A 115,343-nucleotide genomic window follows, 5' to 3' on the forward strand; every position below is an offset into this window, starting at 1 on the left:
ATGAAACTCATTCAACGTCGTGCCTATGGGTTTAGAAATTTTGAAAATTATAGGTTAAGGGTTAAGGTTTTGTGTTCTTGATTAGTGCCCCCGGATTTGGGGATGAGCCCTGTATGGCGCGCTCGGAGGGACTCGAACCCCCGACACCTTGGTTCGAAGCCAAGTACTCTATCCAGCTGAGCTACGAGCGCATTCTAGATACTAGATTCCAGAAATAGAAACTAGTTGGTGTTCTTACTAAAGCATCTGGAAACAATCATTTTACTTCTAGTAACTAGTCTCCAGCTACTAGCTACCAGGATGGTGGGCCGTATAGGATTCGAACCTATGACACAGAGGTTAAAAGCCTCCTGCTCTACCAACTGAGCTAACGGCCCCTACTTGCATACTCTAGAGCAGGAAAAACACTAAAATTTAGTCCCGACCACCCACATTCTACTATGGAGGTGAGTTTGTTAACAAATCATTTTGAACGTGGTGGGCCGTATAGGATTCGAACCTATGACACAGAGGTTAAAAGCCTCCTGCTCTACCAACTGAGCTAACGGCCCCAAAGAGGCTGAAATCATACCCGATCAAGCTGAAATTTCAAGTGTTTTGGGCAGATTATTTTCAAATAATCCACCTTTTGTATATAAATGTTCACTGGTTGCCAAGAGATCGCAACCTATTAAAGACAATTGCTTAAGAACTGGTTGGAGCTTCGTCCGGGAAACAAACAACAATAAAACATCTGCCCCCATCGCACCGCATCCTTTTGCCGCCAATATTTCTGTTTGCTGTTTAAGCCAATCGAGGTATTGCTGGCTTTCTTTCGTTACAAGATTAAGGCTCAACAATTGTTTATGATAGGCATTGACTGCGTCAATCATACAAGCACTATCACGCGATTCAAACGCTTGCTTTCCCAGTTCAACAATGATTGATAATTCATTTATTTCGTTTGGCAGAGACTGTGTTTGCAAATGGTGATGCGTAATTAGTTTTTTTCCTGTATGTAATAAGATGAAAGCAAGATCATCAAAAGGCCAGTCATAAATCTGATATTGACGCTGTTGATGATGAATATAAACACAGCCACGCAACGATTGCGCCAAGACATCATAGCCACTGGGACGTAACCCTTGCTTGTCCCAAGATACCTGTGAATAAGCTTCGTGCATCTCCATTAATGTGCCCATTTTGTTATGCACATAACAGCTTGCATAATAGGCTCCCAAAAATTGTGCACTCGAAGCGCCCAAGCCACCACGGTTCTGATAAGGATCAAACCAACTGAGCCCTTGTTCAATATTTGATTCTTTCCACCAACGACCCGCAGGAGAAGCAGGATGAATATTATTTAATCCAACTTTATCCAATAACGTCACTTCAAAACAAGGCGTTGTTGTTAACACAAGTGCAGGCCCACCTACGATAGCAACATATTCACCTAACAAGAACGTTTTAGCGGGCAAAAACCATTTCATAGCGCAGACTGAACCTGCCTAATCTCTGCCAACAATGCGCAAGCATTGTTTAAGCTCACGCGTTTATTTAACATTAACCAATGTTGCAGTCGCTCCTTCAACAATGGCATTTCTTTATCCGTCGCACCAGCAACAAGTAACAAATTATCAAGATGAAGCTTCATGTGGCCTTGAATGATCCCTTCCGTACATAACGCCTTCAGTGCTCCTAAATTCTGTACAAGTCCCACAGCAGCAATGATACGGGATAATTGATTAGCCGACTCAATTCCCATCATTCTTAGGCACATTTTGGCAGTAGGATGCAATGAAGTAACCCCGCCAACTGTTCCAACGATAATGGGAGCCGTTAATTCACCTCGCAATAACTTATTGTCATGATCATAACGCCAGCGAGTAATTGCCTGATATTGACCCGAACGAGCCGCGAAAGCATGCACACCTGCTTCTACTGCACGCCAATCATTGCCAGTGGCAATGATCACAGGATCCATCCCATTCATAACCCCTTTATTATGTGTAGCGGCCCGATAAGGATCCATTTCTGCAAAAAGAGAAGCTTCTTGCAAGCGCCCACCAAGAGAAGGGTCCACATCACGAATGGTCACCGTAGCGGTCGTGAGTTTTTGATCATTTAAGTTCGAAAGAATACACATGGAAACCTGTTCACCCGTCAAATGTTCAATGGGCGTTTTCAAATACTCCAAGACTTGATTAATAATGTTTGCTCCCATGGCATTACAACTATTCATGGTTAAATGAATAACGGCCATCTCACCACCGTCTGGACGCGGAAGACGACGCAATTGGATATCAATAACACCGCCACCACGCTTAACCATATTAGCTGCCACATCTTCATTGGCTTTTTCAATCAAAAATTGTTTGTTTTCCGCAAAAACAGAAGATAATCGCTCAAAATTTTGAACATTTGCTAATTGAATTTGGCCAAGGATGCAATCACCTTTCACACAAGTGCTAATTTCACCAGCTTGTCTAATCCATTTCGCAGTTTTTGACAAAGCCGCAATAATCGACGTCTCTTCGACTGCCATTGGAATGATGTAATCTTGACCATCAATGCAAAAATTAGTGGCAACCCCTAAAGGAAGTTGAAAATAACCAATGACATTTTCAATTAATTTATCGGCAAGATTCGTATCCTGTATGCCTCCCTCGCGTAAAAAATGAATGTCCTCGATGGTTAAGGCGCCTAGTTCCATCAATCGCTGAAAACGTTCCTCACGATCTAATTTGGAAAACCCTTGGAATAATTGGCCGGCATTTTTTCTTAATGACATGCCTTCTCCTTTAAATCTTTTAATACACGACTGCCTGTACAAAACATAGCAACCTTTAATTCATATTCAATCGAGGTCATCGTTTGAATGACTTGTTCTGCTGAATGCAATGCAGCATCAAGCATCGGTTTGGCAAAACCAACCGTCGTTGCTCCCAGTGCAAATAGTTTTGCCGCATCCAGACCATGCCGAACCCCACCAGAACCCCAAACCTCAAAACTGGCATGCAAAGAAATCGCATCGCAAACACTGTTTACGGTATTAATACCCCAGTCACGAAACGCTTTTGATGCTTTTTGGCGGATGGGTTCATGAATCGCACGATGTCCTTCAATACGCCCCCAATGCGTGCCGCCTAAACCACTCACATCAACGGCCGCAATCCCAATGTTATTTAGGCGCACTAATGTTGACTTTGAGAATCCACATCCTGTTTCCTTCACAATGACCGGTAAAGGCAACTGTTGGACTAACCTTTCTAACGCATACCAACATCCTTTAAAGGTAGGAGTGCCTTCTGGCTGAATGCATTCCTGCAAAGGATTACAATGGATGATTAATGCATGGGCTTCTATCGCATCCGTCAGACGTTGAATCTGCGGAAGAGGGGTGGAGATTAACTGCGCAATACCCAAATTACTGAATAAACTGACCTGAGGGAAATCGCGCCGCAGAGGCTTCCATTCAAAAGCAGCATGTCGGTCAGTCAGTTCGCGTCGTTGCGAACCGACCCCCATGGCCCATCCATTATGAGCACATGCTTCAATAAGATGGCGATTAATATTGACCGCATCACGATGCCCAGCTGTCATGGATGCAACGATAAATGGCTTAGTTACCGAAGCACCAAAGCGAATACCAGTAATATCGATGTCTTGAAAATCAATATCTGGTAATGCTTCGTGCATTAAAACGACGCGATCAAGCCTATTCAACTCATGGCTTTGATTATCTTGCATAAGTGCAAGCTCAATGTGATCCTGTTTTCGTTTTTCAAATTGACTGTAATCGTCTGCCATCACAATTGTTATTTCTGCTAAAAATGGTTTGAATTTTACCACATCATAAGACAATCAACCACTTACATCACTCACTTATTGATACTTTCTGATAAACACAGAAAACACTTCATTCAGACTATGATTTAATTGCGTAAAAAAATACATTAGGCTATAGAATCCAAGCGCATCGCTCTCTAATGATGCGAATCGTTCAGGATAATCAGCTATTGCCTTTTCTAATAATGAAGACACATTGGCAGCCGGCAGCATCGTACCTGCGCCATCTTTTTGCAGCTGTAAGATAAGTACATTGATATTATGTTTGGTTGTGTTGGCCGCCTCTTCAATTAAACTTAAATCTTCTTCACACAAATGAGGCAAAAACCATTGATAAGATTCAATTAGATTACTCATATAGTGTGAGCAACGGCCAATGCCATTCAGAACCGTCAAAAAATCTCGACCAGAGAGACGATGAAATAATAACTCATACCGAATTAATAACGCATTTTTTTTAATGTCTTGAAAATCCATCGATAAAACATGACTAGAAACAAACGTTCTAACTTGTCTTGTTTTAATCACCGTAGTTAACAAGGCATTCATTTTTTGTAAATAACCGATAAACAAGTCAGTAATGTTTGTCCTTATGGGGAATAAAAAGCATCCAACGACTAGCGCAAGGCCTGCCCCCAAAGCAGTATCCACAATGCGTGCTCTTAACAACATCAAATTCCAATTTCCAATCAAGGCAAACAGAAAAACAACAAAACAAGTCAGAAAAAACATGGCGGCCAGATGCTGGATTTTTATCAAATAGATGGTAAAAAAAACAAAAGTAATGAGAAAAAACAAGATGATGGTTCTATCAGCTGGCAGCAAAAAATATAACGCCGTTCCCACGCAACCGCCTAAGATTGTCATACCGACCCGCTCAATTGAGCGCTTGACACTTTCCCCCCAGGTTTGCGCAGTCAACGCCATGGCGGTTAGCGTAATCCAATAACCCCGTTCAAAAGCGAAATACTCACTAATCAATTCAGCAATAGCGATAGCAATTGCCGCCTGAATAGCCATTTTAGTCGTATTTCTAAGTTTCATCTGCATTCTGAGCTAATTTACTAATGTGCTGACTCATTAATTCAAAGCTTAATTTAATATTCAGCAGCAACATAATAATAGATGGGTCGACAGAGGGTACACGCCCTAATTTCTTTGCCAACTCTGGAAATCCATAGAACGATGAATCTACGGAAACAGTAAAATCCGCATGCACTTGAATCCTTGATAATAATTTAACGAATTGTTTGCATGCCATACTCACTGCGAGCTGCGATGGACGTGACATCTTGTGCTGTTGTACCTCCAAAGCATGATAAGCATCCATCAGGAGTATATACGCATGCATTAAAGCATATTGGTGCAACACAATATGGCTTAATTGTTTTTCTTCGCTGGTTATCTTACTGCGAAATTGGATAGCTTGATTGGTATTAACCAATTGCATCAAAGTCTTTTTTATTGATGTGCTCGGTAAATCGGTAAAATAGAGCATTTTTCTGCCAGAAAGCAGAAGGCATCGTCTTACATCCGCCATTCCGGAACTCAACGTCTGGAAAAACCGATTTGAGTTTTTAACAAACAAACGCGGGTAATTTTCCGGGAAAATAAATAAAATAATAATGGCAGAAACCCCAAAACCAACAAATAAACCATAAAGGTGGGTCCATGCCTCACTGGCAGATGAGAAAGGCAAAATAGTCGCCAGAAAACATAATGTCCAACCCATCATAGGAGCCATGCTGTTTTCTAGACCGAAACGTCGTATATAATTCGCTAAAAATCCCAGCACAACGAGTGTTAAAGCCGTCCAACCCGTTGAATCACGAACCATTAAACCAATAGCAAATACCGTAAAATAGATTAAATCAAAAATAACGACATGAAAAAGTTTTAGAATCCATGTCTCAGCCACAACACCTTGTACTGCAATCCCGCCGGCAATACCCGCCAGCATGGACGTCAACATCCCTTCATCACGCACGATCCAAACGGAAATAACAATAGCCAATACCGTCTTTAGAGCTTGTTTTAAATTAAAATAACCAGGATCAATATTCCATAAATAAACCCGAAATCGATTGAAGGTACGCACGTATTTTTGCCGTAAGACAGGATTTCGTATTATCCTAGGCTATTTTTCAATACAATAGCAATCATGACCAAAACTCAGTCGAACGCCCGTTTTGTTTTTGACAAGGAAAATAAGATTTATCATTGCGAAGGCGACTGGTCGATCCTCAATCTTGGAAATCTATTCAAGCAATTCGAACAAGATACCATTCCTTCTTCAACAAAAATGACCATCGACGGCAAAGCACTGGAAAAATTTGACAGTGCGGGAGCTCTTACACTATGGCATTGCATTGAAAAATTAAAAAAACAAGACAACTCCATCACGTTAAATAATTTCAGCAAACAGCAGCAAGAGTTACTGTCTCTGGTCGAAGAAAAAAGCGAAAACCTGCGTTATACACCCCCTTCACCCAAACAAAAAAATATCTTATACCACATCGGGGAAGAAACGGTTCACAAATTAAATCAGGCCAATGGCTTAATCGTTTTAGTAGGTGACCTTAGTGAAAAAATTATTACTGCATTTCGTCACCTGCGACGGTTTCATTTTCCAAGCATTATTGCCACCATTCATGCCACCGGCGTCACCGCCCTGCCAATCATCGGTTTACTTTCATTTTTAATTGGCGTTGTTCTCGCCTATCAGATGGGCTTACAGCTGGAAACTTACGGCGCCAATATTTTTATTGCTTATTTATCAGGCATGGCAATCTTTCGTGAATTTGCTCCACTGATTACCGCCATTATTGTCGCCGGTCGAACAAGTTCATCGTTTACAGCCCAAATTGGCAGTATGAAAATTAACGAAGAAGTCGACGCCCTGTATACCATGGGACTTTCTCCCACCGAATTATTAGTTGTTCCCAAGGTCATTGGATTATTATTAATATTTCCTTTGCTCATCTTTTGGTCTGACTTTTTCAGCACGTTGGGCGCTATGATCATGTCCAAATTTATGTTACATGTGGGTTATATGGACTTTTTATCCCGCTTGCAAGATTCTGTTGGTCTAAAACAAATGATGCTAGGGTTATATAAAGCACCTGCTTTTGCCATTCTGATCGCGCTGGTTGGATGCTTTCAAGGATTTCGTGTGGAATTAAACGCCGACAGTTTGGGAGAAAAAACGACAAAAAGTGTGGTACAAGCATTATTTTTAATCATTGTTGCTGATGCGGTGTATTCCGTCATTTACAGTTGGCTGGACGTTTAACATGAACGAGCCAATTATTGAAATTAAAGGATTAAAAAATTATTTAGGGGGCCAATGGGTTCATTCAAATGTGAACCTCACCGTAAAAAAAGGAGAAATTCTTGCCATTATTGGTGGCAGTGGCAGTGGAAAAACCACTATTTTACGCAGCATCCTAATGCTTCTAAAACCAACCGCAGGAACCATCGAAGTATTTGGAAAAAATATTCAACAGCTCAGTGAACACGAAGCAAACACACTGCGCCAACGCTGGGGCATGTTGTTTCAACACAGCGCTCTTTTTTCAGCAATGACGGTTCTTGAAAATATCATGTTCCCCATGCACGAGCTGGCATCGCTTGATAAACAGTTCATGCATGAATTGGCCATGCTAAAGCTGACGCTTGTTGGTTTACCCAAAGAAGCAGGAGGAAAATTCCCTTCAGAACTAAGTGGCGGGATGCAACGACGAGCTGCTGCAGCACGTGCCATTGCCATGGATCCTGAATTATTATTTCTTGATGAACCGACTTCAGGACTTGATCCATTAAGCGCCAAACAATTCGATGAATTAATTCTTTTTTTAAGAAACACACTGAACCTAACCATCGTTATTGTAAGTCATGACATTGAATCTCTGCAGCGCACAACCGATCGGGTCGCTTTTGTGGGTAAAGGAAAGATAATTAGCGTGGAACCCATGGATAAATTAATGCAAAATAATCATCCATTAATTGCTGATTACTTCAGTAAATTTTAAAATGGTAGCCACTAATAGGGAGTATCGTGCTTGGAATCAAAAATTAATTATACTGCAGTCGGCTTAACTGTCTTGATTCTAACAGCCGGCCTCATTATTGCAGGCTTATGGCTATCCATTGGATTCGAGAGAAAAAAATACAATACATATACCGTATACATGAATGAATCCGTAGCAGGTTTATCCGAAGAATCGCTGGTCAAATACAATGGCGTCAAAGTCGGACAAGTAAGCAACATTGAATTAAGTAAATTTGACCCGCAGCGTGTTAAAATATCGCTAAAAATCGAAGAAGGCACTCCTATTACAACAAGCACTTACGCAACGTTAATTACCCAGGGAATTACCGGAACGACTTATCTAGGACTATCTCCAAGTTCTTCGACGTTTGTTCCCTTGCAAAAAACACCCGGGGAACCTTATCCCGTCATACCGTCTAAACCATCATTTTTTAACCGCCTGGAAAAAAACATCAACGATATCAGTCGTGGATTTAAGCGTATTTTAACTAAAGAAAACTCAGAAAACTTAAAAGAATCATTAAATAACTTGCAAAAAATTTCCTATTCCATCGCTAAAAATGATGAACATATTGATAAAAGCCTGCAAGAGCTGCCTAAAATTCTCAATGAACTTAAGGCAGGAATCCGCAAATTCAGTGCGATGACCGAAGATATGTCTAAAGCAGGCAAACAGTTTAGTATTACGATGAAAGCAGGCAAGGAAAGCATTGATAAAATATCGCAACAAACAATTCCCCCAGCCATCATATTATTACGCCGCCTGGACTTAATTGCCGCCAATCTCGAAAACGTCAGTGCACAAATGCGGCAAAACCCAGCCGTTGTTATTCGTGGCAGCACCCCCCCTAAACCAGGACCGGGAGAATAACGGTGAATAAACGATCCATTCTACACTGCACATTCTTTGTGTGCTTATTGGGCCTGGTTACGGCGTGTGCGGTTAAAACACCAGTTAATAATCAATACAAACTGGAAGCCTTCAGTTGCAAAACCGCTAAAGGACATGCGGCCTCATCCATATTGCTCACCCAACCAGAAGCCGTGGCAGGTTATCAGACGGAACAAATGCTTTATATGATAAAACCATTTGAGCTAAACCCATATGCTCATAGCGCTTGGGTAGGTGCACCAGCAAGCATGCTTTTCCCACTGATGTTGCAAAGTTTGCAATACAGCAATTACTTTTCTGCCGTCGCATCAACCCCCTATGGTGATAAGGCAGATTACCGCCTAGACACCCAGCTTATCGAATTGCATCAGAACTTTTTGGTTAATCCCAGTAAAATACAATTCGTTGCCAAAGTTGTTTTAACTTATGTTGCCGATAATCACGTCATTGCCTCAACCATTATCAGGCGAGAAGTCCAATGTCCTGAAAACACACCTTATGGCGGGGTCCTGGCAGCAAACATTGCAGCAAAAGAATTTACTGCATTGATGACTGATTTCGTCATTGCTCATGTAAAACAACATACACAATCTTTAAAGACAATGGCGAAGAATCATAAACAATTGTACAATGTGCCACCATCAACATTGGCCCAAAGAATAAAATAAATCGACCATCAGTAATTTCAAGGAGATTAATAAAATGAGCACTAAATCCATATTAAAATCAGGGCTTATGGCTGCCAGCATTCTCTTGCTTGCGTCTTGCTCCAAAACACCAGGAAGTGCCGAAGGCATGGCTGAGGAAGGAGGATTGTCAGCCCAAGGTTTAGGTCAATTAAGCAGTCGTTTCGCAGGCCAAGACGCAGGAGAGTCTTATACCACTCAAGCTCCACACAATCAGATTTACTTATTTGCATACGATAATAGCACCTTAGCATCCAAGTATGTGCCTTCTGTCAATGCCCAGGCAGAATACCTCAAATCTCATCCAGGAGCACGAATACTGATTGCGGGCCACACGGATGAACGCGGAAGTCGTGAGTACAACGTTGCCTTAGGCGAGCGACGAGCCAATACAGTGGCTGAATTAATGCGTATGGCAGGTGTTAGCCGACAACAAATCCGTGTAGTCAGTTACGGTAAAGAGCGCCCAGCCAATTACGGTCATGATGAAGCATCCCACCGCCAAAACCGACGTGTTGAATTAATTTATGAGGCTACCCGATGATAAAATTCTATCGACTCATTCTTGCAGCATGCTTTTTTTGCATGCTGCCTTTCAGTGCATTTTCCGAAGTACCCATTGTAGATGATAGTGAGAATTTTACGCTTCTTGAAGAAGAGCAAGAGGTGATGGAACAACCTTTAGCAAAGCCGCAAGCAGATTTCTCAGAGCCCGAAGAAGAACCTGCCCTCGCTTATGAGCCAGAGGCCGCTAGCAATCATGATAATGCCATCCTATTGGATAAACTACAGAATTTGCAGCAGGAAGTTCAGGAATTACGGGGCCAGCTGGAAGTTCAAGCCCATGATCTGAAACTGCTGCAAGAACAGCAGTTAGCCTTTTATAAAGATTTGGATGCACGTTTACATAATGGTGCCGCACAAACGGCAAAAAATGACGTGATAATTGATAAACCTGCGCTTAAGCAAAAACCCGAAGCAATCACTTCGACACCAACCCTGAGCAAGCCCCGGGCATCCATGACTAACAAGACGATACATACGAATCCGGCTGATGAACAAATCAGTTACCTTGCTGCCTATGAATTAGTAAAAAATAAAAAATATGATGAAGCAATGACCGCTATGCAAACCTATGCTCAACAATATCCTCAAAGTGGATATACTGCAAATGCGCAATACTGGCTAGGTGAGCTCTATATGCTCAAGAAAAATTATCCTCAAGCCATTGAACACTTTGAAGCGGTCTTGCAACAATTCCCATCCTCCAGCAAATCAGCAGCAAGTTTATTAAAAATTGGCTATGCTCTGGCTGCATCTGGAAAAAATAATGAGGCGAGACAACGCCTACAACAAGTTGTTAAAAACTATCCTGATACAAGTACCGCGCAATTAGCAACGGCTAAATTGCAGTCTTTAGAAGATAGATATTAGAGCGTGTCCTCCATTCATTAATATGGCTGCCAATGCCATGTAATGAATGGAGCTTCTAATATGGTTTTATTCTGTTAGAACTGACATGCCCACGATGTGCGTTTTTTTATGCCAAGGCGAACATGATTCGTGCAGCACAACTTGTATGCGAATTAATAAGTAGCAGAGACATTACTTTGATGAAGCGATTATCCAATCAATTACGTATTACTGAAATATTTCATTCCTTACAAGGCGAATCTACTACCCTTGGTTTGCCCACCGTCTTTGTTAGACTCACCGGTTGTCCCTTGCGTTGTCAATATTGTGATACAACTTATGCATTCAAGGGTGGGGAATTAATCAACATTGAAGAGGTCCTTTCCCGTGTTATGTCTTTTAATTGTCAATACGTTTGTGTAACCGGTGGCGAGCCGCTGGCACAACCCGACTGCATTACTCTACTTCAGCGTCTGTGTGATTCCGGTTACACCGTTTCTTTAGAAACCAGTGGAGCACATGATATATCCATGGTGGATAAACGAGTCATGATCGTGATGGATCTGAAAACACCAGACTCTGGCGAATGCACAAAAAATAAATTATCGAATCTCGCTTATCTTAAAAAAACGGATCAAATTAAATTCGTACTATGCAGCCATGCAGATTATCAGTGGGCATGCACCATGATGAATGAACACCAATTGACCGATCATACACAAATTCTTTTTTCACCCAGTTGGGGGCAGTTAAACCCTACCATGCTTGCCAATTGGATAGTCAAAGATCGTCTAAAAGTGCGATTTCAATTACAACTTCACAAAATTTTATGGAATGATGTCCCTGGACACTAAAATGCGATAAGGAGACTATTAAATGCAATGGTTCGCTCAAGCGCCATCAAATATTGCCCTCATAAAATACATGGGTAAAAAAGAAGATAAACAAAATGTGCCCATTAATTCTTCTTTATCCTACACATTAAATAAATTGCTTAGCAGTGTCGTATTGGAAACTCAAGCGGGCAAAAAAGATTTTTGGGAACCCTTAAATATTCCGGGAGCGATGCATTTCATTCTGTCTTCTGCGGCCCAAGATCGTTTCCTGCAACATTTGGCACGTTTAAAAGCTTATTTTAGATATGGCGGTGCATTTATTGTACGTTCCAGCAATAACTTTCCACATAGCAGCGGGCTGGCAAGCTCTGCTTCAAGTTTTGCCGCGCTGACCAAATGTGCTGTCTTAGCCCTAAGTGAACTCACAGAAAAAGAACGTCCTTCTGTTGAAACACAAGCGCAATTAAGCCGTGAAGGCTCAGGTTCCTCCTGTCGTTCCTTTTTTAGCCCATGGGCTTTATGGCAAAATGAAACGGTTAAAGCCATCGATTTACCATATCAAGAATTAATCCACCAAGTGATCGTCATCAGTCATGAGGAAAAAAAAGTGTCTTCCAGCGAGGCACATCAACGTATTCGCACCAGTAAATTATATTCAACACGCAGTGAACGTGCGGAAAATAATTTAAAAATCCTACTGAACGCCATGGAATCAAAAGACTGGAAAAGTGCTTATCAAATTTGCTGGCGTGAATTTCACGATATTCATCAAATGTTTGCTACTTGTACAGCACCATTTTCCTATATGACAGAACAAACGCATGAAGCCTTAAAAAGGCTTCAGGAATTATGGCAGCGCGAAGGCGATGGCCCTATTGTCACCATGGATGCTGGACCAAATATTCATTTACTATATCGCCCAGAGCAAATAGACCTAGCAAACCAATTTAAAAAAGACCATCTGATAGGCAATTATGATGTCATCTGACTTTCAGACAACAACGACTGGCAAGTGGATTCTTGCAGGAGAGCACTCGGCTATTCGCGGTCATGCCGCTTTGGTATTCCCCATTCCTGAAAAAAAACTCACACTGAGTTATCATCAGTCGACATCGGAATTAAATGCTGATTACGAAGGTGAAAGTGGTGCAGATATGCATTTACTTTTTTGGAGCGTGCTCGAACAAGGAATGCAAATTCTGGGAAAATCACTTAATAGCCTCAGTGGTCATTTTCATTTATCCAGCAATATCCCGATTGGGGTTGGCATGGGAGCCTCCGCAGCTCTTTGTGTAGCAGTAGCACGATGGTTTTCTGCGCAAAACATGCTGGCTCATTGGGATACTCATCATTTCGCCAAAGAATTAGAAAACATGTTTCACGGACAAAGTAGTGGATTAGACATCGCCGGTGTCGCATCCAGTACTGGAATATACTTTCGGCAAGGCAATTACTCAACGATAGAGCAACGATGGAAACCTCTATGGTATTTATCTTCTTGTGGCCAAATTGGCATTACTTCCCACTGCATTAATCAAGTAAAAAATTTATGGGAAAAAAACCCCATACATGCGGAGCAAATTGATCGCGAAATGTCAGAAAGCGTTTATCTGGCGCGTAAGGCATTAGAATGTCCACAATCTGAATCGCAAGACACGCTTGCGGATGCAATCAATCTTGCCGCAAATTGCTTCCAGCAATGGGGGCTTGTCAGCGAAAGTTTAAAACATCATATGGAGAATATGCGTGAAGCAGGTGCAATTGCAGTCAAACCGACTGGTTCGGGTGGAGGAGGATACGTCATCAGCTTATGGAATTCTAAGCCAGCGCTTCCAGATATAACACTTATTCCAGTTTAAGAACCTGTCTTCATAGTCTAACTACGCAGGGCTAAAAGCCTCGATTTTCTGCGCCCCATTGCTCACATACTACTATGTATGCTGAGCTACGGTGCTCTAAAATCAAGTCTTTAGCCTCAGCCTAGCGACTCTGAAGACAAGTTCTAAGCGTTTTATAAGGCTTCGTAAGTCCTGTTATTCAACAAAATGGTAATAAACCTCGCCGTCTTTTATCATACCAAGCTCAAAACGTGCCTGTTCTTCCAGTGCCTGTTCCCCGGTTTTTAATTCCAGAATATCTGCTTCCATAATACGATTACGCATAGCTAATTTCTTATTTTCAGCTTTCTGGACATCGAGTTTTTTTTCAAGATAAATCCATTGTGATAGGCTGCCATCACCAAGCCATAGTTTATATTGCAAACCAATCAGTGCTAATATCAAACAAGCAATAATTATTCGCATGACAAAACTCACAAGAGGACTTGACTAATAGCATAGCACGATTACCTACTGAATACTGCCAAGTCCTAAAATTGTAGTACCGGCATAAGGCAAGGAGGTTTGTTCATAGATCCGTAGCAATTGATTGTACTTGGCGACCCGATCCATACGACAAAGCGATCCCGTTTTGATTTGGCCACACCCACTTGCCACGGCCAGATCAGCAATAAACGTATCCTCCGTCTCACCCGAACGATGTGATATTACACAACGATAACCATGCTCATCAGCGAGGCGCATCGTCTCTCTTGTCTCACTTAATGTACCAACTTGATTGAGTTTAATCAGGATGGCATTTGCCGTTTTTTCAGCAATTCCTTGTTTTAAACAATGAGGATTGGTAACAAACAAATCATCGCCAACCAATTGAATTTGTCCACCTAACTTGGCAGTCAATGCCTGCCACCCTCGCCAGTCGCTTTCATCCAAACCATCTTCTATGCTGACAATAGGGAAATGCTTGACCAATTCAGCATAGTAATCAATCAGTGCTTCATGACAAAATGTTTTTCCTTCCGACACTAAATGGTAGTGCCCCTCAGAAAACAGTTCAGAGGCCGCAACATCCAATGCAAAAACAATCTCTCGACCCAGATGAAAACCAGCCAACTGCACCGCTTCCGCCAATATATCAAGTGCCTGACGATTGGATTTCAAATTGGGTGCAAAACCACCTTCGTCACCAACGGCGGTGCTTAATCCTTGCTTTTTAAGTACGGATTTAAGCACATGAAACGTTTCAGCACCCATTTGCAACGCCGCTGCAAAATCCGATGCACCAACAGGCATTATCATAAACTCTTGAATATCAACATTATTATCGGCATGCGCACCACCATTTAAAACATTCATCATAGGGACAGGCATCCTCATGACTTCATCACGGTTCAATGCGGCAAATAACGGCATCTCACTGGCTTGGGCATAAGCTCTGGCACAGGCCAAGGAAACTGCGAGAATCGCGTTAGCTCCTAGACGAGATTTATTTTCAGTACCATCCAACTCGCATAAACGCGCATCAATGCGTTCTTGCTCAACCACCGAATACTGATGCAAGGCTGCCTTGATTTCATGGTTTATATGTTGCACAGCCTGGCGAACCCCTTTGCCAGCATAACGATGCATATCATGATCACGCAGTTCACACGCTTCCCTGCTGCCTGTGGAAGCCCCAGAAGGGACACTTGCCCGTCCCTGGATGCCACTGTCCAGAATCACATCGGCTTCAACCGTCGGATTACCGCGTGAATCCAGAATTTCTCGCCCTTTTATATCGATGATACGCATGACAAATCCTCATTTTTTGCTGTATTGTTTTCTCAGTCTACTTCCCTGTCAAGTCTGTATTAATCCACCAGACGTGAAAACACGATTGAATAAAGTTTTCTCCACACGCGGATAGCATTTATAATGCATTTTCTATTAACGAGTTCTTTACTTCTATCCGTTATACCTATGGAAAATCTCGCAATCAATAAAGAGCCAACGCTGCAAATTATGCTGGCACTTCTGCCTGGCGTGATAGCCAGTATTTTACTTCATAATCACCATTATTTATTAGCGTCGTTTTATGCCGTTTGTGCCATTATCCCTTTTGGTATTGCCCACACCAGCAAACCAATCACCTATGCTTTTTCGATGGTGCTTATGCTTTGTAGCCTCATTGCATGCGCATTAATCAATCATTGGTTTCTCCTTTTTCTTTTTTTAGCAGGTCCCACCACTTTATTTTCCATTTATGAAAAAGAGGATAAATCGTTAAAAACGATGACGAGTTGGTGGATTATCGGCGTCGTGTACGGCGGCTTTCACATCCATCAAACGACTGAACTGCTTTGGCCAGAATACGTGCTTATCTTTTTATTGACGTTGCTGGGATGTTTTATTGCCTTGTATTCAAAAAAATCAATGACGTGGGAACGTCCTGCATTTACGATTCATAAAAAATACCTTCGCTATTATATTAAATACGCCACGGCCCTCTTCATCACCATCACCATACTAGCCAGTTTGCACCTTGAGGAAGGTGAATGGCTAATTTGGTCTTGTTTTTCTGTCTTAAGTCTGGACTTTTCTAAGGCCAAAACGAAATATCAACAACGATTGGTCGGCGTTGCTTTCGGTGTCGGTCTAGGATTGCTCATGACGAAGATAATGCCTCCTTTGCCTTGGCTTGAGTATGTTTACATCGTTTGCATCTTATTAAGCTTGCGTTTATTTCATTCTTATCTATATTCTTTTGCAACCCGATGTTTTTTTGTAGTGTTATATGCTGGAAGCAATTATCAGGAAATTGGCCATGCAAGGCTCACAGACATTGCTCTCGGTGGGGCAATAGGCATCTTAATTTCTTATGCTTTGCGTAACCGAGATATATCTAATGCAAACAGACCCTAATCATGTTTTGGATAACAATATGAATAATAATGCACTTGTTGTAATCGATTTCATCAATGACCTGACTCATCCTGATGGCAAACTTGCCAAGGGTTATGAACTCTTAGCCAAAAATCACGTGATAGAAAGAGCGAATCAAGCCATCGCCCATGCCAGACAAAATAACTGGTTACTTATTTTTGTCCGTGTTGGTTTTAGCGAGCATTATCTTGAATGTCTGAAACATTCCCCCATCTTTGGCCAGCTTCCACAAAAAGAGGCTTTAAAACTTGGCACATGGGGGACAAATTTTCTTGACAGCTTGCATGTTCAACCAAATGATTTAATCATTACCAAGCATCGCATCAGCCCATTTTATGGGACAGAACTTGATTTGATTCTTCGCACGCAGGACATTAACACCGTATTTGTCAGCGGATTTTCCACCGATATGGCCGTTCAATCCATGATTAGAGAAGGTCATGACCGTGGTTATACGATGATGGTTCTGGCCGATGCCTGCAGCGCCCATACTGAAGAAAACCATCAAACAAGCCTGTTAAGCTTAAGCCGTCTGGCACAACTGATGTCTGTGAATGATTTACCAGAAAAAATTTGATTCTTTTTTCTCTAAATGTTGGCTATAATCTGCACTAATCTTTGCGGAGATACATCATCATGAGTCGCATATTTAACATGTTCGGGCCATCGCCAATTAGGCCTATTGAGCAACATATGCGTAAAGCGTACCATTGTGCCAAACATCTCTATCCATTTTTTGAGGCCGTCCTTAAGCAGGATTGGGAAACGGCCGACGATCTTAGAAAAAAAATCATCACGATTGAAAAAGAAGCGGATATTATCAAGCGGGATTTACGTCTTCATTTACCAACTGGCCTATTTCTTCCTGTCTCTCGTACTGATTTACTGGAATTATTAAGTGCGCAGGATCGTATTGCTAACAAAGCAGAAGACATAGCAGGTTTGATTACAAGCCGACGCATGATCATTCCTGAAGCTCTATCGGGGATATTTATGCCCTTTTTACACCGCTGTCTGGATGCCGCGAAACAAGCGTGTAAAGCCATCAACGAACTGGATGAATTGCTCGAGACAGGATTTCGCGGCAGCGAAGTCAAAATTGTGGAAGAAATGATCCTCACTCTGGATGAAATCGAACATGACAGTGATGACAAATTAGCCGAAATCAGGCATCGCATTTTTGAGCTGGAAAAGGACTTACCCGCCATCGAAGTGATTTTTCTCTATAAACTGGTTCAATGGATTGGTGACTTGGCGGATCATGCCCAAACCGTGGGTGGTCGGCTACAAATTCTCATTGCCCGGTAATCTGACTTATGGATTTATCAATTGTATTTGTGATTCTTGCGGTTATTCTTTGTTTCTTTATGACTTGGGGCGTTGGTGCAAACGATCTTGCCAACGTCATGAGCACCACCATGGGTTCCAAAGCCGTGACCGTCAAACAAGCGATGCTCATCGCCATTCTGTTTGAATTTGCTGGCGCCTTTCTTGGCGGCACAGGGGTAACGGAAACCATGCGTGACGGCATCATTAACACCAGTGAATTATCGCAACAACCTCTGGTACTGGTAGAAGGCATGTTAGGCGTGTTGTTGGCCTGTACCATCTGGATGAATCTGGCAAGCTATTTTGGCCTGCCTGTCTCGATAACCAATGCCTTAGTAGGCTCCATGGTTGGATTCGGCAGCCTCGTCTTGGGTAAAAATGCCATTCATTGGAATCAAGTGTCTCATATTGCGATTGGCTGGGTGACCTCACCCTTAATTGCCGGGACTACGGCTTATGCGTTATTTATTAGCATCCAACAAGCGATTTTCGTTAAAAGTGATCCTTTGGCGAAAGCAAAGCTGTATATACCCATCTATCTTTTTCTCGTCGGCTCCATTCTCTCCTTTATTACCGTCTTTAAAGGATTGAACCATTTTGACATTCACTTGAATGTCAAACAAGATATTGCCGTCACCTTGGCAACCAGCATCACCATTACCATCGTTGGCATGCTCTTTATTAAAAACATTCCCGAAAAGACCTCACTAAGACGGCGAGAACGGTTCATTCAGGTAGAAAAATTCTTTGCAGTACTCATGGCCATGACCGCTTGCGCCATGGTGTTTGCCCATGGCGCAAACGATGTATCGTTGGCAGTAGGTCCTCTAACCATCATTCATAGTCTCATCACCGATGCCCACCAACCTTTTGAAGCGACGGATTATCCTGCTTGGATTATTCTATTAGGATGCATTGGTGTCGTAACCGGGCTATTAATGTATGGCAGAAAAGTGATTGAAACCGTTGGCAGCTCCATCACCGCCTTAACGCCTAGCCGCGCGTTTGCGGCCACCCTTGCTGCGGCAACCACCGTCGTCGCTGCAACCAGCCTTGGCATCCCGGTATCGGCAACCCAAACCTTAGTCGGCGCTGTTCTTGGCGTTGGCCTCGCTCGTGGTATTGGTGCGTTAAACCTGATTGTTATTCGCAATATCTTTACCTCATGGGTGCTCACCTTACCTGCCGCATCTCTATTGACCATCTTATTTTACAAAATACTGCATGCGTTCTTAGGATGATTTCCAAATGTTTATCTCTTGCCCCGGTTGCAAGCAACCAGGCTTCTACATATCAAATTTTTTGTAGCCTGGTTGCTTGCAACTGGGTAAATTTCAACCACCTCTGAAATATAATAAAAATGACTAAGAGCGATTGGTATCATTCATCTTGATACGCGCTTGATAAGCATCGTTGCAAAGCTGAGTGCTGTTGTGAAAAATGAGCGTCGCTGGATTATCTTGTTTGAACGTAGTCAGGTACTCTTCCAAAAAGGGCGTCCCTAAAATCACAAAACTTGGGTAATTTTTTTTATGGTTCGGTGTTTTTGTATCGGTTTTATTGGTTTGATAGCCAATAAAGGCCAATTTAACATACCCTGCGCCACAAGCACTGGACGTGATATAACGTTTTGCTGGCAATTTTAAGCGAAATGGATGGCCTTGGCGGTCTTTAAAATGAAAATACAAATCGGGAAAAGCATCTTCATCAACCAACTCATTAGCCAAGCAAGCACGCCCACGCCAGAAATCCTCTGGCAATGCCTGATTTTTCTTGCTGGTGTGTTTTTTAAGATAGGTAATGAGAGGCGCAAGTTTTGAGTCTGGATAAATAATTTTTGCGGTTGTACCACTATCGATGATGGCCTCACCTCCCCCTGGCAAATCAACCAACATCCGTCCATGTTTATCACTCACCCCATATTGGCCGACAAAATATAATTCCTTTTTAGTAATCGCCACCTCATGATGAGGAAATATGCCTAATGCCGCTGGCAAAGGCCCTAAAAAAAGCCAGGAAGGCGCCCGAACATCGCACAGCAATAAACTAAATTCATCCTGCAGCTTGTATTTTTGATTGATGCGGGTAAAAAAAGGTGGTGTGGGATTATCACGCGGATCCGCTGCTTGTGGATAGGCAAATCCAACGATGTTATTAATATCTTTCCCCTGCTCATAAACGCCATAATGAAATTGCTCAAGCGTTAATTTTCCAGGAACGTTTACCGGCCCCTGAAATTGACGGAGTTTCCCATCGCCTAAACCGTAGCGCATGAAAAACTCGTGCTTTAATGGTTTGGCAGGTGCTTTAGGCGTAAACCGGTTGCCTGCAATCAATTCCTCGCATTGTGGGCAAAGCGTTGCATCACCCACCACATTGAGATTGCTGCTGCCTGTATCAAGCATTAAACGAAGGGGCTTTTCATGGCCTGCCAGCAAAACCATAAGCGCATAATCGCCATGATTTTCATTATAATTCAAGGGTAGTGTGATGGAAAAGGCAGGTGCACTTAAAAAGAAAAAAGAAAATAACAATCCCTTTTTTTGTAAAAAAGACATTGTTTGGCGGTAAAATCGATGCAATATGGTGTGCATTCGTGGCTCCAACCCCCTGTGTTCAAGCCACCCAAACAAGACCCAAAGCCGCTTGATCCACTCGCGCATTGCTGGTCGCCTGCCAATTTAAAGCCGACACCGGCTGAAAAATGGTTTGTTTCTCATAATAAGTTTGCGAGGCCAAGAGACGCAAATCAAGATGACGGCTTAAAGAAAATTGGGTGCCAACCCCCACTTCAAGCCCGTTGCGCCAGTTGCGGGAAACCACACTGGTGCCTCCGGTTAATTGGCTCATGCCGGTAAGTGTGGACTTAAAATACCCATAACGATACCCCACCAACAGCAAGACACTGCTGGGTCTTGCCTTATCCCCGGCCGGCAAGGCGCTGACATGCCACTGTGGGATGAGGCTTGCGCCAAAACTTTGCAAATTCCTTTCCCGTACCTGGTAAGAAAGATCCAGTGGATTGCCATTGATAAATAAATTAGGGCTTGTGGTGTGCTGGCTGAAAAAATCGGCGTGTCCTGCGCCAGTTGCCGCATCCGCCTGGATAGCCAAGCTAAAGTATGCATTGAGGGGGATGGTATAACCGGCAAAACCGTTGATGCCGATGCTGGCATTGCTGGTGCCAACCAGATTGGTATTTTCGGCAGCAACGCCACCAGGTCCCACTGCAACTTCAACTTCTATCGATTGCGGAGCACTTAAGGTAGGCATCACGAGAGTCACGATGTTGTTGGCAGAACCCGATAAATTGATCTTGCCCTGCTCAGCCATGGCAAGAGCGCTTGCGCCAGCGTACCAACCTGAATTAGAAGCAAAAAGGGGGGAAACAAACAGAAAAATGATAAAGGTGACTATCCTTGTACTGCATACCATTGATGACAATCCATAAACGATTAATCCAGGTTAAAAAGACTATCGCAATCACAAAAGAGAAGCAAGAAAAGAACAGAATAAGTGAAGATGGTAAGAATAAATTAAGTATTAATTTTGCACGGCATTAATGCCGTGCAAAATTAAAAATAACCCTAGTCAGTTCCAGCCGCAGATTCTTGGAGTCCACCCTCTTGCATAGAACTGGCCCAAGTAATAGCCTCAGTACCTTTCGGCTCTTTTTGAAGCTTTTTAACATCGTCAGGGCTAGCGTAGACATTGACTTTGGAGCCATCTTGCAAGGTAACGGTTCCTTTCACCATGCCAGAGTTATTAGCCATATCACCCGCCGCAAACACTTGCGGCGAAACCGCCAACACCAATGCCAAGCCACATGAGGTAAGTAATGTTTTCATCATCAGTCTCCTGTCTGTTTAAGATGTACACACTAACTACACATGTTTAGTATAGATAAGAATTTTTGTTTTGCATTGAAAAATAATTTTTTTTAACTTCTTTGCAGTTCTGCTTAGGCTTGAAAGACAAGCGCATCCACACGCCTCTATTCCTCACATACAATGGCAGTCTTAAGATTAAAAATCTTTCCAGATTGCTTCTTCCCGTTCTGCAGGCTCAGCATGATCACGGAGCGTAAAAATCCGTTGGTGTTTTTTAATTTCTTTTAATTGCGATGCCGATTTTTCATGAGTGGCGTCAAATTGATACAAAAATCGGTCATAAGGGCTGACGTACGCCTTATCAATGTCTTGGCTGCTCATTGTTATCCTCACCATCAATGATATGACTGGTAATTTTATCGGGTTTTTATTAAAGTTGCCATGCATTGATATAAGAAAAAGAGTACCTACATGAACATAAAAAAAGCAGAATTACACGTCCACTTAGAAGGAACCATTTCACCGGAACTGGCGCATAAGCTGGCAAAACGCAATAAACTGCCGCTTCCTGCCGGATTAATCACCGAAGATGGCCAAAGTTATGTTTCGCGCGATTTTCTTCATTTTCTGCAAGTGTTTGATGTCGTTGCCGACTTAATCAAAACACCGCAAGATTACTACGACATCACCTTTGATTATCTGCGGGCCAATGCGTTAGAACATGCCATTTACATTGAGATGATGTATTCGCCCGATCACGCGGAAAAGGCAAGCGGCATTCCTTCCATTGAGCACCTGCATGCGATTCAGCAGGCGATTAACGATGCACAGCACCAATTTGACATCATTGGCCGCATTATTATTGTTGCCGTACGCCATTTTGGTCCAGATGCGGCGGTGCGTGCTGCCAAGCAAATCATGAAAGAGTCTGTGCCTTGTGTAACCGGTTTTGGCTTAGGCGGAGATGAAATCAACTTCCCCCCTAAATTATTCAGCCAAGCTTATCACATTGCCGCGGAAGCCGGCTTGCATTGCACGGTCCACGCCGGTGAGTTTGCACCCGCCAGCGGCATGGTAGAAGCCATAGAACACCTTCCCATTCAACGTATCGGCCATGGCGTACAAGTCATTCACTCCCCTGAAACCATGGCATTGGTCAAAGAAAGAGACATCGCGCTTGAGCTTTGTCCTTCCAGTAACATTAAGTTAGGCCTTTTTCAAAGCTTTGCCGATCATCCGTTTCCACAGTTGCTGGATGCAGGCATTACCATCAGCTTAAATTCTGATGATCCGCCATTCATGCGCACAACACTGGCGCAAGAATACGCGCACGTGCAAGAGGCTTATGGTTACAGCGATGAAACCATGGAGCGTATTACCGCCATGGCCATCCAACGGGCGTTTGTTGATGAGGAAACGAGACAGGCACTGCTGGACAAACTAAACGAAAAATAATGACTGAAGACGTAGCCATTTAAATCAATCCTGGCTGGCAAGCAGCCAGGCTACACGTCAAATTTCTTGTAGTCTTGTTGTAGCCTGGTTGCTTGCAACCAGGGCATCTTCATACGGCTACTTTAATGATACACAATATAATTCAGGGATTAACCCTGGTTGCCGTGGCGCGTTAACCAGGCTACACGGCCTCTTCCATATACGACCGCACTTTTTTCATGGCATTTTTTTCTAATTGACGCACACGTTCAGCGGAAACACCGTATTTTTCTGCCAGAGCATGCAACGTCATTGCTTTTTCATTGGCCAACCAACGCTCTCGTAAAATATCCTGGCTGCGCTCATCCAAACGCTCTAGAGCCATATGCAGTTTTTCATGGCTTTGTGTACTGCTGTCTTCTTGTTCAAGCATATGAGCAGGATCACTGCCGATATCTTGTAAATAACGTGCGGGAACGGATTTATAAGATTGCTCATCCTCTTCCGCATCCGGCGCATCATAAGGCATATCCATCGCATTTAACCGCTGCTCCATAACCAGCACATCCTCACGAGTAACGCCTAAATCTTGAGCGACGGCATCGACTTCTTCTGCATTCATCCAGCCTAAACGCTTTTTCATTTGCCGCATATTAAAAAACAGCTTGCGTTGGGCCTTGGTCGTGGCGACCTTAACGATGCGCCAATTTTGTAAAACAAACTCATGGATCTCCGCACGAATCCAATGCACGGCAAAAGAAACCAGGCGAACCCCTTGGCTTGGGTCAAAGCGTTTAACGGCCTTCATTAAACCAACATTTCCTTCCTGGATTAGATCGCCTAACGGCAATCCATATCCCAAATACCCGCGGGCCACGCGGACAACGTAGCGTAAATGAGCAAGAACAAGCTGGCGAGCCCCTTCTAAATCGCCTTCCGCATGAAAACGTCGGGCAAACTCATATTCTTCTTCAGCTGAAAGCATGGGAATTTGATTAACGCGATGAATATACGCATCAAGGCTGCCCACTGGCAAATTCATAGTTGAAAGTTGCAACTGTAGACTCATGGTTATTCCTCTATCATCAAAAACAAAAGAAACAGGTATTCATCGTTATTATTATGACTAAAAGCTGGTTAACAAGCCTTCACACCCGTATTATTATACATTAATTATACGGTTCAATAGAAGTCAGTTGCCTTTTAACCGACAAACGCGCACCGAGCCACCCGAGTATAATGGCTGACACGATCAAGAGCAAGGCTTGCCGCAACGATAAAGCCAACAGGGGTAAAGGGATTTGAAACGCAGTCGCTAGCTGCCTGGCAGCCAGCGCTAAACTTAGCATGAACAGCTGAACGAATAACAGCGCAAGCATTGCGCCGGCAAAGCCATACCAAACACCAGAATAAAGAAAAGGACGAAGAATGAAGGGATCTGTTGCGCCAACCAGCTTTAGTATCTGAATTTCCTCGCGACGATTCTGAATAGCCAACCGTAAGGTATTGCCTATAATCAAAAGAACCGCTGAAGCGAGAAGAATCATCAAGCCATGAGTAATCCTTGTCACTACCCCAAGAATTGCATGCAAACGACTCACCCATTGCATATCCAGTTTGGCCTGCTCTATTTGCGGATAAGAGTTTAATTGCATGTATAATTGCTCCAGCTTTTCCGGCGTATCCACACTCAATGCTGGAATAATATCAATCACAGCTGGCAAAGGATTTTCAGAAAGATAATTCATAATATCCTGCATTCCTTCCTGCACCTTGAGCTCAGCAAGCCCTTCTTCAGGAGATTTCAACACCGCTTGGCCTACACCTTGTGTCGTACGAACATGCAATAAAAAACGCTCCGCTTCCTGGATGGAGAGAGATGGTTTAAGGTAAAGAGCGATCCGCCCCCCCTCTTGCCAACGATTTGTTAATTGCTCCAAATTATAGGTCAGTATCCAAAACAGAGCGGGCAACGCCAAAGTAATCGCGATAACCATGATGGTCATGGCTGCTGCAATGGGTTTTTGGCCAAAGAAATGAAAACTGGCTGTCACCGCTTGGCGATGATGATCAAGATAGGTATGCAGTTTTTTCAACATAGGTGCCCACCCTTGAGCATGACGATACGATGTCTCATGCCAGCGATTAAAGCCAAATCATGCGTCGCCACTAACACACCGACACCAACTTGATTTAACTGCTCAAAGAGCTTCATGACTTCTGCCGACAGGGCTGGATCGAGATTTCCGGTAGGCTCATCAGCTAATAACAAGGCCGGCTTATGAACAACCGCTCGAGCAATACCAACCCGTTGCTGTTCTCCGCCTGAGAGATGAGGCGGTAATATTTTTTCCTTGTTCAGCAAACCAACCATATCCAATGCGGCACGTACTCGTTTTACGATGGCCTGCGAAGAAAACCCTTGAATTTTCAGTGGTAAAGCGACGTTATCAAACACCGTTCTATCATTCAGTAAATAGGGTGATTGAAACGTGATGCCCAGGGTACAACGATAACTCGGTACGTCTCGTTTTTTGAGTTGATTCAGCCGTAAACCATTGACAATAATCTGCCCAGAGGAAGGCAACTCCAACATGGCAATGAGCTTGAGCAAGGTACTCTTCCCCGCGCCAGAATGACCGGTAATGAACGCCATTTCCCCTTTTTCAAGAGAGAAATTGATATCACTTAATGCTTCATAACCACCTGGATAACGTTTACTGACCTGGTTAAATAATATCATCATTGAAAATTGCATTAACGAATTGCGAGGCACTAAAGGGCCGCAAATCATCAATTCCTTCACCAATCCCCAGATAACGAAATGGTATCTCTAATTCGTTAGCAATGGCAAATAATATTCCTCCTTTCGCGGTACCATCCAGTTTAGTCATCGTAATACCACTAACGCCAACGGCCTGATGAAACTGGCGCGCTTGATTTAAAGCATTTTGACCAATCGTTGCATCCAACACCAACATGGTTTCATGCGGCGCATTCACATCAATTTTCTTTAAGACACGCTTCACTTTCTTTAGCTCATCCATAAGGTTTTGCTGAGTATGCAATCGCCCGGCCGTATCGGCTATCAACACATCCATGCCGCGTGCTTTTGCGGCCTGAAAAGCATCAAAAATAACGGAAGCACTGTCAGCGCCTGTATGCTGGGAAACAACAGCAATCTGATTTCGTTCGCCCCATGCTTGCAATTGCTCGATTGCGGCTGCACGAAAAGTATCACCCGCCGCCAACATGACCTTTTTTCCAAGCTGCTGGTATTGCTTGGCTAACTTACCAATCGTTGTGGTTTTTCCTGCGCCATTGACGCCAACCATTAGAATGACAAAAGGCGTTTGCTCACCTGCCTCCAGAGTCAACGGTGCGGCTTCTTTTGTCAGAATACCTTGCAAGTGAGTTTTCAAGGCCGCATAAACGGCATCACCATCGGCCAATAATCTTCTGGTTAAACCATCACTTAATTGTTGGATAATTGATCTTGTGGTCTCAATACCTACATCGGCACTCAAGAGTAATGTTTCTAATTCTTCGAGTAACTCGGCATCAATTTCTTTTTTACCCAGCAGCAATCGACCAATGCCATCACCTAATTGATGACGCGTTTTGCTTAATCCTTGTTTAAAACGTGAGAACAGATTTTTCTTGGGCGGTCTATTCGCTGTCGATGTCTTTTCTCCATCAACATTTAATGATGCAGCTTCAGTCGATGCATCAACGGATACATCCTGAGTTGATTTGGATGATTTACCATCCTGATTTCGTTTAAACCATTTAATCATAGGTATACAAAGTAAAGGAAATATGGAATTCTATCACTTTTTTCAGTGAGGTGTATCATGCGCATCGTCTTAATGCTGCTGTTAGCGCTGTTATCCTGTCAAACATTCAGCCAGGTAAAGCAATTTACTTTAGATAATGGCTTAAAAATAATCGTGAAAGAGGATCATCGTGCACCCGTCGTTGTCTCCATGGTTTGGTATAATGTCGGCTCTGCAGATGAGCCCGGCGGTTTTACAGGAATTTCACACGCCCTTGAACATTTAATGTTTAAAGGGACAAAAAAATACCCCGTAGGCGTTTTTTCTAAAACCATTGCCGCACTTGGCGGACAGGAGAATGCCTTCACCAATACTGATTACACCGCTTACTTTGAAAAGATTGCGGCATCCAATTTAGCAACAAGCCTCGAATTAGAGGCCGACCGCATGCAAAATTTATTACTCGATAAACAAGAATTCGACCGAGAAATCAAAGTTATCCAGGAAGAGAGACGCTTACGCACCGATGATAATCCTCAGGCACTCACGTTTGAGCGCTTTTTAGCAACCGCTCATCTTGCTTCGCCTTATCATCATCCCGTTATTGGCTGGATGAGTGATATAGAACACATGCGCATTGAGGATGCAAAAGCCTGGTATCAGCGCTATTACGCACCCAATAATGCCACACTCGTGGTTGTGGGGGATGTCAAGCCTGAGCAGGTTTACCAATTAGCCAAGAAATATTTTGGGAAAATCAAGCCTGGCGTACAACCAACCCGTAAGACACAAGTCGAACCCCCTGTTTTAGGGCAAAAAACAGTGCAAGTACATGCCCCCGCGCAAGTACCGCTCTTGATGCTTGGTTACACCGTACCCACGGTGAAAACAGCACCTCCTGAGCAAGCCGCCGACCCCTATGCCTTGGAAATTATAGCCGGCATTCTGGACGCGGGTGACAATGGGCGTTTTAGTAAAAACTTAGTGCGCGGCCATCACATTGCCAGCACTGCCGATGTGTATTACAACCTCTATGCACGCTACCAAACTCAATTTGTCCTTTATGGAAGTCCTAGCCAGACACATTCGGTAGCAGACTTGCAACAAGGCTTTTTATCTGAAATCAACCGCCTTAAACATGAAAAAATCAGTGAAAAAGAATTACAACGGATTAAAACGCAAATCATCGCCCAAAAAACATTTGAGAGAGATTCTATTTTTGGGCAAGCCATGGAGCTTGGCTTATTAGAAACAATTGGCCTTGGCTGGCAAACGGCTGAGAAATATATAGAAAAAATTAATGGTATAACACCCGAGCAGGTGCAACAAACAGCACAGCGTTATTTTCGCGAAGAATTTCTTACGGAGGCCGAACTGATTCCAAAGCATCCAACGGAAAAAGAAAAACACTAACGACAACCTAAGGAACAACCGATGAGATCCTTATTGACCTTATTCTGCTTATTCTTTGCCTGGCCCCACGTCTTGGCGGCTAAAACATTTGAAGCGCAACGTTGGTTGACTTCCCATGGCGCACAAGTCATTTTTTATCAGGCAATGGAAGTTCCCATGCTCGACATCAGCGTCGCCTTTGCTGCCGGTTCGGCTTACGATGGCGACCATTTTGGCTTGAGTACACTGACCACTGAACTTTTAAATCAAGGAAATGCTGGCTTTGATGCCAATACCGTTGCCGAAAAATTAGCAGAAACCGGTGCTCAATACGATGGCGAAAGTAGTCGTGATATGGCCGTATTAAATTTAAAAACATTAACCGATCCAAAATCACTTAAAGAAGCAACCGATGTCTTTGCCTTGATTGTGAATCATCCCGATTTCCCTCCACAAGCGTTTGCACGCGAAAAAAATCAACAACTCATGTCCATTGCGCAATCTCAGGAATCACCAGAAGAAATTGCAAATCAAACCTTTTTTAAAGCGCTTTATGACACACATCCTTATGCTCATCCTATTAGAGGGACACAAGAAAGCGTCAAGGCATTAACCATTGAGCAAGTACGTCGTTTTTATAAACAATATTTTGTCAGCCACAATGCGATTATCGTTATGGTTGGCGCTATTGACAAATCAACTGCACAACAATTAGCAGAAAAATTAACGGCGGATTTACCGACAGGTCAGGCGGCTGCAAAGATTCCAGCTGCGCATCCTTTGGCAGAAGAATTAACCATTGAAGTTCAATTCCCATCATCACAAAGTATGATTCGCCTCGGACAACTAGGGATTGATCATCATAATAAACACTATTTCCCTCTCATCGTTGGTAATTATATCCTGGGAGGAGGTACGTTAGTGTCGCAATTAGGTTACGAAGTACGACAAAAAAGAGGATTGACCTATGGAATATACAGTCAATTTATACCCATGCCAGGATTAGGCCCATTCATCATCAGTTTGGCAACTCAAAACAAACAGGCAGCAACAGCAACAGACGTCACCCGAAAAACATTGGACGCTTATCTTAAAGCAGGACCCAGTGAAGAAGAACTAACGGCGGCAAAACAATACCTCATTGGTAGTTTTCCTTTATCATTAGCCAGTAATCGTAATATTGCTAACATGCTGCTGAAAATAGCGTTTTATCATCTTCCAGAAGATTACCTGGATACTTACACGTCACAAATTGCAAATGTCACGACCGAACAAATAAAACAAGCCTTTGTACACACGATCACGCCTAATAAGTTGCTGCAAGTCACGGTAGGCAACCTGTGAAACAAGCCATTCGCATCATTGGTGGGCGCTTCAAAGGGAAAAAACTGCATTTCCCAGCCATTGAAGGACTCCGGCCCACCCCTGATCGTGTGCGAGAAACATTATTTAATTGGCTAATGCATGATGTTCGCAACGCACTCTGCCTTGACGCCTTTGCAGGAAGTGGTGCCTTAGGATTTGAAGCATTTTCGCGCGGTGCTTCCAAGGTTGTCTTTGTGGAGCAATCGCCCAAAGCCTATACCAATCTGAAATCTCTTGTCTCCGCGTTCGACACTACAAATTTAAGCGTTGTAAAAGCAGATACCCGCGCCTATCTCAGACAAACACATGAGTCATTTAACATCGTATTCATGGACCCCCCATTTGCCAAAAATTACATTCCTGATTGTCTACCTGCGCTAGAACAAACGAATGTACTCATTCAACATGGTTTGCTCTACCTTGAAACACCCGGTGAAATCATACTGGACACATCCATCTGGCAACCCGTGCGCTTAAAACGCGCAGGTCAAGTTGTCTATGCACTGTATGAAAAAATTCGAACCGTACCCCAACACACCAGCGCCTGAATACTCATTACCCCACTTCTTTGAAAATCGTACTATCTTCTTGACAAGCCGTCATGCTCCTGTTTCAATCAATGCTAATCTCATTGTTTACTAAATAACAAGATGAAAAATAAGCTTGTCGCACTTCTTTTAACATCCACACTGGCTGGCGGCTGTGGAACTACTGCTGTCTATAAAAAACCTCCCTATAATGAACCCAGTGATGATGCCACCATAAAGTTAGCAGAAGCGGCAAATTCCGTTAGTGATTCCATGTTGGAAATGGCACGCGTAGAAAAAATTATTACGCCGCCCAGCAAAGACAATGTATTGACTATTCCTAATGCTTATAATTTACAGGCACGTGCCTCCGTTGATTGGTCAGGCCCTATTGCAGAGTTGACTGAACGGGTTGCTAAAGCAGCTCATTATCGAGTAAGGGTATTAGGCAAAGAACCTGCCATTCCTGTTTTAATCAGTCTTAATGTAAAAGATGAAAGTCTGGCAGAAATTTTACGAGACATCGATTATCAGGCCGGGAAAAAAGCTTATATTCATGTTTATCCTAACAGTCAGGTTATAGAATTGCGTTATGCCAAACTTTACTCGTAGTCTTCCTATCGTATTAGCCGCCATCCTCACAGGCTGCGCTTCCTCCTACACAGGTCAAGTAGGAGATACAGGTTCGCTTGCCGGTCTGCAAGCCATGGCCAACAATAATGCCGCGAAAGCAAACAATCGTGCTGGCTCGGGAAAAATCCGCGAAATGGCGCTGCGAGAAACGGCGCTAAGCTTAGGTGCGCAATCAGGACTTGCCTGGAGAGCTAAATTTATTGATGAGGAACTCGTCAAGGAAACGCGTAATCTTGATGCGATATTTGATTTTAACGCCCTGGTTCTTCCTCACAATATTTTGCCTCCGGTTTTGTTGGAAGGTCGTAATACTCTTAATTTGGCCGATACGCAAACCATTCGTATATCAGATAGAACCTATAAAGTTGCCAAACAAGCTCGATTCATTACCACGCCTCCCAACTGGCGACAATACTTATGGATGGATTATAAAAAACCGGATTACCCTAATGTGACGCTTTTGCCTAAAACGAAAGAAGAGCGAATGATATGGAAGGAGTGCGTGGAAAAAGGGTGGAAACAGGGAATAGAACAAGCCAACATCATCCTTGAGGAAAGCATTGCTCGCATCAAGGAAGATTTTAGAGGCATGATTTTATATCGAAAATTATTGGCAATGAATATGGTTTCTCCGCCTTACGTTTCTCATACTGACTTAGGCATTACCGGCGATGGCGAAGAAATACATATCGATGATCGCGTTTTACGGATTACGGCATTACCTGCCTTAAATACCAACAGCAAAGAATGGCGTGCCGCAGTCGCTAAAGATGAAGATTCCTTGGAGCAATTCAGAACAATGGAAAAACTTGTAAAAGCGGCTAAAATTAAAATAACAAGTAAGGCTTGGCAACCAGTCATCACGCCAATCGGCTGATGAAAAAACACGATGGAAACAACCCATAACCTTTTTATTCTGTTGTATTTTCAGCGACGCTGTAATAGCTCCTGTAAACTTCAGCCGCGAATGCTATTTGCCTAAGCCTTCTTCAACAACCATCATGAGGCAAACGCTTGAACACGAATAATGACCATATAAATCTAATGCCAGACGAGCCTACGCGTTTTACTCCTGTCTTTATGGATAAAATGCTGGAGCACGCTGAACATCTTAACGCATCCGACATCACCATCCAAACCGGCGAACCTATTTTTGCCGAAGTGTATGGGAGATTGATAAAAATAACAAATCGCCGTCTTTCCAACACAGAGCTTGGTGATTTAATTAACGCCATTTATGGCCCTAACGCCACCACACAATTATTGTCAGGCCAAGATATTGATACGCATTATGAGTTTCGACCAAATCGCGGAGTACGCTATCGCTATCGGGTCAATGGCACAGCCTGTCTGGTAGAAGGACATGATGCCATACAAATCACCTTACGGACTATTCCGACAACACCACCCAGCCTGGAAACCATGAATTTACCACCCCATATTCTTGAAGCCATTGAACCTCAAGAAGGGATCGTATTTATTACCGGCGCAACAGGTTCGGGTAAATCCACCTTGCTGGCTTCAATTATTCGTAATCTTATCGAAAAAGAAGACTCCAACCGCAAGGTATTAACCTATGAAGCACCTATTGAATTTGTTTTTGATGAAATTGAAACCATTTCTGCAGTCGTTAGTCAATCAGAAATTCCACGCCATATTCCTTCGTTCGCAGAAGGAGTGCGCAATGCTTTGCGCCGTAAACCACGTTTGATTATGGTGGGAGAATGTCGTGATAGCGAAACAATCAGCGCCGCACTAGAAGCGGCACTAACCGGTCATCCTGTCTATACGACCTTACATACCTCAGGAGTAGCAGAAACCATGCGACGCCTGGTTACCTCCTTCGCTGGTGAGGAACGCCTGGGAAGAACCATAGACATTCTGGAAACCATACGTCTTTGTATCTGGCAAAAATTGGTTCCTACGGTAGATGGCAAGCGCGTAGCATTACGTGAATATCTGGTCTTTGACGAAGAAACGCGTGATATTCTTCTGGAAGGAGATCCAAATGAAGTAACAAACACGACGCGTAAATTAGTTCGTCAGCGAGGCCAATTAATGACTCATGATGCCAAAGAAAAGCTTGAGCAGGGCATTATCAATGAAAGAACGTATAAAATTATTATGGCCGGCACGAAAGATTATCAAAAATCGTTTGAATAACTCATGTTTACAAAAGCCTCCTAGCCTCCAAGGGGAGGAATGTGCAAGATTAGAAGCTAAGCATTACTTACCGACTGGTGGCGCGGACTCACCACCACCAGGAGGCTGGCCAGATTGACCGCCACTAGATTTACCACTACTTTTTCCACCAGGAGGCTGACCAGATTGACTACTATTTTTTTTGCTACCACCAGTAGCTTCGGCACCGCCCCCACCACTTTGTGATAATTTTTTCTTAGCCCAACCCGTCGCTTTAGTGGCATAACCTGACAATTGCTTGTCAATTGCAGCCTGAGCCCCTTGCGTTTCTTTGCCGGACTCACCTATTTTTCCTTTTGTTTCATCACCCCATTGTGCAGCTTCTTGCCCTAAACTCTCAGGCGCCCCGCCAATCCAACGCAACACCTTATCGGGAAGGTAGGCAATTAAGGAAAATGCTTTTTGCACAATGGTTAGATACAGCATGGTATAAATCAGGATGGAGAAAAAGTACGCATACACACCAGCCCACCCCGTATAACCACCCGAGATTGTTCCTGCGCCAGTTGACACACCACCGGTGAAATGGGCAAACCCGGCACCGATAGCAATCTGATCAGCCAGCGAACCATCCGTACCATAAGCCCCTGTTCCTTGAAGAAAACCGATGGCATTCTGAAATCCTGCATTTAAAATCCAGACCCCTACGTAAGATAAAGCAATGGCGGCAATGTAACCAATGATCATCATGGAGGGCCGCAAAAAAACATTCATCAGAATCATGATGGCCTGCTCACCCTTACCAAACGCCTCATGTCCTTCTGGATGAGTCACACCCAAAGCAACAATAGGTGCGGCCACCATCGCCTCAATCACGGCAATCAACCAGGCAATCGAACCAAGCGTAAAGATGACATAGGGCAAAACCGGCACGTAATAAGCCGTCGTAAAACCGATACCAACCATGATGCTTGTCCAAGTCAACAACAACGGCAAGGTAAGCGCAATCATGGGGAAAAGAATCAAATTGACAATAGGGAGTGCCGCCATCATGATCAACTCTATCCACAAATTGCCGGCAAAGTTGATGTAATAAGTACCCATGTTGGCTAACGCTACGACCGGATTAATGCCCGGCTGAGTAATAATGTTTACCCCCTGCTGAAATATGGCAGCCATTGCTTGTAATGGCATCTGTAAAAAGCCCCATATAAATTGTTCAATGACCGTGCCAAATAAGGCCATGAATGCATTGTATATGGTAGCCACAATATACCACAGCATCGTGCCAAGAAGATTACCGATACACACAAAGAAAAAGAACCTTCCCCCGCCACAACTAAACGAAGGATAGGGCAACTGCAGCGAACTTAAGTCTGGCGGGGGAATGTTTCCTATCGCCTTAAAGGACGCTCCACTGCCACCCGGTTGCGAGTCAGAAATTTGCAAGATGGTGGAATTATTGACAAATCCAAACACGGTTGAATCATTCTTAGAATCACTATCGTCATCCACCTGACGGTTCCCTGAAGAAAAACCACTAGCGCTGACCGCAGAAGCAGTAGGTGAACTCGCCCCAGTGATTAAATCGGCAACCTGCTTCAGTTTTGTGTTATCATTATTAAACAAGTCACAAAGGACGGGAGGACTTGAATTATTGCAACTGTCAGACCACCCTGTTAATGCCTTAGTAGGACTAACCAACGTGCTTTGTTGCAGACCATTGCCCGTATCGGACAGGTCGCTGGCCGCTTCCATTGCCGCCACATTCAATCGGACCAAATTAAAAAAATAGCTACCAGCCATAATCCAGCCTTGTGAGGTTGCATTCTGGATAAATTGACGCGCATCCGAAGCGCTTCCAGCGTTATTTGCTTGTTCTTGCAGCGTCAACGTAGGCAGCATAATGGTATGATAATCAGAAATCGCCCCCTGAAATTCCGTGCCAGTAAACAATGGCGCACCCGAGCTGCCAGGAACAGTGCCCCACATCTTGCAATTGTCCGTACTTACCGAAGCGCATACCTCGCCAGATATGGTTTGAGGCACCCCATATTGCTGTTCAGCAACGGGCGAGTAATTTGAGGTGGTTGTGGTGGTGCTTTGTTGCTGTTGCGAAGACAGTTGCGGGTCATTATTGACCATGACTTGCGCAACCATGGATAAATCGATGTACATTTGCTGAATGGCAATCGCCCTGGACATTTTAGCGGTTGCAACATCACCGCTGCTGACTACTTGTGAAACCTTTGACTCATTAGAAAATGAAAACTCATTCCATTTTATTTGTCCACAAATGCCATTGAGCTGAGAATATAAGGGATCATCGGTAAAATTCGGCATGTCTACAGAATATTTTTGCTTTGATTGCGCAGAAATAATATTAACGGTGCTGATAAAATCCGGAACAGCATTGCTGCAAAAACTCTTCATGTTATCATTTGCTGGATTAACACAAGGGCCTGATGGTCCTGCCTGATTACTTTTCTGCTGCAGATAAGTGGTGCGCTGATTCTCCAGCTGCTTTTGCATGCCAAGCATGCAGACTTGACCGGCTAATATTACTTGTGCCCCATAAGGGACACTGCTTGCATCGCTGGATGAGCTAAGCATTGATTTCGCCGGATTAGGCTGATTCATCACAATGGAGCCACCACCATTCAAATAGCCTAATGCTGCATCCCATACTTTATCTGCAGCACCTACGCCTTGCACAATCACCCACATCACAAAAATTTGCATCAAGCAATAACCGGAAGCCTTGGGAATCAATAAGGCCAGGCCAAAGGTTGTACGTACGGGCACCCAGAGTGAAGACCATTTCTGGCCAAGAAACTGTCCTTCTTGTGCGGTATTTAACGTCGAGACAATTAAGGTGTACATGATCACAATACCGCCTAAAGCAAGTACTGCGGCATTTAAAACAGCAAACATACTCCCCATGATTTGGCTGCCCGTGCCATGTAACACACCATCGACAACCCCAAAAATATTACCAAGAAATACAACGGAATAATCTCCTGGCGGAGGAGCGAAGGTGAACGTTTGATCCGCCGCTAAAGCCAGCACCGGGAAACATGCCAACAACAAACTCAGGGTAAACTTTTTCATGGTTTATCACCCATTATGCCTTGTCTAAGCCATTCCCTCAAAGAGCAACCTAATTTTCGTTCTCGAATCTGGAAGTACCAAAAATGATAACGAAAAGCTAATACCAAGGCGATTAATGTTACAATCAAGCTTAACGCAAATGCTAAAATATGACCCAATACAAGAAGATAAATCGAATAGGATAAGAGAAGAACCGCAAATAAAATCATAAGCAAGCACAACCGAAACAGGGCTTTTTGTTTTGCAAGAAGCTGGCTGTTCGTCAAATTAAACTGGGCTTGGATGACTTCAAATGGCACGCGACTATCACGGTGTTGTGGGACAAAAAGCCGTTTTATCCCCAACAAAATGTATGAGGTCCACCCTTTAACGCGATCCCAGTCTGCCCAGCCTCGAACATTAAAAATACTCCTCACTATCTTCCCTATGCGGGAGCCGGATTTTTTTTTCATAAAACTTACTTATGTTCCAATAGACTTTTACTTTTTATACTATATTATAATAATTAATTAAAACACAACGCATACATTCTTGCCTGAAAAAAAGTAAAAAAAGAGTAAAAATATGCCTGATCTTAGTCATGAAGCTTCTGCCCAGTATTGGCATGATTTTATTGATCCCATGATTTACCGTGTGGTTACGTTCATGGAAAGCGTGGAAGACTGGACACTGGATGGAGATACCAAACTGGAACAAGCCATTGAGCAATTAGGCAAGGAATTGGACGACATCGAAGCCATTGACATGAATGTATTGGGCGAAGAAGATAAATTTATTCGTCTTGTTGGCAATATAAAATCCGGACGCGGACTTCGCTTATTACAGGCCATTGACACAGTACATCCTGGTAGCGCGTCAAAAATCCTGATTTATGCGGAAGAAACCAGCACGTCGAGCGCCGATCCTGCTGGTTTTTTTCTTAAGCGCAATATCGTCTTTGAGCGATTACGCTTATTATCACGCGTTTTTTCTGAGTATCGCCTTAAACTGGTTGCACGAGCTCTTGAAGGGGAAGAATAATGAAAATAATTGGTCGCCCACTATTAGCCTGCCTGCTTTCTACAAGCATATTCACTGCCAGCGCGCAAGTGTATCAGCCGAATGATAGCAACGGTGGCTATTCACCCGAAGGGACGGAAAGTTTACAAGCCATCCAAGTTTACTTATATAATTTAGGACAATACTTAGGCTTTTCTCTAGGAACAGCACCCCAAAACAACCCAATACAATCAGCCGCTCCCCTGCCTTTTTTAGATCTTTCACAAACACAAATTACCAATGCTTACATTCCAGCGGTGGCTGCATTAACCAGCATCATCAGCCTTTCAATTTTTAAAAATTATAGTTCTACAACCACCACAGGAGGGAATATATCGGCTAATAGTCTTGTTGACCAACAACCTTATCAATCCGACCCAATCAGCCAGTCCGTCCTTAACATCCTGACAACACCAGACTACTCTTATTGCCTCTCTAGTTATCAAGGAAAAGCATTTACCGCCAATCCCTTGAGCAACTGTACAAGTGCTGGAGCACAACTCACAAATTTAAAAATTGTTACGGATGTCGTTGGCACACTTCCAGGCCCCACGAAGTTTTTTACCACCGATGGAATAACCACCAATTCAACAAACAACAATCTTATTCAGCAACTCAGCAGCAATTCCCTCCTGACGCCTTTGAGTTATTCCACAGACAGCCAAACAACCAATCAATCCTCAAGTCAATTGACGGCAAACAGCGAAGCTCAGATTGCGGAAAATTTCATCCGCTACGTCAGTGGCAACACTCTCCCAGTTGATTTGGCCACTTGGAGCCAATATGAAAGTTTATATAATACGGCTACCACCGGCAAAACAACGGATCTTGCCACCCAACAAGCGAATTACACCCTAAGCCAATACCTGGCTTCCTTGCGAACCTATGCAGCGCAAACCTCGGTAGGAGTCAATAACCTTTACTACATTCTGTCGAAACGAATGACAAGCGATACAACTAAAACCAGTGAAGCATCAAGTGAATACAACATGGCCACATGGCGATTGGCAAATATTAACCAAAATACCACAGGACAAAATCAAAACAATCAACAGCAACAACAGTGGACTGAGCAAATAAAAAATGCGCCCCCCGAAACGGTGCAAAAAGAAATTGCTCTGCTGCTTGCAGAAATTAATTATCAATTGTATTTAACTCGTCAGCAACAGGAACGCATTCTGTTGACCAACAGCATCTTAGTCATTCAAAGCGCTCGTTCAAACAAGCCTAGCCTGTTGGGCGCCGATCAAGGCCAGGGTCAAAGCGCTTCTCAATAACGTTGCATTAAAAGGAGGAAGAGCAGGATCATATAGCGCCGCCCACTAAGCATTAGACAAGGAGCAAGTGCGCGAGGAGAGAGAGTGTACAGATAGTATATGACCGAGTTAAGCAAACTTGCAACGATGTATAAAGCTTAGTCGGTGGTGCTTACCGGCTCTTTTTTATTGATAACCCAGGCTCGATAATAAGGAATCCAGACGACGAATAACCCCATCAACCGGAATAAGACTCATGGTTTCTGCCCCATGAGCATGGGTTCCCCAGGGATTGGTTTCGGCTGTTTTTTGCAGCACGGCTCTTACGGCTTCAGGATAATAATCTACTGATAAGTGGCGGTAGGGATAAGGACCCGAAACCCTTGAACTCGTCACTGCATGTAACGCAATGACTGGCGTTGCTACGGCCGCTGCCATATGGGATGGTCCAGTATCCGGACATAACAAAAGATCCGCTTGCTTCAACACGGCAAGTAACTGTTTAGGTTTGGTTTTGCCAACCAAATCAGTCACAGGGACCGACTGCATGATAGCATCAGCCAATACACGGTCATGTTCGCCGGGTCCGCCTGTTAACACAACTTGGGCATGCCAGCGAGATTGTGCATATCGAATCACTTGAATGTAGCGGTCAACAAGCCAACTGCGCTCAGATTTGCTTGCAGCGGGATTAATCAGCATGATAGGCCCTTTGCCTGTTGGCAGATGATCACGCGCCCATTGATAATCCGTGGCAGGAATCGGTATATCCCAACGAATTTGTTTTTTTTGCATCCCGAGTACGTCAGCAAATTTTAGAAATCCTTCAAGGGTATGATCCTTTCCTGGTATTATCCTTTCATGAATAAACCAACCATGCCCATCTTTAGCACGCAATGCATCGTAGCCAATTTTCCGTGACGCACGTATGAAGGGATACAAAAGGTTCGCGCGAAAACTTGCTTGTGTCGCGAGCAGTACATCAAAACATCGTGCACGCATTTGCTGATTAAACCGCCAATAATCGGCAACATGGCCAGGTTTGGGTATGACGATAAATTCCACACCCTCTAATCCTTCCACCAAATCATAGGCAGGGCGCGAAATTACCCAGGTTAATGACACATCGGGAATATTGGCTTGCAGCGTTCTTATCAGCGGCACAAGCATTAAGACATCTCCCAAAGCAGAAAGTCGTACAATACATATGGATTTAATCATTTTTATGGTTGCAGTTGGGCAAGTTTATAAATTTCATGAACTGGCAAAAACATTTATCAGTCGTGTGTCAGGCTATTGCAGTTAATCACGTTTCAAAACAAAACGCGCCCCACAGTAAGGACACACTTCAACACCAGTTTCCTCAATGGGCAAATAAACTTTTGGATGGGCATTCCATAATTCCATCTCATCGGTAGGGCAACTTAAAGGCAGATCTTTAGGGAATACCGTATAATTTTGCTCAGCACAGGCTGGCTGTTTTTGATTCTGAGGCATCATTAACTCCTGACAATTTCATTAAAGGTTCTAAACAGATCCTAATTATTATCCAGTATTTTTTTAATAATGACCATGATTTCTCCAGTAAGAATGGGACTTTCAGCGGGTAAAATCAAACCATTTGACCAATGGCGAAGCCAGGTTAACTGACGCTTGGCCAATTGTCTTGTTGCAGCAATGCCTTTACTCTGCAACTGTAAATAATCATATTCACCTTGCAAAAAAGAAAATACCTGACGATATCCCACACTTCGCATCGAAGGATGAGCTAACGTTAAGTTCCATCGCCGAACAATGTCTCTTACTTCCTCAATCAGCCCTGCAGACAACATTTGTTCAAAACGCAAAGCAATGCGATGGTGCAACCATTGACGTTGTTCCGGCATTAAAAGCAAATTAACAAAGCGAAGAGGATGGCGATTATCCGCCTCGGCCAGAAAAAATTCTGACAATGGCTTGCCGGTTAATTGATATACTTCCAAAGCACGCTGTATTCGCTGTGAATCATTTGGATGAATTCTTGCCGCGGCTGCTGGGTCAACCCTTGCCAACTGACCATGCATGGCCAACCATCCTTCTTCTGCCGCTTGTTGTAAAATTCGATGGCGAATTTGTTCATCCGCCTGTGGTAGTATGGATAATCCTTGCTGCAGAGCACGAAAATACATCATCGTGCCGCCAACCAGCAAAGGAATTTTTCCTTGTCCATGGATTACATCGCACAATTTATATACATCCTCACAAAAATGAGCGGCTGAATAATGGGCTGGAGGATCTAAAATATCAATTAAATGATGCGGCGCTTGGCTCAATGTTTGTGCGCTTGGTTTGGCGGTGCCTATATCCATGCCACGATAGATCATTGCAGAATCAACACTAATAATTTCAAATGGAAATTTTTGTACCAATTCACACGCGATTGCTGTTTTACCGGAGGCGGTTGGCCCCATTAAACAAACGGCTAGGGTCTCGTTACACTTAATCATTCAATAAACCCCGACAAATATCGAGACTTAAGGGGATATACCATGATTCTGATGGACCAAATTGCGAAATTAACTGCACGAAATAATTCGCCAAATCCTGCTGCTCCTCATACTCTAATTGTTTAATATCAAACGATTGACAATCCAGAAGCGCATTTAACTGTTCGGATAGCCCGAAACATTTATCAAGGATCAGCCGTTCCAATAATTTCTGCAGATCCAATTGTGGCATAATCTTAGGCACACTACGGATAATGATTGTTGTCTCACCAATAAAATCGAGTTGAATCCCTAATTGCTTCCAGTTCGGCTGGTTTTGTTCAATGGTTCGATAATAACAAGCGTCAATGGAATAACGAACTGGCACAAGCAGCGGGCGGGAAGCTAATGGCAACGATTGCTGTTTTAAAAGTGAGGCTAATCGATGCCGGTACAACCGCTTAACATCCACAAGAAACGCCTCTTCTGTCACAAAAAACAAAGCGAAACAAGGATTTAAAACGACCAAGGCAGGTAAATCAATGTCCCGGGAAATCGATTCAACGAATGAAAATCTCGGCGCGCCTGTCTCCCTAATTTGTATCGATGATCTATCATTTACCTTTGGCATAAAAGGATTAACCGATTCTGTGCGCGGTCGCGATAAGCCACAAGACAGCTGCGAAACGATCAAATCATGCACCAACCTTGGTTGTTGAAAACGAACTTCGTGCTTTGTTGGATGAACATTCACGTCAACTTCTTGCGGTGCAATGGACAAATACAATAAACAAGCAGGATATCGACCAGGATGCAATAAACCGTCATAAGCTTGCTTAATGGCGTGATTGATTAATTTATCTTTCACCATACGTTGATTAACATATACCCACTGTCTGTCATTTTGACTACGTTGATAGGAAGGCCCAGCGATCCAGCCATATAATTGCATCTCGCCATGCATCACATCCAAAGCGATGGCTTGCTCAACAAACGCCTTTCCCAATAATTTTTTAATCCGTAATTGCTTGTTTTTTTCACAAACAGCAGAAGGCAGCACCAACATTGGTTTACCATTATGGCTTAAAGTGATTGATATCGTAGGAATACTCATGGCAAATCGCCGGACCACTGCATCGATGGCCTGATATTCGATGTATGACGACTTGAGGAATTTTTTTCGGACGGGCGCATTAAAAAAGAGATCATGCACTTCAACCGTTGTCCCTTGCTGTCTAGCACATGGCAATAAACGATGGTCAGTACCACGCATCGACAAACACACGGCATGCTCCTGCACTGCCGGCTTAGAACTTATCAATAACTTAGACACAGAAGCAATGCTTGCTAAAGCTTCTCCTCGAAACCCCATACTAGAAATTGCATATAAATCATCAATATTTGCAATCTTACTGGTCGCATGGGCCGTTACTGCTAAAAGAAGATCATCGGCAAAAATCCCTGAACCATTATCACTAACTTTAATACGACTTAACCCTCCAGAATCAATTTCAATATGTATGGCGCTAGCACCAGCATCGACTGAATTCTCCAGCAATTCTTTGACAACAGATGCAGGTCGCTCTATGACTTCACCAGCGGCAATTTGATTAGCCACCTCTGGCGGTAATTGATGAATTCTTATGACCATGACTTGGGAATATTAAGTGTTTGCCCAGGCTGTAATCGTTCGGTTGATAAATGATTAAAATGTTTAAGTGCAGCGATGTTGGTGTGATAATGCCTGGCAATCACTGGCAACGTTTCGCCTTTTTTTACAAGATGTTTGCCAGCACTAGATAATGCTTCGATACGTGAACCATAGGGAGGATGTTCAAAAAAATAACGCTTTATCCCTTGAAAGATAGCCTGGGTCAAGCGAGTCTGATAAACGCCACTCGTGAGATTTTTTTCCTCACGAGGATTGGAAATAAAACCGGTTTCAATGAGCACTGACGGAATATCAGGTGATTTCAAAACGACAAAACGAGCTTGCTCAACCTTTTCATGATGTAAATTAGTTATTCTATCCAGATATTGCAAAACACTGGCGCCTATTTGTAAGCTTGCGCTAATCGTCGCAGTTTGTGATAAATCGATTAATACTGTGCGTACTAAATTATTTTTATCATCAAGCTCTGAGAGATTAACCCCACCTAATTCCGAGTAATTTTCCTTTTCAGCAAGCCACCTAGCCGCCTCACTGGTAGCACCCGTTTGTGATAAGGCAAATACAGAAACTCCATTAGAGTGCTGGTTAATAAAAGCATCCGCATGAATGGATACAAACACATCTGCATTATGCTTTCTCGCGATATTTAACCGTTCACGCAAACCAACATAATAATCGCCAGTACGAGTTAAAACAGCCCTCATTCCAGGCTCTTTATCAATAACATCTTTCAGTTTCCGCGCAATAGCCAAGACAACCTCTTTCTCGGCATGCCGATTTGGCCCTATTGCCCCTGGATCTTTACCTCCATGACCAGGATCAAGAACAATGATGACATCACGGAGCGATTTAGCTGGATTATGGCTCACCTTCACTGGCGATTTGTTTATAGCCACTTGAGCTACCCTATTATTAGTTTCAGCATTTTTTTTCAGGAATTCCAAATGCAATTTACCCGCTGCTTTAACCTCTTTAATTTGTACAGGGGATTTTACATCAAACACAATCCGCAGCGTCTGCGCATCAGGGTGGCCACTACGTACATGGGCAATCAAAAGATGTTTTTTTATTAAGGGGTGCACCTTAATATTTGTTGCGGTTTGGGCAAAATCAACAACCACTCGCGAAGGGTTTTTTAAGATAAACAGTTTATAGGAAAAAAATCCATTCAAGGAAAAAACAGCAGACGCTTTATCCTCTTGCTCCTTAATATCAAGCGATGTAAGGGTCGCGGCAAAAACCGCATTACAATAACATAACAAAAGCAACACTCTTATCAGTTGCATATGCACCATTCACCGGCGAGAGATGTCATTAGTTTAGAACCATGAGCGCTATACGTATTTGCATGCAGTGCACGTCCTTCACCTTTCATCGACAATGTAAATTCAACATCAACCTGTTCAAGGTAGCAAGAGGCTCGTTCAGGCCACTCAATAACACATATTGTATTATCCGAAAAATAATCTCGAAAACCAAGATAGTCCAGTTCAGTTTCATCTTGAATACGGTACAGATCAAAATGATGAACTTGCAGATCAGAAACAGAATAACTTTCAATAAGAGAGAACGTTGGGCTTTTAATGGTCGAGCACACGCCTAATGCCTTCAGCATGGCGCGAATCATGGTTGTTTTTCCCGAACCAATCTCACCACTGAACGTCAATGTCAATGGAACCGTCAGACAGGCGGCTAAGCGTGCTGCAAATTGCTCGCTACAATACTCATTTGGTAAATCAATGGTAAAACTCATATTCATTTTATACATTATGTCACGATTAATAACTTACCTTATTTCGAAAAAAACACGCTCTAATCATTAATTCGACGCTGTAGGTAGGGAATTAAGTCACTGGCAAGCAACCCCCGCTCCCCTTTTTCAGTGGCTGCATCATCACCAGCCACCGCATGCAACCAGACACCAAGTCTGGCTGCATCAGCAAGTTGTATCTTTTGTGCAAGCAACCCACCTATCGCGCCACTCAATATATCACCCATTCCAGCACTAGCCATTCCTGGATTTCCTGCTGTACAAACATACGCCTCTTGCGCTCCAATATTGATTATCGTCCCCACGCCTTTAAGAATAACACTGCCTCCATATTTCTGCTGAATAAGCCGTGCAGCCTTGCAACGATCTGCTTGAATTTCAGTAACGGAACAGGCCAATAAGGCAGCGGCTTCTCCGGGATGAGGCGTCAATATCCAGTTATCATCCTTTTGGGGGGAACGTGCAAGCAATCTTAATGCAGACGCATCAATCACCAAGGGAAGTTGCGCGGCGACAGCAACAGAAAATAATTGCTTCGCCCACGCATCCTCACCAAGTCCTGGCCCAATAACACCTACTGTCGCCCTGGCCAACAAAGGGAAAAGTTCTTCTACATCATGGATGGCATAAATCATTGCTTCCGGTAAAAGAGGTAACACACCTCCTGCATGCTTAGGCCAAGTTGCTACAGTAACGACACCTGCACCAACTCTTAACGCAGCAGAAGCAGCCATATGTGCAGCTCCAGGCATGCCTGGTCCACCGCCAATAATCAATACATGACCATACATGCCTTTATGGGAGTTCTTGTTTCGTGGTCTTATCGTTTTTCTTAACTGTTGTCCATCGAGTTGGTAAGCCGTCGGTGACATATTGGCAAGACACTGACCTAACTGTAAATCATGACAAATAACTTTGCCGCAATACTCTGGACCATCTAAAGTAAACAGCCCTATTTTGGGGGCAATAAACGTTACCGTGACATCTGCATGAATGCAAACCCCAAGCACACAACCCGTATCAGCATTCAATCCTGAGGGAACATCCAGTGACAACACAGGCAACCCACTGTCATTAATAAGATTAATGACCTGTGCAATCGAATGATGCACATCCCCCTGTAACCCAATACCAAGTAACCCATCGACGATCAAATCGACGTCATCATCCAATGAATCATCAAAACTCTGGCAAGAAACCCCAGCAGCAATGGCCAGAGAAGCAGCGTAGCGAGCTGTTGGCGGCAAATCTTCGATGGCTTTATCTTGATAAACAATCACTGAAATGCCGTTTTGTTGTGCCAACCGCGCTACAACATAGCCATCACCCCCATTATTTCCACCGCCGCAAAATACAGCGATTGAACGCGCCTGCGGATAAATGCTTCTGATGACATTAAATGCGGCCGCTCCTGCCCGCTCCATGAGCTCTTCTTCCGTAAAGCCGAATTTATCGACCGCTAGACGCTCACATAATCGGATATCACGAGTTATATAAAGCGCTGCAGCCGTTTTAGCCATTCCTTACCCACTCCTTAGTTTTCTTCATGCAGCAAAAAAGATCATTTAACCAACTTTAGTGCAGGTTTGCTACGTGTTCCTGTTCCAGTGCCCGATGTTAATGGAGAAGTCGGTGGTGGATTATCCTCTTCTTCAGAAAACTCCATCCCTCTGCCATTTTCTTTTGCATAAATCGCAAGTACCGCTCCTGGGGTCAAAAAAATTTGAGTCGCTTGGCCGGAAAAACGTGCAGTAAATAAAATTTTATCATTTTCCAGATGCAATCCACGGCATGCTTTAGGGGAAATATTCAAAACAATCCGACCACCACTAACATGCTCTTGAGGAACCTGAACCCCTGGAGCTTCTGCATTAACCAAAAGATAAGGTGTTAAATCATTATCTACAATCCACTCGTAAATGCCGCGAATTAGATACGGTTTACTTGAAGTCATTGTTGTCATCACGCCGCCCTTAGCTGCCTCTCAACATCGGTTAAACTGGTCTGAAATGATTCTCGCTTGAATAAACGTTGCATGTAAGCATTCAATCCTTTGACTTGAGATGAAACATCAATCCCTAACTGCGGCAGGCGCCAAAGTAAAGGAGCCAAAGCACAATCTAGAAGCGAAAACTCTTCACTCAGAAAATAAGGCTTATCAGCAAACACTGGTTCCAGATTGGTTAAGCTTTCAAGCAGCAATTTACGGGCTTGCTCTATCTCATTGCTCGACTGAATGCGATGCAATAATGAGTACCAGTCCTGTTCAATACGGTGCATCATTTTGCGCGTTTCAGCACGAGCAACAGGATAAACAGGCAATAACGGAGGATGGGGAAAACGCTCATCTAAATATTCCATAATAATACGAGCTTCATACAGCACCAGATCACGATCAATTAAAGTCGGAACCGTGCCATAAGGATTTACTGTCATTAAATCATTAGAATTGACACCTTGTTTAGCAGAAATAATTTCTACATTCACTCCTTTTTCTGCCAATACAATTCTCACTTGGTGACTGTAAACATCATTATTATCCGAATACAAAGACATAATCGTGCGTCTTGCAATAATAGCCATCAACAACTCCTCATCATTCGTCAAAAGGTCACTATTTTACCATATTTTAAAATTTGGTGCTGAAAATGGCGGTAAATACTAATTAAAAAAATCTTATATCATGTATAAATAGTGGCCTGGAGTACATACGACATCCAGGCATTATCAACCCACTGTCTTTAAAACCACTAATGAATATTCCGCCAATAGAGTTTTTTCAGTTGAAAAGCAACCACTGCAAAAAGGCCCAAAAAAATCATCACAAACCATCCAATTCGATAACGAATGAACTGATTTGGTTCAGCAACGTACATGAGAAACGTTACCAGATCTTGTAACGCACTATCAAACTGCTGTTGAGTCATTTCGCCATTTTTTATCAAGACAAGTGTCGCATCCTGTGGTTTACCCATTTGCTTTTCTGTTTTTTCAGCCACGACTTCACCTTGTAAGGGTGCTAAAACATTCGGCATAGCTACATCAGGAATTAAAAGATTATTAGCCCCAAACGGCCTGGTATGATCAACATAAAAGCTTTTTAAGTAAGTATACAACCAATTAGCGCCTCTCTCCCGGCCCGATAAGCTCAAATCCGGAGGCATTTTACCAAACCATTGTCGAGCATCAGCCTCCGGCATGCTGATTTCAATGGGATCGTATATTTTTGCTGTCGTAAATATAAGATTATTGGTTAAGAGATCTTTGTCAACATGACCGTCAAAGGTGGTTAGTCCTAAATCCTCAGCCATACGATGATAACGGATATAACGTAATGAATGGCATCCAGAACAATAATTCATATACAATCTTGCACCCCTTTGTAACCGTGCCTGATTATGTAAATCAATGGTCACAGGCTTTATTTTTACCTCAGCGGCATCTGCATACGTAAAAGGAATACCCATCATAACGACAAGCCAAACAAGTATTTTTTTCATACTGTGACTCTCTCCGGCTCTTTTCGTGAACGTTCATAATGGCTATAAAAAGGCATTAACAAAAAATAGGAAAAATAAATAATCGTGCAGATTCTTGCCAAGACTTGACGGACAGGAGTGACATCAACGGTTCCTAAATAACCAAGGATTAAAAAACTAAAGACAAAACTCAACAGCGCAATTTTTGATAAATATCCCTTATAACGCATCGATCGCACCGAACTCTTATCCAGCCAGGGAACAAAAATCAATATTAAAATAGCCCCCATCATGACCAATACACCAAATAACTTATCAGGAACAGCTCTTAGCATGGCATAGAAGGGCGTCATATACCACACCGGTGCGATATGTTCTGGAGTCGTTAGCGGATTGGCTGGAGAAAAATTGGCATGTTCAAGAAAATAGCCCCCCATCTCAGGAAAGAAAAACACGACCGCAAAGAAAGCAATCAAAAAAATAAGAATACCGAAAAAATCCTTTACTGTGTAATAAGGATGGAATGGGATTCCATCAAGCGGTTTCCCATGCTTATCAAGATGTTTTTTTATTTCCACGCCATCTGGATTGTTAGAGCCAACCTTATGCAAGGCCACAATATGTAAAAAAACTAATAACAAAAATAAAAGAGGAACACCCACGACATGCAAGGCAAAAAAACGCTGCAATGTTGCATTGGCTATGTTGTAATCACCCCGCAACCAAGTCACCAAGGCATCGCCAACCCAAGGAATAGCGCCAAATAAAGAAGTAATCACTTGTGCGCCCCAATAGGACATCTGTCCCCAAGGAAGCAAATAGCCAAAAAAAGCTTCGGCCATTAAAAGAATAAATAATGCAACTCCAAGCAGCCAAACCAGTTCACGTGGTTTTTGATAAGAGCCATACAACAAACCACGAAACATATGAATATAAATCACAATAAAAAACGCCGAAGCACCGGTTGAATGCATGTATCGTAACAGCCACCCAAAATTAACATCACGCATGATGTATTCTACTGAACTGAATGCTTCTGCAGCCGTGGGGGTATAAAACATGGTTAACCATAAACCAGTAAACAGCTGATTAACCAAAACCACCATGGCCAGTGAACCAAAATAATAATAAAAATTAAAATTTTTAGGTGCGTAATAGTCACTGGCGTGCTGTTTCCAGGTACTCACTAAAGGAAAGCGGGCATTTATCCAATTCAATAATCCACTCATTATAAATCCTTATTTCTCATCTTCACCGATGACAATGACATGCTCACTAACGAATCGGTAAGGAGGGACCTCCAAATTGATAGGGGCGGGAACACCTTTAAACACTCGACCGGCAAGATCAAAACTGGAACCATGACAAGGGCAATAAAAACCACCTGGCCACTCTGGACCTAATTCTTTTTCATAAGGCTTATATTTAGGGGAACAACCAAGATGAGTGCATATACCAATCAATACCAGATATTCAGGTTTGATTGAGCGATATTGATTTTGGGCATATTCTGGCTGTTGATCCACCATCGAATTAGGATCACGCAAACGTCCTTCGACATCAGCAAGATGCTGAACCATTTCGGGTGTGCGCCGAATAATCCATACGGGCTTTCCTCTCCACTCCACGGTCGCTTGTTGGCCAGGCTCCAGTTTACTCAAATCAACTTCTACGGGGGCACCTGCGGCTCTTGCTTTTGCGCTAGGCGTCCAAGAGGCAACAAAAGGCGTCAATGCACATAACGCACCCACTCCTCCTAATACTTTGGTCGTCTTTACCAAAAATTGGCGCCGTTGCTCATCGACTGAGTCATCCTGTGCGCTCTCTGAATTTAGGCTCGGCTCGGTTTCCTGACTCACAACATCATCCTGACATGCAAAAGATAAATCCATTTATATCAAAGAATTGATGCTTTGAAAATGGCTAGCTGCGAAGCATAAAATAACTTATAGGTAAAAAGCCCCGCAGAAAGCGGGGCCGAAATGAATAAATTAACGTTTTGAGTATTGAGTTGCGCGACGTGCGCCGTGAAGTCCGATCTTTTTGCGCTCTACGCGACGAGGGTCGCGAGTAAGCAAACCACGGGCGCGAAGCTTTCTGCGGAACGAGTCAGCACTTGGCTCAACATCCGCTGCCAAGTCGTGCTCATCATATTCTACCAAAGCGCGAGCAATGCCTAAACGAATTGCTCCAGCCTGCCCGGAAATTCCACCACCTTCAACCGTTGCATAAATATCAAACTTGTTGAGAACCTCTACCGTTTCTAACGGCTGCCGGACAATCATACAAGCCGTTTCCCGGCCAAAATAATCTTCCAGATTGCGATTATTAATTTTGATATCGCCTTTGCCTGGACGTAAAAAAACCCTAGCCGATGAGCTTTTTCTGCGGCCGGTACCATAGTATTGCTGCATGTCAGCCATAATACTTATTCCTCAATTTCAAGTTGCTTAGGTTGCTGTGCTGTGTGAGGATGTTCTGTACCGACATATATTTTAAGTTTACGATACATTTCTCGACCTAACGGATTTTTAGGGAGCATACCTTTCACTGCGCGCTCTATGATCTGGACAGGATTTTTTTCCTGCAGTTTGTCAAAAGAAATTGACTTGATACCACCTGGAAAACCAGAATGGTTATAATACATCTTATTCTTAAATTTTCGCCCCGTAACCGTTACTTTTTCTGCATTGGTCACAACAATATAATCACCCGTATCCACGTGAGGAGTATATTCTGCCTTATGTTTTCCACGTAAACGGCGAGCGATCTCGGTTGCAAGACGACCTAATGTTTTATCGCTGGCATCAACCACATACCAGTCACGCTTGACTTCATGTGGCTTGGCGCTGAATGTCTTCATTAATTAACTCCGTACCGCCTTTAATAGTAATCTTTTAATCTTGGACGGGCGATTTTAACCAAAACTCGCTCAACCTACAAGTATCTTTTTAAATTAATCGATTAAAAGCCGGGAAACGACATTACCATGAAGTAAATGATTACGAATAATTTCATCAAGATCAGAAAATGACCGATAATTATACCATATGCCTTCAGGATAAATGACCATGCAAGGACCAAGGCTGCAACGACCCAGGCAACCCGATTTACTGACTCTTATCTTGCCAGAACCATGCATGTCAAGCCGCTTAAGCGCTTTTTTTAAATAATCAAAAAATGGCTCGCCACCCAGATTCGCACAGCAGGTTTTACCAGGAGCTTTTTGATTTGTACAAATAAAAACATGTTTCACATAATGGGACAAAGCATTCTACCCTCTACAAATCTTGTCACTCTTTGGAAATGGCTTCGCCCTGAGCCTCAACTTTTGTTTTCAACTTAAGGCCTGGCTTAAAGGTAACCACGCGTCTTGCCTCTACAGGAATTTCTTCGCCCGTTTTAGGATTTCTACCTGGACGTTTTGGTTTATCACGTAAAGTAAAATTACCAAAACCAGATAATTTTACATTTTGGCCATTTTCAAGCGCATACCGTATCTCCTCAAAAAAGAGCTCAACGATTTCCTTTGCATCCGGTTTGGCCAACCCAACTTCACTATATAAAGCTTCCGCTATAACAGCTTTACTTAATGCATTCACGATTAATCCCTCAATGTAATGGCAAACTCATTCTTTAGTTTTTTTATTATAGCACTGATTATTATATTGATCTCGGCATCAACCAGTGTGCGGTTATCATCCTGCAAGGTCAAGGCCACAGCAAGACTTTTTTTACCGGCAGGGATGGAATCACCAGTATAGACATCAAATACATTAAATCCTTTTAACCATTCAGGCGCTACAACAGCACGTATGGCTTCCTCTATCTGTATAGCATTTATTTCTTGATTAACCAGTAAAGACAAATCTCTTCGGATCTGCGGATATTTTGAAATCGGCCGATAGTGAACTGGATCCTGTCGCAAAAAGGATAATGAAAGCTCAAATAACAAGACTTCGCCATCAAAATCCAAGGCATCTACGAGTCGCGGATGCAAGGCACCAATCCAGCCAACCGCTTGCTTTCCAACCAAAATGCATGCAGATTTTCCTGGATGCAATGCTGGGTGAACCGCAGCAACAAAATCAACATCATTGACATTCAATGTGGCAAACAATGCCTGTACATCTCCTTTTAAATCATAAAAATCAAATATTCTTGTCGTCTCACTCCAATTTAAAGTGCCATGTTCTCCCAGTAATAAACCTGCAACGCAAGGACGCTCTTCCACGAGATGACCATTCCTGTTAAAGACAACGCCAACCTCGAAAAGCTTTATGGCCGTCTGTTGACGATGATAATTATAAATCATGGAGGCGATCAATCCTGGCCACATGCCAACACGCATGTTCGATAATTCCTGAGAAATAGGATTAAGCAGTTGCAACGCTTGTGATTGGGGATAAACCGCTTGCTGTAATTCCGGGTCGACAAAACTATAACTAATGGTTTCATGATAACCACGATGACTTAAAAAATTTGAAATCCGCGTTGATAACTGTTCATATGGATTGACTTTGCCTGCTTGCAATGACGTCAGCATCGGTTGCACTGTGATATTCTCATAGCCATACAAACGGATAATTTCTTCGACTAAATCAACCTCAAGAGAAATATCAAATCGATAAGAAGGAATATCAACAAGCCAATAGTCCTGTTGATGAGTGATGTTCATCCCAAGACGACTCAGTATCTGTTCCATTTCTGTGACTGGAACTTCCAAGCCGCTTAATTGTTTTACTTTAACTGGATTAAATAAAACCTTCACCAATTGCGGTAATTTTTGCGGATGATTAACCGTTGTAATGGGACCAATTTCTCCTCCAACAATAGTGTGTAATAGTTCAGTAGCTCGCTCCATCGCCAAAACTTGCAACGCAGGGTCAACACCACGTTCGAACCGTTGGGAAGAATCACTGGTCAAACCATATCGTCGCGCCACGCCTGCAATATGAATTGGGTTAAAAAAAGCGCTTTCCAGTAAAATATCTGTTGTATTGGTCTGTACGGAACTTGCCTCCCCGCCCATAATGCCGGCAAGGGCCAATGGCTTACTACTATCGGCAATCACCAACACATCCTTGGATAATGCCACTTCCTGGCCATCGAGCAGTATCAACATTTCCTCTTCATGAGCATATCGCACATAAATATCGCCTTCAATGGCTTGTAAATCAAAGGCATGCATGGGCTGACCAAGTTCAAGCATGACATAATTAGTCACATCCACCACTGGATGCAACGGACGAACTCCCCCCCGACGTAATCGCTCTTGCATCCACAACGGCGTCACAGCATGAGGGTTAATTGCACGAATGATTCGGCTGCAATATTGAGGACAAGCATCCGTCGCTTGCAAATGAATGGTCAACGAAGCATCGATTTGTGGCTTGTTTATTTTAGGATGTGGCTTGTCCATCGGTAATTTATTTAATGCAGCCACTTCTCTTGCGACGCCCAAGACACTAAAACAATCAGCGCGATTTGGCGTTAAATCAATATCCAACACATGATCATCTAAGCTCAGGTATTCACGTAAATCAGCGCCAATCGGTGCCTCTTGCGCGAGTTCAAGAATACCGTCTGAACGTTCTTCCAAACCAAGCTCACTGCCTGAACAAAGCATGCCCTGTGACAACTGGCCACGAAGTTTTACTTCTTTGATTTTGACACCACCTGGCAAATAAGCTCCCAAACAGGCTAATGCTACTTTCAATCCTGCTCGAACATTTGGTGCACCACAAACGATGGTATAAGTTTTCTCATCGCCTGCATTAACTTCGCAAACAGTCAATTTATCCGCTTGAGGGTGTGGCATGGTACTTAGTACTTCGGCTACAACCACTTTATCAAACTGACCTGCAACCGGGCTGACCGCATCAACTTCTAATCCAGCCATGGTCAATTGTGCGGCCAGTTGCTGGGCAGTCAGTTGATAATTAACCCATTCACGCAACCATAATTCACTGATTTTCATTGAAATTCCTAGGTTAGGGTCTGTTGACAGATCTTAGAATTGCTTTAAAAAAGCCATGTCATTCTCAAACATCATTCGCAAGTCATCAATGCCAAAATAAAGCATGGCAAGCCGGTCAATACCCATACCAAACGCCCACCCCTGATACGTTTCAGGAGAAATATTTACGGCTTTGAGTACATTAGGATGTACCATGCCGCAGCCAAGCACTTCAAGCCATCCTGTAAATTTACAGGAGCGACATCCTGCACCAGAACATTGAGTGCATTCAATATCCACTTCTGCAGAAGGTTCTGTAAAAGGAAAATAAGAGGGACGGAATCGAATGCCTAGCGTACGACCAAAAAAATAAGAAAAAAAATCCTGCAATAATCCCTTTAATCCAGCTAAGGTAGCTTGTTTATCAATCAGTAATCCTTCTACTTGATGAAACATGGGGGTATGAGTTAAATCCGAATCACAACGGTAGACTCGACCTGGCGCAATCAAACGTAAGGGTGGGGTTCTTGCTTCCATCACCCGTATTTGCACAGGCGAGGTATGAGTACGCAGCAAACGACCATCGCCAAAATAGAACGTATCATGCATGGCGCGTGCTGGATGATGCTCTGGAATATTTAATGCTGCAAAATTATAAAATTCAGTTTCAACTTCAGGACCTTCAACAACATCAAATCCCAGTCGGCTGAAATAATCATTGATGCATTGCTTTACCTGGGTCACTGGATGCAATGCTCCTGTCTTGTTATTCCGTCCGGGTAAAGATACATCGATGCGTTCAGCCGCAAGTTTTTCTTGTAATAAAATTTCTTTTAACTGCAATAACTTTTTTTCAATACGAATGCTGATGTCTCGTTTAGCTTGATTGACAAGCTGTCCTACTTTAGGCTTATCTACGGCTGGCAAATTCACTAAATTTTTAAGAATTTCAGTTAATAAGCCCTTTTTCCCTAAAAAATCAACACGGATCGCTTCCAGCTGACTGATTTCCTGAGCGTTCTCGATGGCATTAAACGCAGCCTCTTGTAATGCGGTAATATCTTGCATGATGTAACCTACAAGTAAAAAGGAGGCTCAAAAGCCTCCTTGTTAACACTTAGAACCTCTGTTATGAGGCAAGAGCCGCTTTTGCACGTTCAGCAATCGCTGCAAAAGCTGTCTTATCATGCACAGCCATATCAGCAAGCACTTTACGATCGAGTTCAATCTCGGCTTTTTTCAAACCGTTCATTAAACGACTGTATGAAAGACCGCACTCGCGGGCTTGTGCATTAATTCTTGTGATCCACAGCGCCCGAAACTGCCGTTTTCTTTGTCGGCGATCACGATAAGCATACTGTCCGGCTTTAATCACTGCTTGCTTGGCAACACGGTACACCCGGCTTCGGGCACCATAGTAACCTTTTGCTTGCTTTAAAACCTTTTTATGACGGGCTTTTGCTGTTACCCCACGTTTCACTCTTGGCATAATATATTCCTCCCCTTAACTACCATGCAACATACGCTCGGCAAGACGTGCATCGCATGACTTCAAGGTATTCGAAGCAACGCGCAGATGTCGTTTTTGCTTAGTTGATTTTTTAGTGAGGATGTGATTGCGATAAGCGCCTCGGCGCTTTATTGCTCCACTTGCAGTTTTACGGAAGCGCTTATGTGCCCCCCGATGTGACTTTAATTTTGGCATAACTAAATATACTCCGCATTTGGGATAAATATCCAGCAGGTCTGGCAGCAACAATAATGCCTGTACATTTAACAAACCTACTAATACTATCCGATATTTGCTACTTCATCTGATGTAAGACATTCATTCTTAATATCAGCTTCACTTTTTCTTAGGTGATAAAACCATCATTAATTGGCGGCCTTCACGCTTCGCTTGTTGCTCAATGACAGCAAATTCTGCTGTATCTTGCTGCAAACGCTCCATGATTTTCATGCCAACATCCTGATGGGCAACTTCACGTCCGCGAAACCGCAGCGTGATTTTGACCTTATCACCGTGATTGAGGAAACGTATCAGGTTGCGTAGCTTGACCTGATAATCTCCTTCTTCCGTGGTAGGACGGAATTTCAACTCTTTGACTTGTATTTGCTTTTGCTTCTTCTTGGCTTCAGCCTGTTTCTTACTAATTTCAAAGAGGTATTTACCATAGTCCATAATGCGACATACCGGCGGCTTGGCATTAGGAGATATTTCCACCAAATCCAAACCACTTTCGTCTGCAGCACGCAGAGCTTCTCGTGTTGATACAATTCCAGCCTGGTTGCCATCTACATCAATTAAACGTACTTCAACCACATTGATCTGTTCATTAATTCGCGCGCGATCACCATCACGCTTATTTGATGCACTAATGGTTAAATCCTCCTACTGGTTTATGTGTGTTGATAGCCTCTTTGCACCGATTTCTTGGTTAAGCATATCGCAAATTGCATCAATTGTCATCGATCCCAAATCTGCACCTTCCCGTGAACGCACTGTTACGAGATTATTTTCGACTTCTTTGTCCCCAATAATTAGCAAATAAGGTACCTTTTGCAAGGTGTGCTCGCGAATTTTAAAGCCAATCTTCTCATTTCTCAAGTCAAAATTCGAACGAATACCTTTCTTTTGCAAAATTTCATTTACCTTTGCAGCATAACAATGCTGTTTTTCACTAATTGTGAGAACGGACGTCTGGATAGGTGCCAACCATAAGGGAAGCTGACCCGCGTAATGTTCAATCAAAATCCCCATAAAACGTTCAAAAGAACCAAGGATAGCTCGATGCAGCATGACCGGGATTTGTTTTGAACCATCTTCTGCCACATATTGAGCTTCCAGACGTTGCGGCATGGAAAAATCAACTTGAATTGTACCACATTGCCAAATGCGTCCAAGACAATCTTTCAGAGAACATTCAATTTTTGGCCCATAAAATGCACCCTCGCCAGGAGCATCAAGACACTCAATCGCTCTGCTTTTCATTGCTTGCCTTAAAGCTTCCTCAGCTTTATCCCATATCGCATCAGACCCGACACGTTTTTCTGGCCGAAGCGCCAAACGATAAATAATATCTGAGAATCCAAAATCAGCATACACTGATTGTACGAGTTCCAACATCATGGCCACTTCGGATTGAATTTGCTCTTCTGTACAGAAAATATGAGCGTCATCCTGCACCATATTGCGTACCCGCATGAGGCCATGCAACGAACCGGAAGGCTCGCACCGATGACAATTACCGAATTCAGCCAAACGCAAAGGCAAATCGCGATAACTTTTAATGCCTTGATTATAAACCTGTACATGACAAGGACAATTCATTGGTTTTACAGCGTAATGTCGATTTTCCGTCTCTGTGAAAAACATTTCCTCACGAAAGTTATCCCAATGACCAGATTTCTCCCATAATACTTGATCAACCAATTGCGGCGTCTTGATTTCCTGATAACCAAACTCATGAAGACGTGCTCGCATGTATTGTTCTAATAATTGGTAAATAGTCCATCCTTTGGGATGCCAAAATACCATACCAGGCGCAATGTCTTGAAAGTGAAACAGATTTAATGCTTTACCTAACTTTCGATGATCGCGTTTTTCAGCTTCCTCCAACCGATGCAAATAATCAGCCAGTGATTTTTGATCCGCCCAAGCCGTACCATAAATGCGCTGCAACATTTCATTGTTAGCATCGCCACGCCAATAAGCACCAGCTACTTTTGTCAATTTAAATGCTTTTAGGAACCCTGTAGAAGGCACGTGAGGACCTCGACATAAATCCTCAAAATTCCCTTGACGATACAAGGAGATGGTTTCATTTTCTGGAATTTCAGCAATTATTTTTGCTTTATATTCTTCCCCCAAACTGCGAAAATAAGCGATCGCTTCATCTCGCGGCAACTCACGTCGAGACACAGGATAATCGGCTGCAGCCAACGTTTTCATCTTTTCTTCAATGCTTACCAAATCCTCAAGTGTAAATGCGCGATCAAAAGCAAAATCGTAATAAAAACCATCTTCGATCACAGGCCCAATAGTCACTTGGGCACTAGGAAATAACTGTTTTACTGCTTGTGCCAATAGATGGGCCGTAGAATGCCGGATAATGTCTAAAGCCTCGGGAGTTTTTTCAGTAATGATGAGTAAAGAGCAATCCCTTGTCAGTACATAATTAACATCCACCAACTGATCATCTACTCGTCCAGCAACAGCAGTCTTCGCTAATCCAGGACTGATGCTATAAGCAACCTCACGAATGGTTAAGGGATGCTCAAAATGTTTAGTGCTCCCATCAGGCAGTTTGATGTTTGGCATCGATAGACCTCTCTTTAATTCATTCCATTCACACGCAGTCCAATCCTTATGTGCAGCATTATTTTTCTACTGCATTGGATGGTTTCTCAACAAGCTCAAAAAAAAACCCTGCATGGCAGGGTTGACTGGTAGGCACGAGTGGGATCGAACCACCGACCACCACCATGTCAAGGTGGTGCTCTACCACTGAGCTACGTGCCTGTAATTCGTTCTACATTAAGAGTTTGTTTGTAAATTCGCCAACAAGCTCCAAGAATGGCAGGTATTATATTAAAGCTCATGCCGCAAAGCAAACCATTTCAATAGGGATGAGTTAAAACGCCTCTGAACGCTTGTTTTAATGAAGGAAGGCTGGAATGGATTATCCTCATTCCAGCCATAAAATTACACGAAGTTGGTCGCTATGGTTCAGCCACTATTCCTTCAACATTAGCTCAAACACAGCAAGTTGCATCCATCGGATGCTGCGATTTTTACCTTGGTCTAGACAAAGCAGAAACGATTTCCATCCGTTTCATCGCATATTGTATACAATACAAAACCAAAGTCAACCAATAATTTCTAAAGGAAACTAATTGTTTCTAAATAAATGATAATTTGCGTAAAAAAAATCAATTTGTTACAATCTGTCTTTAGTTAACGCACTTAGGTTCCAGCATCACTATGGAGAAGGTCGACTTAACAAAACAGTTTGCCCATCGCCTTCGTGATACGCTGATTGCGGCCGGGTATAATTCCCAGCGTTCTACTTCAGGCGTCAATATCCACAAACTGGCAGAGATTACGGGCTATTCCCCCCAAATTTGTCGAAAATACCTGCGTGGACAAGCAATCCCTGAGCCATCAAAATTAACTGAAATTGCTGAAAAACTTCATGTGTCTCCAGGATGGCTACTGTTTGGCGACAGTCATAATGACAGTGGTACAGCAAATCATAAAATTACAATTAATAAAAATTTACTTCGCTATATTTTCATGCGGGCGAATGAGCTTTATAATGCTAAACTTTCGAGCCAAGAAATCACTGATTTTTTGTTTGACTTAGTGAATGACATTAGTCAGATCAATGCTAATGAAGAACAATCAAAAAAAATAATTGATTTAGCTCTGACCTCGGTCAGACATTTTAGTCATGGAAGCATTTAAGTATTATTCATGGAACATGTAAGAAAGGAAACAATACTTCATCCTGGCCTTTTGGATATACTCTTTGCCTATAAAAGCAAAGTATCTAGTATATTCCGCGACGTCTTGGGTATTCACGAAATCAGCCACATTGCCATCTCCTATGTGAATGCGGATAATGAACTGTTGTCGCTCTCATCGACACCCGCTCTTGAATTTAATTTATTTAACAGTAATCTATGGCGCTATGATCAAACTTATCAAGCCGACTGGTATCAATTGTGTACTCAAGCGAACTGGCAATCCTTATATACAGCCATACGCTATGATGAATTGTATTACATCAAACAAATCAAGCATCGATATCCTCTAGGCCTTTCTCTTGCTGCAAAACTTGATAGTGCTTACCTAATCTATTCCATTGCAAGTCATAAAAATTGCATACACACACAGGAAATGTTTGCTCAGGAACATGATAGTTTTTATAAAATTGGACAATATTGCACAAACATGCTCTTGCCTTTATTTCTGGAACATAAGCATTCGTATTCACTTGGCATACAGTCACGGACCAGCGTATGAAGCATCAAAATAAAATCATCTTAGGTGGTTTCATGGGAAATTTAGTGGAAGCCTATGACGTTTCTATCTGTTATTTTCTTTCCTATGAATTATCGACCGTTTTAATTGGCGATAATAAAGGTAATCCAACGATCGTATTAACGTTGATATTTCTTGCCTATCTTGCCAAACCAGTCGGTGCTTTTATTTTAGGCCTGCTCTCTGATCTTTATGGCCGCAAGAATATACTGATTGGCTCAATCTTAGTGATGGGATTGTCGACCGCCCTTATAGGATGCATTCCTGGCTATGCTCACATCGGTCTCTTTTCTGCAGCTGCCCTATTGACGCTACGAATCATTCAGAGCATGGCATTAGGTTCAGAGTTTCTTAACTCAGCCTCTTTTCTTGTAGAAAGCGGCGATAACAAGCAACGAGGGTTTCGTGGCTGCTGGTCTTCTGTTGGTGTTAAAGCCGGATATTTACTTGCTTGCTTGGTCACTGAAATCACACGAACCTATGGAATAAGTGCAGAACACGGCTGGACCTGGCGGATTCCTTTTCTCCTTGCTCTCGTTACAACGCTCGTTGGTATTTCTATTCGTTTTGGTATGCCTGAAAGCCTTGCCTATATCACGTATTATGCAGATAGAAAAAAGCCAACGACCCGCTCCATTTATCAGCAGTCAATCCAGTTTGTCCGACAATATCCTTTTTTGTTTAATTATGCTTTTTTCGCCAGTTTTTTATCCGTTGCTACAGGATTTTTCTTTTACCTGTACATCCCAATGCATGCTGTGAATTACTCCGCTCTTCCACGGGAATTCATCGTTCACTCAACGATTCTATCCTTAGTGTTTGTAACCTTGTTGATCCCTGTCTTTGGGCGACTATCCGATAAGCAAGACCGCTTAAAAATGCTACTTTATGCCACGTTGGGCATACTTATCTTATCCTATCCCTTTATGCATGCCATTAATTTTGGCAGTGCCTTATGTTTTTTCACAATGCAGCTGCTCATCTCTGTTCCATGTGCATGCTATTACAGTGTGTCTTCTGTTTTATTAATTGAACTCTTTCCCTTACAGATCCGCTGCACTGCTTTATCTATTATATTTTCAATCGCTGCAAGCCTTGCTGCTGGATTGCCACCATTATTAGCTGATTATCTTGCACGGGTCACTCACCACCCCAATGCTCCCAGCTTGATTATGATTTTGCTTGCAATCATCGTACTAGGAAATATTAAAACCTTATCCCGCCTTTATCGAACAAGTAGAAACCAGTATTCAATTACAATGCATGAGGATAAACCTACTTTTATCATTCAGTATGAAAAAGTTGCCATGAAATAACAGACCCTAGTTATAGAGGCTCAGAAATCACCTGATTGACTAATGTATCAATGCTATCTTGAGCCTTTTGAATTTCTTTTTGAAAATTTAAGAACTCGCTTCTTTGCATCTCATCTTCATGAGGCGTTTCAAATCCTGTCAGTTTGGCCACCACTTCCGCCTGCAAATCCACAAGCTTTTGATTTAATCTGATAATACTAACCCGGGTATCCTCATCAACAATATCCAGAAGTCTGAATGGATTAATAAGTTGTTCCGTACCCATTCTTTTTCTCCCATTTGTTTAAATTTTTTTAGACAATAAATCCAGCGATCAGTGCACAAAGCCTAGATGTATTTCTTAATTTGTCAAGGCAAACATGATGCTAGAAACACAGTTTATAATGAATAAAAAACGGCGAGGAATTGCTGTCAATAAAGAATAATCAAAGAAAGACCTTCTTGGGAAAGCCAGATAAATCCCTTTCGCCAGATTAATAATCAGTGATATCATTGCGCTTTTAGTGCACAGTGGTTGCTATGATACTACATTATTTATTCATTATGGGAATCTGTGTGGAAGCAGTCACCGGCGCTATCGCAGCTGGACGTAAGAAAATGGATTTTTTTGGAGTGATGTTAATCGCATGCATCACAGCGCTCGGCGGAGGTACCGTTCGCGATGTCTTGTTTAATACCCATCCTCTGACTTGGATTGCTCATCCAGAATATTTACTGTACACATCAGGATGTGCATTACTGACCATTTTTATTGCCCATTCTTTAATTCGCATTATGAAAATCTTTCTGATTCTTGATGCACTTGGACTATCAGCATTTGTGATTATCGGGACACAAAAAATTCTTTTACACGGATTGCCTCCAAGTGTTGCAATCATTGGTGGAATGGTTACAGGCATATGCGGAGGCATGCTGCGTGATATTTTATGCAATGATATTCCACTGGTCTTACGTAAAGAACTGTACGCTGTCATTGCTTTAATTGGCGCGCTGTTATTCATTGTGTTAGAACATTTTCATATACCTAAAAATATCAATATTGTTATTACATTAACTGCTATTTTTAGCACCAGATTACTGGCCATATTTTTTCATATTGAAATGCCTAAATTTGACTATGCACGCAGCTTGCAAAAACGATATCCAAATCATCGATCGTAACCACCATGGCCTCACACCCTGATTCTTCAAGAAAGAAGGCAACATTTTAGCGAACAATTCCACACCTGCGCTAAATATAGCCGTTTCATGGCAGAAGCTCGCTCTGGTTGCGATAGTTGCTTGATGCAATATTCCGATCTAAAGTTAAGTGACCTGGCACCTGCCCAGTGTTTGCAATTAGAAACCATACAGCTGATATTGGGTGGCACAGTATCTTTAATTCATTATCTTTTACCTTAAGGATATTTTATGCAAAACATGGAGATTAATCTTGAGCAACTGCCTGCCAGTTTGCGACGTAATTGGGGATGGTTGCTAGGATTAGGTATTTTATTTGTTATATTAGGCTGTATTGGCCTCGGAATGGTTGTCGGTTTAACCTTGGTTAGCATGCTATTCTTAGGAGTTCTCTTAATCATTGGTGGTTTTTCCCAGATCATCGATGTGTTTAAAAGCAAGCATTGGAAAGGCTCCGCCTGGCACGCACTCATTGCTGTGCTTTATCTTATGGGTGGCGGGATTATTATTTATGACCCGTTTCTAGCTTCCACCGTTATTACCGCATTGCTGGCCGCAGTCTTAATCGTCATGGGAGTCATACGCTTTATTATGGCCATAACCCTTCGAGACTCAAAGGGATGGGGATGGCTGTTATTATCCGGATTAACGGCTGGTATTTTGGGTTTATTAATATTCATGCAGTGGCCATGGAGCGGCCTATGGATCATTGGCTTATTTATTACCGTTGAGATGCTCGTAAGTGGCTGGACTTATATATTTCTAGCGTTAGCCATCCGCCGGGCCTGAGTTTTTAAGCGGCCGCCTGGATATTACTTTGTTATCCAGGCGGCTAACTATTAGCTTGCATTTACATGCTGATAACGAGCCACGCTACTCATGATTTCTGCCTGGGCAGCTTCCACAGCTTCCCAACCGTCCACCCGAACCCATTTTCCTTCTTCTAAATCTTTATAATGTTTAAAAAAATGTTCAATGGACAATAGTAATGGTTGCGGTAAATCTCGATAAGTTTTTACCATTTCATACATTTTACTTAATTTATTAAGTGGAACAGCAAGCACTTTTGCATCGACACCGGACTCATCGGTCATTTTTAGCAGGCCAACTGCACGACAACGAATCACCGAACCACTAATCAGTGGAACAGGAGTCACCACTAATACGTCAACCGGATCACCATCTTCTGATAAGGTATTAGGAATATAGCCATAATTAGCCGGATAATACATGGCCGTCGCCATGAAACGATCAACAAATAATGCTCCTGTTTCCTTATCCACTTCATACTTGACTGGTTCCCCGCGCATGGGAATTTCAATGATGACATTCATTTCGTTCGGTAAATCACGACCACTATTAATTTCCTTTAAACCCATTCCAGCACCTATAACAATTAAAAGACGCAGTATTATGCGTAATTTGTCATAAAAAGGCAAAGGAACGTTGATTTGCTGTAAATTAGTTTTTAGTTATTTCAAAAAAAAAGAGAAGCTAACCGGCTTATATTTTTTTTGCTATAATTTTAGTCTTTGATAATCTTGAGATGGGTATGAGCTGCTTATTCTGTAAAATAGTCGCCGGTGAAATTCCAGCAACCATTATTTTCGAAGACACAGAAATCATTGCTTTTCGTGATATTAAACCGCAAGCACCAACGCATGTTCTAGTGATTCCCAAGCAACACATTCCAACGATTGATGAGGCTGATACAAAAGACGAACAGCTATTGGGCCGTATGATTTTGGCCGCAAAAAAAATAGCCTGTTCTGAAGGGTTAAGCAAACGTGGTTACCGTTTAGTATTTAATGTAAATTCGGGTGGAGGTCAGGATGTCTATCACATTCACTTACATATTCTTGGCGGGCGACAAATGACTTGGCCACCAGGTTAAATCTTTTTGCTTAGGGCAAAATTATTGAAGGTCAACTAAATGCAAGACTTATATAAAAATTTATTAATTGAAATTGGCGAAGACATTGAACGTGAAGGTTTACGTGACACGCCACAGCGTGCAGCTAATGCAATGAAATTTTTAACAAAAGGGTATCAAGAAGATTTAAATGAGATCATTAATGAGGCTCTTTTCAAATCTGATATGAATGAAATGGTCATCATAAAAGACATTGAATTGTATTCTATGTGTGAACATCATTTGCTGCCTTTTTTAGGCAAATGTCATGTGGGTTACTTGCCAAATGGCAAAGTGATTGGCTTATCCAAAATAGCACGTATTGTTGATTATTTTGCCCGTCGCCTACAGATTCAAGAACGTCTAACCTCCGAAATAGCAAATTGCATTGCCACAATAACCAGCGCACATGGGGTTGCTGTCATCATAGAAGCCAGACATCTTTGCATGATGATGCGTGGAGTGGAAAAGCAAAATTCCTTGATGTCTACTTCAGTTATGCTTGGTGTTATGCAAAATAATGCTAGTAGCCGCCTGGAGTTTTTAAATTTAATCCGCTAGGGTATGCGAGCTTATGCAATGCCCCTTTTTGTGTAAAGGGGCCGAGTTCAACGCGAATCTGAAGTTTTATTCTTCGGAGGTCGACTATACTTTATCTGCATCGGCAGAAGAAACAGCTTTTTGATCATCTTCTTTGCCATCTGCCGCAACGGATTGAGGCTTATCTTTCCACTCAAGCTTAACACGGCCTTGTTTATCTACTCCAGCAACGTAAACTTCAATGTCTTGACCTTCGCTTAATACTGCATCTACTTTTTGTGAACGGTCAGCGCAAATCTGAGAAATATGCAACAACCCATCTTTTCCAGGTAATAAATTTATAAAGGCGCCAAAATCAACAATTTTACTTACTTTACCGCGATAGGTTTGGCCTACTTCCACTTCAGCAACCAATGCTTTAATTTGTCGTTGCGCTTCGTCTAACGCTTCAGCATTCGGAGAAAATAATTGCACGATACCACTATCATCAATATCAATAGATACGCCAGTACTTTCAACCAAGCCTTTAATCGTTGTTCCACCTTTACCAATAATCGTGCGAACTTTATCCTCAGCGACTTTCATACTTACAATTCTCGGAGCATGTTGCGACAATTCATCACGATGCTCAGCAAGTGCATTATTCATGACATTCAAAATATGGCGTCGTCCTTCCAGTGCCTGCGCAAGTGCCTGTTCCATAATTTCTTTAGTAATGCCGGTAATTTTAATATCCATTTGCAGCGCTGTAACACCTTGCTCTGTGCCAGCCACTTTAAAATCCATATCACCTAAATGATCTTCATCTCCCAAAATATCCGTTAAAACGGCAAAGCGATCATTTTCTTTAATCAAGCCCATGGCAACTCCGGCAACAGGCGCTTTTAATGGCACGCCTGCATCCATCAACGCTAAGCTTGTGCCACATACGGTAGCCATAGAACTTGAGCCATTGGATTCTGTAATATCAGAAACAACTCGTAATACATAAGGAAAAACATCCGCTGAAGGAAGAACCGCTATCAAGCTACGTTTTGCAAGTCTACCATGGCCTATCTCGCGGCGCTTAGGACTTCCCACCATGCCGGTTTCCCCAACGGAATAAGGAGGAAAGTTATAGTGCAACATAAATCGATCTCTAACTTCACCCTCTAATCTGTCCAACATTTGTGCATCACGCTCACTACCTAACGTTGCCGCTACGATTGCTTGGGTTTCACCACGAGTAAATAAAGCGGAACCATGTACGCGCTCTAATAAACTGGTTTTAATGGCAATTGGCCGAACCGTTTTTAAATCGCGTCCATCAATACGAGGCTCACCATCGAGAATACGATTGCGTACAATGTTTTTTTCTAGCGCATTGACAAGATTAACAACAGCATCGCCACTGATTTCTTCCCATTCTTGGGACATCGCATCGGTCACTTGCTGGCGAATTTCTGCCAAGCGCTGATAACGTTGCTGCTTATCCTTAATCAAATAAGCCTGGGTTATTTCTGCTCGCGCCAGTTCATTGATACGAGACTGAACATTTGGTTCAATGACTGGTGCTGCCCAGTTCCATACCGGTTTGCCAGCTTCTTTAGCAAGCTCTTTGATTAATTTGATGACTCCTTGCATCATTTCATGCCCATATAACACGGCCCCCAGCATGATTTCTTCACTTAACTCACGGGCTTCGGATTCAACCATTAAAATAGCATCTTCCGTTCCAGCAACGATTAAATCGAGATCGGACGCTCCCAATGCCTTATAACTAGGATTCAACAAATAAACACCATCTTTGTAGCCCACACGAACAGCACCAATTGGCCCTTGAAATGGAAGTCCAGAAATCGCAAGTGCTGCCGAAGCACCAATCATAGCCACTACATCAGCAGACACTTCTGGATTTAAAGACATAACCGTTGCAATAACTTGTACTTCATGATGAAAATCATCGGGAAATAAAGGACGTAATGGCCTATCAATTAAACGAGATATTAATGTTTCATGCTCGCTTGGACGACCTTCCCGTTTAGTAAATCCACCAGGGATTTTTCCGGCAGCATACGTTTTTTCCTGATAATGTACTGTTAATGGGAAAAAGTTATTTTTTTCCGCGCCTTCTTTGTTTCCTACGACGGTCACCAACACTTGAGTCCCATGCATGCTAACAAAAACAGCGCCATCAGCTTGTCTTGCTATTTCGCCGGTTTCCAATACCAACTTATGTTCGCCAAATTGCATTTCTTTAGTAATTTTAGTCACGGAAGCACCTCATCGGATAATAGGTTCAATCGCAGATTAAACGATTGTATGCTCGACCTTATTGTCCAAGCAATTTTTAAAAAACACACAATGACTAACTTCACCATGATTTGTTTTTTAAAAAAGCCTAGTCAATATTGATACCCAAGCTTACTTTGTTTCTGCGAAAAAATAAAAAAGCGCAGAAACCCTGCGCTTTTTATTGAATTAAAACGTTAATCAACACATCACTGCTTATCATGATGTTGAAAATCAATAGGAATCCCTCAACCCAAGTCCTTGGATCAATTGCTTATAACGTCCTGGATCATTTCTTTTTAAATACTTAAGTAATTTACGACGTTTATTAACTAATGCTTGTAAACCGCGTCGTGAATGAAAATCTTTTTTATGTTCTTTAAAATGTTCAGTCAGATAATTAATACGGCCAGTCATTAAAGAAACTTGCACTTCAGGTGAGCCAGTATCTTTGTCGGCACGTTTGAATTCATTAATAATTTCTATTTTTTGTGCGCTCGTTAGCGACATTATTTACTCCCGAAATTTCTTAGCCTATCTTCAAAAGGATGCATTTTACCAAGGCAAGCCTGCGGACACAAGCATTCCATTAATATTCCATAATATTGTTTGTTTTCTTTGTCCCCAGGCGCAGGATGTGTCGTCATGTGACAAGCTCTGAGATGAGCCTCCTAACTTTCAAAATACCAGCGACCGGTATTTCTCCCAAACCAATAAACTGTTTATTATGATCATACAACTGCACACATGAGACATGATGATTCAATCTGGGATGAGCGACCCGCTTCCCTTGACGCAAGGCAACCACCTCATCTGGAAATAATTCAATCGCTGGTAAATAACTAACCGCTCGCTCCATAGGCAATAGACAATGCATCCGTTGTTCGGGTAATTTCTCAAATAATTCATCCATAGTATACATTGGATCATCATTAAATCCTGCCGTATGCAATCGATGAAGACGCGTTACATGAGCCCCTGTTTCGAGTGCATCGCCAATGTCTTCTATCAAATTACGTATATAAGTTCCTTTGCTGCAATAGACGATTAATTTTATCTGTCTGCCGTCAAATTGACTTAACTGTATTTGTTGGATGTAGATATCACGTGCGGGACGCGCAATTTCAATACCTGCTCTAGCGAATTTATAAAGTGGCGTGCCCTGGTATTTTAAAGCAGAAAACATTGAGGGGACTTGCTTGATATGTCCGGTAAATTGTGCAAGTACTTGCGCAAGTTTATTCTTCGAGACAGAAAACTCATCAACGCATGAAATGATGTCTCCTGTTGCATCTCCCGTATTTGTTTTGATCCCTAGAAGAGCGGTGGCCTCATAACATTTATCAGCGTCCAGAAGGTATTGGCATAGTTTCGTCGCTTCACCAAAACAAATCGGCAACATACCTGTAGCCATAGGATCTAAGCTGCCAGTATGTCCCGCCTTCCTCGCGTGATAGAGATGCTTAACTTTTTGCAATACCCCATTAGAAGACAAACCCTCGGGCTTATTAACCAGCAAAATACCGTTAATGGGTAATTTAATCACTCTGCTCATCGTTGCTATCAGGAGGATTTACTTCATCAATCAAACGGCTTAAACGTTTTCCATATTCAATAGATTCATCATAGACAAATTGTAGTTGCGGAACTGTCCGCAATTTAACGGTTTTTGCCAAAATGGTACGCAAATAACCTGCTGCTGTATTTAAAATCATTGCCGTTTGATTTGGGTCATCATTGAGGGCGGTAAAATATACTTTGGCGTGACTTAAATCTTTAGATACTTTTACAGCAGAAAGCGTAATAAAACTCGTTATACGAGGGTCGGTAACTTCTTGCTGAATAATCTGTGCCAATTTTCGCAATATTGTTTCAGCAATACGATCCGTTCTTTTGAAATCGCGGCTCATTCTATTCTCATTTTTCAGGTTGCAACGACTCGCCACGTTTGCTGGATAGCTTCACAAAATCCCGCATCAAGTGAATCGCTCTCAGATTAATCGCGCTTGATTTCAATGGTTTCAAATACCTCAATCAGGTCGCCACTTTTAACATCATTATAATTTTTTACACCAATGCCACATTCCATTCCTTGGCGTACCTCTAGCACATCCTCTTTGAAACGACGCAAAGATTCCAGTGTGCCTTCGTAAATGACCACATTATCACGCAAAACACGAATGGGATTGTTGCGTTTTATCGTTCCTTCAATCACCATGCAACCCGCGATAGCTCCTAACTTCGGAGAACGGAACACGTCACGAACTTCAGCGATTCCAATAATTTCTTCTTTAAACTTCGGCTCCAACAACCCTGATAAAGCCCCTTTAACCTGATCAACAATATCGTAAATAACACTATGATACTGCAGTGGAACGCCTTCAAGTTCTGCTAGACGTTTAGCACTAGCATCGGCACGAACATTAAAGCCAATCAGTAATGCATTGGAAGCAATGGCTAAGTGCACATCAGACTCGGTAATACCACCAACACCACTGGCAATGATTTTTACATTAGCCTCATCCGTTGACAATTTTATCAAGGCATCAGCAATGGCTTCTACGGAACCCTGCATATCGGCTTTTAATACAACATTCAATACCTTCGTCTCACCAGCAGTCATCGTATCCATGATGCCTTCTAAAGAAGCCTTTTGCCGCCTAGCCAACTTCACATCACGATATTTTCCTTGGCGGAATAAAGCAACTTCCCGCGCTCTTTTTTCATCAGGCACAACAAGCGCTTCATCACCAGCATGAGGGATTGCAGATAACCCTAATACTTCCACCGGAATAGAAGGACCTGCTGCATCCAAAAGACTGCCATTGTCACTGATTAGTGCTCGCACTCGGCCATATTGTAATCCCGCGAGCAATATATCACCTTTACGTAAGGTACCATTTTGTACCAGAACCGTAGCAACTGGCCCTCTCCCTTTATCAAGCTTTGATTCGATAACCACACCTTTAGCCGCACCATCCGTATGAGCAGTTAATTCCAATACTTCCGCCTGCAGTAAAATAGCATCCAGCAATTCATCAATCCCTAGTCCTGTTTTTGCGGAAATATTTACAAACATGGTGTCTCCTCCCCAAGATTCGGGAATCACCTCATAAGCAGATAGCTCATTCATGACCCGCTCTGGATCAACACCAGGTTTATCCATTTTATTTACTGCAACAATAATTGGCACTTTCGCTGCTTTTGCGTGTTGTACCGCTTCAACCGTTTGTGGCTTAACACCATCATCAGCAGCTACAATCAATATCACAATGTCCGTTGCTTGTGCACCGCGTGCTCGCATCGCTGTAAATGCGGCATGGCCTGGTGTATCGAGAAACGTAATATCGCCTTTTGGTGATTTTACATGGTAGGCACCGATATGTTGGGTAATACCGCCTGCTTCACCTGCCGCCACTTTCGTTCGTCGTATATAATCCAGCAAAGAGGTTTTACCATGATCCACATGGCCCATAATGGTCACAACCGGAGCACGCGATTCCTGCTGACTTCCTTTACTTAATACATCGCCAAGCGTCTGCTCTATGGCATCTTCCTTAAGCGGCTTAGCGATATGTCCCATTTCTTCAACAACAATGATAGCCGTTTCCTGATCAATGACCTGATTAATTGTGACCATAGCACCTAATCCCATCATTGTTTTAATCACTTCTGCAGCCTTCACACTCATTCGTTTAGCCAGGTCGGCCACCGTAATGGTTTCAGGGATTAAAACGTCACGAATAACCGGTGCTGTAGGCATTGCAAAGCCATGGGTTAACGCTTCTTCCGCTTCACGATATTTCTCCGACTTCTCTCCAACCTTTTTCCTTTTAGGCTTATGACGCTTGCTATAAAGAGCTACGTCCTGCTCCGTTTCCTCTTCAAGAAGCGGTGGCTGATATTTAGCCTTTTTCTTACTTCGTTTGAACTCTGCTTTTTCACTCTCTTTTTCTTCTTTATCAACATGTTTCTTTTTAGCCACTCGAGCGGGCTTCTCTTCTTCCTCATGAAAAGACGGCGTTTTTCCGTTTGGTTCTACAGCAGCCGGCTCGGCTTCAATCGTTGGTTCACCGGCATCCGCTTCTGTAACAACACGCTCTTCTTCAACAACCGGCTCTGGCTCCTGTGCACCAGGGATTTCCGTTATATCAGTCATTTCGGATTCTTCAATTTGCGGCGAAATCACAGAAATTTCATGGGCTTCACTATCGGGCGTCAAAACCTCCGAGTCAATGTCTGCAGAGGGTTCCAACATACTTCTTTTCACGTAAGTTCGCTTTTTTCTTACTTCAACATTAACCTTCTTACCACTATGCACGTCATGTCCAAGAGTCACTTGCGAAACACTCTTGCGTCGCAAAGTAATACGTTCAGGAGACGAGCGCACATCACCACTAACGCCACCTTTTAAATGGCTAAGCAAGATACGTTTCTGTTCTTCATTGACGGTCTGCTGTTCATCAGTAAAAGACAGTCCAGCCTCCTGCAACTGGTTCAATAAGCGCTCGACAGGAATACCTACAACCTGGGCTAATTGTTTAACTGTCACATCCGCCATAATTTAATCCTCTTTCAGCGGTTCAAAGGTGCTTGTTTTGAAGTTCAGGACATTACAAAGCAATCAAACGATTTGTCCACACCCCTGATACCGCATTCATGTTCTAACTGTTGATACGCTATTTTGCACAGAGTTTAGAGCAAGCTTAAATGCTATTCCGTGCAGATAAAAGCTTACACTTCATCATTATGAAACCAAGGTTCACGCGCTTTCATAATCAGTGCACCTGCTTTTTCTTTAGTCATTCCGGGGACTTCGAGCAATTCATCAATGGACTGCTCCGCCAGTTCTTCCATGGTTGTAATGCCGAGTTCGGCTAAATGTTTTGCCAGATCATCGGTCATTCCTTCCATAGTTAGAAGGCCTGTTGAGGTGGTATCACCACCTAACTGATCAGACGTCAAGGCCTGAGCCAATAAGGTATTGTTGGCGCGATTACGCAACTCATCAACAATCTCTTCATCAAACTCTTCAATCGCAAGCAATTCTTCTTTAGGCACATAAGCAATCTCTTCTAATGAAGAAAAACCATGGGCAACCAGAAGCAACGCTATTTCTTCATCAATGTCCAATGCAGAAGTAAATAACTTAGCTATTTTTGTTGATTCTTCTTGACTCTTGTCCTCAAATTCTTCAACCGTCATCACATTTAACGTCCATCCTGTCAGCTGACTTGCCAATCGGACATTTTGACCATTACGGCCTATGGCCTGTGATAACTGTTCTTTTTGTACCGCTAAATCCATCGTATGTGTATCTTCATCAACAACAATGGATGAAATATCTGCCGGAGCCATGGCATTGATAACCAGTTGAGCAGGATTATCATCCCAAAGGATAATATCAACACGTTCACCACCAAGCTCACTGGATACTGCCTGTACACGCGCTCCTCTCATTCCCACACATGCTCCAACAGGGTCAATGCGACCATCATTGGTTTTAACCGCTATCTTAGCACGACTACCCGGTTCACGTGCCGCTGCTTTTATTTCGATAACGTTCTCACCAATTTCCGGCACTTCTATTCGAAACAATTCAATCAACATTTCCTTGCGCGTGCGACTAACGAAAAGTTGGGGGCCACGTGCTTGATCTATAATATCATAAAGATAGGCACGTACTCTGTCATTAGGACGAAACATTTCCTGGGGTAACATTTCATTTCTAGGCATAAATGCTTCTGCTTTCCCGCCTAAGTCAATGATTATGTTGTCACGAGTGACTTTCTTTACAACCCCATATATCAACTGGCCAAGCTTGCTCTTAAATTGTTCTACGACCAATCGACGCTCCGCTTCTCGGACTTTTTGCATAATCACCTGGCGTGCAGTTTGTGCAGCAATCCGGCCAAATTCAATAGAGGGCATTGGCTCTTCTATGCGATCGCCTAACTCAGCATCCGGCTTACGCGCTTTCGCTAACACCAAGGTTAACTGTCTATCTGGGAACTCCACTTCATCATCAGTAACCACCTCCCAGTAACGAAATGTTTCATATTCGCCCGTGCGAGGATCAAGCTTGACTCTAACGCCCATCTCCATACCTGAAAGCTTACGTGTTGCAGATTCTAATGCAGCTTGAATTGCTTCCAACACTACTTCTTTACTTACACCTTTTTCATTAGATAACGCTTCAGCAACTAATAACAATTCTTTGCTCATTGTCCGCCTCACTAGACTATCAAATTTGCTTTCACAATATTAGATATTAGAAATTCCTGATGATCATGATTGACATTTAGAATTAATATATTTTCATCGGCAGCCACAATCTTACCGGAAAATTTCCGCTTTCCACCAATGGATTTTAATAATTTAATCTGAACATCTTCTCCTATATATTGCTTATACTGCCAACCATAAAACAGTGGCCTAGGAATACCCGGTGACGACACTTCCAGACGATAATTGCCTGGGATAGGATCTTCAACATCAAGAAGCGCACTAATTTGGCGGCTGACACGTTCACAATCATCAATACCAATTCCATCTTCATGATCGATATAGATTCTTAACAAAGAATGCTTTCCTTGTGCAAGGTACTCACAACCCCACAAGATATAACCCAAGTCTTCAATGACTGGATTAATTAGCTTCTCAATTTCATGTTGAATCATATACTTCTCATTATACTTAAATAGCAGAACTCATTGCCGATTATTACTACCAGCGTCGGCTTAATGTCATCGATTTCCTTTTCCCTATTTAATGAAGATATGCAAACGCCAACTTCCGACAGAAGAGTTCATTCTATCACATCAACTGCAGAATTTAGGGTAATAAAAAACCCCATAAATGGGGTTTAAAAAGTGGTAGCGGGGGCAGGATTTGAACCTACGACCTTCGGGTTATGAGCCCGACGAGCTACCAGGCTGCTCCACCCCGCATCAACTGAGGCCAATTATACGCACCAGATGCCTATTTATCAAGTTATTTAGACCAATAATTAGAGAATATATCCGTTAACGTGCAAATGCATTCATACATGCCGCAATTAACGCGCTGGGAAAAATTCCAAAATATAAGAGGGCTAAACAATTTACTGAAAACACAACGTTTGTGACCCCGGCAATTTGCACCGGCATTGAATCCGCAACATCCTCAAAGTACATGACTTTTACAATGCGTAAGTAATAAAACGCACCAATAACAGCAAAAACAAGCCCTAAAACAGCCACCCAAGTCAACTGAACATCAACCAATGCTTTCAATACTAACAATTTTGTGAAAAACCCGACAGTGGGTGGAACCCCTGCCATAGAGAATAGAATAATCATCATCATAAATGCTATCCAAGGATTACGCCTATTCAAACCTTTCAAATCATCTATCTGTTCAATTTCGATGCCCTCTCGCGACAAGAGAACAATCAGACCAAACGCTGCAGCTGACATAAGCGCATACACCAAGACATAATATAATGAAGCAGCATAGCCTTCTGCAGTTGCAGCTAAAATACCAAATAAAGCATATCCCATATGAGATATGGCCGAATAGGCAAACAATCGTTTAATATTGCTTTGCGCAATTGCAAAGAGGTTTCCCGCACCAGTAGAAAGCAATGCCATAATAAGAATTAAGTGCTGCCATTGGGAAGCAATATCTGCCAACCCAAAAGTCAATATACGCAAAGCCATACCGACAGCAGCAATTTTAGGGGCAGCACTGATAAATAAAGTCACAGAACTTGGAGCCCCTTGATAGACATCCGGTGCCCACATATGGAAAGGCATCGCCGCTAATTTGAAACCAATGCCTGCGACAATGAAGACAAGTGCAAAAGACAACAAACCGCTTTGTTGTTGCCAATTTGCGGCAATTGAATTAGCAACATCATGAAGATCTATTTTTCCAGTAGCGCCATACACTAAAGAAATGCCATACAGCAACATGCCAGAAGCGATCGCTCCCATGATAAAATATTTCATGGCTGCTTCAGATGCATCACTATTTGTACGACGGATTGCTGTCATTGCATAAAGTGGTAAAGAGAGAAGCTCTAGACCAAGATAGACTGTTAATAAAGAATGGGCAGAAACCAGCACCATCATACCCAAGGTGGAAAATAGGCCTAAAACATAATAATCACCTGAGGGCATTTGCCGCTCGTCAAGATAATGCCTTGAATAGAAAAAGCTCAGGAAAACTGTAATATAAATAAAAATTTTCATCAGTTGCGCAATATCATCACTGATAAACAACCCATGAAGGATAATGGTTTTAAAGCCTCCTAGAAGAAAAAAGCTTACTATCGCCGCTAACATCAACCCGATGTTAGCGCAAAAGAATGCGACAGCCGGAAACAGCCGGCGAAAAAATAAATCACCAATCAAGGCAACGCTTGCCGTTATCAAGAGTAGCATTTCGGGCAGTGCCACATGAATATTTTCAAGTAATTCAGTCATTGTCAGTTCAGCCTCAATTATTTGGGATCTTCCTGTTTTCTACTATGCCAGAAGAAATTCTGGGAAAATATAACAAAACACGGCATCAGCCCAGTCGCACGCTATAATTTTGTTTTATCAGCCTGTGCCAGTGTATAACTTACGGTATGATGGACATAATCAAGCATAGGCTTTGGATAAAGTCCAAGTCCAATCACCATAAGTGCCAACAAAGTAAATGCACTTAATTCAAACCCAGAAATGTCACGAAGCTCCGATACACGTGGATTAACAATGGGTCCAAATATGACTCGCTTGTACATCCATAAGGTATATGCCGCGCCTAAAATTAATGTAGCGGCTGCCCAAAATGACACCCAGAAGCCTGCTTTGATACTACCTAAAATAACCATAAACTCTCCAACAAACCCGGAAGTTCCAGGTAATCCAGCGTTGGCCATGGCAAATAACATGTAAAACGAGGCAAATAGAGGCATGGTATTTACAATACCACCAAAATCTTTAATTTGCCTTGTATGCATCCGATCATAAACAAATCCCACACCAGCAAACATTGCACTGGAAACAAAAGCATGAGAAATCATGACCACAATAGCACCTTCAAGCACAAGCCCAGCACTGCGGAGACTAGCATGATCGGCAATGGCAAAAATTGCAAAACAACCTAACGTCACAAACCCCATATGAGAAATAGATGAATAGGCAATTAATCGTTTCATGTCTTGTTGAATAATAGCCACTAACCCAATATAAACCACCGCAATCAAAGAAAGGACTACCATAATTAATGCATATTTACTGCAGGCATCAGGCACAATGGGTAAAGCAAAGCGAATGAATCCATAAGCACCTAATTTTAGCAAAACAGCAGCCAATACAATGGAACCACCTGCTGGTGCTTCGGTATGTGCGTCAGGCAACCATGTATGAACCGGAAACATTGGTATCTTGATAGCAAAACCAAGAAAAAATGCAATGAAAATCAATGTCTGAGCAGTCATGCCTAATTTAACAGCGTATAAGGTTTCAATTTTAAACGTTCCAGCGTGATAACCAAGATACAAAAATGAAGCCAGCATCAAAACGGAACCAAGAAACGTATATAAAAAGAATTTAATTGCGGCATAAACTCGATTATCGGAACCCCATACCCCAATAATCAAATACATAGGAATCAGTGTTGCTTCCCAGAATATATAAAATAAGATGGCATCGAGCGATGAAAAAACGCCCACCAACAATCCCTGCATAATTAGAAATGCTGCCATATATTGGCCAACGCGTTTTTTTATACTATCCCACGTCGCAAGAATAACAATTAAATTGGTAAATACAGTCAGAACAATTAATAGCAACGATAACCCATCAATGCCCAAACTATAATTAATCCCCAATGCCGGCATCCAAGACATCTCATCAACGTATTGCATGCTGAACGTATTAGCATCAAATCCAGTAACCAATGGCACGCAAATGACCAGCGTCAACAGTACTGTAAAAAGCGATAGATAACGAGACACATTAGGGTTGTTATCATCGCCTGTAAGAAAAACAAATACACCACCAATAATCGGCAGCCAAATTAATAAATTGAGCAAATGATGCATACCCTTACCTTATTTTCAGTCCAGATTTGGTCCATTTGATTGAATAGTCCCAACACAACTTAACCCAGTAATAACCAGCAAAGAAAAACTAATAATCCAACCACCATAACAGTAATGTAATGATACAAATACCCGCTTTGGATAACCCGACTTTTTACTGCAAACCATCGAATCGTTCGTGCCGTACCGTTCACTACAAAACCGTCAATCATTTTCCTATCACCGGTACGATAAAATAATTTTCCCAGGCTATTTGAGCCACGTACAAACACGAGTTCGTTAAATAAATCAAAGCCGTACTTGTTTATCAAGATACGATAAATCCAAGAAAATCGTCTGGCGAGTATTCCTGGTAAAGTAGGTAAGGCAATATAACCTATCCAAGTCACTAAAATTCCGGACAAGGCGAGCCAAAAAACAATAGAACCGGGTGCATGAAGCATCGTTTCCCAGGGTGAAACAACTTCTTTTGCCATTTCAGCTAAAACATTATATTGCGGTAAAATAAAAATCGATTTACCCAATAGCGTTGGTGTATCAAATAAAATCGGCATATACAAAATATACCCGAGAATGGCCGAAGGGATCGCCAGCATAACAAGTGGGAACCAGACAACCCAAGGTGATTCATGCACGTGTTCAAAGGTATGTTCATCCATTCTTGGCTTTCCATGAAAGGTCATAAAAAACGCTCGAAAGGTATAAAGTGCTGTAACCAATGCTCCTGCGGCCAGACAAAAATAAGCGTAGGAACTTCCAGGAATCTGTGATAATTGTGCTGCTTCAATGATAGAGTCTTTAGAATAAAATCCAGCAAACGGCGGAATAGCACATAACGCCAATCCTCCAATGAGGAATGTTACGTACGTAATTGGCATTTTACGCCATAGTCCACCCATTTTACGCATATCTTGTTCGTGATGCATGCCTAAGATCACCGAACCTGCTGCCAAAAATAATAACGCTTTAAAACATGCATGCGTCAATAAATGAAAAATACCTGCATTAAACGCCGACGCACCCATAGCGGCTATCATATAACCTAACTGAGACAGCGTAGAGTATGCGATGACTCGTTTGATATCATTCATGACAATACCCAGAATCCCTGTAAATAAAGCTCCAGTGGCGCCAATAACCAATACAACACTCAAAGCAGTCTCAGAATATTCAATCAATGGTGATATGCGGGCAACCATGAACACCCCTGCAGTCACCATTGTGGCCGCATGAATAAGAGCGGAGATTGGTGTAGGACCTTCCATTGATTCAGGAAGCCAAACATGCAAAGGAATTTGGGCCGATTTTCCCATGGCTCCAACAAATAGAAGTAAACAAATAACGGTGATCAATGACCATTCATGCCCAGAAAATAGTGTTATTGTTTCAGTACTTAATGCAGATGTACTTTTGAAAACGGTTTCATAATCCAAAGTACCTGTATAAGCCAAAATCAAAGCGATACCAAGTAAAAAGCCAAAGTCTCCAACGCGGTTCACCAAAAACGCTTTCAAACTTCCCTGTAGCGCAGATTCTTTCTTATAATAAAACCCAATCAGCAGGTAAGACACTAAACCGACACCTTCCCAGCCGAAAAACAACTGGAGAAAGTTGTTAGCCGTCACCAACATAAGCATCATAAACGTAAAAAACGAAATATAGCTAAAAAAACGCTGGTAACCATCGTCGTCCGCCATGTATCCAATGCTATAAATATGCACTAAGGCAGATACAAACGTTACGATAACCAACATCACTGCCGTCAATGGATCAATCAAAAAGCCAATATGAAACGCGTAAGGAAAAAGTTCTCCACCATTCGCCCATGTATAAAGATTAATGTCTAATGTAGGCGCATTTCCTGACAAAATCTGTGAGGCAACGTAGACCGAAAAGAAAAAGGACAACGTAACCAGTGCAATGGTCACCGAATGAGCCCCGGACCGGCCAATTTGATTACGGAAAAAACCTGCCGTCACACAGCCAGCCAGAGGCGCCAACACGATAATCAGACAACACTGTAGAATAGTCACGTAGTTACCCTTTTAAATGATTCATCATACTTACGTCAATGTTGCCGCGATTTCTATAAAGCAACATCACGATGGCTAAACCGATCGCTGCCTCCGCTGCAGCGACCGTCAGAATAAAAAAGACGAATACTTCGCCTGTTTTCCCACCATAATAATGAGAAAATGCAACAAAATTGGTGTTCACGGCCAGTAACATTAATTCAACGCATACCAGCAATAAAATAATATTTTTGCGGTTTAAGATGATCCCCATCAGGCTCAAACCGAACAATATTGCACTCAACGTTAGATAATTCATAACAGGTATCATGCGTTATTCCTCAAGTTTTTAATATTCAGTCTTAAGCTCTGTGCATGTAGCGCACAGAACCTAAGACTCATCTGATTTCATGCTAATCAGCTCCACCCGATCTTCTCGGCGAGTCATGATTTGGCGCACGACATTTTGCTGTTTTGAATGCCTTGGGTTCCGATGAACCAAGGTAATTGCCGCAATAATGGCAACCAATAGAATAGCTGCAGCAAGCTCAAAAGCCAAAACATAATCGGTATAAAGAACCAATCCCAGACCTTCCGTATTTGATATCTCAGTAGGACGCACACCTATTGGCATAAGACTTTCATCAGTAACTTGCTGTGTTGCGACGGAAACTTCAACACCCGTTTCGAATGCATCTGAAGGAATAGCAACCAGTAATAATCCAGTCAATAAAGCAACGATTATCAGTCCAAATGGCAAATAACGAATAAAATGTGCGCGCATGGATTCCATGTCAATATTAAGCATCATAACCACAAATAAAAACAAGGTCATGACAGCCCCTACATAGACCAAGACAAGAATGAGTGCCAAAAATTCTGCCCGAGCCAAAATCCAGAGGACGCTACTTGCAAAAAAAGTAAGCACTAAAAAAAGTATGCAGCGCACTGGGTTATTCTGAGTGACAACCAGCAGAGCAGACAGCACAGCCAATCCGGCAAAAATGTAAAAAATTACTTGTGGTAATAACCCTTGCATGGTGTACTCCGTTAACGGTATTTCTCATCAGCGACACGATCTGCGGCTAGTTTCTTTTCCATTAAATCACCTACCGCTAACAATTTCTCTTTCGTCATAATATTCTGGCCACGTTCGCTGATGTGATAATGATGGATAGGTGTAACAACAATTGAATCTACGGGACAAGATTCCTCACACAAACCACAATTAATGCATTTAAACATATCAATATCATAACGCGTTGTGCGGCGAGAACCATCTTCCCGTGGTTCTGACTCAATGGTAATCGCCAAAGCAGGACAAACCGCTTCGCATAACTTGCAAGCAATACATCGTTCCTCGCCATTCGGATAACGCCTTAAAGCCAGCAAGCCCCGAAATCGCGGCGACAAGGGGGTTGCCTCCTCAGGAAACTGCACCGTAAACTTTTTCTTAAAAAAGTATTTGGCCGTCAGCTTTAATCCCTTAAGTAATTCATACAGGGTGAAACTGCGAAGGTAATGTTTAATGTATTGATAAGTTTTTTTCATTGGACGGCTCTTTAATGATTCGTCAAAACCATGGTTTTACTTGTGCTACAGTCATCAGCGCTGTGACAATAACCCAGACTATTGTTACAGGAATTAATACTTTCCAACCCAAACGCATGAGTTGATCGTAGCGATATCGAGGAAACGTTGCCCGCACCCATAAATATACAAACAGGAAAAAACTAATCTTGAGCAATAACCAGACTATTCCAGGAACAAAGAAAAAAACGTCACTAAGAATGGGTACATTTTCAAAAGGAGACAACCAACCTCCGAGAAAAAGCAGCGTAATAATGGTAGAGATCAAAATCATGCTGGCATATTCTGCCAAGAAAAATAACGCAAAACCGATGGCAGAATATTCCACATGAAACCCTGCGACAATTTCAGATTCGCCTTCAGCCAGATCGAAAGGAGCGCGATTTGTCTCAGCAATCCCCGCAATCCAGAATGCAAAAAAGAGTGGTAATAATGGCAAGAACCACCAATGCCAAAACCCTCCTTGTTGGGATAAGACAATATCAGTAATATTCATACTACCAGCCGCTATCAAAACCCCGACAAAAGCAAACCCCATGGCAATTTCATATGACACCGTCTGTGCCGCACTTCTTAAAGCACCAAGCATGGCGTATTTTGAATTTGATGCCCATCCAGCAATAAGCACGCCATACACACCTAATGAGCTCATGGCAAACAGATAAAGTACGCCAGCGTTGATGTTTGCCAGCACCACGCCTTCCTGAAACGGAATGACTGCCCATCCGGCCAAAGCAGGAGTCAATGAAAACAAAGGAGCAATGATGAAAAGATATCGGTTGGAACGTGTTGGAATAATAATTTCTTTATGAATAAGCTTTATCAAATCAGCGAAAGGTTGCAGCAAGCCGCGGAATCCTACGCGATTAGGTCCAATGCGAACCTGAATATAACCAATCACCTTACGCTCGGCATACGTTAGGTAAGCGACGCTTAAAAGAAGCGGCACGACGATGACCAGAATTTTAATTATGATCCACAACAATATGCCAATATCTTGTAGCATGTTCTTACCCGTTTAGCGCTTAATATTGATTGCAGCAAATGCATGGCCAAGATCTACAGTCTCCGGCATTGCATTTGCCACCCATACGACATCCGGAGCCATACGCTCGTCACGTTTTAGCGGCAATGTTATCTCAATATCTCCTTGAGATACAGTAGCCGTCTCATCTAATTTAAGACGGTTGGCCGTGCTTGGATGGATTCGAATGCAAGCAGTCTCCGCTGCAGCGCATTCTTGTAATTCCACAGCATGACGAACGATAGCATCACATCGGTACAGAGGCCACTCTCCCACACGGACTAGATACTGCTGATCATCATTTGGTAAAGAATCCGGATAATACGGCTCATATTTGCTCTCAGACATCATTTCTGCTTTGATTCTTATTTCGTCCAACACGTCCTGAGTAGAAACATATTCAAAACCACTGCATTGCAGAAGATTACCTAACACTCGCAATATTTTCCAAGCAGGACGCGATTCTTTGTATGGAGGCAAGGCACCTTTAACCGTCTGCCATACTCCGTCTATGTTGATGTAAGTTCCGGAAGTTTCCGCATAAGGAGCCATGGGCAGAATGACATCGGCATAATCCTGAATTGATTCATTTTGATAAGCCGATAGAACAACAACAAACTCAGCAGCCAGCATAGATTGTCTGGTGCGGTAAGGATTGGCAAAATCATATCCTGGCTCTACTCCCGTAAGGAAATAGCCTTTTAATTTGGCATCCAGTGCAGTCTGTACATCCATGCCAGCTGATTCAACCAATTTACCCGCCACTGTTCGGTGAGGCAGCATGCCAGCCAACCATGCTCCGGCACTGTTAGCTCCAGCCGTCAGGCGAAGATGACGAACGCCACTTAATGTTTCCAGCAAGAAAATTAAAGTACGCAGCAAGGCAGCGTCTGGATGATTTTCGAATATTGCACCCGTTATAATAACGGCTTTTGGTTGCCGCAAAGCATCGGCCATCGCACGAATTTTTTCATCAGGCTCCAATCCAATTAATAATTTTTGCACTTCCTCTGGCAATTCCTTTATATCCTCAATCATTGCTCGGACAAGACAAGCCAGCTGCATGGGTATTTCCTGAGGCGTTACAATAACTTTCGTTGTGACATCAAAACGATATTCATAATCTACAGGATTGATGGCATGTATTCTTGCTCCATTGCGAAACGCCTTTCGTACCCGAACACCTGCCAGGGGAACTTCTCGGTCAAGATTACAACCGATTAATAATAGATTGCTCTGATGTTCAAGTTCAGCGTATGGAATCGAGCTGACAGGCATGATCCTTTGCATTTCCTGATCGCGAAAGTCCGTTTGCTGCAAGCGATGATCAAGATTTTGGACACCAAGCTCACGCATCAGTTTTTGCAATAAATAAAATTCTTCCAAAGTTGAAGAAGGTGATGCAAACGCTGCCAATTGCTCAGGCCCATGCTGTTTGATAATGCGACTGATGCCTTCTGCTGCAAATTTCAGTGCTGTTTCCCAATCAACGGTTTCCCACTGCCCATCACGCTTAATCATCGGATGACCAGCTCGTTCATCGCTATTTAAACCAAGGTAACTAAAACGGTCACGATCAGACAACCAAGTTTCATTAATGGTTTCATTTTCTTTTGGCACCGCTCTCATTAACCGATTGCGACGCACATGCAAAAATACATTTGATCCAAGACAATCATGCGGTGCTACACCATCATGCTGCATCATCTCCCACGCCCGTGCAGTAAAACGATAGGGTTTCGACGTCAAGGCACCCACTGGACACAAGTCAATGACATTACCCGACACCTCCGACGTCATGCTGTGTTTAACATAAGTGCCGATTTCCATGTGTTCGCCGCGCCCGGTAGCCCCCAGTTCACGAAGGCCTGCAATTTCATCACCAAAACGTACACAACGCGTACAATGAATACAGCGAGTCATGTCCGTTGCAATCAAGGGGCCAAGATTTTCGTCGGCTACTGCACGTTTGCTTTCTTCATAGTGGGAAGAATCGTGTCCAAACCCCATGGAAATATCCTGCAATTCGCACTCTCCTCCTTGATCGCAAATAGGACAATCAAGGGGGTGATTAATAAGCAAAAATTCCATAACAGCCTGTTGAGAACGAATGGCTTCTTCTGACTTTGTAAACACTTTCATGCCATTAGTAATAGGCGTTGCACAGGCCGGAACCGGTTTACGGCCATTTTCAACCTCTACTAAACACATACGACAATTTGCAGCAACTGATAATTTTTTATGATAACAGAAACGAGGAATATAAATTCCCGCCTCATCAGCAACTTCAATGATCATTTTGCCATTTTCTGCTTCTAACGTTTTTCCGTCGATTTCAATGGTGGCCATATTAAACCTTTTTTAACTAAACTTTATTCCAACATGGGGCAGTGCCGTCTTTCTTGCCATCAAATACACCACTCAATGGCTGCCCATGGTTGCAGTTTGTGTGTTTTGCCGCGAAGCATCAGAGGCAGCCACACTGGATTTTTGGTGTTTAATAAAATAATCAAACTCATGATAAAAATGTTTAATAAAACTTTGTACTGGCCAGGCAGCTGCCTCACCTAATGCACAAATCGTACGCCCTTCAATGTTATCAGCCACATTGACCAGTTTTTCTATATCGCCTGGCTCACCATGACCTTCTTTAATACGATGCAATAAGCGTACCATCCAACCAGTGCCTTCCCGACATGGAGTACACTGACCGCATGATTCATCCATATAGAATTCAGAAATGCGATATAACGCATCAACCATACAAGTCGTTTCATCCATAATAATAACAGCGCCAGAACCTAGACCGGAACCTGCTTTCTGTAAACTGTCGTAATCCATGTCCAAAGACATCATGACATCACCTGGTAATACTGGCATAGACGTACCCCCTGGAATAACCGCTTTAAGGCGATTACCATGTCGCATGCCTCCGGCTAATTCCAGCAAGGTTTTAAACGGTGTGCCAAGTGGAATCTCAAAATTTGCCGGCTTGTTCACATGCCCACTGACACTAAAGCATTTGCTCCCACCATTGTTGGGCTTGCCTAGCCTTAAAAACCATTCACCACTTTTTTCCATGATGACCGGAACAGAGGCAAACGTTTCCGTATTATTAATCGTAGTGGGCTTGCCATATAACCCATAATTCGCTGGGAAAGGCGGTTTAAATCTTGGCATTCCTCTTTTACCTTCCAAGGAATTGAGCAATGCAGTTTCTTCGCCACAAATATAGGCGCCAGCTCCAAGATGATTATATAGATCGAAGTCTATGCCTGAACCCAGAATGTTTTTTCCTAAATAACCAGCTTGATAAGCTTCTTTTAATGCGGTTTCCATTCGTTCAAATGGTTCCCAGAACTCGCCACGAATATAATTGTATCCAACGGTTGCGCCCATCGTATACCCAGCTATCGCCATGCCTTCTATCAGTTGATGTGGGTTATATCGCAAAATATCGCGGTCTTTGCAGGTGCCTGGCTCACCTTCATCCGAATTACATACGACATACTTCTGTCCTGGAGCATTACGATTCATAAAACTCCATTTTAAACCGGTCGGAAAGCCTGCTCCACCTCTACCACGCAATGCGGATATTTTCAATTCGTCAATAATGTGTTGTGGTGGTGTCTGCTCCTGCAAGATCTTACGCAGAGCGCTATACCCACCCACACTTAAGTAGGATTCAAGCGTCCACGGCTCAGGAAAATGAAATGTGCGGTAACAGACTTGATTCATTTCAACCATAGAAACCACCTTTATAGCCGCTACAAAATTGTTGCTTGGTGTAAAAAAACCCAATTATCTCCTCTGATGGGAGCGTGTGATTATTTATATTATTATTTAAGAGCATCTGATTACTCATTGATACCGCTCCAAAACAACATCAATTTTCTCGGGAGTAAGATTTTCATGATAATCCTTATCCACCTGCATCATCGGTGCATTCACACAAGCACCCAAACATTCAACCGATCTTAAAGTGAAACGCCCATCGCCGGTCGTTTCACCCAGCTTGATACCCAGCTTTTTTTCCAAATGCTTAACAACACTGGCCGAATCACACAATTGACAGGAAATATTTGTGCAAACGTTTAACAAATGACGACCTGCAGGCTTATGCTCATACATGGTGTAAAACGTTGAAACTTCATAGACCGCAATGGCAGGCATGTCAAGATATTCTGCAATAGCATCCATGAGTTCTTGCGTTAAAGATCCATGTTCTTCTTGTACAATTCTCAAAGCAGCCATAACGGCAGATTGCTTTTGATCGGCAGGATATTTAGCGATCCAATGGTCAATATCCCGTAGACGTTCGGGACTTATAAATTGGCGAAGCAATTTCGCTGAACTATCAGACATATTTTTTAACCTATCTACGTTGCGTATTCATCAAATACATATTCGCAGCTTTCATAGCGAACCCTGCTTAGCAGACTATCTATCAATTTCGCCAAATACAATATCTTGGCTGGCTAAAATTGCCACGCCATCGGCAAGCATATGGCCTTTAACCATTTCATCATAACTCGACAAATGCGCAAACCCTGGGGCGCGAATTTTTAGACGATACGGTTTATTTGCACCATCTGAAACCAGATAAATGCCAAACTCACCTTTTGGAGCTTCAACCGCACTATAAACTTCGCCTCGCGGCAAGCAAAAACCTTCTGTAAACAGTTTAAAGTGATGAATGAGGGCTTCCATATCATGTTTCATAGTTCGACGGCTGGGTGGTGTGATCTTATGATCGTCCAGTTTTACAGGTCCAGGATTTTTACGTAGCCACTCTATGCACTGCTTTATAATGCGATTTGATTGACGCATTTCTTCCACCCGCACTAAATAACGGTCATAACAATCCCCAGTTTTGCCTATCGGAATATCAAAATCCACTTTATCATAAGCCGCATAAGGCTGTTTTTTGCGCAGATCCCAAGCAACTCCTGAAGCCCTGAGCATTGGACCAGTAAATCCCCATTGCAAAGCCTGCTCTGGTGTGATCACACCAATATCGACGGTACGCTGCTTCCAAATGCGGTTATCGGTCAATAAGGTTTCGTATTCATCCACACAACGAGGAAAGCGCTCAGTAAATGCCCATAAAAAATCAAGCAAACTACCTTCCCTGTCCTGATTCATTTTTTCCACTTCACGCTCATTATGCCATCTGGAAGGCTTATATTTCGGCATGCTATCCGGCAGATCGCGAGCGACACCACCCGGACGATAATAAGTCGCATGCATGCGTGCACCAGAAACCGCTTCATAACAATCAAATAAATCTTCGCGCTCACGAAAACAATATAAAAAAACGGTCATTGCACCAATATCAAGTGCAATGGCACCGAGCCATAGCAAGTGGTTAAGAATACGAGTCACTTCATCAAACATAGTACGAATGTACTTAGCGCGCAAAGGGATATCCACACCAAGTAATTTTTCTAATGCACGCACATAAGCATGTTCGTTGCACATCATGGAGACATAATCCAAGCGATCCATGTAGCCGATACTTTGTAGATAGGGTTTAGTTTCAGCCAATTTTTCTGTAGCGCGATGAAGCAAACCAATGTGGGGATCTGCCCGAACAATCGTTTCACCATCCAATTCCATAACCAGACGTAACACACCATGTGCCGCAGGGTGCTGAGGTCCAAAATTGAGGGTATAATGCTGGAGCTCTATCATTGTTCACCCTCCTGAAGGTTATGATAGCGGTTATCATTGCGAATGACCTTCGGAACGCCCACCCGAGGCTCGATATCGACCGGCTCATAAATTACTTTTTGCAATTGTGCATCATAACGCATTTCAACTTGGCCACTAAGCGGGAAATCCTTGCGGAACGGGTGACCGACAAAACCGTAATCCGTTAAGATACGTCTAAGATCCGGATGGCCATCAAACAATATGCCATATAAGTCATACGCTTCACGCTCAAACCAGTTAGCAGCTTTCCAAATGTCATGCACGGAAGGAATAATAAGACGGTTTTCTTCAAGAAAAACCTTAACCCGCAAACGATGATTATGCGTCGTAGATAATAAATGATAAACCACAGCAAAACGAGGTTTGCTCAGTGCATAAGCTCTGGATTCCTGAGGTTCAACCCCACGGGAAAACCCACTTTCAGTGGCAGATTCCGTTTCCCAGTCATACTCACCATATAACAAATAATCAACAGCACATACATCGATAAGTTGATCAAACCCGAATGCGTCATCATCACGTAATTGCCGCAAAAATCCTTTTACCGCTCTAACATCACATTCGACGGTTACTTCATCGTGCGCAACATCAACGGATGAAAAAGCACTTGCCAGTTTTTTATGCAAAAGCTCAGCTAAAAGAACATAGTTTGTCATGTGTTCATACCTTGATACACTTAGTGTCAACTACTGCATTTTATTGACGCCCAATATCTTGAAAAACCAGGGAACTAATTAACTACTCCTCAGGCTTCAATGATTGTCTTTTTTCTAATTTTATTTTGTAACTGGATAATTCCATACAACAGCGCTTCAGCGGTGGGTGGACATCCTGGAACATACACGTCTACTGGAACGATGCGATCACAACCACGAACAACAGAGTACGAGTAATGATAATAACCACCACCATTTGCACAAGATCCCATGGAAATAACCCAACGAGGCTCAGGCATTTGATCATAGACTTTACGTAGTGCCGGTGCCATTTTATTGCATAAGGTTCCCGCGACAATCATAACATCCGACTGCCGAGGGCTGGGACGAAAAATAATACCGAAGCGATCTAAATCATAACGAGCTGCACCAACGTGCATCATTTCAACCGCACAACAGGCTAAACCAAAGGTCATGGGCCACATGGAACCACTTTGAGCCCAGCCAACTAATTTCTCTACTGTGGTTGTTGTATAACCATTTTTTTGCAATGCAGAATCAGCCTTTATTCCCATTCCAGTGCCCCCTGTTTCCACTCGTAAATAAATCCGATGACCAATAAGCCAAGAAAGATCATCATTGCGGAAAAACCAAACCAACCAATTTTACGCAGCGCGAGTGCCCATGGGAAAAAAAATGCCGTTTCTAAATCAAATATGATAAATAAAATTGCGACCAAATAATAACGCACATCGAAAGGAATTCTTGAATTTTCAAATGCATTGAAACCGCACTCATACGGCGAATTTTTTTCAGAATCGGGATGATGTTTAGACAGCAGGGAACCTGCTCCAAGCATAACCAGCCCCAATCCTAAACCTATGACGATAAAAACGAGAACAGGTAAGTATTCAGATAGCATCATGTCTTATTGCTCGTATTATGGTGCCGAAGGCCGGACTCGAACCGGCACGGCTTTCGCCACCGCCCCCTCAAGACGGCGTGTCTACCAATTCCACCACTTCGGCAACTTTTTATTGTTTTTCACCATCAATTGGCACAGGAATTTTGTTTTCCGGTACAGTTGATTGCTGAGGAATAGCCTGCTGCCCAGCTTGCTGATACTGCATGGCCACCATATAAGACAAAGACACGCTAGTAATAAAGAATGCCAAAGCCAGACCACCGGTTAACTTAAAAAGGAAGCCGCCTGTGCCTTGACTTCCAAATACGGTATTCGATGCGCCCGAACCAAACGACGCGCCAATATCCGCACCTTTTCCGTGCTGAATTAAAACCAAGCCGATTATGGCTATGGCAACCAACACATGAAGCAGTAATACTAGTTGATACATTTTACTATTTCCACAAACTGCTGTGCATTTAAAGAAGCCCCACCAATCAAACCGCCATCCACATCGGGCATGGCAAAAAGTGCCTGCGCATTTTTTTCATTGACACTACCGCCATATAAAATAGGCAGCTTTTGAGCACACTCTTGATTGAATGCGGCTATTTGAGCACGTATAAAAGCATGTGCCTCCTGTGCTTGCTCAGGCGTTGCCGTTTGTCCTGTGCCTATCGCCCAGACAGGTTCATAGGCAACAATGCAATTTTGCATAAAATCATTGTCTAATTGGGCAACAGCCAGCAGCTGGCGACTCAAAACTTCTTCCGTCAGGCCTTGCTGTCTTTCATCCAGCGTTTCCCCAACACAAAGAACAGGTATCATATCATGAACTTTTACATGGTGGAATTTTTCCGCTATAAAATTTTCATTTTCATGAAACAAATGCCGACGTTCGGAATGGCCAACCAGCACATAGCGACAATCATAATCAACCAACATCGGCGCAGATAACTCCCCTGTATAAGCGCCAAAATCCTGCGGATACACATTTTGAGCCCCCCAGCTTATGATGCTTTTGGACAATAACTCACGTACTAACGGCAAATAGATGGCTGGAGGAAATACCGCACATTGCACATTTCGCTTTTCCAAGAAAGATTCCAACAAATCTTGTAATAAATCCCGCACCTGCGAAAGGCGGCCATTCATTTTCCAATTCCCCATGACATAACGTTGTCTCATAACATCCTTTGACCTCTCCGTAGCATTTAACATTTTCAAACCACAGCCTTATCATTCAACACGCGATGTTCAATATGACTAATTTCATCACTTAACTGTTGTGCTTGTCTTTGAACGGTTTGAGCATCAGCCCCCTCAACCATAATACGCAGCACGGGTTCGGTCCCTGAAGGTCTCAATAAAACGCGGCCATCTCCTTTTAATTCATTGCTTAGAGCCTCTACAACGCCTCTTACCTGTGGGTGATTCACAAGTTTTGTGGCATTTTTAGTTTGTAAATTAATTAAAGCCTGCGGCAATAAATGAATTTCTTCGCTGAGATGCCGTAGGGAACGCTCCTGCTTGATCATGACGTTTAATACTTGCAAAGCGGCAACGATACCGTCACCGGTTGTCGTTTTATCAAGGCATACGACATGACCAGAAGATTCACCACCAATTTTCCAATCTTTTTCCTTAAGTGTCTCAAGTACATAACGATCCCCGACTTGTGTACGTAAAAAGGGTACACCCATCTGGTTCATGACTTTTTCCAAACCATAGTTACTCATGAGAGTGCCAACCACTCCTCCTTGCAATAGACCTTTTTGTTTTCTATCCTTAGCGATGATGTAAATGATTTGATCACCATTGATCAAGCTGCCGGCATCGTCCACCAATATCACACGATCGCCATCACCATCCAATCCGATCCCGATATCAGCACCAACTGCAATCACTTTTTGCCGCAAAAGATCAGGCGCAGTTGAACCACAGGCTTGATTGATATTAAAGCCATCCGGTTTATCACCTATGGCAATAACATCAGCACCCAATTCACTAAATACATTTGGAGCGATATGATAAGTAGCGCCATGAGCGCAATCAACCACAATTTTCAAGCCCGAAAGACGTGTTAATGAAGGGATCGTGGACTTGCAGAATTCGATGTAACGTCCTGACGCGTCATCAACACGCGCCGCCTTACCCAAACTGGCTGAAGGGACAATTTGCAGATTTTTTTCAAGTTCAGCTTCGATAGCCAGCTCAATATTGTCGGGCAACTTACTGCCATCGGCTGAAAAAAATTTAATCCCATTATCTTCAAATAAATTGTGTGAAGCACTAATCACAATACCCGCATTAGCCCGCAGTGTCTGTGTCAGATAGGCAACGGCCGGGGTAGGCATCGGCCCTAACAAACGAACGTCTACCCCGGCCGCCGATAAACCAGCCTCTAAGGCCGATTCCAGCATATATCCGGACACTCGTGTATCTTTGCCAATAATGACTTTCTTTCTCTGGCCATTAGCAAGTACACGCCCAACCGCCCAACCAAGTTTCAATATAAATTCCGGATTAATATTCACTGATCCAACTTTCCCTCGAATGCCATCCGTTCCAAAATATTTACGTTGATTCATCCTTTTTATACCTCTTCATCATGTATATGGGTGTATTTTTGCATGGTCAAAGCCATTAAATTTCTTGCGAAAAATGATTATCTGCAAGCCGTTTGTATCGTATCAAGCATAACCAATGCCTGCTTGGTTTCTTCAACATCATGGGTTCTGATGATAGAAATTCCTTGCAATGCTGCAAATACAGCAACAGCAATACTTCCTGTCAAACGCTTTGCAACAGGCTTGTTCAAAACAGCGCCGATTGTACTTTTTCGTGAAACACCCAACAATAATGGCTGTTGATGCTTCCGAAAATCCGTCAATTGCTTAACGAGGCGCATATTATGCCGCACAGATTTACCAAAACCAAACCCAGGATCCAGCAGAATATGCTCGCGGGCAATTCCCGCATTCAAGCAGGCTTCTACACGCTGCTGAAAAAAATCATTAATTTCTTCAATAATGCCTTCTTGGTAAATGGGAGCATTCTGCATGGATTTTGGCATGCCTTGCATATGCATCAGGCAGACAGGAACCTTAAGACTTGCCGCCGTTGTCAAGGCATTTATACTTCTTAATGCCATAATATCATTAATCAATGAGGCACCAGCGTTAACTGCTTCTTGCATGACCTCTGCTTTATAGGTATCAATGGAAATACAAACATCACTCTCAGCACGTATTTGTTCAATCACGGGAATGACTCGCGTTAATTCTTCATCGATAGAAATAGGATCTGCTCCTGGTCTTGAGGACTCTCCCCCGATATCAATGACATCCGCACCTTGTGCAATCATAGACATAGCATGCTGAAACGCGTGGGAAGCATCCAAAAAACGACCACCATCAGAAAAAGAATCAGGAGTAACATTTAAGATAGCCATGATTAATGGCTGATGCAGATAATCTGGCGTCACAGGGTAAGGTACCATACGCTGGCACCATTGTTTAAACTGCTGGCTATTCACAGAAATCTCGTTTCATTAGGACACATAGGACTCATTTCACATGTTCAGGACCTGTTCACACATGAAATAAGTTTCTACCGTTCTAGTTGTAATGTTCGCTGCTGGCGGGATCATCTTTTGATCCTTGACCAGTTGATTTTGAAGAATCCTCCGCCGCGACATGATTGAGGCGCTCCTTATCCATCATCTTGAGCGCTTCCCAATCATCAGGAGGAGAAGGTGTTTTACCCGACATGATTTCATTGATTTGCTTCGCATCAATGGTTTCATATTTAATCAGACCCTCGGCCATTAAATGCAATTTTTCCATGTTTTCAGTGAGCAATGACTTGGCTCGTTGGTAATTACGATCAATAATGGTACGTACTTCCTCATCAATTTGTTCTGCCGTTCTATCTGAGATTTCCTTATTTTGACTGACCGTACGACCTAAAAAGACTTCACCCTCTTCCTGACCAAACGTTAATGGTCCTAAATTTGATAATCCCCAGCTCATCACCATCTTTCGCGCAATTTCTGTAGCGCGAGTGATATCATTGGAAGCCCCAGTCGTTACACTGTCTTCACCAAAAATTAACTCTTCGGCAACACGACCACCAAAAAGACTGGCCAACTGGCTTTCCAAACGCCGTTTACTATGGCTGTATCGATCAGTCTCAGGTAAAAACATAGTGACACCTAACGCCCGCCCACGAGGGATAATGGTAACTTTATAAACCGGATCATGTTCAGGAACAAGTAACCCTACAATAGCGTGTCCAGCTTCATGATAAGCCGTGAGCTTTTTCTCATTCTCATCCATAACCATGGAACGCCGTTCAGCACCCATCATAATCTTGTCTTTTGCCTTATCCAATTCGAGCATGCCAACTTTACGTTTGTTAGCACGGGCTGCAAATAATGCCGCTTCATTAACCAAGTTCGCAAGATCAGCACCTGAAAACCCTGGTGTTCCTCGTGCAATCGGCAAAATTTGCACATTACTTTCAACAGGCACTCGACTTAAATGAACCTTTAAAATTTGCTCACGACCACGAATATCCGGTAAAGGGACAACAACCTGGCGGTCAAAACGTCCCGGCCTTAATAAAGCCGGGTCAAGAACATCAGGACGGTTCGTTGCCGCAATGACGATAACGCCTTCGTTACCTTCAAAACCATCCATTTCTACCAATAACTGATTTAATGTCTGTTCACGTTCATCATGGCCACCGCCAAGCCCTGCACCACGATGACGCCCTACGGCATCAATTTCATCGATAAATATAATGCATGGCGCCTGTTTTTTTGCCTGCTCAAACATATCGCGCACACGAGAAGCACCCACACCAACAAACATTTCAACGAAATCCGATCCCGATATGGTAAAAAAGGGAACCTTCGCTTCTCCAGCGACAGCCCTTGCAAGCAGTGTTTTACCTGTTCCGGGCGATCCAACCAGTAACACTCCGCGAGGAATACGTCCACCGAGCTTCTGAAATTTAGTCGGGTCACGCAGAAAATCAACCAACTCTTTAACTTCTTCCTTCGCTTCATCCACACCAGCCACATCAGCAAACGTGACTTTGACTTGGTCTTCGCCCAACAAGCGTGCCCGTGAACGTCCAAAAGACATCGCCCCACGGCCACCGCCTCCTTGCATTTGGCGCATAAAGAAAACCCAAACGCCAATCAATAAAAGCATGGGGAACCAATTAATGAACAAATGCAGCAGGAAGCTTTCCTGTTGTTTTTCCTGTCCACTGACTTCCACATTATTTTTCAGTAACTCTCCTAGGAGAGCGTTGTCTTGTACAGGCATATAGGTAACGAAACGATGATTGTTCTTAGTGACTCCCTTGATCACTTTATTATCTTCTATCGTTACCGAATTGATCATGCCCTGATCAATTTCCTTGAGAAACTGACTATAGGCAATTTTCTCAGTGGACGCATGACGTGGTCCAAAGTTACTGAACACCGATACCAGCACAATGGCAATAATCAGCCATAGGAATAAATTTTTTACCATGTCGTTCAAAGCATTAACCTCTTATATGACGTATTTCTACGACTTGAGAATAAAGTTACTATAAATTATAGCCCTTAGCCAGCAAATAGGTTTCACGTGAACGCGCCCTTGAAGCTAATGGCTTGCGAATGACCACTTTTTTAAAGTGTGACCGGACTTGTCCGACCAGTTGCTCAAAGCCCGAACCGTGAAACATTTTCATTAATAATACCCCGCCAGGCTTAAGCATACGATGACTAAAATCAAAGGCAAGCTCTGCAAGATACATGGCGCGCGGAATATCCACAGCAATCGTTCCACTCATATTAGGCGCCATATCCGATAATACAACATCCACACCACGCTCTGGTACGACAGCGAGTAATTGCTGCAGAACTGTTTCTTCCTGGAAATCACCCAACATGAATGATACACCGGGAAGGTCATCCATCGGTAATAAATCGAGTGCAATAATAATGCCTCGTCCACTTAATTTTTCGGTCACGTATTGTGACCACCCGCCTGGAGCAGCACCAAGATCAACGACCGTCATTCCTGGTTTGAATAGATGTTCTTTTTCATCGATTTCCTTCAGTTTGTATACAGCTCTGCTACGATAACCGTCTATTTGCGCTTGCTTTACATAGACATCATCAAAATGTTCCTGTAACCATCTTTTACTGCTTTTAGAACGGGGCATATCATCCAAAACTCTATTAAATCCACTTATATGATACTGAAAAATGCTATCTTTTCCCAGAAAAACGTGCAATAATTTACCATTTTTATTGATGTTAGACAAAATATTAGAGCTTATTTACAAATAAGTGCTAAAGAGTAACCGTCTTGATCCCCCCACTCTGTGATAAAACATGACTGTTGAGCGATTATTGTGAATACTTCATTAAAGCAATTACTAAAAGCCAAAGCACATCATTTAAAACCTGTTATTTTAATCGGTACAAAAGGATTAACGCCAGCCGTCTTAGATGAAACAAATAGTGCGTTACTGGCTCATGAATTAATCAAAATCAAGATTAATGGAACTGAAAAGAGCGACCGCCAAATGATTGCCGCAGAAATATGCAAGCAGCTACAAGCCAATCTTGTGCAATTAATTGGCAATATAGCGATCATTTATCGAGAAAACACCATAGAGTAGTCTCCTGAAAGAGGTTTTTGTGTGTTTTTGTTAAAATTGCCCTTTTATTTTCATTCTTAAGCGATGCAACATGGTCAAGCTTAGCCGCAACGAAGCAGACAATTTAAAAATGATTGTCTTAAATTACCTGCAAGGCGAACCTCTTGGCGTCGTTCGTGTGCGTCTTGAGACGGCGTGCGCAGAATTAAAAACAGGCTGCAAAGATTTATATAAAGCCATTGAATTAAAATCAGACGATCCATTTACTCTTGCCATCCTGAAAAGTCTCCATGTTAACAAAGCAAAACCAGGAAATAAGCATGGCGAATATGAAAAAGTTTTAGATAAATCAAAAAATCTTCATGAATTATTAATCAATCTTTATCATAATGGTCATCATCACGTTGGCTATTTGTTAAGACTCATAGAAAATACCAATCCCAAACGCAATTGGGCTCTTATTTTTACTATTGGCGCTCTTCTAAGCGCCAGCTTAGGTGTTTTTTTTCATTTCAACAAAAAGTATATTGAAGCGTTTTCCAGCTGGCTAAGCCGCACATTTCCCCTCATGATTGACTGGCTCGGAAAAACATTTTCTTTATTAAAAAATATTCCCTTGCTAGGTATGATCTACAATGGGTTAACTTTAAGCTTTAGTTGGTATAGAACCTTCACCAATGGTACCACAACCACTTCCCACAAATTAAACTCCCTTTTTTTTAAAACATTAACTGCAGGCTTAAATATAACGGCTTATTTTCTTTCTTATACGGCAGGCGGTGCAATGTGCCTGCCCGCTGCAATGCTGTTTGTTTTAAGTTCAAGTATTGACGTCTTTAAGAGTGTTTATAATTTTTTCAAATCTCGCCAAGCATTAAAAACACTCGAAGTACCACAGAAAGATGAACATCATTGGGAGCGTCTCGCTGAATATGAGCGCGCCAAAAATCTGCACAAGCGTGCCTTAAAATCCGTAGGGATTAAATTCACCGCAGCCATATTAACCACGATTGCCATTGGTATCTGGTCTTTTTTCCCACCAAATCTCATTATTATGATAGGCTGTATCGTCTTCATTTCATTAGTTTCATTAGCTAAAAAATCCGTATTGAGTACCATTTACGAGAGGCAAGCCCAGCAATTGCAAAAAAAACTTCAAAGCATTGAGATAGCACATCACTCAGAACCACCTAGACCGTCCAATCAAAGCAGCTTCCTAAAACTAGAACAAAAACAACGATACCTGGACCAACGTGAAGCTGAGTTATCAGCACGTGAAAAAGCATTGGAACGGCAAGAAAGAGAGCTTGACATACGCCGACAGGCCATTACTGAAACGCTGGACGCTCTAAGTTCTAGCGCCAGCAGCCCGGCAAAAGTTTTACAAATCCTCAAACCATCGCCCCATCTTCGGCAGCAAAAACATCAACCACAACCACCCGCAGAACAGGGACCAATGTTTAATGCCCCGTTGGCAAAACGATTGCGTAGAACTCGTTCCACCGGCGATTTAGCGACCATGATACGAAAAGATGAACGAACAATGCCTGTGCCGAGCTAAACACTTAAAGAGGAACCAAAACGATGCCCCCTACACTAGTTGAAATGAATGAATGCCGTTTCCAATGGATTAAACGCGGCAACGAAATCTTAAAAACCTTAGGTGTTTCAACCTGCTTGTGCTTCATGTTTTATGGACGAGATAAAAGCCATTCTTTTATCGGCATGCATCATTGGTCAGGATTTCCTGCCGATTTTGATGGCAGTGAAGATTCAGCAATGGATGAAATTTTTGAATTAATAGAGGATATCGAACATGAAGCAAGAACACAGTTAGGTGGTACGCTTGATAGAACATTAACTCTGGATAAACTCATCATCATGGGAGGAGAGAGACGTCAGGTGGATGCAGATGGAGAATTATTAGTCTCAGGAACTGAACGAGAAGTCAACGCATTAATTGATTTCGTCAAGCCAGCTTGCAACACATATTTTCAATTGCCCCCAACATTCGCTTGCATCATCAGCTCTTTTAAGACTACTGGTGACCAATGCATGGATATTATGATGGACAAGGACCGGATTGCTTGGGATATCATTGAGTCAGATGTTTCCGAAGAAGACGTGTATTTGCAGGAAGAAGCGGCTCGAACATCCTCTCCTAAAGTAGCACCTTAATTACCTATATTAATCTTGACAAGGATTTACGCACCTTATTGTTAACAACGTGACAGCAGACGCAGTATTGTATAAACTTGGCATAACTATATCGCTTGGCCTACTGGAAAAACTTTAGGGACGTTGCCCATACTCCTCTGCCAGATAATCCAGGAGCGGGTATTATAAATGACCGATTAAGCCCATGATGCTACGATACCTACCCAATGCACTAACCATTTCCCGTTTGCTATTAATAGCACCCTTTTTAATATTTTTGTATCAACAAGAGTATGTTCACGCTTTTTATATTTTTTTTATCGCTGGCGTTACCGATGGTTTAGATGGTTGGCTAGCCAGACATTTTCATTGGCAAAGCACCTTCGGCTCTTTTATTGATCCACTGGCAGATAAATTGCTAATAGCATGCAGTTTTATTTCATTAGCACTGATTGGGCTATTGCCATGGTGGTTGGTTCTCTTGGTTTTTTTACGTGATGTAACCATTTCATTAGGAGTCATTGCCTGGTTCTGGTTTATTCAACGAAAACTTGATTTTGCGCCAACGCGTTTAAGTAAACTCAATACCGTTTTTCAATTGACCTTAGTCACTTTATGTCTATTCGAGCTTGCCTTTATTAAATTCATTCCATATTTTATCGAAACACTCATCCTGCTGACTGCCGTCACAACGGCTGGGAGTTTTATTGATTACGTATGGACCTGGGGAAAAAAAGCGTGCTCAAGCAACCCCTAAGCCAAATGAACCAACAATTAGCTTTAGCTATCCAGTTGAATGACGAAGCAACGCTTTCAGATTTTTGTTGGCGAGGTAATGATCTGCTGCGCCAGCAATTGCAAAATATCCTGTACAACTCTGGTGAGCGCATGCTCTACCTATGGGGTGGTTCTGGAAGTGGAAAATCTCATCTCTTACAAGGTTGCTGCCAAGCTGTGAATTCTGCCCACACCATCATTTATCTTCCCTTAAGTCATCTGCACGAATGGGGACCACAAGTAATCGACGGGATTGACGGGCAAACCCTAGTTGCCATCGATGACATTGATATCATCGCCAGTAACAAAGAGTGGGAAGAAGCGATATTCCATCTTTATAATCGTGTCCGAGATAACGACCAAACCATACTCATTATTACCGGTAAGACCCCACCAGCGAATCTTCCACTTCATCTCCCAGACCTTCGCTCACGATTAGGATGGGGACTGGTTATTCAGATCAATGAATTAAATGACGAAGACAAAATCCAGACATTAAGAATACGTGCTAATAAACGTGGCTTTGATTTACCATTCAATGTAGGACAATTTCTGCTTAATCGTTGTGCACGCAATATGCATGACCTATTGGCCTTACTCAATCGCTTAGATGAAGCCTCTCTCATGGCTCAACGGAAAATTACAATTCCCTTTGTCAAAAACATTCTAGGTATTTGATAGGGTGAACGCAGCCGCCCATGAAGGTAAGTCACCCTCTGAGTGTGAGCGTTTAAGGAAACGGTAACGATTTGTGCCAACGCTAACATCATGGCGCTCGCGAGAGGCTTCCACACCACCGCGGAATGGCAGCACTTCTGCCGTTCGCTCCAATCGTTCCAGTTTTTGATGCATGGTCCCCAACTGGGTCTGAGATTCCAGTCTTGCGGCAATTTTTTTGTCCAGTGCAGTTAGCTTATTCTGCTGCTTTTTAACTTCCTCTTCGTCTGCCAAAACATCAATTTTTTCTTTATCTAATCCAAACCAACGACCCACAAGATTTTCAAGTCCTGGACGCTCCACAAACCAATAAATACTGAAGGCAGCCAGACCAATCGCCACACTGACGGCAATAACTGGCCAAAAAGTAGCAGCCACCGACGTAGCAAAAAAAGTAGAGACAGCCAGCATTGCCAAAGACTGGCCGGCAAAAAAACCGCCACCAAAAAATAATACACCCGTAGCGGCAGCCATCGATATTTTCAACGCCCTTAAATAAGGATTATGAAGTGACTGCTTGTATGACGCCCGTGCATCATCCAAATCTTGATAGCGTTGTTCCAGCATGGCTATCATGTCGCGCATCGCCTGTAAATCCTCAAGACTTGTTGCACTTGCATAACAAGCATCGATTTTTTTGCGTAATGCTTTAATTTGCTGGATTTGTTCCAATAATACATCAAGCAAGGCAGGGGAATGACGTAGTTTCACACCAAGATTTTTAGAAACCTCAATCAAATCAAATCCATAAAAAACAACCACGGACAGTAGAGAAAAAGCCAATCCTGCTGCAAAAACGACATAAACTGGCACACTGCTAAATAAACCCAATATAGAAGCAATGCCGTCAAATCCCTCGCACACCGCAAGCGCTGTACCGGCAAAAGCCAATAATCCAAATTGTGCTTTACGATACCAGGGAGCGGGCTGTTCTTTTTTATTATCTTTCTTTTCATCCGATAAAAAAGAATCGCTTAAATCTTTCAGCAAAGAAGCTCGCAGAGATTCAAGTAAAAAGCGAGATTTTTTATCCTGATTGCTTTGCTTAAGCCAGGCAATCAATGCACTCCGATCAATGGTATCCAGACTCTGCCACTCACGTAATACAGCATCATCAATCAATGAAGGCAATTGATTGATTAATTGCTTTGAATGTTCACTAAGAGTGATTGGTTTCATTAATGTTCCTTTTTGAAAAGGTTTGAGCATTAAAATCAATTTATATGCCCATTTTAAACAAAATTTATTAACTGAGTATTAATTGAGAAAAAACAACAATTTTTGAACTTGGATGTTCCTGCATTTTTTTGCTGTAACACTGATCTTTTTTAATGTTGTTTTCTTGGTAAGCGCTTGTTAAAAACGTAGTGATTTCTTCACAATAACAAGCTATCGATTCATAAGACGGGTTAAATAAGGAGAAATCAGCCATAATAGCAGCGCAATGGCTAAAGTAACCAGCCCAATGTAGGCAAACAATTGAGTATAAATCATTAAGGATTCAACGCCTGGATGTAAAGACTTAGGCAGTGCGGAAAAAGAAGCAACATAAGCCCCTATAAACCCGGCAACGGCAGGAGTGAGAAACCACATACCCATGACAAAACCGGCAATTTGTCCAGGCACTAATTCTGCCACCATAGCCACGCCTAAAGCAGACACCAGCAACTCCCCAACACTTTGTAAAAAATAGCTCACAACGAGCCACCAATAAGATACGATACCCAAGTCATCATGGATGAAACGAGCAAAATACAAAATGGTAAAACTTAAGCCGCAAAACGTCATTCCCAATGCAAATTTGTAGGGGGTTGGAAAAGAAATGTCTCGACGGTAAAGTTTTTCATACACAATGGCCAGAACCGGACTCATCAGAATAATCCATAAAGGATTAAGCGCCTGGAAACTCTGTGGATCAATGGGAACACCAAACAGAGAGGCATGAACATTATTAACGGCAAATAAATTGAGTGAAGTAGGCATTTGTTGATAGAGCACAAAAAAGACCACCGCTTCCAGCATGAGAATTAAAGCCAATACCATACGTAGAGCAATCCGTTTCTCTTCCCGGCGCATGTAGATAAAATAGATCACCACCACCATAAAGATGATTCCCCACACGATATCTTGGGCGATCATGACATGCTGCAAGAGATAGGCCGAAGCTTTAGTCGCAACCACTATACCAAGAATAATCAAGTTCCACTGCCATAAGGAAATGGATTTACTGTCAGCATAGGTTTTTATATCGGCAATATGTTGGCGTTGAAACCAGTAATTGGCGAGTCCTAACAACAATCCCAAAAAACTCGCTAGATAAGCATAAGAATAACCATATTTTGTGGATAGGGTCGGACCAATAAACAAAGCTGCCGTGGAACCAAGATTAACAGCCATGTAATATAAAGTGAAACCACCGTGTAACCGATGATCTTGTTCGTCATAACATTTGGCTAACAAATTCGATGGATTTGCTTTAAACAATCCATTGCCGACACAAATTAACCCTAACGCCCAAAAAACACGCTGTCGGTCAACTAAAGCCAAGGCTAAATAACCCGTAGCAAGGGTAATCAGGCCAAGCACAATGGTTCGTTTTGTACCAAGCACCTTATCGCCAAGATAACCACCAAGGGCAACCATGCCATAGACCAATGCAGAAAAAGCCCCAAACGTATAATAGGCAATCCGATCATCGAATCCCAAAAATCGGATGAAATAAAGAGTGAGAATGCCTTGCACCGTGTAATAACCAAACCGCTCCCATATTTCCAGCATAAAAATCATATAGAAAGCACGCGGCTGGTCACGAAGCAAAGCAAGCATGACGTTCCCTCATTCCATGAAGGCGATACTTCAACTTATAATACTTTAGGACAAAGCACAACTATATATTATGTTTACAAGTGGATAGCTTCACCCTCCCGACTATCTTCCTCCTCTGGGCAAGTCTCGGCGTTTGTATGTTTTAAATCCGCCAATGCTTCTTGTAATGATCTTTGTCCTCGATGAATCACTAACTTATCATTTTCCTGTATTTGTTCATGCGGCAGAATTGTTTCTTTTAATCCCAATTGCTGCATGAAATCACTGGTAGATTCATGAATTTTTTCAGGTTCTGTGAAGTTGCGATTCATTTCCTCAAATGGTTTGTTTTCTTCAGTTGAATCGAATGACTCATGTTCATTCTTCATCGATGGAGGGATCTCTTTCTTTTCTGAGGTAGATTCTAGTTTTTCACTGCGTCCTTGCCACCATTTTTTTGCGATAGGGTAGGTCGCCCTTCCTAAAATATAGGCGCCGCCTGCTATGGCGCTAGCCGCCAAAATCCCTACCCCGACTGGTGGAGAAAATAATGACAAGACAACTCCAATCACCGTCAGAGAAGCCAGTCCAACACCGATTACTTTATCAACAAAACCAAGAGTACGGCGTTTAAGTTGTTTTTTCTCGATAACTGCTTTATGGCCATGCAATATTTGTAACTGAGCTTTAAGCGTATCAAATTCTTGCTGCATAACTATAACGCCGGCAGATAATGTTTTAATTTTCTCAACATCCCCTTCATCGAATGCCTGGCGCAAATGACTTTCTGTCTCTGAAGCTTCTTTCTGCAATGAACTCAACACTTTTCCCTTTTCAGCCAGCTCCTGCATGACTTTTATCAGTTCTTCCTGCAACTGAATTTTACGATAATAAAATTTACCTAAACTAAGCAGGCTTACACCTAAACCAAGAAATGCGCCAGCTAATGCAATAGGCATAGCAGCAACAGGAACAGCCAAAGCGGTGATGGCTAAGCCAATTAATGCCGACGCATAAAACCAGCGTGCATTTTTAGACAATGAGACAGGAATGGATTCACCCATCATCCAAGAGGAAAGATAAATAGCTGGTATACGTACAAAATCAATCACACCAAACACTAAGGCCGCTAGATGAAAACCACTTGATAAAGATTTTGCTGTGTGCTCCGTATGACGGAACACGCCTTCAATCTCACTCAAATGAGTCACTTCAACACCACTTTCAGCAATGTGATGTCCTATATCTGAAACCAATGGCAGCTGCCGCAAGTTTGTCAATACTTTGGAGCGTCGTTTTTGCGGCTCCGCCTTAAAATGAATGGGCTCTTGCATCTGTATTAATTGTTGCAGCAAGGCTTGTTGTTGGTCCTCTGACAGTGTTTTAGTCACCTAGACACCCCTGTCTTAAAAAAAATTACTATATAAGAAAATCTCATGTTGTTGAATAAGATAAAATAAACTTTTCAATAAAGCGATTGGGGTTTTTCGTAAGTCCTGCTATATTTTTCCATATCCTTTAACCAATAAATGAATCACTATGGCAAAGAAAGCGCTTTATTTAGCCGGAGGTGGGGCACGAGGTGCCTATCAAGCCGGCGTATTAAAAGCCATAGCCCAAATTTTGCAGGTAAAAACCCTGCCATTTGACATGGTAAGCGGTGTGAGTATTGGCAGCATCAATGCTTCGATCATCGCCCAACATGCCGATGATTTTCCGGCGGGCATTGAAAAACTTGAAACATTGTGGCGTGAAATTCGCTGTCAAAATATTTTTAACACCAGCAATTATGAATTAGGGAAATCTGTGGTCCGAAATATAAGCCACTTGATTATCAAGCAACGACAAACTGGGCATTTGCTGGATACAACACCGCTGCATACTTTCATTAATGAGAACATTAATTTTGCTGACATCAAAGCCAATATTGCCAATCATCATTTGGAAACCATGGAAGTCATCAGCAATTGTTATGAAACTCAACAAACCATTTCCTTTTATCAGCACAATGAGCCTGAATTTGACGACTGGCATTACCCACGCCATATCAGTCAACGGGTGGAAATAGACATGGAGCATATCCTGGCCTCAAGCGCCTTACCTCTTTTCTTCCCAACTGTTAAAATTAATGGATTTCATTACGGTGATGGCAGCATGGGACTGGTTGCACCTTTGCGTGGTGCGGTACGTTTTAACGTTGAAAAAATCCTCATTTTGGGGACCCGTCAGTTGCCCGTTTTCATGAACCCGGAAAAACTCCGGAATGGAGACATTGGATTTGCTCATATTTTGGGTAACATGTTAAATGGTCTTTTCCTTGATAATCTTGACCGTGATATTGAACTGGTCAATCGCATGAATGACATAGCGCGGCTATTGTCCATGTGGAAAAAACGCCACTCACCATGGCGGCCGATTGAAACGCTGCACCTGCGTCCCAGCGTTGACATTGCCGCCATCGCACAGGCCCAGTATCAAGCGATGCCAGGCTTACTGCGTTTTTTACTGAATGTTTTAGGCGCGCAGAGTCACTCTGGAGATTTATTAAGCTTTTTGCTTTTCGAAAAGGAATTTACGTGCGAATTAATCGACTTGGGGTATCATGATACTCTAGCATCGGAAGCAGCCATTCAGGCGTTCTTCAGTTAACCAATAGCTTATCAAGCGCGGTACAACGCCTTAAGAACCGCTAAGGCATCTGGCATCACATCATGCCAGATGAAATACGCTTCCGCAGCCTGCTCAACCAACATTCCTAATCCATCTGAGGCCAGGCAGCCTTGTTGCCGCGCCCAACCAACAAATGAAGTGTCGCCTTTTAATTGATAGGCCAAATCATAGCAAAAAGGTCGAGCCTTCATCACCAAGGGAGGAATCGGTAAATTCTGACCTTGCAAACTGGAAGACGTCGCATTAATAACCACATCATAAGGCGCGTTTAATTCAGCAAACTCGCAGCAATCTACCTGCGCAAATTCTTTTTTTAACGCTTCAGCTTTTGCCATTGTGCGATTAACCACGGTTAATTTTGCCGGATGCATCGACAATAAAGGAGCCAAAATACCTCTTGTCGCGCCACCAGCACCAATCACAAGAATCGACTTGTTTTCTAATGAGGTCAAACGGTACAAATCACGCAGCAAACCAATGCCATCCGTGTTATCCGCATGCAGCTTCCCCTGCCGCATCCATAAGGTATTGGCGGCTTCTGCCTGGCCGCAGCGCACCGTGATTTCTTCACTCATGGCAAAAGCACGCTGCTTACAGGGCAAGGTAATGTTTAATCCTTTGCCACCTTTGCGGAAAAACTCATGAACTTGTTGTTCAAAAGTCAACTCATCAATCAAAATGCGCTCATAAACCAACGTGTGGCCTGTTTGCTCGGCAAATTTTTGATGAATCATAGGCGATAGACTATGGCTAATGGGATTTCCCATAACCGCATAACGCTCAGGTAAAATAGGCTTATTGCGACTCAAGACTTTTACTCACCAGTTCACGGAGATCACGAGATAAATCCTTTGCTACCAGACATTCAAGCTGTTCTTTTATCAATCCTTGCCTTACCTCATCCAAACGTTGCCAACGCGTGAATGGGGTAGCAAGCCTGGCAGCAATCTGAGGATTCAAGCGATCCATTTTAAGCAGCATCTCACTTAAAAAAGCATAACCACTACCATCAGGCGCATGGAAATGTCGAGGGTTTCCCTGACAAAAAGCGCCTATCAGAGCACGAACTTTATTTGGATTTTTAATGTTAAACGCCGGATGAGACAATAATGCCTGTACCCTTGATAAAGTATCCGATAATTCACAAGTCGCCTGCAGTGCAAACCATTTATCTAATACAAGCTCCTCTTGCGCCCATTGATTATAAAATGTTTCAATCGCTTGCAAGCGTATCTTCTCTTGAGAACAGTTTATCAACAATGCAAGGCTTGCCACCTGATCCGTCATTGTTTGAGCACGAGAAAATTGCTGCTGACAAATTGGCAAACTTTCGTCCTCATTTGCTTTCATCATCAACCAAAGACAACTATTACGTAACTTGCGCCGTCCATAAGCAACGCCATGCATCGCATGATCTTCCTGCTGCCATAACGATTGATAATGTTCATGAGCTGCAGCAAAAAGATGGCTGCCCAATTGTGCACGAAAACAATCACGCACCGCTTCCACTCGACTCACATCAACGCGAGTTAAATAGGCAATGACGTCTTCAAAACCCGGCGGCATTAATAATTCAGCACGAAGAGCCATATCCAAGGAATCATCGTCCAAGACATGCTGATAGGCTGCTGTTAATTCGGCAGATAATTTCCATTCCTGCATACTTGCTTGATAAAAACAAGTTAGATGATTCAGCGCGAGACGTTGCGCCGCATTCCACTTGGCAAACCCATCCGTTTCATGCCGGAGTAACGCCATGAGTTCCTGCTCGGTTTGCTTAAACTGTAACGAAACCGGTGCGGAAAAATCACGCAGCAATGACACGAGAGGGGTGTCCTGCAGCCCATCAAAATGAAACGATTGTTTTTTCTCGCACAATTCTAAAACATCCTGTGCAAGCGGCAATGCATGCCCTTTTGCATCAAACAGCGCGATCCTTACAGGAATATGAAACGGTTTCTTATCCTGACACTCGGACGTAGGGCGACAAACCTGACTCAAGGTTAAAGTCAGTCTTCCCTGATGATAATCCGACTCAACGGTCACTTCTGGCGTTCCGGCTTGGCTATACCAGCGCTTGAACTGACTAAGATCAACCTCATTAGCATCTTCCATGGCCGCAACAAAATCATCAATCGTCACCGCCTGGCCATCATGGCGTTGAAAATATAAATCCATCCCGCGACGAAAACCTTCTTTACCAAGCAACGTCTGCTGCATGCGAATGACTTCTGCGCCTTTATTATATACCGTGGCTGTATAGAAGTTGTTGATTTCCTGGTAAGATTCTGGCCGTACAGGATGAGCCATAGCGCCTGCATCCTCAGGAAACTGAGTATTCCTTAATACCTTGACATCCATAATACGGTTTACATCACGAGAATTCATATCACGAGAAAATTCTTGATCACGAAAAACCGTCAACCCTTCTTTTAAACTCAACTGAAACCAGTCACGGCAAGTCACACGATTTCCTGTCCAATTATGAAAATATTCATGGCCAACCACACCTTCAATATCCGCATAATCCTGATCCGTTGCGGTATCTGGCCGCGCAAGAATGTATTTGGAATTAAAAATATTCAATCCTTTATTCTCCATGGCCCCCATGTTGAAATCACTGACAGCCACTATCATAAAAATATCCAGATCATATTCCCGGCCATATTCTTTCTCATCCCAACGCATGGCGTTTTTTAAAGAACGCATGGCATGCGCGCATTTATCTTCATTACCTGGCTCAACGTAAATACGCAAATCAACCGTTTTACCAGAAGAGGTCACGAATTGATCGGTGATGGCCACAAGGTTGCCCGCCACCAATGCAAATAAATAAGACGGTTTTTTGAAAGGGTCCTGCCATACGGTCCAGTGCCGCCCACCCTCTTCTTCACCCGAGTCAATCAAATTACCATTCGCAAGCAACACAGGATACGCTTCTTTATCCGCACAAATACGCGTCGTATAAACGCTTAACACATCCGGCCTATCTGGGAAAAACGTCATTCGGCGAAACCCCTCCGCCTCACATTGAGTACAAAACAGCCGATGCGTTCGATAGAGGCCGGATAACTTGGTATTATTCTGAGGATAAATACGGGTCGCAATGGTTAAAGTGAACGCATCCGGACAGGATTCAATGACAATATCTTGCTCAACAAATTGGTAAGCGCCTTTATCCAAGGTACGGCCATCAAGTTTGACCTCCACAAGTTCCAACTCATCTCCATACAGGCGTAAAGCACCTTGCCGCAGACGCTTTAATTGCATGCGATTAATCACTACCGCATGATCGCCATATAAATCAAACTCTAAATCCACCTTCTCTACAGCAAACGCATAGGGCTGGTAATCTTTCCGATAAATGGTAGTCTCTGGCATGCGCTTAACTCCTGTTGATTAATTATTAATCGACATTTTCGCTTCGCAAAACGAATTGTCAACAACCCCTAGTAGAAAATCTAAAGAAATAGGGAAAAAGGCCGACATCCCTCATATAAACTCGGTAATGCACTATACTGTAAGTAAATGATAGGTTTACTGTTTTAGCAATAAACCCCCAAAGAAAAAAACTGTGCTTAAAAAAATAAGGAATCATCGCTTCACTTGTTGTAAACATGGAAAAACGCTTGAAAATAAAGCATTTAACACTTATGAAGTTTTTTATGATACTGTGTTTTTCTCAGGGATAAGTGATAAGGGGATGTTATGAATACACAAGATTTTTTAGCCAATTATACCCGCCGCTTTGTTGATAATAAAGAAGAGGAAATGTCTCTGAATGACTATTTAGAGCTATGCAGCAACGACCCATCCGCCTACGCCAATCCCGCTGAACGCCTGTTAATGGCCATTGGTGAGCCCGAACTGGTGGATACTCGCCATGATCCCGTTTTATCACGTATTTTTTCTAATAAAGTCATTCCACGTTACGAAGTCTTTAGTGATTTCTATGGCATGGAAGAGCCTATTGAACAAATTGTCGGTTTCCTTAAACATGCAGCCCAGGGTTTGGAAGAAACCAAACAAGTGTTGTATTTACTGGGTCCCGTCGGCGGTGGAAAATCATCACTTGCAGAAAAATTGAAAGATTTGATGCAAAAAGTTCCTTTTTATGCCATTAAAGGATCACCCGTATTCGACTCCCCTTTATCTTTATTTGATCCTGCCGAAGACGGTGAATTACTGTTTGAACGTTTTGGCATTCCCAAGCGCTGTCTCCGTTACGTCATGTCACCTTGGGCCATCAAAAGGCTGCATGAATATAATGGCGATATTAATCAATTCCGGGTCATTAAAGTTAAACCTTCACGTATCAAGCAAATTGCAGTGGCCAAAACAGAACCAGGAGATGAAAACAATCAGGACATTTCTTCCTTAGTCGGTAAGGTAGATATTCGTAAATTAGAAGAATTCTCTCAGGATGATCCAGACGCTTACAGTTATTCAGGCGGATTATGCCGTGCCAATCGTGGTTTACTTGAATTTGTGGAAATGTTCAAGGCGCCTATTAAAGTCTTACACCCCTTATTAACTGCAACTCAAGAAGGAAATTACAATCCTACTGAAGGTCTATCGGCCATTCCGTTTGAAGGGATCATTCTTGCTCATTCCAATGAGGCAGAATGGCAATCGTTTCGCAATAATAAAAATAACGAAGCCTTTATTGATCGCATCAATATTGTCAAAGTACCTTATTGTTTAAGAGTCTCGGAAGAAATCAAAATCTATCGCAAACTCATTGATAACAGTTCGCTCATGAAAGCACCGTGTGCGCCAGGAACCCTGGATATGCTGGCCCAGTTTTCCGTACTCACACGCTTGAAAGAACCACAAAACTCAAGCATTTACTCCAAATTACGCGTTTACAATGGCGAAAGCCTGAAAGACACAGACCCTAAAGCGAAATCCTATCAAGAGTACCGTGATTTTGCTGGGGTTGATGAAGGGATGAATGGTATATCCACTCGTTTTGCATTTAAAATTCTCTCCAAAGTGTTCAACTTTGACCATTCGGAAATTGCTGCAAACCCCGTGCATTTGTTGTATGTTTTGGAACGCCAGATTGAGCAAGAACAGTTTCCCCAGGAATCGCACGAAAAATACCTGGCCTTTCTTAAGGAGTTTTTATCGCCTAAATACGTGGAATTCATTGGTAAAGAAATTCAAACCGCTTATTTGGAATCCTATTCTGAATACGGACAGAATATTTTTGACCGCTACATCACCTACGCCGATTTTTGGATTCAAGATCAAGATTACCGCGACCCAGACACGGGCGAAATTTTTGACCGCAGCGCACTCAATCTGGAATTGGAGAAAATTGAAAAACCCGCGGGCATTTCAAATCCTAAGGACTTTCGCAATGAAGTGGTGAACTTTGTTTTGCGAGCGCGAGCCAATAACAGCGGTCATAATCCAAAATGGAACAGTTATGAAAAATTACGGACGGTTATAGAGAAAAAAATGTTCACCAACACCGAGGACTTACTTCCTGTCATTTCCTTTAATGCCAAGGCCTCGGAAGAAGATCGCAAAAAACACGAGGAATTTATTGCCCGCATGGTGGATAAAGGCTATACGCCCAAACAAGTGCGATTACTCTCTGAATGGTATTTGCGAGTGCGCAAATCACAATAAAGGGTAAGCAATCATGAGCCAATTGATTGACCGACGACAAAATGCAGGCAAAAAAAGCACCGTCAATCGTCAGCGTTTTTTGCGTCGTTACAAAAGCCATATCAAACGTGCCGTATCCGATGCCGTAGGACGGCGCAGCATCACTGAAATTGATCAAGGCGAACAAATTTCTATTCCTGCCAAAGACATATCGGAACCACGTTTCCATCATGGTCGCGGCGGGCAGGTGGAGCGAGTTTTACCGGGTAATGATGAATTTAGCACCGGTGATAGGATCAAACGCCCTTCAGGTGGTGGTGGCGGTAGCGGCGGCAGCCAAGCCAGTGATCGCGGCGAGGGAGAAGATGATTTTGTCTTTCAATTAACTCGTGAAGAATTTCTGGAATTATATTTTGAAGATTTGGAACTTCCTGATTTAGTCAAGAAAGAACTCGCGCGTATTAATACCTTTAAATCCATACGGGCAGGCATCACCAGCAGCGGCACACCAACCAATATCAATATACTGCGCTCCATGCGTCAGGCAACAGCGCGGCGAATTGCTTTAGCTTCATCGTACAAACGTCAACTGCGTCTTGCAGAAGAAGAACTCACAAGACTGCAAAATTCCACGCATGCTGAACAATTGGATATCTTGCGCCTGCAACGCGATATTGAATTTCTTAAAAAGAAAATTAACGCCGTTCCTTTCATTGATACCCTGGATTTACGTTATAACAACCGAATACGGGTACCTGCACCGTCCACGCAAGCCGTCATGTTTTGCATCATGGACGTTTCGGGCTCGATGGATGAGCCTAAAAAAGACATTGCCAAACGCTTCTTTATATTGCTTTATCTTTTTCTCACCAGAAATTATGAAAAAATTGAATTGGTTTTTATCCGCCATCATACGTCAGCCAAAGAAGTCAATGAGGAAGACTTTTTCTACTCCCGCGAAACCGGCGGTACAGTTGTGTCCAGCGCACTTGAATTATTAAGCAGCATCATTGAAGCACGTTATAGTCCTTCCGCCTGGAATATTTACGTTGCCCAAGCGTCCGATGGCGACAATTGGAATGCCGACTCGCCTTATTGCCTGGAGTTACTGCAGGAAAAAATCATGCCTTTACTGCAGTATTTCGCCTACATTGAAATCATGCCCCGCCATCATCAAAGCCTATGGGAAGTCTATCAGCAGATACGTAAACAATATTCCAATTTTGCCATGGAAAATATTGATGACGTTGCTGATATTTATCCGGTATTTCGTGAATTATTTAAAAGGAAGACGGCATGAGAAAAAAACCGTTATCAACCGGCGCTGAGTGGACCTTTGACCTAATCCACGATTATGACCGTGAAATTGCGCGCATCGCTCAAGCATTCAAGTTGGATACTTACCCCAATCAAATTGAAGTCATTTCGGCGGAGCAAATGATGGATTGTTACGCTTCTGTCGGCATGCCCATCGGTTATCACCACTGGTCCTTCGGCAAGCATTTTGTTGGTGTGGAAAAAAGTTACCAACGAGGAGAAATGGGACTGGCCTATGAGCTGGTCATTAATTCTAATCCTTGCATCTCCTATTTAATGGAAGAAAATACCATAGCCATGCAGGCTCTGGTCATCGCGCATGCCTGTTATGGGCACAACTCTTTTTTTAAAAACAATTACCTGTTCAAAATGTGGACCTCAGCCGATGCCATCATCGACTACCTGGTCTTTGCCAGACACTACATCAGTGAATGCGAAGAACGCCACGGCATCGATGAAGTAGAGTCTGTTTTAGACGCTTGCCATGCTTTGATGAATTATGGGGTGGATCGCTACAAACATCCAACGACGTTATCCATTCAAGAAGAAAAAATCCGCCAACAAAACCGGGAAATGTATTTACAATCGCAAGTCAACGAATTATGGCGCACCATCCCTAAAAGCAAAGAAATTGCGCAAGACTGCTCGCAGCAGCGTTTTCCTGCAGAACCACAGGAAAATATCCTCTATTTCATCGAAAAAAACGCTCCCCTGCTCAAGCCTTGGCAACGAGAAATCGTGCGGATTGTGCGCAAGATTGCTCAATATTTTTATCCGCAAGGTCAAACCAAGGTTATGAATGAAGGCTGGGCCTGTTTTTGGCATTATACCTTACTGCACGCGCTGTATGATGAAGGGTTGGTGACGGATGAATTCATGCTGGAAATATTACAAAACCATACCAACGTCATCATGCAACCCTCTTACAATAGTCCTTATTATTCAGGAATCAATCCCTATACCTTAGGCTATCATATGATGCAAGACATCAAACGCATCTGCGAAAACCCCACAGAAGAAGATAAACAATGGTTTCCGCACTTAGCCAACAGCGATTGGTTAACAAGCCTTGATGCGGCCATGCGCAATTTCAAAGACGAAAGTTTTATTGCCCAATATTTATCACCGCGGATTATCCGTGAGCTGAAATTATTTCATATCCTGGATGACGACCGCCATCCAGAGCTCATTGTCGGCGCCATTCACAATGAACAAGGCTACCAACTGATTCGTGAAGCTTTATCCAGACAGTATAATCTTGGCAATCTGGAACCAAACATTCAGGTTTATTCGGTGAATATGGAAGGCGACCGGACTCTGACCTTACAATATACGCAACAAAACCGGATTCCTTTGGGAAATGCAACCCAGGAAGTATTGAAACATTTGCATACGCTATGGAAATTCCCCATCACCCTGCAAACCATCGATGCCAGCGGCCAAGTGATTGCCGAACACCACTGCCCACCACCAGCCGTCGATAACCCATCTGAACAGGATTAAAATTAGACAGCTACCGCTTTCCTCCTTTATAAGCGCATTGCATAAGTCAACATGCAAACGTTCATCCCATAAAAACAGCTCAAATATATAACAAAAAGCGCCAACCTTACACTTTCTTAACAAAATTCTTCATATTCCCTTAAGCTTCAATGACTAAACTAAGGACATACAAACCACTAAAAGGAAACTATCATGTCCAAAATCAAACAACAGCGTAGAGACGCTTATCAGGCACACTTACGTATAAGAGATGAAATAATACAAAATCTCAAAGCAAAACTTGAACATGAAGGCCCTATCGAAAAGCCCTTACCTTTTAAAGAAATTAATGCAATTATCCAAGATAAACTTGGCATACATGCTGAAATAGAACTTGTTAGATCCGAACAAAAAAATAAAATTAGGGACAAGACCAAAGAAATTGTTACGCTTTGTATCAGCTTAAGCGAACGCTATGCCGAACAACAACGTGTTGCCGAAGAACGCAACCTTGTTGCAGAAAAACGCACGGAAGTAGTCATGAGTAAAATCGATGCGGCCTTAGGTCAACTGCAAACCATGATCGCTTCACTACCACAAGATTCCGGTAGAAAACGCTCTATTCATGATGCCGCTCAAGCTATATATGCTCAGTTAAATACAGCAGCAACAGAGTACCGGAAAGCTCCTTTAGACAATGCTCACATAGCTGGTTTTAAAACAGCATGTGAAAGCGCCATTAATGAAGCATTAGAAGGGGATGTGGCCAAAGCACCTACGGTCCTTCAAGCAATTAAGAACGCTGTCCTGAAGTGTTTGAATGCGGTAATTGGTCTTTTTACCAGCAATCAAGATCGCATGTTTAAAACCGATACCCCTGTCGTCACTGCACTCAAAGGCTTAAGGGATGATATAAACAAAGGCAAATTAACGACGCCTGACGTTGAACCCGAAAGTCCTCGACCAGAACTATAAGCAAAACTTGGTTTCAACCCGCCCATCCTCCCTCGGATGGGCTATTCTCCATCTGTAGCCTGGATAGCGCACTATCCAGGGCTCATAAGCTCCATACTAGAAACCCGGTTACCGCTTTGTATAGTAACCAGGCTACGGCCCAGATATTTCTTCCCAAATAAATCATCCTTGAGCATCATATTTGCTTTTATATTTAACAATAGGATTATTTAAATACTAACAAATACAAAATACTTACACATAATTTAAATTTATGTTACCATCGCTTGCCGTTATTTATGTACCGATTAAATATAGAGGAAGCAATCATGCCAAAGCCAATCTTGGGTCAAGAAGCATTTAAAGCACATGTAAGAGTAAAAGAAGCTACGATCAGAAAGCTTGCAGAAAGCGCTTCAAGTATGGAAAAAATTACGGAGGAGCCTAAAAAATTCGTAGCGGTTATGCAAAGAATCAAGGAGGAACTTGGCGAGGATGCTACTGGAACATTTGCTGATGAAGGCCATCAGACTCAAGTTAACGCATTAAATAGAAGAATTGCCGAGCTATGTATTCAATTGGATCAACGTTACAAAGAGCAACAACGCGCTGAAGCCGAAGCCCGTGAACGTGCCGAAGCCGAAGCCCGTGAACGCGCCGAAGCTGAAGCTCGTGAACGCGCCGAAGCTGAAGCTCGTGAACGCACCGAAAGCAAAGCTAAAGCACCCGTTCAAGCGGCGTTAGGTGCGCTTGCTGCCAATGTTTTGGACTTAGAAGACAAGATTGCACAACATTCACGCTACCGTTCGATCCACACTGCTGCGAATGATTTGCTTGCCGAACTGCAAGGTTACGCTGAAACGTTTTACCTAAACCCCTTGGATAAAGACACGCGGGCAACCTTCCAACGACAATGCGTAGAAGCCGTCGATGCTGCGAAACAAGGTGATTTGGCCAAAGAACCAAAACTCATACAATGCTTCATTAATTTCCTGAAATCCATCGCCAATGGTTTTGGCTTTGCCATCACACTTGGCCGCAACAGCAATCTCTTTTTTGCGCCTCCGGCTAAAACAGCCGCCGTTGCTATGGTGGAAGACATTCAAGCACAAATTAACACTGGCTTAAATGAAGAAGCGGTGAGTGGAGACGCTGCATTAGCCTTGTAAAGCAGCCATTTCCTGCAACACTTTTTCGGCATTCCCGCCCCACACGCGGGAATGCGTCTTATTCTAATCACCTACGCATCTTCAATCTAGTCAATTCACTCTCAAGAATTCTGGTTAAAACG

The 115,343-nt window shown here is 42.7% G+C and carries 114 protein-coding genes and 6 tRNA genes; 41 read left to right on the forward strand and 79 right to left on the reverse strand.

Annotation, left to right across the window (positions count from 1 at the left end):
- Positions 1 to 81 (forward strand): transposase (locus tag E1O52_RS04355; RefSeq protein ID WP_072356411.1); only part of this gene is annotated, 81 nt, incomplete at its 5' end.
- A 33-nt stretch (positions 82 to 114) separates the two neighbouring features.
- On the opposite strand, the gene E1O52_RS04360 is transcribed toward E1O52_RS04355, so the two are convergent.
- From E1O52_RS04360 to E1O52_RS04395, 8 genes are all read right to left on the reverse strand, one after another.
- Positions 115 to 191 (reverse strand) — tRNA-Arg (locus E1O52_RS04360).
- 110 nt (positions 192 to 301) lie between these two features.
- Positions 302 to 377: transfer RNA gene (locus E1O52_RS04365), tRNA-Lys, on the reverse strand.
- A 98-nt stretch (positions 378 to 475) separates the two neighbouring features.
- Positions 476 to 551, reverse strand: a tRNA-Lys gene (locus tag E1O52_RS04370).
- Between the two features lie 24 nt (positions 552 to 575).
- Positions 576 to 1,469 carry a mevalonate kinase family protein gene (locus E1O52_RS04375; RefSeq protein WP_133127500.1) on the reverse strand — a complete coding sequence of 298 codons (894 nt, stop codon included), beginning with the start codon at positions 1,467 to 1,469 and terminating at the stop codon, positions 576 to 578.
- Positions 1,466 to 2,770 carry a hydroxymethylglutaryl-CoA reductase, degradative gene (locus tag E1O52_RS04380; RefSeq protein WP_133127501.1) on the reverse strand — a complete coding sequence of 435 codons (1,305 nt, stop codon included), beginning with the start codon at positions 2,768 to 2,770 and terminating at the stop codon, positions 1,466 to 1,468. The genes E1O52_RS04375 and E1O52_RS04380 overlap by 4 nt, the downstream gene beginning before the upstream one ends.
- The gene (gene fni, locus E1O52_RS04385) at positions 2,761 to 3,789 is read right to left on the reverse strand and encodes a type 2 isopentenyl-diphosphate Delta-isomerase (protein ID WP_133127720.1); all 1,029 of its coding nucleotides are present in this window, start codon (positions 3,787 to 3,789) and stop codon (positions 2,761 to 2,763) included. The genes E1O52_RS04380 and fni overlap by 10 nt, the downstream gene beginning before the upstream one ends.
- A gap of 75 nt (positions 3,790 to 3,864) precedes the next feature.
- The gene (locus E1O52_RS04390; protein ID WP_165474708.1) at positions 3,865 to 4,872 is read right to left on the reverse strand and encodes an FUSC family protein; all 1,008 of its coding nucleotides are present in this window, start codon (positions 4,870 to 4,872) and stop codon (positions 3,865 to 3,867) included.
- Positions 4,862 to 5,926 carry a hypothetical protein gene (locus tag E1O52_RS04395; protein ID WP_133127503.1) on the reverse strand — a complete coding sequence of 355 codons (1,065 nt, stop codon included), beginning with the start codon at positions 5,924 to 5,926 and terminating at the stop codon, positions 4,862 to 4,864. Before E1O52_RS04395 ends, E1O52_RS04390 begins: the two co-directional genes overlap by 11 nt.
- Positions 5,927 to 5,989: 63 nt before the next feature.
- On the opposite strand from E1O52_RS04395, the gene E1O52_RS04400 reads away from it, so the two are divergent.
- The 9 genes from E1O52_RS04400 to E1O52_RS04440 all read left to right on the forward strand — a co-directional run bounded on the left by E1O52_RS04400 (position 5,990) and on the right by E1O52_RS04440 (position 13,565).
- Complete coding sequence (locus E1O52_RS04400) at positions 5,990 to 7,120, forward strand: ABC transporter permease (protein ID WP_133127504.1); 1,131 nt, start codon at positions 5,990 to 5,992, stop codon at positions 7,118 to 7,120.
- 1 nt (position 7,121) lies between these two features.
- The gene (locus tag E1O52_RS04405; protein ID WP_133127505.1) at positions 7,122 to 7,859 is read left to right on the forward strand and encodes an ABC transporter ATP-binding protein; all 738 of its coding nucleotides are present in this window, start codon (positions 7,122 to 7,124) and stop codon (positions 7,857 to 7,859) included.
- A 30-nt stretch (positions 7,860 to 7,889) separates the two neighbouring features.
- Positions 7,890 to 8,750: an MlaD family protein gene (locus E1O52_RS04410; RefSeq protein WP_133127506.1), complete on the forward strand. Its 861-nt coding sequence runs from the start codon at positions 7,890 to 7,892 to the stop codon at positions 8,748 to 8,750.
- A gap of 2 nt (positions 8,751 to 8,752) precedes the next feature.
- Positions 8,753 to 9,439: an ABC-type transport auxiliary lipoprotein family protein gene (locus E1O52_RS04415; RefSeq protein ID WP_242602160.1), complete on the forward strand. Its 687-nt coding sequence runs from the start codon at positions 8,753 to 8,755 to the stop codon at positions 9,437 to 9,439.
- A gap of 34 nt (positions 9,440 to 9,473) precedes the next feature.
- Positions 9,474 to 10,001, forward strand: a complete 528-nt coding sequence (gene pal / locus E1O52_RS04420) for a peptidoglycan-associated lipoprotein Pal (RefSeq protein ID WP_133127507.1) — start codon at positions 9,474 to 9,476, stop codon at positions 9,999 to 10,001.
- Complete coding sequence (gene ybgF, locus E1O52_RS04425) at positions 9,998 to 10,891, forward strand: tol-pal system protein YbgF (RefSeq protein ID WP_133127508.1); 894 nt, start codon at positions 9,998 to 10,000, stop codon at positions 10,889 to 10,891. Before pal ends, ybgF begins: the two co-directional genes overlap by 4 nt.
- Positions 10,892 to 11,070: 179 nt before the next feature.
- On the forward strand, positions 11,071 to 11,724 hold the full coding sequence (queE, locus tag E1O52_RS04430; RefSeq protein WP_133127721.1) for a 7-carboxy-7-deazaguanine synthase QueE: 654 nt from the start codon (positions 11,071 to 11,073) through the stop codon (positions 11,722 to 11,724).
- Between the two features lie 22 nt (positions 11,725 to 11,746).
- Positions 11,747 to 12,694 (forward strand): diphosphomevalonate decarboxylase, encoded by a 948-nt coding sequence (locus tag E1O52_RS04435; RefSeq protein ID WP_133127509.1) that lies wholly within the window; start codon positions 11,747 to 11,749, stop codon positions 12,692 to 12,694.
- Positions 12,684 to 13,565, forward strand: a complete 882-nt coding sequence (locus E1O52_RS04440) for a mevalonate kinase family protein (protein WP_133127722.1) — start codon at positions 12,684 to 12,686, stop codon at positions 13,563 to 13,565. Before E1O52_RS04435 ends, E1O52_RS04440 begins: the two co-directional genes overlap by 11 nt.
- A 174-nt stretch (positions 13,566 to 13,739) precedes the next feature.
- On the opposite strand, the gene E1O52_RS04445 is transcribed toward E1O52_RS04440, so the two are convergent.
- Together E1O52_RS04445 and eno are read right to left on the reverse strand one after the other, a co-directional pair.
- Positions 13,740 to 14,009: a septum formation initiator family protein gene (locus E1O52_RS04445; RefSeq protein ID WP_133127510.1), complete on the reverse strand. Its 270-nt coding sequence runs from the start codon at positions 14,007 to 14,009 to the stop codon at positions 13,740 to 13,742.
- A 45-nt stretch (positions 14,010 to 14,054) separates the two neighbouring features.
- A complete protein-coding gene (eno, locus tag E1O52_RS04450) occupies positions 14,055 to 15,335 on the reverse strand; it encodes a phosphopyruvate hydratase (RefSeq protein ID WP_133127511.1) in 1,281 nt (426 codons plus the stop codon).
- Between the two features lie 123 nt (positions 15,336 to 15,458).
- On the opposite strand from eno, the gene E1O52_RS04455 reads away from it, so the two are divergent.
- From E1O52_RS04455 to E1O52_RS04470, 4 genes are read left to right on the forward strand one after another with little or no spacing between them, the layout of a single operon-like run.
- The gene (locus tag E1O52_RS04455) at positions 15,459 to 16,445 is read left to right on the forward strand and encodes an FUSC family protein (RefSeq protein ID WP_133127512.1); all 987 of its coding nucleotides are present in this window, start codon (positions 15,459 to 15,461) and stop codon (positions 16,443 to 16,445) included.
- Between the two features lie 19 nt (positions 16,446 to 16,464).
- The gene (locus E1O52_RS04460) at positions 16,465 to 17,043 is read left to right on the forward strand and encodes a cysteine hydrolase family protein (RefSeq protein ID WP_133127513.1); all 579 of its coding nucleotides are present in this window, start codon (positions 16,465 to 16,467) and stop codon (positions 17,041 to 17,043) included.
- 59 nt (positions 17,044 to 17,102) lie between these two features.
- Positions 17,103 to 17,774, forward strand: a complete 672-nt coding sequence (locus E1O52_RS04465) for a TIGR00153 family protein (RefSeq protein ID WP_133127514.1) — start codon at positions 17,103 to 17,105, stop codon at positions 17,772 to 17,774.
- 8 nt (positions 17,775 to 17,782) lie between these two features.
- Positions 17,783 to 19,036, forward strand: coding sequence for an inorganic phosphate transporter (locus tag E1O52_RS04470; protein ID WP_133127515.1), 1,254 nt, complete (start codon positions 17,783 to 17,785; stop codon positions 19,034 to 19,036).
- A gap of 123 nt (positions 19,037 to 19,159) precedes the next feature.
- On the opposite strand, the gene E1O52_RS04475 is transcribed toward E1O52_RS04470, so the two are convergent.
- The 4 genes from E1O52_RS04475 to E1O52_RS04490 all read right to left on the reverse strand — a co-directional run bounded on the left by E1O52_RS04475 (position 19,160) and on the right by E1O52_RS04490 (position 22,006).
- Positions 19,160 to 20,389 (reverse strand): pepsin-like aspartic protease, encoded by a 1,230-nt coding sequence (locus E1O52_RS04475; protein WP_165474709.1) that lies wholly within the window; start codon positions 20,387 to 20,389, stop codon positions 19,160 to 19,162.
- Positions 20,390 to 20,411: 22 nt separating this feature from the next.
- Positions 20,412 to 21,230 (reverse strand): hypothetical protein, encoded by an 819-nt coding sequence (locus tag E1O52_RS04480; RefSeq protein ID WP_133127517.1) that lies wholly within the window; start codon positions 21,228 to 21,230, stop codon positions 20,412 to 20,414.
- Positions 21,231 to 21,382: 152 nt separating this feature from the next.
- Positions 21,383 to 21,646, reverse strand: a complete 264-nt coding sequence (locus E1O52_RS04485; RefSeq protein ID WP_133127518.1) for a hypothetical protein — start codon at positions 21,644 to 21,646, stop codon at positions 21,383 to 21,385.
- Positions 21,647 to 21,820: 174 nt separating this feature from the next.
- On the reverse strand, positions 21,821 to 22,006 hold the full coding sequence (locus E1O52_RS04490) for a CBU_0585 family protein (protein ID WP_133127519.1): 186 nt from the start codon (positions 22,004 to 22,006) through the stop codon (positions 21,821 to 21,823).
- A gap of 90 nt (positions 22,007 to 22,096) precedes the next feature.
- Between E1O52_RS04490 and E1O52_RS04495 the strand changes: the two genes are divergently transcribed.
- Positions 22,097 to 23,080: an adenosine deaminase gene (locus E1O52_RS04495; RefSeq protein WP_133127520.1), complete on the forward strand. Its 984-nt coding sequence runs from the start codon at positions 22,097 to 22,099 to the stop codon at positions 23,078 to 23,080.
- A gap of 181 nt (positions 23,081 to 23,261) precedes the next feature.
- Here E1O52_RS04495 and rpoH read toward each other — a convergent pair whose 3' ends face one another.
- The 4 genes from rpoH to ftsY form a co-directional block, all read right to left on the reverse strand.
- Positions 23,262 to 24,128: an RNA polymerase sigma factor RpoH gene (rpoH, locus tag E1O52_RS04500; protein ID WP_133127521.1), complete on the reverse strand. Its 867-nt coding sequence runs from the start codon at positions 24,126 to 24,128 to the stop codon at positions 23,262 to 23,264.
- 100 nt (positions 24,129 to 24,228) lie between these two features.
- A complete protein-coding gene (gene ftsX / locus E1O52_RS04505) occupies positions 24,229 to 25,158 on the reverse strand; it encodes a permease-like cell division protein FtsX (RefSeq protein ID WP_133127522.1) in 930 nt (309 codons plus the stop codon).
- Complete coding sequence (ftsE, locus tag E1O52_RS04510) at positions 25,152 to 25,802, reverse strand: cell division ATP-binding protein FtsE (protein ID WP_133127723.1); 651 nt, start codon at positions 25,800 to 25,802, stop codon at positions 25,152 to 25,154. The genes ftsX and ftsE overlap by 7 nt, the downstream gene beginning before the upstream one ends.
- A complete protein-coding gene (gene ftsY / locus E1O52_RS04515) occupies positions 25,789 to 26,856 on the reverse strand; it encodes a signal recognition particle-docking protein FtsY (protein ID WP_133127523.1) in 1,068 nt (355 codons plus the stop codon). The genes ftsE and ftsY overlap by 14 nt, the downstream gene beginning before the upstream one ends.
- A gap of 57 nt (positions 26,857 to 26,913) precedes the next feature.
- Between ftsY and E1O52_RS04520 the strand changes: the two genes are divergently transcribed.
- The 6 genes from E1O52_RS04520 (at position 26,914) to dotB (ending at position 32,915) form a co-directional block, all read left to right on the forward strand.
- Positions 26,914 to 28,248, forward strand: a complete 1,335-nt coding sequence (locus E1O52_RS04520; protein ID WP_133127524.1) for a M16 family metallopeptidase — start codon at positions 26,914 to 26,916, stop codon at positions 28,246 to 28,248.
- Between the two features lie 21 nt (positions 28,249 to 28,269).
- Positions 28,270 to 29,571: a M16 family metallopeptidase gene (locus tag E1O52_RS04525; RefSeq protein ID WP_133127525.1), complete on the forward strand. Its 1,302-nt coding sequence runs from the start codon at positions 28,270 to 28,272 to the stop codon at positions 29,569 to 29,571.
- Positions 29,568 to 30,140, forward strand: a complete 573-nt coding sequence (gene rsmD, locus E1O52_RS04530) for a 16S rRNA (guanine(966)-N(2))-methyltransferase RsmD (RefSeq protein WP_133127526.1) — start codon at positions 29,568 to 29,570, stop codon at positions 30,138 to 30,140. Before E1O52_RS04525 ends, rsmD begins: the two co-directional genes overlap by 4 nt.
- 102 nt (positions 30,141 to 30,242) lie before the next feature.
- Entirely contained in the window at positions 30,243 to 30,731 is a 489-nt protein-coding gene (gene dotD / locus E1O52_RS04535) for a type IVB secretion system lipoprotein DotD (RefSeq protein ID WP_133127527.1), read from the forward strand.
- Positions 30,712 to 31,629 carry a type IV secretion system DotC family protein gene (locus E1O52_RS04540; RefSeq protein ID WP_133127528.1) on the forward strand — a complete coding sequence of 306 codons (918 nt, stop codon included), beginning with the start codon at positions 30,712 to 30,714 and terminating at the stop codon, positions 31,627 to 31,629. Before dotD ends, E1O52_RS04540 begins: the two co-directional genes overlap by 20 nt.
- A 167-nt stretch (positions 31,630 to 31,796) precedes the next feature.
- A complete protein-coding gene (dotB, locus tag E1O52_RS04545; RefSeq protein WP_133127724.1) occupies positions 31,797 to 32,915 on the forward strand; it encodes a Dot/Icm type IV secretion system ATPase DotB in 1,119 nt (372 codons plus the stop codon).
- 63 nt (positions 32,916 to 32,978) lie between these two features.
- On the opposite strand, the gene dotA is transcribed toward dotB, so the two are convergent.
- Both dotA and icmV read right to left on the reverse strand, forming a co-directional pair.
- A complete protein-coding gene (gene dotA / locus E1O52_RS04550; protein ID WP_133127529.1) occupies positions 32,979 to 36,005 on the reverse strand; it encodes a type IVB secretion system protein DotA in 3,027 nt (1,008 codons plus the stop codon).
- Positions 36,002 to 36,457, reverse strand: coding sequence for a type IVB secretion system protein IcmV (gene icmV, locus E1O52_RS04555; RefSeq protein ID WP_133127530.1), 456 nt, complete (start codon positions 36,455 to 36,457; stop codon positions 36,002 to 36,004). The genes dotA and icmV overlap by 4 nt, the downstream gene beginning before the upstream one ends.
- Before the next feature lie 112 nt (positions 36,458 to 36,569).
- Between icmV and icmW the strand changes: the two genes are divergently transcribed.
- The gene (gene icmW / locus E1O52_RS04560; RefSeq protein ID WP_133127531.1) at positions 36,570 to 37,025 is read left to right on the forward strand and encodes a type IVB secretion system protein IcmW; all 456 of its coding nucleotides are present in this window, start codon (positions 36,570 to 36,572) and stop codon (positions 37,023 to 37,025) included.
- Entirely contained in the window at positions 37,025 to 38,320 is a 1,296-nt protein-coding gene (locus E1O52_RS04565; RefSeq protein ID WP_133127532.1) for a hypothetical protein, read from the forward strand. The genes icmW and E1O52_RS04565 overlap by 1 nt, the downstream gene beginning before the upstream one ends.
- Before the next feature lie 165 nt (positions 38,321 to 38,485).
- On the opposite strand, the gene E1O52_RS04570 is transcribed toward E1O52_RS04565, so the two are convergent.
- From E1O52_RS04570 to E1O52_RS04680, 23 genes are all read right to left on the reverse strand, one after another.
- Positions 38,486 to 39,520 carry a glycosyltransferase family 9 protein gene (locus E1O52_RS04570; RefSeq protein WP_133127533.1) on the reverse strand — a complete coding sequence of 345 codons (1,035 nt, stop codon included), beginning with the start codon at positions 39,518 to 39,520 and terminating at the stop codon, positions 38,486 to 38,488.
- Between the two features lie 81 nt (positions 39,521 to 39,601).
- Positions 39,602 to 39,796, reverse strand: a complete 195-nt coding sequence (locus E1O52_RS04575) for a zinc-finger domain-containing protein (protein ID WP_133127725.1) — start codon at positions 39,794 to 39,796, stop codon at positions 39,602 to 39,604.
- Positions 39,797 to 39,837: 41 nt separating this feature from the next.
- On the reverse strand, positions 39,838 to 40,785 hold the full coding sequence (miaA, locus tag E1O52_RS04580; RefSeq protein ID WP_133127534.1) for a tRNA (adenosine(37)-N6)-dimethylallyltransferase MiaA: 948 nt from the start codon (positions 40,783 to 40,785) through the stop codon (positions 39,838 to 39,840).
- On the reverse strand, positions 40,778 to 42,415 hold the full coding sequence (gene mutL / locus E1O52_RS04585) for a DNA mismatch repair endonuclease MutL (protein WP_133127535.1): 1,638 nt from the start codon (positions 42,413 to 42,415) through the stop codon (positions 40,778 to 40,780). Before mutL ends, miaA begins: the two co-directional genes overlap by 8 nt.
- Positions 42,406 to 43,722, reverse strand: a complete 1,317-nt coding sequence (locus E1O52_RS04590; protein ID WP_133127536.1) for an N-acetylmuramoyl-L-alanine amidase — start codon at positions 43,720 to 43,722, stop codon at positions 42,406 to 42,408. The genes mutL and E1O52_RS04590 overlap by 10 nt, the downstream gene beginning before the upstream one ends.
- Positions 43,713 to 44,204 carry a tRNA (adenosine(37)-N6)-threonylcarbamoyltransferase complex ATPase subunit type 1 TsaE gene (tsaE, locus tag E1O52_RS04595; RefSeq protein WP_133127537.1) on the reverse strand — a complete coding sequence of 164 codons (492 nt, stop codon included), beginning with the start codon at positions 44,202 to 44,204 and terminating at the stop codon, positions 43,713 to 43,715. Before tsaE ends, E1O52_RS04590 begins: the two co-directional genes overlap by 10 nt.
- Positions 44,205 to 44,248: 44 nt before the next feature.
- The gene (locus E1O52_RS04600; protein WP_133127538.1) at positions 44,249 to 45,727 is read right to left on the reverse strand and encodes an NAD(P)H-hydrate dehydratase; all 1,479 of its coding nucleotides are present in this window, start codon (positions 45,725 to 45,727) and stop codon (positions 44,249 to 44,251) included.
- Between the two features lie 41 nt (positions 45,728 to 45,768).
- Entirely contained in the window at positions 45,769 to 46,161 is a 393-nt protein-coding gene (locus E1O52_RS04605; protein ID WP_133127726.1) for a ClpXP protease specificity-enhancing factor, read from the reverse strand.
- An 8-nt stretch (positions 46,162 to 46,169) separates the two neighbouring features.
- Complete coding sequence (gene sspA, locus E1O52_RS04610; RefSeq protein ID WP_133127539.1) at positions 46,170 to 46,790, reverse strand: stringent starvation protein SspA; 621 nt, start codon at positions 46,788 to 46,790, stop codon at positions 46,170 to 46,172.
- Between the two features lie 167 nt (positions 46,791 to 46,957).
- Positions 46,958 to 47,707 carry a cytochrome c1 gene (locus E1O52_RS04615; RefSeq protein WP_133127540.1) on the reverse strand — a complete coding sequence of 250 codons (750 nt, stop codon included), beginning with the start codon at positions 47,705 to 47,707 and terminating at the stop codon, positions 46,958 to 46,960.
- Entirely contained in the window at positions 47,704 to 48,915 is a 1,212-nt protein-coding gene (locus E1O52_RS04620; RefSeq protein WP_133127541.1) for a cytochrome b, read from the reverse strand. The genes E1O52_RS04615 and E1O52_RS04620 overlap by 4 nt, the downstream gene beginning before the upstream one ends.
- A 9-nt stretch (positions 48,916 to 48,924) precedes the next feature.
- The gene (petA, locus tag E1O52_RS04625) at positions 48,925 to 49,578 is read right to left on the reverse strand and encodes a ubiquinol-cytochrome c reductase iron-sulfur subunit (RefSeq protein ID WP_133127542.1); all 654 of its coding nucleotides are present in this window, start codon (positions 49,576 to 49,578) and stop codon (positions 48,925 to 48,927) included.
- Positions 49,579 to 49,677: 99 nt separating this feature from the next.
- A complete protein-coding gene (gene rpsI, locus E1O52_RS04630; protein WP_133127543.1) occupies positions 49,678 to 50,109 on the reverse strand; it encodes a 30S ribosomal protein S9 in 432 nt (143 codons plus the stop codon).
- Between the two features lie 5 nt (positions 50,110 to 50,114).
- On the reverse strand, positions 50,115 to 50,549 hold the full coding sequence (rplM, locus tag E1O52_RS04635) for a 50S ribosomal protein L13 (RefSeq protein WP_133127544.1): 435 nt from the start codon (positions 50,547 to 50,549) through the stop codon (positions 50,115 to 50,117).
- Positions 50,550 to 50,642: 93 nt separating this feature from the next.
- Positions 50,643 to 50,954, reverse strand: coding sequence for a (2Fe-2S) ferredoxin domain-containing protein (locus tag E1O52_RS04640; RefSeq protein ID WP_133127545.1), 312 nt, complete (start codon positions 50,952 to 50,954; stop codon positions 50,643 to 50,645).
- Positions 50,955 to 50,979: 25 nt separating this feature from the next.
- Positions 50,980 to 51,288 carry an integration host factor subunit alpha gene (locus tag E1O52_RS04645; protein ID WP_133127546.1) on the reverse strand — a complete coding sequence of 103 codons (309 nt, stop codon included), beginning with the start codon at positions 51,286 to 51,288 and terminating at the stop codon, positions 50,980 to 50,982.
- A 2-nt stretch (positions 51,289 to 51,290) separates the two neighbouring features.
- Positions 51,291 to 53,666: a phenylalanine--tRNA ligase subunit beta gene (gene pheT / locus E1O52_RS04650; RefSeq protein ID WP_133127547.1), complete on the reverse strand. Its 2,376-nt coding sequence runs from the start codon at positions 53,664 to 53,666 to the stop codon at positions 51,291 to 51,293.
- 33 nt (positions 53,667 to 53,699) lie between these two features.
- Positions 53,700 to 54,713, reverse strand: coding sequence for a phenylalanine--tRNA ligase subunit alpha (locus E1O52_RS04655; protein ID WP_133127548.1), 1,014 nt, complete (start codon positions 54,711 to 54,713; stop codon positions 53,700 to 53,702).
- 61 nt (positions 54,714 to 54,774) lie between these two features.
- Positions 54,775 to 55,134, reverse strand: coding sequence for a 50S ribosomal protein L20 (gene rplT, locus E1O52_RS04660; protein ID WP_133127549.1), 360 nt, complete (start codon positions 55,132 to 55,134; stop codon positions 54,775 to 54,777).
- A gap of 15 nt (positions 55,135 to 55,149) precedes the next feature.
- Positions 55,150 to 55,350, reverse strand: coding sequence for a 50S ribosomal protein L35 (rpmI, locus tag E1O52_RS04665; protein ID WP_133127550.1), 201 nt, complete (start codon positions 55,348 to 55,350; stop codon positions 55,150 to 55,152).
- Positions 55,351 to 55,491: 141 nt separating this feature from the next.
- On the reverse strand, positions 55,492 to 56,025 hold the full coding sequence (gene infC, locus E1O52_RS04670; protein WP_133127551.1) for a translation initiation factor IF-3: 534 nt from the start codon (positions 56,023 to 56,025) through the stop codon (positions 55,492 to 55,494).
- Positions 56,026 to 56,037: 12 nt separating this feature from the next.
- Positions 56,038 to 57,966 carry a threonine--tRNA ligase gene (gene thrS / locus E1O52_RS04675; protein ID WP_133127552.1) on the reverse strand — a complete coding sequence of 643 codons (1,929 nt, stop codon included), beginning with the start codon at positions 57,964 to 57,966 and terminating at the stop codon, positions 56,038 to 56,040.
- A 126-nt stretch (positions 57,967 to 58,092) separates the two neighbouring features.
- Positions 58,093 to 58,167, reverse strand: a tRNA-Val gene (locus E1O52_RS04680).
- Between the two features lie 462 nt (positions 58,168 to 58,629).
- On the opposite strand from E1O52_RS04680, the gene E1O52_RS04685 reads away from it, so the two are divergent.
- Genes E1O52_RS04685 through E1O52_RS04695 form a run of 3 tightly spaced genes read left to right on the forward strand, consistent with a single transcriptional unit; the run spans position 58,630 to position 61,007 of the window.
- On the forward strand, positions 58,630 to 59,112 hold the full coding sequence (locus tag E1O52_RS04685) for a helix-turn-helix domain-containing protein (RefSeq protein WP_133127553.1): 483 nt from the start codon (positions 58,630 to 58,632) through the stop codon (positions 59,110 to 59,112).
- A 9-nt stretch (positions 59,113 to 59,121) separates the two neighbouring features.
- Positions 59,122 to 59,673, forward strand: coding sequence for a hypothetical protein (locus E1O52_RS13280; RefSeq protein WP_207384177.1), 552 nt, complete (start codon positions 59,122 to 59,124; stop codon positions 59,671 to 59,673).
- Positions 59,670 to 61,007 carry an MFS transporter gene (locus E1O52_RS04695; protein ID WP_133127554.1) on the forward strand — a complete coding sequence of 446 codons (1,338 nt, stop codon included), beginning with the start codon at positions 59,670 to 59,672 and terminating at the stop codon, positions 61,005 to 61,007. Before E1O52_RS13280 ends, E1O52_RS04695 begins: the two co-directional genes overlap by 4 nt.
- 10 nt (positions 61,008 to 61,017) lie before the next feature.
- Here E1O52_RS04695 and E1O52_RS04700 read toward each other — a convergent pair whose 3' ends face one another.
- On the reverse strand, positions 61,018 to 61,272 hold the full coding sequence (locus E1O52_RS04700; RefSeq protein WP_133127555.1) for a hypothetical protein: 255 nt from the start codon (positions 61,270 to 61,272) through the stop codon (positions 61,018 to 61,020).
- A gap of 254 nt (positions 61,273 to 61,526) precedes the next feature.
- Between E1O52_RS04700 and E1O52_RS04705 the strand changes: the two genes are divergently transcribed.
- Both E1O52_RS04705 and E1O52_RS04710 read left to right on the forward strand, forming a co-directional pair.
- On the forward strand, positions 61,527 to 62,168 hold the full coding sequence (locus E1O52_RS04705) for a trimeric intracellular cation channel family protein (protein ID WP_133127556.1): 642 nt from the start codon (positions 61,527 to 61,529) through the stop codon (positions 62,166 to 62,168).
- Between the two features lie 249 nt (positions 62,169 to 62,417).
- Positions 62,418 to 62,975, forward strand: coding sequence for an HdeD family acid-resistance protein (locus tag E1O52_RS04710; protein WP_133127557.1), 558 nt, complete (start codon positions 62,418 to 62,420; stop codon positions 62,973 to 62,975).
- 50 nt (positions 62,976 to 63,025) lie between these two features.
- On the opposite strand, the gene ppa is transcribed toward E1O52_RS04710, so the two are convergent.
- Entirely contained in the window at positions 63,026 to 63,565 is a 540-nt protein-coding gene (gene ppa, locus E1O52_RS04715) for an inorganic diphosphatase (RefSeq protein WP_133127558.1), read from the reverse strand.
- 173 nt (positions 63,566 to 63,738) lie between these two features.
- Between ppa and E1O52_RS04720 the strand changes: the two genes are divergently transcribed.
- Both E1O52_RS04720 and folE read left to right on the forward strand, forming a co-directional pair.
- The gene (locus E1O52_RS04720) at positions 63,739 to 64,080 is read left to right on the forward strand and encodes a histidine triad nucleotide-binding protein (protein ID WP_133127559.1); all 342 of its coding nucleotides are present in this window, start codon (positions 63,739 to 63,741) and stop codon (positions 64,078 to 64,080) included.
- Between the two features lie 39 nt (positions 64,081 to 64,119).
- Positions 64,120 to 64,659 carry a GTP cyclohydrolase I FolE gene (gene folE, locus E1O52_RS04725; RefSeq protein ID WP_133127560.1) on the forward strand — a complete coding sequence of 180 codons (540 nt, stop codon included), beginning with the start codon at positions 64,120 to 64,122 and terminating at the stop codon, positions 64,657 to 64,659.
- Positions 64,660 to 64,743: 84 nt separating this feature from the next.
- On the opposite strand, the gene pnp is transcribed toward folE, so the two are convergent.
- From pnp to rlmE, 29 genes are all read right to left on the reverse strand, one after another.
- Entirely contained in the window at positions 64,744 to 66,891 is a 2,148-nt protein-coding gene (gene pnp, locus E1O52_RS04730; protein WP_133127561.1) for a polyribonucleotide nucleotidyltransferase, read from the reverse strand.
- 252 nt (positions 66,892 to 67,143) lie between these two features.
- Positions 67,144 to 67,419 (reverse strand): 30S ribosomal protein S15, encoded by a 276-nt coding sequence (gene rpsO, locus E1O52_RS04735; RefSeq protein WP_133127562.1) that lies wholly within the window; start codon positions 67,417 to 67,419, stop codon positions 67,144 to 67,146.
- Positions 67,420 to 67,552: 133 nt separating this feature from the next.
- Entirely contained in the window at positions 67,553 to 68,464 is a 912-nt protein-coding gene (gene truB, locus E1O52_RS04740; RefSeq protein WP_133127563.1) for a tRNA pseudouridine(55) synthase TruB, read from the reverse strand.
- Positions 68,448 to 68,819, reverse strand: coding sequence for a 30S ribosome-binding factor RbfA (gene rbfA, locus E1O52_RS04745; protein WP_133127564.1), 372 nt, complete (start codon positions 68,817 to 68,819; stop codon positions 68,448 to 68,450). The genes truB and rbfA overlap by 17 nt, the downstream gene beginning before the upstream one ends.
- Positions 68,820 to 68,905: 86 nt before the next feature.
- Complete coding sequence (infB, locus tag E1O52_RS04750; RefSeq protein WP_133127565.1) at positions 68,906 to 71,470, reverse strand: translation initiation factor IF-2; 2,565 nt, start codon at positions 71,468 to 71,470, stop codon at positions 68,906 to 68,908.
- Between the two features lie 173 nt (positions 71,471 to 71,643).
- On the reverse strand, positions 71,644 to 73,134 hold the full coding sequence (gene nusA, locus E1O52_RS04755) for a transcription termination factor NusA (protein WP_133127566.1): 1,491 nt from the start codon (positions 73,132 to 73,134) through the stop codon (positions 71,644 to 71,646).
- An 11-nt stretch (positions 73,135 to 73,145) separates the two neighbouring features.
- Positions 73,146 to 73,589, reverse strand: a complete 444-nt coding sequence (gene rimP, locus E1O52_RS04760; RefSeq protein ID WP_133127567.1) for a ribosome maturation factor RimP — start codon at positions 73,587 to 73,589, stop codon at positions 73,146 to 73,148.
- 193 nt (positions 73,590 to 73,782) lie between these two features.
- Positions 73,783 to 73,859, reverse strand: a tRNA-Met gene (locus E1O52_RS04765).
- A 75-nt stretch (positions 73,860 to 73,934) separates the two neighbouring features.
- The gene (gene nuoN, locus E1O52_RS04770; RefSeq protein WP_133127568.1) at positions 73,935 to 75,377 is read right to left on the reverse strand and encodes an NADH-quinone oxidoreductase subunit NuoN; all 1,443 of its coding nucleotides are present in this window, start codon (positions 75,375 to 75,377) and stop codon (positions 73,935 to 73,937) included.
- 101 nt (positions 75,378 to 75,478) lie between these two features.
- Positions 75,479 to 76,984 carry a complex I subunit 4 family protein gene (locus E1O52_RS04775; RefSeq protein WP_133127569.1) on the reverse strand — a complete coding sequence of 502 codons (1,506 nt, stop codon included), beginning with the start codon at positions 76,982 to 76,984 and terminating at the stop codon, positions 75,479 to 75,481.
- Between the two features lie 59 nt (positions 76,985 to 77,043).
- Positions 77,044 to 79,017, reverse strand: coding sequence for an NADH-quinone oxidoreductase subunit L (gene nuoL, locus E1O52_RS04780; protein ID WP_133127570.1), 1,974 nt, complete (start codon positions 79,015 to 79,017; stop codon positions 77,044 to 77,046).
- A 4-nt stretch (positions 79,018 to 79,021) separates the two neighbouring features.
- On the reverse strand, positions 79,022 to 79,327 hold the full coding sequence (gene nuoK, locus E1O52_RS04785; RefSeq protein WP_133127571.1) for an NADH-quinone oxidoreductase subunit NuoK: 306 nt from the start codon (positions 79,325 to 79,327) through the stop codon (positions 79,022 to 79,024).
- A gap of 60 nt (positions 79,328 to 79,387) precedes the next feature.
- Positions 79,388 to 80,035 (reverse strand): NADH-quinone oxidoreductase subunit J, encoded by a 648-nt coding sequence (locus E1O52_RS04790; protein WP_133127572.1) that lies wholly within the window; start codon positions 80,033 to 80,035, stop codon positions 79,388 to 79,390.
- 11 nt (positions 80,036 to 80,046) lie between these two features.
- A complete protein-coding gene (gene nuoI / locus E1O52_RS04795) occupies positions 80,047 to 80,547 on the reverse strand; it encodes an NADH-quinone oxidoreductase subunit NuoI (protein WP_133127573.1) in 501 nt (166 codons plus the stop codon).
- A 22-nt stretch (positions 80,548 to 80,569) separates the two neighbouring features.
- On the reverse strand, positions 80,570 to 81,592 hold the full coding sequence (nuoH, locus tag E1O52_RS04800) for an NADH-quinone oxidoreductase subunit NuoH (RefSeq protein ID WP_133127574.1): 1,023 nt from the start codon (positions 81,590 to 81,592) through the stop codon (positions 80,570 to 80,572).
- A gap of 12 nt (positions 81,593 to 81,604) precedes the next feature.
- The gene (gene nuoG / locus E1O52_RS04805) at positions 81,605 to 83,959 is read right to left on the reverse strand and encodes an NADH-quinone oxidoreductase subunit NuoG (RefSeq protein WP_133127575.1); all 2,355 of its coding nucleotides are present in this window, start codon (positions 83,957 to 83,959) and stop codon (positions 81,605 to 81,607) included.
- A gap of 72 nt (positions 83,960 to 84,031) precedes the next feature.
- Positions 84,032 to 85,357 (reverse strand): NADH-quinone oxidoreductase subunit NuoF, encoded by a 1,326-nt coding sequence (nuoF, locus tag E1O52_RS04810; RefSeq protein WP_133127576.1) that lies wholly within the window; start codon positions 85,355 to 85,357, stop codon positions 84,032 to 84,034.
- Positions 85,358 to 85,471: 114 nt separating this feature from the next.
- Positions 85,472 to 85,975 carry an NADH-quinone oxidoreductase subunit NuoE gene (nuoE, locus tag E1O52_RS04815; protein WP_133127577.1) on the reverse strand — a complete coding sequence of 168 codons (504 nt, stop codon included), beginning with the start codon at positions 85,973 to 85,975 and terminating at the stop codon, positions 85,472 to 85,474.
- 75 nt (positions 85,976 to 86,050) lie between these two features.
- The gene (locus E1O52_RS04820; RefSeq protein WP_133127578.1) at positions 86,051 to 87,304 is read right to left on the reverse strand and encodes an NADH-quinone oxidoreductase subunit D; all 1,254 of its coding nucleotides are present in this window, start codon (positions 87,302 to 87,304) and stop codon (positions 86,051 to 86,053) included.
- On the reverse strand, positions 87,301 to 87,981 hold the full coding sequence (locus tag E1O52_RS04825; RefSeq protein ID WP_133127579.1) for an NADH-quinone oxidoreductase subunit C: 681 nt from the start codon (positions 87,979 to 87,981) through the stop codon (positions 87,301 to 87,303). Before E1O52_RS04825 ends, E1O52_RS04820 begins: the two co-directional genes overlap by 4 nt.
- An 89-nt stretch (positions 87,982 to 88,070) precedes the next feature.
- On the reverse strand, positions 88,071 to 88,556 hold the full coding sequence (locus tag E1O52_RS04830; protein ID WP_133127580.1) for a NuoB/complex I 20 kDa subunit family protein: 486 nt from the start codon (positions 88,554 to 88,556) through the stop codon (positions 88,071 to 88,073).
- A complete protein-coding gene (locus E1O52_RS04835; RefSeq protein ID WP_133127727.1) occupies positions 88,547 to 88,903 on the reverse strand; it encodes an NADH-quinone oxidoreductase subunit A in 357 nt (118 codons plus the stop codon). The genes E1O52_RS04830 and E1O52_RS04835 overlap by 10 nt, the downstream gene beginning before the upstream one ends.
- Positions 88,904 to 88,924: 21 nt before the next feature.
- Positions 88,925 to 89,009 (reverse strand) — tRNA-Leu (locus tag E1O52_RS04840).
- 6 nt (positions 89,010 to 89,015) lie between these two features.
- Entirely contained in the window at positions 89,016 to 89,336 is a 321-nt protein-coding gene (gene secG / locus E1O52_RS04845) for a preprotein translocase subunit SecG (RefSeq protein WP_133127581.1), read from the reverse strand.
- Positions 89,324 to 90,073, reverse strand: coding sequence for a triose-phosphate isomerase (gene tpiA / locus E1O52_RS04850; protein WP_133127582.1), 750 nt, complete (start codon positions 90,071 to 90,073; stop codon positions 89,324 to 89,326). Before tpiA ends, secG begins: the two co-directional genes overlap by 13 nt.
- 35 nt (positions 90,074 to 90,108) lie before the next feature.
- Entirely contained in the window at positions 90,109 to 91,476 is a 1,368-nt protein-coding gene (gene glmM / locus E1O52_RS04855; RefSeq protein WP_133127583.1) for a phosphoglucosamine mutase, read from the reverse strand.
- A gap of 77 nt (positions 91,477 to 91,553) precedes the next feature.
- On the reverse strand, positions 91,554 to 92,423 hold the full coding sequence (gene folP, locus E1O52_RS04860) for a dihydropteroate synthase (protein ID WP_242602162.1): 870 nt from the start codon (positions 92,421 to 92,423) through the stop codon (positions 91,554 to 91,556).
- 82 nt (positions 92,424 to 92,505) lie between these two features.
- Positions 92,506 to 94,434 carry an ATP-dependent zinc metalloprotease FtsH gene (gene ftsH / locus E1O52_RS04865; RefSeq protein WP_165474711.1) on the reverse strand — a complete coding sequence of 643 codons (1,929 nt, stop codon included), beginning with the start codon at positions 94,432 to 94,434 and terminating at the stop codon, positions 92,506 to 92,508.
- A 58-nt stretch (positions 94,435 to 94,492) separates the two neighbouring features.
- Positions 94,493 to 95,113 carry a 23S rRNA (uridine(2552)-2'-O)-methyltransferase RlmE gene (gene rlmE / locus E1O52_RS04870; protein WP_133127585.1) on the reverse strand — a complete coding sequence of 207 codons (621 nt, stop codon included), beginning with the start codon at positions 95,111 to 95,113 and terminating at the stop codon, positions 94,493 to 94,495.
- 192 nt (positions 95,114 to 95,305) lie between these two features.
- Here rlmE and yhbY point away from each other — a divergent pair, with 192 nt between their 5' ends.
- The 5 genes from yhbY to hda all read left to right on the forward strand — a co-directional run bounded on the left by yhbY (position 95,306) and on the right by hda (position 99,166).
- Positions 95,306 to 95,575: a ribosome assembly RNA-binding protein YhbY gene (gene yhbY, locus E1O52_RS04875; RefSeq protein ID WP_133127586.1), complete on the forward strand. Its 270-nt coding sequence runs from the start codon at positions 95,306 to 95,308 to the stop codon at positions 95,573 to 95,575.
- 70 nt (positions 95,576 to 95,645) lie between these two features.
- Entirely contained in the window at positions 95,646 to 97,115 is a 1,470-nt protein-coding gene (locus E1O52_RS04880; protein WP_133127587.1) for a hypothetical protein, read from the forward strand.
- A gap of 23 nt (positions 97,116 to 97,138) precedes the next feature.
- Positions 97,139 to 97,732, forward strand: a complete 594-nt coding sequence (locus E1O52_RS04885; RefSeq protein ID WP_133127588.1) for a hypothetical protein — start codon at positions 97,139 to 97,141, stop codon at positions 97,730 to 97,732.
- Between the two features lie 184 nt (positions 97,733 to 97,916).
- On the forward strand, positions 97,917 to 98,468 hold the full coding sequence (locus E1O52_RS04890) for a CDP-alcohol phosphatidyltransferase family protein (protein WP_133127589.1): 552 nt from the start codon (positions 97,917 to 97,919) through the stop codon (positions 98,466 to 98,468).
- Between the two features lie 5 nt (positions 98,469 to 98,473).
- The gene (hda, locus tag E1O52_RS04895; RefSeq protein ID WP_133127729.1) at positions 98,474 to 99,166 is read left to right on the forward strand and encodes a DnaA regulatory inactivator Hda; all 693 of its coding nucleotides are present in this window, start codon (positions 98,474 to 98,476) and stop codon (positions 99,164 to 99,166) included.
- On the opposite strand, the gene E1O52_RS04900 is transcribed toward hda, so the two are convergent.
- The 3 genes from E1O52_RS04900 to E1O52_RS04910 all read right to left on the reverse strand — a co-directional run bounded on the left by E1O52_RS04900 (position 99,155) and on the right by E1O52_RS04910 (position 103,401).
- Positions 99,155 to 100,384, reverse strand: coding sequence for a TraB/GumN family protein (locus E1O52_RS04900; protein ID WP_133127590.1), 1,230 nt, complete (start codon positions 100,382 to 100,384; stop codon positions 99,155 to 99,157). The two genes, hda and E1O52_RS04900, sit on opposite strands and share 12 nt — an antisense overlap.
- 210 nt (positions 100,385 to 100,594) lie before the next feature.
- On the reverse strand, positions 100,595 to 102,031 hold the full coding sequence (locus E1O52_RS04905) for an oligopeptide:H+ symporter (RefSeq protein ID WP_133127591.1): 1,437 nt from the start codon (positions 102,029 to 102,031) through the stop codon (positions 100,595 to 100,597).
- A gap of 74 nt (positions 102,032 to 102,105) precedes the next feature.
- A complete protein-coding gene (locus E1O52_RS04910; RefSeq protein ID WP_133127592.1) occupies positions 102,106 to 103,401 on the reverse strand; it encodes a hypothetical protein in 1,296 nt (431 codons plus the stop codon).
- Positions 103,402 to 103,549: 148 nt separating this feature from the next.
- Between E1O52_RS04910 and E1O52_RS04915 the strand changes: the two genes are divergently transcribed.
- Entirely contained in the window at positions 103,550 to 104,659 is a 1,110-nt protein-coding gene (locus E1O52_RS04915; RefSeq protein ID WP_133127593.1) for a patatin-like phospholipase family protein, read from the forward strand.
- Positions 104,660 to 104,670: 11 nt separating this feature from the next.
- Here the strand turns inward: E1O52_RS04915 and aroE are convergent, their stop codons facing one another.
- Positions 104,671 to 105,489 carry a shikimate dehydrogenase gene (aroE, locus tag E1O52_RS04920; RefSeq protein WP_278043925.1) on the reverse strand — a complete coding sequence of 273 codons (819 nt, stop codon included), beginning with the start codon at positions 105,487 to 105,489 and terminating at the stop codon, positions 104,671 to 104,673.
- Positions 105,476 to 108,061: an aminopeptidase N gene (gene pepN, locus E1O52_RS04925; protein WP_133127594.1), complete on the reverse strand. Its 2,586-nt coding sequence runs from the start codon at positions 108,059 to 108,061 to the stop codon at positions 105,476 to 105,478. The genes aroE and pepN overlap by 14 nt, the downstream gene beginning before the upstream one ends.
- Before the next feature lie 327 nt (positions 108,062 to 108,388).
- On the opposite strand from pepN, the gene E1O52_RS04930 reads away from it, so the two are divergent.
- The 5 genes from E1O52_RS04930 to E1O52_RS04950 all read left to right on the forward strand — a co-directional run bounded on the left by E1O52_RS04930 (position 108,389) and on the right by E1O52_RS04950 (position 115,221).
- Entirely contained in the window at positions 108,389 to 110,320 is a 1,932-nt protein-coding gene (locus tag E1O52_RS04930) for a PrkA family serine protein kinase (RefSeq protein WP_133127595.1), read from the forward strand.
- A gap of 13 nt (positions 110,321 to 110,333) precedes the next feature.
- Positions 110,334 to 111,599 carry a YeaH/YhbH family protein gene (locus tag E1O52_RS04935; RefSeq protein ID WP_133127596.1) on the forward strand — a complete coding sequence of 422 codons (1,266 nt, stop codon included), beginning with the start codon at positions 110,334 to 110,336 and terminating at the stop codon, positions 111,597 to 111,599.
- On the forward strand, positions 111,596 to 113,119 hold the full coding sequence (locus tag E1O52_RS04940; RefSeq protein WP_133127597.1) for a SpoVR family protein: 1,524 nt from the start codon (positions 111,596 to 111,598) through the stop codon (positions 113,117 to 113,119). Before E1O52_RS04935 ends, E1O52_RS04940 begins: the two co-directional genes overlap by 4 nt.
- 192 nt (positions 113,120 to 113,311) lie before the next feature.
- Positions 113,312 to 114,073 (forward strand): hypothetical protein, encoded by a 762-nt coding sequence (locus tag E1O52_RS04945; protein WP_133127598.1) that lies wholly within the window; start codon positions 113,312 to 113,314, stop codon positions 114,071 to 114,073.
- Positions 114,074 to 114,381: 308 nt separating this feature from the next.
- Positions 114,382 to 115,221: a hypothetical protein gene (locus E1O52_RS04950; protein ID WP_133127599.1), complete on the forward strand. Its 840-nt coding sequence runs from the start codon at positions 114,382 to 114,384 to the stop codon at positions 115,219 to 115,221.
- Positions 115,222 to 115,343: the final 122 nt, after the last annotated feature.

Source organism: Legionella nagasakiensis, from assembly GCF_900639915.1.
Lineage (GTDB): Bacteria > Pseudomonadota > Gammaproteobacteria > Legionellales > Legionellaceae > Legionella_A > Legionella_A nagasakiensis.

Coding starts and splice junctions, on each gene's coding strand:
- E1O52_RS04685 (WP_133127553.1), top strand. CDS start 58,630: ATGGAGAAGGTCGACTTAACAAAACAGTTTGCCCATCGCCTTCGTGAT.
- dotD (WP_133127527.1), top strand. CDS start 30,243: ATGAAAAATAAGCTTGTCGCACTTCTTTTAACATCCACACTGGCTGGC.
- queE (WP_133127721.1), top strand. CDS start 11,071: ATGAAGCGATTATCCAATCAATTACGTATTACTGAAATATTTCATTCC.
- E1O52_RS04915 (WP_133127593.1), top strand. CDS start 103,550: ATGGCAAAGAAAGCGCTTTATTTAGCCGGAGGTGGGGCACGAGGTGCC.
- E1O52_RS04565 (WP_133127532.1), top strand. CDS start 37,025: ATGAAAATAATTGGTCGCCCACTATTAGCCTGCCTGCTTTCTACAAGC.
- E1O52_RS04945 (WP_133127598.1), top strand. CDS start 113,312: ATGTCCAAAATCAAACAACAGCGTAGAGACGCTTATCAGGCACACTTA.
- E1O52_RS04695 (WP_133127554.1), top strand. CDS start 59,670: ATGAAGCATCAAAATAAAATCATCTTAGGTGGTTTCATGGGAAATTTA.
- pheT (WP_133127547.1), bottom strand. CDS start 53,666: ATGAAAATCAGTGAATTATGGTTGCGTGAATGGGTTAATTATCAACTG.
- miaA (WP_133127534.1), bottom strand. CDS start 40,785: ATGATTAAGTGTAACGAGACCCTAGCCGTTTGTTTAATGGGGCCAACC.
- rplT (WP_133127549.1), bottom strand. CDS start 55,134: ATGCCAAGAGTGAAACGTGGGGTAACAGCAAAAGCCCGTCATAAAAAG.
- sspA (WP_133127539.1), bottom strand. CDS start 46,790: ATGGCTATTATTGCAAGACGCACGATTATGTCTTTGTATTCGGATAAT.
- E1O52_RS04930 (WP_133127595.1), top strand. CDS start 108,389: ATGAATACACAAGATTTTTTAGCCAATTATACCCGCCGCTTTGTTGAT.
- rimP (WP_133127567.1), bottom strand. CDS start 73,589: ATGATTCAACATGAAATTGAGAAGCTAATTAATCCAGTCATTGAAGAC.
- E1O52_RS04890 (WP_133127589.1), top strand. CDS start 97,917: ATGATGCTACGATACCTACCCAATGCACTAACCATTTCCCGTTTGCTA.
- E1O52_RS04705 (WP_133127556.1), top strand. CDS start 61,527: ATGATACTACATTATTTATTCATTATGGGAATCTGTGTGGAAGCAGTC.
- E1O52_RS04655 (WP_133127548.1), bottom strand. CDS start 54,713: ATGCAAGATATTACCGCATTACAAGAGGCTGCGTTTAATGCCATCGAG.
- E1O52_RS04710 (WP_133127557.1), top strand. CDS start 62,418: ATGCAAAACATGGAGATTAATCTTGAGCAACTGCCTGCCAGTTTGCGA.
- secG (WP_133127581.1), bottom strand. CDS start 89,336: ATGTATCAACTAGTATTACTGCTTCATGTGTTGGTTGCCATAGCCATA.
- tsaE (WP_133127537.1), bottom strand. CDS start 44,204: ATGTATAAAATGAATATGAGTTTTACCATTGATTTACCAAATGAGTAT.
- thrS (WP_133127552.1), bottom strand. CDS start 57,966: ATGCCAAACATCAAACTGCCTGATGGGAGCACTAAACATTTTGAGCAT.
- E1O52_RS04600 (WP_133127538.1), bottom strand. CDS start 45,727: ATGGCTAAAACGGCTGCAGCGCTTTATATAACTCGTGATATCCGATTA.
- E1O52_RS04480 (WP_133127517.1), bottom strand. CDS start 21,230: ATGGTATGCAGTACAAGGATAGTCACCTTTATCATTTTTCTGTTTGTT.
- nuoN (WP_133127568.1), bottom strand. CDS start 75,377: ATGACTGAATTACTTGAAAATATTCATGTGGCACTGCCCGAAATGCTA.
- rpsO (WP_133127562.1), bottom strand. CDS start 67,419: ATGTCGCTAACGAGCGCACAAAAAATAGAAATTATTAATGAATTCAAA.
- E1O52_RS04700 (WP_133127555.1), bottom strand. CDS start 61,272: ATGGGTACGGAACAACTTATTAATCCATTCAGACTTCTGGATATTGTT.
- dotA (WP_133127529.1), bottom strand. CDS start 36,005: ATGAAAAAGTTTACCCTGAGTTTGTTGTTGGCATGTTTCCCGGTGCTG.
- E1O52_RS04485 (WP_133127518.1), bottom strand. CDS start 21,646: ATGATGAAAACATTACTTACCTCATGTGGCTTGGCATTGGTGTTGGCG.
- E1O52_RS04615 (WP_133127540.1), bottom strand. CDS start 47,707: ATGAAAAAAATACTTGTTTGGCTTGTCGTTATGATGGGTATTCCTTTT.
- petA (WP_133127542.1), bottom strand. CDS start 49,578: ATGGATTTATCTTTTGCATGTCAGGATGATGTTGTGAGTCAGGAAACC.
- nuoF (WP_133127576.1), bottom strand. CDS start 85,357: ATGGTTGAAATGAATCAAGTCTGTTACCGCACATTTCATTTTCCTGAG.
- folE (WP_133127560.1), top strand. CDS start 64,120: ATGCAAGACTTATATAAAAATTTATTAATTGAAATTGGCGAAGACATT.
- pal (WP_133127507.1), top strand. CDS start 9,474: ATGAGCACTAAATCCATATTAAAATCAGGGCTTATGGCTGCCAGCATT.
- ftsY (WP_133127523.1), bottom strand. CDS start 26,856: ATGATTAAATGGTTTAAACGAAATCAGGATGGTAAATCATCCAAATCA.
- ftsE (WP_133127723.1), bottom strand. CDS start 25,802: ATGATATTATTTAACCAGGTCAGTAAACGTTATCCAGGTGGTTATGAA.
- E1O52_RS04435 (WP_133127509.1), top strand. CDS start 11,747: ATGCAATGGTTCGCTCAAGCGCCATCAAATATTGCCCTCATAAAATAC.
- E1O52_RS04940 (WP_133127597.1), top strand. CDS start 111,596: ATGAGAAAAAAACCGTTATCAACCGGCGCTGAGTGGACCTTTGACCTA.
- E1O52_RS04455 (WP_133127512.1), top strand. CDS start 15,459: ATGCATTTTCTATTAACGAGTTCTTTACTTCTATCCGTTATACCTATG.
- ybgF (WP_133127508.1), top strand. CDS start 9,998: ATGATAAAATTCTATCGACTCATTCTTGCAGCATGCTTTTTTTGCATG.
- E1O52_RS04380 (WP_133127501.1), bottom strand. CDS start 2,770: ATGTCATTAAGAAAAAATGCCGGCCAATTATTCCAAGGGTTTTCCAAA.
- fni (WP_133127720.1), bottom strand. CDS start 3,789: ATGGCAGACGATTACAGTCAATTTGAAAAACGAAAACAGGATCACATT.
- E1O52_RS04445 (WP_133127510.1), bottom strand. CDS start 14,009: ATGCGAATAATTATTGCTTGTTTGATATTAGCACTGATTGGTTTGCAA.
- glmM (WP_133127583.1), bottom strand. CDS start 91,476: ATGAATCAACGTAAATATTTTGGAACGGATGGCATTCGAGGGAAAGTT.
- E1O52_RS04520 (WP_133127524.1), top strand. CDS start 26,914: ATGCGCATCGTCTTAATGCTGCTGTTAGCGCTGTTATCCTGTCAAACA.
- E1O52_RS04475 (WP_165474709.1), bottom strand. CDS start 20,389: ATGCACACCATATTGCATCGATTTTACCGCCAAACAATGTCTTTTTTA.
- nuoH (WP_133127574.1), bottom strand. CDS start 81,592: ATGCTACAAGATATTGGCATATTGTTGTGGATCATAATTAAAATTCTG.
- E1O52_RS04575 (WP_133127725.1), bottom strand. CDS start 39,796: ATGCCTCAGAATCAAAAACAGCCAGCCTGTGCTGAGCAAAATTATACG.
- pepN (WP_133127594.1), bottom strand. CDS start 108,061: ATGCCAGAGACTACCATTTATCGGAAAGATTACCAGCCCTATGCGTTT.
- nuoG (WP_133127575.1), bottom strand. CDS start 83,959: ATGGCCACCATTGAAATCGACGGAAAAACGTTAGAAGCAGAAAATGGC.
- dotB (WP_133127724.1), top strand. CDS start 31,797: ATGCCAGACGAGCCTACGCGTTTTACTCCTGTCTTTATGGATAAAATG.
- rpsI (WP_133127543.1), bottom strand. CDS start 50,109: ATGGCTGACATGCAGCAATACTATGGTACCGGCCGCAGAAAAAGCTCA.
- E1O52_RS04440 (WP_133127722.1), top strand. CDS start 12,684: ATGTCATCTGACTTTCAGACAACAACGACTGGCAAGTGGATTCTTGCA.
- E1O52_RS04950 (WP_133127599.1), top strand. CDS start 114,382: ATGCCAAAGCCAATCTTGGGTCAAGAAGCATTTAAAGCACATGTAAGA.
- truB (WP_133127563.1), bottom strand. CDS start 68,464: ATGAGCAGAGTGATTAAATTACCCATTAACGGTATTTTGCTGGTTAAT.
- mutL (WP_133127535.1), bottom strand. CDS start 42,415: ATGGTCATAAGAATTCATCAATTACCGCCAGAGGTGGCTAATCAAATT.
- E1O52_RS04900 (WP_133127590.1), bottom strand. CDS start 100,384: ATGAAACCAATCACTCTTAGTGAACATTCAAAGCAATTAATCAATCAA.
- E1O52_RS04620 (WP_133127541.1), bottom strand. CDS start 48,915: ATGAGTGGATTATTGAATTGGATAAATGCCCGCTTTCCTTTAGTGAGT.
- E1O52_RS04525 (WP_133127525.1), top strand. CDS start 28,270: ATGAGATCCTTATTGACCTTATTCTGCTTATTCTTTGCCTGGCCCCAC.
- E1O52_RS04540 (WP_133127528.1), top strand. CDS start 30,712: ATGCCAAACTTTACTCGTAGTCTTCCTATCGTATTAGCCGCCATCCTC.
- E1O52_RS04405 (WP_133127505.1), top strand. CDS start 7,122: ATGAACGAGCCAATTATTGAAATTAAAGGATTAAAAAATTATTTAGGG.
- E1O52_RS04880 (WP_133127587.1), top strand. CDS start 95,646: ATGGTCAAGCTTAGCCGCAACGAAGCAGACAATTTAAAAATGATTGTC.
- E1O52_RS04885 (WP_133127588.1), top strand. CDS start 97,139: ATGCCCCCTACACTAGTTGAAATGAATGAATGCCGTTTCCAATGGATT.
- E1O52_RS04590 (WP_133127536.1), bottom strand. CDS start 43,722: ATGCAACTGATAAGAGTGTTGCTTTTGTTATGTTATTGTAATGCGGTT.
- icmV (WP_133127530.1), bottom strand. CDS start 36,457: ATGAAAAAAAAATCCGGCTCCCGCATAGGGAAGATAGTGAGGAGTATT.
- nusA (WP_133127566.1), bottom strand. CDS start 73,134: ATGAGCAAAGAATTGTTATTAGTTGCTGAAGCGTTATCTAATGAAAAA.
- E1O52_RS04905 (WP_133127591.1), bottom strand. CDS start 102,031: ATGCTTGCTTTGCTTCGTGACCAGCCGCGTGCTTTCTATATGATTTTT.
- E1O52_RS04465 (WP_133127514.1), top strand. CDS start 17,103: ATGAGTCGCATATTTAACATGTTCGGGCCATCGCCAATTAGGCCTATT.
- E1O52_RS04605 (WP_133127726.1), bottom strand. CDS start 46,161: ATGACTTCAAGTAAACCGTATCTAATTCGCGGCATTTACGAGTGGATT.
- infB (WP_133127565.1), bottom strand. CDS start 71,470: ATGGCGGATGTGACAGTTAAACAATTAGCCCAGGTTGTAGGTATTCCT.
- E1O52_RS04820 (WP_133127578.1), bottom strand. CDS start 87,304: ATGATAGAGCTCCAGCATTATACCCTCAATTTTGGACCTCAGCACCCT.
- E1O52_RS04375 (WP_133127500.1), bottom strand. CDS start 1,469: ATGAAATGGTTTTTGCCCGCTAAAACGTTCTTGTTAGGTGAATATGTT.
- E1O52_RS04775 (WP_133127569.1), bottom strand. CDS start 76,984: ATGCATCATTTGCTCAATTTATTAATTTGGCTGCCGATTATTGGTGGT.
- E1O52_RS04830 (WP_133127580.1), bottom strand. CDS start 88,556: ATGGGAATAAAGGCTGATTCTGCATTGCAAAAAAATGGTTATACAACA.
- nuoE (WP_133127577.1), bottom strand. CDS start 85,975: ATGTCTGATAGTTCAGCGAAATTGCTTCGCCAATTTATAAGTCCCGAA.
- ftsH (WP_165474711.1), bottom strand. CDS start 94,434: ATGGTAAAAAATTTATTCCTATGGCTGATTATTGCCATTGTGCTGGTA.
- E1O52_RS04460 (WP_133127513.1), top strand. CDS start 16,465: ATGAATAATAATGCACTTGTTGTAATCGATTTCATCAATGACCTGACT.
- E1O52_RS04390 (WP_165474708.1), bottom strand. CDS start 4,872: ATGAAACTTAGAAATACGACTAAAATGGCTATTCAGGCGGCAATTGCT.
- E1O52_RS04490 (WP_133127519.1), bottom strand. CDS start 22,006: ATGAGCAGCCAAGACATTGATAAGGCGTACGTCAGCCCTTATGACCGA.
- tpiA (WP_133127582.1), bottom strand. CDS start 90,073: ATGAGACAACGTTATGTCATGGGGAATTGGAAAATGAATGGCCGCCTT.
- E1O52_RS04935 (WP_133127596.1), top strand. CDS start 110,334: ATGAGCCAATTGATTGACCGACGACAAAATGCAGGCAAAAAAAGCACC.
- rpoH (WP_133127521.1), bottom strand. CDS start 24,128: ATGAGTCTACAGTTGCAACTTTCAACTATGAATTTGCCAGTGGGCAGC.
- icmW (WP_133127531.1), top strand. CDS start 36,570: ATGCCTGATCTTAGTCATGAAGCTTCTGCCCAGTATTGGCATGATTTT.
- hda (WP_133127729.1), top strand. CDS start 98,474: ATGAACCAACAATTAGCTTTAGCTATCCAGTTGAATGACGAAGCAACG.
- nuoK (WP_133127571.1), bottom strand. CDS start 79,327: ATGATACCTGTTATGAATTATCTAACGTTGAGTGCAATATTGTTCGGT.
- rbfA (WP_133127564.1), bottom strand. CDS start 68,819: ATGAGCCGCGATTTCAAAAGAACGGATCGTATTGCTGAAACAATATTG.
- E1O52_RS04720 (WP_133127559.1), top strand. CDS start 63,739: ATGAGCTGCTTATTCTGTAAAATAGTCGCCGGTGAAATTCCAGCAACC.
- E1O52_RS04825 (WP_133127579.1), bottom strand. CDS start 87,981: ATGACAAACTATGTTCTTTTAGCTGAGCTTTTGCATAAAAAACTGGCA.
- ppa (WP_133127558.1), bottom strand. CDS start 63,565: ATGGGTTTAAAGGAAATTAATAGTGGTCGTGATTTACCGAACGAAATG.
- E1O52_RS04495 (WP_133127520.1), top strand. CDS start 22,097: ATGAACATAAAAAAAGCAGAATTACACGTCCACTTAGAAGGAACCATT.
- ftsX (WP_133127522.1), bottom strand. CDS start 25,158: ATGTTGAAAAAACTGCATACCTATCTTGATCATCATCGCCAAGCGGTG.
- rlmE (WP_133127585.1), bottom strand. CDS start 95,113: ATGCCCCGTTCTAAAAGCAGTAAAAGATGGTTACAGGAACATTTTGAT.
- rpmI (WP_133127550.1), bottom strand. CDS start 55,350: ATGCCAAAATTAAAGTCACATCGGGGGGCACATAAGCGCTTCCGTAAA.
- eno (WP_133127511.1), bottom strand. CDS start 15,335: ATGCGTATCATCGATATAAAAGGGCGAGAAATTCTGGATTCACGCGGT.
- E1O52_RS04470 (WP_133127515.1), top strand. CDS start 17,783: ATGGATTTATCAATTGTATTTGTGATTCTTGCGGTTATTCTTTGTTTC.
- E1O52_RS04835 (WP_133127727.1), bottom strand. CDS start 88,903: ATGCTATCTGAATACTTACCTGTTCTCGTTTTTATCGTCATAGGTTTA.
- E1O52_RS13280 (WP_207384177.1), top strand. CDS start 59,122: ATGGAACATGTAAGAAAGGAAACAATACTTCATCCTGGCCTTTTGGAT.
- nuoI (WP_133127573.1), bottom strand. CDS start 80,547: ATGAAAAAAACTTATCAATACATTAAACATTACCTTCGCAGTTTCACC.
- E1O52_RS04400 (WP_133127504.1), top strand. CDS start 5,990: ATGACCAAAACTCAGTCGAACGCCCGTTTTGTTTTTGACAAGGAAAAT.
- E1O52_RS04790 (WP_133127572.1), bottom strand. CDS start 80,035: ATGCAAGGGTTATTACCACAAGTAATTTTTTACATTTTTGCCGGATTG.
- rplM (WP_133127544.1), bottom strand. CDS start 50,549: ATGAAGACATTCAGCGCCAAGCCACATGAAGTCAAGCGTGACTGGTAT.
- E1O52_RS04570 (WP_133127533.1), bottom strand. CDS start 39,520: ATGATTAAATCCATATGTATTGTACGACTTTCTGCTTTGGGAGATGTC.